101 protein-coding genes and 1 pseudogene (2 of these 102 cut by a window edge) are annotated in these 115343 nt (G+C 32.5%); 59 read left to right on the forward strand and 43 right to left on the reverse strand.

All coding sequences use genetic code 11. The annotated features are described in order from the left end of the window. A protein-coding gene (locus JM82_RS12080; RefSeq protein ID WP_145004227.1) for a 4'-phosphopantetheinyl transferase family protein crosses the window boundary here: on the reverse strand, positions 1–386 show its 5' portion. The gene continues 241 nt to the left of window position 1, outside the view; the window shows 386 of its 627 coding nt (coding positions 1–386); it begins with the start codon at positions 384–386; its stop codon lies beyond the left edge, outside the window. Positions 387–518: 132 nt separating this feature from the next. On the opposite strand from JM82_RS12080, the gene ahcY reads away from it, so the two are divergent. Further along, the gene (ahcY, locus tag JM82_RS12085) at positions 519–1835 is read left to right on the forward strand and encodes an adenosylhomocysteinase (protein WP_145004230.1); all 1317 of its coding nucleotides are present in this window, start codon (positions 519–521) and stop codon (positions 1833–1835) included. A gap of 299 nt (positions 1836–2134) precedes the next feature. Continuing rightward, positions 2135–2617, forward strand: coding sequence for a DUF1569 domain-containing protein (locus JM82_RS12090; protein ID WP_145004233.1), 483 nt, complete (start codon positions 2135–2137; stop codon positions 2615–2617). 36 nt (positions 2618–2653) lie between these two features. On the opposite strand, the gene rpmA is transcribed toward JM82_RS12090, so the two are convergent. The 3 genes from rpmA to JM82_RS12105 all read right to left on the reverse strand — a co-directional run bounded on the left by rpmA (position 2654) and on the right by JM82_RS12105 (position 4167). Then, positions 2654–2914 carry a 50S ribosomal protein L27 gene (rpmA, locus tag JM82_RS12095; protein WP_028283192.1) on the reverse strand — a complete coding sequence of 87 codons (261 nt, stop codon included), beginning with the start codon at positions 2912–2914 and terminating at the stop codon, positions 2654–2656. Between the two features lie 43 nt (positions 2915–2957). Next, a complete protein-coding gene (rplU, locus tag JM82_RS12100) occupies positions 2958–3617 on the reverse strand; it encodes a 50S ribosomal protein L21 (RefSeq protein ID WP_145004235.1) in 660 nt (219 codons plus the stop codon). Between the two features lie 97 nt (positions 3618–3714). Next, positions 3715–4167, reverse strand: coding sequence for a DUF4199 domain-containing protein (locus tag JM82_RS12105; RefSeq protein WP_145004237.1), 453 nt, complete (start codon positions 4165–4167; stop codon positions 3715–3717). 194 nt (positions 4168–4361) lie between these two features. Between JM82_RS12105 and JM82_RS12110 the strand changes: the two genes are divergently transcribed. Both JM82_RS12110 and JM82_RS12115 read left to right on the forward strand, forming a co-directional pair. Further along, positions 4362–5681 (forward strand): M16 family metallopeptidase, encoded by a 1320-nt coding sequence (locus tag JM82_RS12110; protein ID WP_145004240.1) that lies wholly within the window; start codon positions 4362–4364, stop codon positions 5679–5681. A gap of 19 nt (positions 5682–5700) precedes the next feature. Beyond that, positions 5701–7773, forward strand: coding sequence for a M16 family metallopeptidase (locus tag JM82_RS12115; RefSeq protein WP_145004242.1), 2073 nt, complete (start codon positions 5701–5703; stop codon positions 7771–7773). Positions 7774–7805: 32 nt separating this feature from the next. Here JM82_RS12115 and JM82_RS12120 read toward each other — a convergent pair whose 3' ends face one another. Continuing rightward, complete coding sequence (locus JM82_RS12120) at positions 7806–8702, reverse strand: DMT family transporter (RefSeq protein ID WP_145004245.1); 897 nt, start codon at positions 8700–8702, stop codon at positions 7806–7808. 97 nt (positions 8703–8799) lie between these two features. Here JM82_RS12120 and JM82_RS12125 point away from each other — a divergent pair, with 97 nt between their 5' ends. Continuing rightward, entirely contained in the window at positions 8800–9372 is a 573-nt protein-coding gene (locus tag JM82_RS12125; protein WP_145004249.1) for a cation transporter, read from the forward strand. A gap of 100 nt (positions 9373–9472) precedes the next feature. Here the strand turns inward: JM82_RS12125 and gldD are convergent, their stop codons facing one another. The 4 genes from gldD to mutY form a co-directional block, all read right to left on the reverse strand. Continuing rightward, on the reverse strand, positions 9473–10051 hold the full coding sequence (gene gldD / locus JM82_RS12130; RefSeq protein ID WP_145004251.1) for a gliding motility lipoprotein GldD: 579 nt from the start codon (positions 10049–10051) through the stop codon (positions 9473–9475). A gap of 46 nt (positions 10052–10097) precedes the next feature. Beyond that, complete coding sequence (locus tag JM82_RS12135) at positions 10098–11402, reverse strand: gliding motility-associated protein GldE (protein ID WP_145004254.1); 1305 nt, start codon at positions 11400–11402, stop codon at positions 10098–10100. 9 nt (positions 11403–11411) lie between these two features. Continuing rightward, positions 11412–11861: a single-stranded DNA-binding protein gene (locus JM82_RS12140; RefSeq protein ID WP_145004257.1), complete on the reverse strand. Its 450-nt coding sequence runs from the start codon at positions 11859–11861 to the stop codon at positions 11412–11414. A 91-nt stretch (positions 11862–11952) separates the two neighbouring features. After that, on the reverse strand, positions 11953–12993 hold the full coding sequence (gene mutY, locus JM82_RS12145) for an A/G-specific adenine glycosylase (RefSeq protein WP_145004260.1): 1041 nt from the start codon (positions 12991–12993) through the stop codon (positions 11953–11955). A gap of 137 nt (positions 12994–13130) precedes the next feature. Here mutY and JM82_RS12150 point away from each other — a divergent pair, with 137 nt between their 5' ends. Both JM82_RS12150 and JM82_RS12155 read left to right on the forward strand, forming a co-directional pair. After that, positions 13131–13421 (forward strand): HU family DNA-binding protein, encoded by a 291-nt coding sequence (locus tag JM82_RS12150; protein WP_028283181.1) that lies wholly within the window; start codon positions 13131–13133, stop codon positions 13419–13421. 353 nt (positions 13422–13774) lie between these two features. Then, on the forward strand, positions 13775–15319 hold the full coding sequence (locus JM82_RS12155; RefSeq protein WP_145004263.1) for an Rne/Rng family ribonuclease: 1545 nt from the start codon (positions 13775–13777) through the stop codon (positions 15317–15319). A 219-nt stretch (positions 15320–15538) separates the two neighbouring features. Here the strand turns inward: JM82_RS12155 and JM82_RS12160 are convergent, their stop codons facing one another. The 6 genes from JM82_RS12160 to JM82_RS12185 form a co-directional block, all read right to left on the reverse strand. Next, on the reverse strand, positions 15539–17440 hold the full coding sequence (locus tag JM82_RS12160; protein WP_145004267.1) for an OmpA family protein: 1902 nt from the start codon (positions 17438–17440) through the stop codon (positions 15539–15541). A gap of 19 nt (positions 17441–17459) precedes the next feature. Continuing rightward, positions 17460–18365, reverse strand: a complete 906-nt coding sequence (locus JM82_RS12165; protein WP_145004270.1) for a type IX secretion system membrane protein PorP/SprF — start codon at positions 18363–18365, stop codon at positions 17460–17462. A 27-nt stretch (positions 18366–18392) separates the two neighbouring features. Then, entirely contained in the window at positions 18393–24659 is a 6267-nt protein-coding gene (locus tag JM82_RS12170) for a fibronectin type III domain-containing protein (protein ID WP_145004273.1), read from the reverse strand. A gap of 141 nt (positions 24660–24800) precedes the next feature. Then, positions 24801–25835 carry an aldo/keto reductase gene (locus JM82_RS12175; protein ID WP_145004276.1) on the reverse strand — a complete coding sequence of 345 codons (1035 nt, stop codon included), beginning with the start codon at positions 25833–25835 and terminating at the stop codon, positions 24801–24803. A 179-nt stretch (positions 25836–26014) separates the two neighbouring features. Continuing rightward, positions 26015–26968: an OmpA family protein gene (locus JM82_RS12180; protein ID WP_145004279.1), complete on the reverse strand. Its 954-nt coding sequence runs from the start codon at positions 26966–26968 to the stop codon at positions 26015–26017. 15 nt (positions 26969–26983) lie between these two features. Then, entirely contained in the window at positions 26984–27745 is a 762-nt protein-coding gene (locus tag JM82_RS12185) for an exodeoxyribonuclease III (RefSeq protein WP_145004282.1), read from the reverse strand. A 176-nt stretch (positions 27746–27921) separates the two neighbouring features. Between JM82_RS12185 and JM82_RS12190 the strand changes: the two genes are divergently transcribed. The 6 genes and pseudogenes from JM82_RS12190 to JM82_RS12215 all read left to right on the forward strand — a co-directional run bounded on the left by JM82_RS12190 (position 27922) and on the right by JM82_RS12215 (position 40006). Continuing rightward, positions 27922–31365: a hypothetical protein gene (locus tag JM82_RS12190; RefSeq protein ID WP_145004285.1), complete on the forward strand. Its 3444-nt coding sequence runs from the start codon at positions 27922–27924 to the stop codon at positions 31363–31365. 122 nt (positions 31366–31487) lie between these two features. Then, positions 31488–31814: a hypothetical protein gene (locus JM82_RS12195; RefSeq protein ID WP_261375375.1), complete on the forward strand. Its 327-nt coding sequence runs from the start codon at positions 31488–31490 to the stop codon at positions 31812–31814. A gap of 67 nt (positions 31815–31881) precedes the next feature. Continuing rightward, positions 31882–36195: pseudogene (locus tag JM82_RS12200) on the forward strand (CusA/CzcA family heavy metal efflux RND transporter). A 4-nt stretch (positions 36196–36199) separates the two neighbouring features. Then, complete coding sequence (locus tag JM82_RS12205; RefSeq protein WP_145004292.1) at positions 36200–37345, forward strand: efflux RND transporter periplasmic adaptor subunit; 1146 nt, start codon at positions 36200–36202, stop codon at positions 37343–37345. A 22-nt stretch (positions 37346–37367) separates the two neighbouring features. Then, positions 37368–39341 carry a heavy metal translocating P-type ATPase gene (locus JM82_RS12210; RefSeq protein WP_145004295.1) on the forward strand — a complete coding sequence of 658 codons (1974 nt, stop codon included), beginning with the start codon at positions 37368–37370 and terminating at the stop codon, positions 39339–39341. A gap of 98 nt (positions 39342–39439) precedes the next feature. After that, a complete protein-coding gene (locus JM82_RS12215; protein WP_145004298.1) occupies positions 39440–40006 on the forward strand; it encodes a DUF3575 domain-containing protein in 567 nt (188 codons plus the stop codon). A 110-nt stretch (positions 40007–40116) separates the two neighbouring features. Here JM82_RS12215 and JM82_RS12220 read toward each other — a convergent pair whose 3' ends face one another. The 4 genes from JM82_RS12220 to JM82_RS12235 form a co-directional block, all read right to left on the reverse strand. Beyond that, positions 40117–41658, reverse strand: coding sequence for a glycine--tRNA ligase (locus tag JM82_RS12220; RefSeq protein WP_145004301.1), 1542 nt, complete (start codon positions 41656–41658; stop codon positions 40117–40119). A 48-nt stretch (positions 41659–41706) separates the two neighbouring features. After that, complete coding sequence (locus JM82_RS12225) at positions 41707–42264, reverse strand: class I SAM-dependent methyltransferase (protein ID WP_145004304.1); 558 nt, start codon at positions 42262–42264, stop codon at positions 41707–41709. A gap of 116 nt (positions 42265–42380) precedes the next feature. Further along, positions 42381–43286, reverse strand: a complete 906-nt coding sequence (locus JM82_RS12230) for a hypothetical protein (protein WP_145004307.1) — start codon at positions 43284–43286, stop codon at positions 42381–42383. Positions 43287–43455: 169 nt separating this feature from the next. After that, entirely contained in the window at positions 43456–44364 is a 909-nt protein-coding gene (locus JM82_RS12235) for a hypothetical protein (RefSeq protein WP_145004310.1), read from the reverse strand. 153 nt (positions 44365–44517) lie between these two features. On the opposite strand from JM82_RS12235, the gene JM82_RS12240 reads away from it, so the two are divergent. After that, on the forward strand, positions 44518–45201 hold the full coding sequence (locus JM82_RS12240) for a ComF family protein (RefSeq protein WP_145004313.1): 684 nt from the start codon (positions 44518–44520) through the stop codon (positions 45199–45201). Between the two features lie 87 nt (positions 45202–45288). Next, entirely contained in the window at positions 45289–46872 is a 1584-nt protein-coding gene (locus JM82_RS12245) for an Ig-like domain-containing protein (RefSeq protein WP_261375376.1), read from the forward strand. Here JM82_RS12245 and JM82_RS12250 read toward each other — a convergent pair. The 4 genes from JM82_RS12250 to JM82_RS12265 are packed head-to-tail and all read right to left on the reverse strand — an operon-like array spanning position 46859 to position 49651. Continuing rightward, complete coding sequence (locus tag JM82_RS12250; protein WP_145004318.1) at positions 46859–47638, reverse strand: nitrilase family protein; 780 nt, start codon at positions 47636–47638, stop codon at positions 46859–46861. The genes JM82_RS12245 and JM82_RS12250 overlap by 14 nt on opposite strands. After that, the gene (locus tag JM82_RS12255) at positions 47638–48222 is read right to left on the reverse strand and encodes a hypothetical protein (protein WP_145004321.1); all 585 of its coding nucleotides are present in this window, start codon (positions 48220–48222) and stop codon (positions 47638–47640) included. The genes JM82_RS12250 and JM82_RS12255 overlap by 1 nt, the downstream gene beginning before the upstream one ends. Positions 48223–48278: 56 nt before the next feature. Next, positions 48279–48971 carry a LytR/AlgR family response regulator transcription factor gene (locus JM82_RS12260; RefSeq protein WP_145004324.1) on the reverse strand — a complete coding sequence of 231 codons (693 nt, stop codon included), beginning with the start codon at positions 48969–48971 and terminating at the stop codon, positions 48279–48281. After that, positions 48968–49651, reverse strand: coding sequence for a sensor histidine kinase (locus tag JM82_RS12265; protein WP_261375377.1), 684 nt, complete (start codon positions 49649–49651; stop codon positions 48968–48970). The genes JM82_RS12260 and JM82_RS12265 overlap by 4 nt, the downstream gene beginning before the upstream one ends. Before the next feature lie 471 nt (positions 49652–50122). Between JM82_RS12265 and JM82_RS12270 the strand changes: the two genes are divergently transcribed. Both JM82_RS12270 and JM82_RS12275 read left to right on the forward strand, forming a co-directional pair. Beyond that, a complete protein-coding gene (locus JM82_RS12270) occupies positions 50123–51019 on the forward strand; it encodes a thioredoxin domain-containing protein (protein ID WP_145004327.1) in 897 nt (298 codons plus the stop codon). A gap of 79 nt (positions 51020–51098) precedes the next feature. Next, entirely contained in the window at positions 51099–53189 is a 2091-nt protein-coding gene (locus tag JM82_RS12275; protein ID WP_145004330.1) for a S46 family peptidase, read from the forward strand. An 82-nt stretch (positions 53190–53271) separates the two neighbouring features. Here JM82_RS12275 and JM82_RS12280 read toward each other — a convergent pair whose 3' ends face one another. The 8 genes from JM82_RS12280 to JM82_RS12315 all read right to left on the reverse strand — a co-directional run bounded on the left by JM82_RS12280 (position 53272) and on the right by JM82_RS12315 (position 64823). Further along, positions 53272–53844, reverse strand: coding sequence for a hypothetical protein (locus JM82_RS12280; protein ID WP_145004333.1), 573 nt, complete (start codon positions 53842–53844; stop codon positions 53272–53274). Between the two features lie 26 nt (positions 53845–53870). After that, on the reverse strand, positions 53871–55640 hold the full coding sequence (locus JM82_RS12285; RefSeq protein WP_145004337.1) for a MutS-related protein: 1770 nt from the start codon (positions 55638–55640) through the stop codon (positions 53871–53873). A 5-nt stretch (positions 55641–55645) separates the two neighbouring features. Beyond that, positions 55646–56614 carry a M28 family peptidase gene (locus tag JM82_RS12290; RefSeq protein WP_145004340.1) on the reverse strand — a complete coding sequence of 323 codons (969 nt, stop codon included), beginning with the start codon at positions 56612–56614 and terminating at the stop codon, positions 55646–55648. Positions 56615–56711: 97 nt separating this feature from the next. Continuing rightward, positions 56712–57458: a succinate dehydrogenase/fumarate reductase iron-sulfur subunit gene (locus JM82_RS12295; RefSeq protein ID WP_028282322.1), complete on the reverse strand. Its 747-nt coding sequence runs from the start codon at positions 57456–57458 to the stop codon at positions 56712–56714. A 9-nt stretch (positions 57459–57467) separates the two neighbouring features. After that, the gene (locus JM82_RS12300; protein WP_145004344.1) at positions 57468–59465 is read right to left on the reverse strand and encodes a fumarate reductase/succinate dehydrogenase flavoprotein subunit; all 1998 of its coding nucleotides are present in this window, start codon (positions 59463–59465) and stop codon (positions 57468–57470) included. A 15-nt stretch (positions 59466–59480) separates the two neighbouring features. Beyond that, a complete protein-coding gene (locus JM82_RS12305) occupies positions 59481–60155 on the reverse strand; it encodes a succinate dehydrogenase cytochrome b subunit (protein ID WP_028282324.1) in 675 nt (224 codons plus the stop codon). Positions 60156–60262: 107 nt separating this feature from the next. After that, on the reverse strand, positions 60263–61957 hold the full coding sequence (locus JM82_RS12310; RefSeq protein ID WP_145004348.1) for an alpha/beta hydrolase-fold protein: 1695 nt from the start codon (positions 61955–61957) through the stop codon (positions 60263–60265). Positions 61958–62012: 55 nt separating this feature from the next. Beyond that, positions 62013–64823, reverse strand: a complete 2811-nt coding sequence (locus JM82_RS12315; RefSeq protein ID WP_145004351.1) for a WD40/YVTN/BNR-like repeat-containing protein — start codon at positions 64821–64823, stop codon at positions 62013–62015. Between the two features lie 218 nt (positions 64824–65041). Between JM82_RS12315 and JM82_RS12320 the strand changes: the two genes are divergently transcribed. Continuing rightward, entirely contained in the window at positions 65042–66337 is a 1296-nt protein-coding gene (locus JM82_RS12320; RefSeq protein WP_145004354.1) for an aminopeptidase P family protein, read from the forward strand. Positions 66338–66410: 73 nt separating this feature from the next. Beyond that, a complete protein-coding gene (locus JM82_RS12325; protein WP_145004357.1) occupies positions 66411–67061 on the forward strand; it encodes a peroxiredoxin-like family protein in 651 nt (216 codons plus the stop codon). A gap of 55 nt (positions 67062–67116) precedes the next feature. On the opposite strand, the gene JM82_RS12330 is transcribed toward JM82_RS12325, so the two are convergent. Further along, positions 67117–68445 carry an aspartate kinase gene (locus JM82_RS12330; protein ID WP_145004360.1) on the reverse strand — a complete coding sequence of 443 codons (1329 nt, stop codon included), beginning with the start codon at positions 68443–68445 and terminating at the stop codon, positions 67117–67119. A gap of 103 nt (positions 68446–68548) precedes the next feature. Here JM82_RS12330 and JM82_RS12335 point away from each other — a divergent pair, with 103 nt between their 5' ends. After that, on the forward strand, positions 68549–69205 hold the full coding sequence (locus tag JM82_RS12335) for a hypothetical protein (protein ID WP_145004363.1): 657 nt from the start codon (positions 68549–68551) through the stop codon (positions 69203–69205). On the opposite strand, the gene JM82_RS12340 is transcribed toward JM82_RS12335, so the two are convergent. The 3 genes from JM82_RS12340 to JM82_RS12350 are packed head-to-tail and all read right to left on the reverse strand — an operon-like array spanning position 69202 to position 72439. Beyond that, positions 69202–69552, reverse strand: a complete 351-nt coding sequence (locus tag JM82_RS12340) for a hypothetical protein (protein WP_145004366.1) — start codon at positions 69550–69552, stop codon at positions 69202–69204. The two genes, JM82_RS12335 and JM82_RS12340, sit on opposite strands and share 4 nt — an antisense overlap. Positions 69553–69602: 50 nt before the next feature. Then, complete coding sequence (gene brnQ, locus JM82_RS12345) at positions 69603–70889, reverse strand: branched-chain amino acid transport system II carrier protein (protein WP_145004370.1); 1287 nt, start codon at positions 70887–70889, stop codon at positions 69603–69605. A 2-nt stretch (positions 70890–70891) separates the two neighbouring features. Then, positions 70892–72439: a serine hydrolase gene (locus JM82_RS12350; RefSeq protein ID WP_186439218.1), complete on the reverse strand. Its 1548-nt coding sequence runs from the start codon at positions 72437–72439 to the stop codon at positions 70892–70894. 93 nt (positions 72440–72532) lie between these two features. Here JM82_RS12350 and JM82_RS12355 point away from each other — a divergent pair, with 93 nt between their 5' ends. After that, the gene (locus tag JM82_RS12355) at positions 72533–73306 is read left to right on the forward strand and encodes an alpha/beta fold hydrolase (protein WP_145004373.1); all 774 of its coding nucleotides are present in this window, start codon (positions 72533–72535) and stop codon (positions 73304–73306) included. Between the two features lie 110 nt (positions 73307–73416). Further along, a complete protein-coding gene (locus JM82_RS12360; RefSeq protein ID WP_145004376.1) occupies positions 73417–73698 on the forward strand; it encodes a hypothetical protein in 282 nt (93 codons plus the stop codon). Here the strand turns inward: JM82_RS12360 and thiL are convergent. Further along, positions 73695–74744 carry a thiamine-phosphate kinase gene (gene thiL, locus JM82_RS12365; protein WP_145004379.1) on the reverse strand — a complete coding sequence of 350 codons (1050 nt, stop codon included), beginning with the start codon at positions 74742–74744 and terminating at the stop codon, positions 73695–73697. The two genes, JM82_RS12360 and thiL, sit on opposite strands and share 4 nt — an antisense overlap. Positions 74745–74918: 174 nt before the next feature. Here thiL and JM82_RS12370 point away from each other — a divergent pair, with 174 nt between their 5' ends. The 19 genes from JM82_RS12370 to JM82_RS12460 all read left to right on the forward strand — a co-directional run bounded on the left by JM82_RS12370 (position 74919) and on the right by JM82_RS12460 (position 93185). Then, complete coding sequence (locus JM82_RS12370) at positions 74919–76472, forward strand: choice-of-anchor B family protein (protein ID WP_145004382.1); 1554 nt, start codon at positions 74919–74921, stop codon at positions 76470–76472. A 4-nt stretch (positions 76473–76476) separates the two neighbouring features. After that, positions 76477–77970 (forward strand): choice-of-anchor B family protein, encoded by a 1494-nt coding sequence (locus tag JM82_RS12375; protein WP_261375378.1) that lies wholly within the window; start codon positions 76477–76479, stop codon positions 77968–77970. Positions 77971–77974: 4 nt separating this feature from the next. After that, positions 77975–79324, forward strand: a complete 1350-nt coding sequence (locus JM82_RS12380; RefSeq protein WP_261375379.1) for a hypothetical protein — start codon at positions 77975–77977, stop codon at positions 79322–79324. A 2-nt stretch (positions 79325–79326) separates the two neighbouring features. Continuing rightward, on the forward strand, positions 79327–80091 hold the full coding sequence (locus JM82_RS12385; protein WP_145004385.1) for an MbnP family protein: 765 nt from the start codon (positions 79327–79329) through the stop codon (positions 80089–80091). Positions 80092–80094: 3 nt separating this feature from the next. Further along, positions 80095–81168, forward strand: coding sequence for a cytochrome-c peroxidase (locus JM82_RS12390; protein ID WP_145004388.1), 1074 nt, complete (start codon positions 80095–80097; stop codon positions 81166–81168). Between the two features lie 105 nt (positions 81169–81273). Then, a complete protein-coding gene (locus JM82_RS12395; protein WP_028282341.1) occupies positions 81274–81603 on the forward strand; it encodes a HesB/IscA family protein in 330 nt (109 codons plus the stop codon). A 19-nt stretch (positions 81604–81622) separates the two neighbouring features. Further along, on the forward strand, positions 81623–83071 hold the full coding sequence (gene sufB / locus JM82_RS12400; protein WP_145004391.1) for a Fe-S cluster assembly protein SufB: 1449 nt from the start codon (positions 81623–81625) through the stop codon (positions 83069–83071). Positions 83072–83081: 10 nt separating this feature from the next. After that, the gene (locus JM82_RS12405; protein ID WP_145004394.1) at positions 83082–83945 is read left to right on the forward strand and encodes an N-acyl homoserine lactonase family protein; all 864 of its coding nucleotides are present in this window, start codon (positions 83082–83084) and stop codon (positions 83943–83945) included. A gap of 8 nt (positions 83946–83953) precedes the next feature. Next, positions 83954–84301 (forward strand): hypothetical protein, encoded by a 348-nt coding sequence (locus JM82_RS12410; RefSeq protein WP_145004397.1) that lies wholly within the window; start codon positions 83954–83956, stop codon positions 84299–84301. Positions 84302–84306: 5 nt separating this feature from the next. Further along, positions 84307–85059: a Fe-S cluster assembly ATPase SufC gene (gene sufC, locus JM82_RS12415; protein WP_145004400.1), complete on the forward strand. Its 753-nt coding sequence runs from the start codon at positions 84307–84309 to the stop codon at positions 85057–85059. A 125-nt stretch (positions 85060–85184) separates the two neighbouring features. Continuing rightward, the gene (gene sufD / locus JM82_RS12420; protein WP_145004403.1) at positions 85185–86498 is read left to right on the forward strand and encodes a Fe-S cluster assembly protein SufD; all 1314 of its coding nucleotides are present in this window, start codon (positions 85185–85187) and stop codon (positions 86496–86498) included. A gap of 5 nt (positions 86499–86503) precedes the next feature. Next, complete coding sequence (locus JM82_RS12425) at positions 86504–86818, forward strand: hypothetical protein (protein WP_145004406.1); 315 nt, start codon at positions 86504–86506, stop codon at positions 86816–86818. Between the two features lie 13 nt (positions 86819–86831). Continuing rightward, a complete protein-coding gene (locus tag JM82_RS12430; RefSeq protein ID WP_145004410.1) occupies positions 86832–88046 on the forward strand; it encodes an aminotransferase class V-fold PLP-dependent enzyme in 1215 nt (404 codons plus the stop codon). A 52-nt stretch (positions 88047–88098) separates the two neighbouring features. Further along, positions 88099–88911 (forward strand): META domain-containing protein, encoded by an 813-nt coding sequence (locus JM82_RS12435; RefSeq protein ID WP_145004414.1) that lies wholly within the window; start codon positions 88099–88101, stop codon positions 88909–88911. Between the two features lie 88 nt (positions 88912–88999). Further along, positions 89000–89425 (forward strand): SufE family protein, encoded by a 426-nt coding sequence (locus JM82_RS12440; RefSeq protein ID WP_145004417.1) that lies wholly within the window; start codon positions 89000–89002, stop codon positions 89423–89425. 2 nt (positions 89426–89427) lie between these two features. Further along, positions 89428–89754, forward strand: a complete 327-nt coding sequence (locus JM82_RS12445; RefSeq protein ID WP_145004420.1) for an SUF system Fe-S cluster assembly protein — start codon at positions 89428–89430, stop codon at positions 89752–89754. A 12-nt stretch (positions 89755–89766) separates the two neighbouring features. Next, positions 89767–91602, forward strand: a complete 1836-nt coding sequence (locus JM82_RS12450) for an ABC transporter ATP-binding protein (protein WP_145004422.1) — start codon at positions 89767–89769, stop codon at positions 91600–91602. 18 nt (positions 91603–91620) lie between these two features. Continuing rightward, positions 91621–92127, forward strand: coding sequence for a DUF2480 family protein (locus JM82_RS12455; RefSeq protein ID WP_145004426.1), 507 nt, complete (start codon positions 91621–91623; stop codon positions 92125–92127). Positions 92128–92240: 113 nt separating this feature from the next. Next, a complete protein-coding gene (locus tag JM82_RS12460; protein ID WP_145004429.1) occupies positions 92241–93185 on the forward strand; it encodes a DUF3078 domain-containing protein in 945 nt (314 codons plus the stop codon). Positions 93186–93301: 116 nt separating this feature from the next. Here the strand turns inward: JM82_RS12460 and JM82_RS12465 are convergent, their stop codons facing one another. Both JM82_RS12465 and hflX read right to left on the reverse strand, forming a co-directional pair. Further along, positions 93302–95563, reverse strand: a complete 2262-nt coding sequence (locus JM82_RS12465; protein ID WP_145004432.1) for a penicillin-binding protein 1A — start codon at positions 95561–95563, stop codon at positions 93302–93304. 321 nt (positions 95564–95884) lie between these two features. Next, a complete protein-coding gene (gene hflX / locus JM82_RS12470) occupies positions 95885–97114 on the reverse strand; it encodes a GTPase HflX (protein WP_145004435.1) in 1230 nt (409 codons plus the stop codon). A 77-nt stretch (positions 97115–97191) separates the two neighbouring features. On the opposite strand from hflX, the gene JM82_RS12475 reads away from it, so the two are divergent. After that, the gene (locus tag JM82_RS12475; protein WP_145004438.1) at positions 97192–98157 is read left to right on the forward strand and encodes an endonuclease; all 966 of its coding nucleotides are present in this window, start codon (positions 97192–97194) and stop codon (positions 98155–98157) included. Between the two features lie 81 nt (positions 98158–98238). Continuing rightward, positions 98239–98697, forward strand: coding sequence for a hypothetical protein (locus JM82_RS12480; protein ID WP_145004441.1), 459 nt, complete (start codon positions 98239–98241; stop codon positions 98695–98697). Here JM82_RS12480 and JM82_RS12485 read toward each other — a convergent pair. Further along, on the reverse strand, positions 98690–99859 hold the full coding sequence (locus tag JM82_RS12485) for a DUF3095 domain-containing protein (protein ID WP_145004444.1): 1170 nt from the start codon (positions 99857–99859) through the stop codon (positions 98690–98692). The two genes, JM82_RS12480 and JM82_RS12485, sit on opposite strands and share 8 nt — an antisense overlap. 252 nt (positions 99860–100111) lie before the next feature. On the opposite strand from JM82_RS12485, the gene JM82_RS12490 reads away from it, so the two are divergent. The 12 genes from JM82_RS12490 (at position 100112) to JM82_RS12540 (ending at position 107467) form a co-directional block, all read left to right on the forward strand. Continuing rightward, positions 100112–100450, forward strand: coding sequence for a hypothetical protein (locus JM82_RS12490; protein ID WP_145004447.1), 339 nt, complete (start codon positions 100112–100114; stop codon positions 100448–100450). Positions 100451–100508: 58 nt separating this feature from the next. Further along, on the forward strand, positions 100509–101078 hold the full coding sequence (locus tag JM82_RS12495; RefSeq protein WP_145004450.1) for a helix-turn-helix domain-containing protein: 570 nt from the start codon (positions 100509–100511) through the stop codon (positions 101076–101078). 1 nt (position 101079) lies between these two features. Further along, positions 101080–101526, forward strand: a complete 447-nt coding sequence (locus JM82_RS12500) for a response regulator (protein WP_145004452.1) — start codon at positions 101080–101082, stop codon at positions 101524–101526. A 3-nt stretch (positions 101527–101529) separates the two neighbouring features. Then, positions 101530–103317 carry a CHASE3 domain-containing protein gene (locus tag JM82_RS12505; RefSeq protein WP_145004455.1) on the forward strand — a complete coding sequence of 596 codons (1788 nt, stop codon included), beginning with the start codon at positions 101530–101532 and terminating at the stop codon, positions 103315–103317. A 266-nt stretch (positions 103318–103583) separates the two neighbouring features. Next, positions 103584–104162, forward strand: coding sequence for a hypothetical protein (locus JM82_RS12510; protein ID WP_145004458.1), 579 nt, complete (start codon positions 103584–103586; stop codon positions 104160–104162). 11 nt (positions 104163–104173) lie between these two features. Next, positions 104174–104635: a hypothetical protein gene (locus JM82_RS12515; RefSeq protein WP_145004461.1), complete on the forward strand. Its 462-nt coding sequence runs from the start codon at positions 104174–104176 to the stop codon at positions 104633–104635. A 21-nt stretch (positions 104636–104656) separates the two neighbouring features. Beyond that, complete coding sequence (locus JM82_RS12520) at positions 104657–104809, forward strand: lmo0937 family membrane protein (protein WP_143404008.1); 153 nt, start codon at positions 104657–104659, stop codon at positions 104807–104809. 57 nt (positions 104810–104866) lie between these two features. Next, the gene (locus JM82_RS12525; protein WP_145004464.1) at positions 104867–105337 is read left to right on the forward strand and encodes an outer membrane beta-barrel protein; all 471 of its coding nucleotides are present in this window, start codon (positions 104867–104869) and stop codon (positions 105335–105337) included. A 34-nt stretch (positions 105338–105371) separates the two neighbouring features. Further along, positions 105372–105830: a ferritin-like domain-containing protein gene (locus tag JM82_RS12530; RefSeq protein WP_145004467.1), complete on the forward strand. Its 459-nt coding sequence runs from the start codon at positions 105372–105374 to the stop codon at positions 105828–105830. Positions 105831–105867: 37 nt separating this feature from the next. Beyond that, positions 105868–106080 (forward strand): hypothetical protein, encoded by a 213-nt coding sequence (locus JM82_RS12535; RefSeq protein WP_145004470.1) that lies wholly within the window; start codon positions 105868–105870, stop codon positions 106078–106080. Between the two features lie 11 nt (positions 106081–106091). Further along, on the forward strand, positions 106092–106232 hold the full coding sequence (locus JM82_RS16425; protein WP_186439219.1) for a hypothetical protein: 141 nt from the start codon (positions 106092–106094) through the stop codon (positions 106230–106232). A 68-nt stretch (positions 106233–106300) separates the two neighbouring features. After that, positions 106301–107467 (forward strand): DUF748 domain-containing protein, encoded by a 1167-nt coding sequence (locus JM82_RS12540; RefSeq protein WP_145004473.1) that lies wholly within the window; start codon positions 106301–106303, stop codon positions 107465–107467. 59 nt (positions 107468–107526) lie between these two features. Here the strand turns inward: JM82_RS12540 and JM82_RS12545 are convergent, their stop codons facing one another. After that, positions 107527–107859 (reverse strand): single-stranded DNA-binding protein, encoded by a 333-nt coding sequence (locus JM82_RS12545; RefSeq protein ID WP_145004476.1) that lies wholly within the window; start codon positions 107857–107859, stop codon positions 107527–107529. 167 nt (positions 107860–108026) lie between these two features. Here JM82_RS12545 and JM82_RS12550 point away from each other — a divergent pair, with 167 nt between their 5' ends. From JM82_RS12550 to JM82_RS12560, 3 genes are read left to right on the forward strand one after another with little or no spacing between them, the layout of a single operon-like run. After that, positions 108027–108530: a DUF6265 family protein gene (locus tag JM82_RS12550; protein WP_145004479.1), complete on the forward strand. Its 504-nt coding sequence runs from the start codon at positions 108027–108029 to the stop codon at positions 108528–108530. Then, positions 108520–109050, forward strand: coding sequence for a GNAT family N-acetyltransferase (locus tag JM82_RS12555; RefSeq protein WP_145004482.1), 531 nt, complete (start codon positions 108520–108522; stop codon positions 109048–109050). The genes JM82_RS12550 and JM82_RS12555 overlap by 11 nt, the downstream gene beginning before the upstream one ends. Positions 109051–109053: 3 nt before the next feature. Further along, on the forward strand, positions 109054–109401 hold the full coding sequence (locus JM82_RS12560) for a hypothetical protein (RefSeq protein ID WP_145004485.1): 348 nt from the start codon (positions 109054–109056) through the stop codon (positions 109399–109401). 11 nt (positions 109402–109412) lie between these two features. Here JM82_RS12560 and JM82_RS12565 read toward each other — a convergent pair whose 3' ends face one another. Then, positions 109413–109877, reverse strand: a complete 465-nt coding sequence (locus JM82_RS12565) for a CBS domain-containing protein (protein ID WP_145004488.1) — start codon at positions 109875–109877, stop codon at positions 109413–109415. Positions 109878–110079: 202 nt separating this feature from the next. Between JM82_RS12565 and JM82_RS12570 the strand changes: the two genes are divergently transcribed. Then, on the forward strand, positions 110080–110772 hold the full coding sequence (locus JM82_RS12570) for a tetratricopeptide repeat protein (RefSeq protein ID WP_145004491.1): 693 nt from the start codon (positions 110080–110082) through the stop codon (positions 110770–110772). 66 nt (positions 110773–110838) lie between these two features. Here JM82_RS12570 and JM82_RS12575 read toward each other — a convergent pair whose 3' ends face one another. Together JM82_RS12575 and JM82_RS12580 are read right to left on the reverse strand one after the other, a co-directional pair. After that, complete coding sequence (locus tag JM82_RS12575) at positions 110839–112935, reverse strand: M13 family metallopeptidase (protein ID WP_145004494.1); 2097 nt, start codon at positions 112933–112935, stop codon at positions 110839–110841. Positions 112936–113038: 103 nt separating this feature from the next. Then, positions 113039–115343, reverse strand: the 3' portion of a protein-coding gene (locus JM82_RS12580; RefSeq protein WP_186439220.1) for a T9SS type A sorting domain-containing protein. 1157 nt of this gene lie beyond the right edge of the window; only the last 2305 of its 3462 coding nucleotides appear in the window; its start codon lies off the right edge, out of view — the gene reads right to left on this strand; the stop codon is at positions 113039–113041.

Here is a 115343-nt window from a genome sequence, read left to right on the forward strand (position 1 = left end):
TATTCAAACTCGTACGCCACAAACTTTTTAGCAATAACTGCTATTTTTTGGCGCTGTCTTTCTATATCTATACCAACTTCTGTATCGCTAATAATAACGCCAGAAAATGTAAAGCTATGGGTTATAGATATATGCTTTCCATCCTTTAAATGTGGTTTGCCATTCGCGTCATAAAATAAATCATGATCGGTATAACCAAAAGCATTAAGCAAGTGTCTAACACTTAAAAAACCACGTTGATGCAGCTCACTTTTCATACCTAAGACACGATCTAAACTCTCTGGTTTTAAATCTAATCCATTGATTAATTGGTCATAAGACTCTTCAATCTTCCAGATTTTAACAGTAGTTTGTGAATTTGGAGTAAGGGTTTTATATAGAGGCATTTAATATTCTAAATTCTATTAGTTATCTTTGCAAAGCCTAAGGCGAAATATGCATTTTTGTTAAGCGAATTTAACCATTTTAAGTGCTAATTCCCAAAGGTGTTTCATTTATAAAATAAAGAGAGAAATAATATGAGTACAAAAAACGTTGCTTACGTGCCTAATAAGGTAAAAGACATGTCGCTTGCGGCTTGGGGAAGAAAAGAAATTAATTTAGCCGAAGCAGAAATGCCAGGTTTAATGAGTTTACGTGAAGAATACAAAAACGAACAACCTTTAAAAGGAGCACGTATTGCTGGATGTTTACACATGACTATCCAAACTGCTGTTTTAATTGAAACTTTACAAGCTTTAGGAGCAGAAGTTACTTGGAGCTCTTGTAACATTTTCTCTACACAAGATCAAGCTGCTGCTGCAATTGCAGATGCAGGTACAGCTGTGTACGCTTGGAAAGACATGACTGAAGAAGAATTTGATTGGTGTATCGAGCAAACCTTATTTTTTGGAGAAGACCGTAAGCCATTAAACATGATTTTAGATGATGGTGGAGATTTAACTAACATGGTTTTAGATAAATACCCAGAATTATCTGCAGGAATTAAAGGATTATCTGAAGAAACTACAACAGGAGTACACAGATTATACGAGCGTGTTAAAAACGGTACATTAACAATGCCAGCAATTAACGTAAACGATTCTGTAACTAAATCTAAATTTGACAACAAATACGGATGTAAAGAGTCTGCAGTAGACGCAATACGTCGTGCAACAGACATTATGTTAGCAGGTAAACGTGTAACTGTTTGTGGTTATGGAGACGTTGGTAAAGGTACTGCTGCGTCTTTTAAAGGTGCTGGAAGTATTGTAACAGTAACAGAAATTGACCCAATTTGTGCATTACAAGCAGCAATGGACGGTTTTGAAGTTAAAAAACTAGAAACAGTTGTTGGTAATTCTGATATAATCATTACAACTACAGGTAACAAAGACATTGTACGTGCAGAGCATTTTGAAGCAATGAAAGACAAAGTAATCGTAGCAAACATCGGTCACTTTGATAACGAAATCCAAGTAGGATGGTTAAACAAAAACCATGGTCATACTAAAGACACAATCAAACCTCAGGTTGACAAATACAACATTGATGGTAAAGATATTATCTTGCTTGCCGAAGGACGTTTAGTAAACTTAGGTTGCGCAACAGGACACCCTAGTTTTGTAATGTCTAACTCATTTACAAACCAAACTTTAGCACAAATCGAACTTTGGAAAAATAGCGATAATTACGAAAACGACGTATACATGTTACCAAAGCATTTAGACGAAAAAGTAGCTAAATTACATTTAGAAAAAATTGGTGTAGAGCTAACAGAATTAGCAGATTACCAAGCTGATTATATTGGTGTTAAAGTTGAAGGACCATACAAGCCTGAACATTACAGATACTAATCAAAGCGTCGTTGCAAGTCACTTTTTAGTGTTCTAGCAATCACATACTTTGAAATTACATATTAAATCCCAAGCAGCAATGTTTGGGATTTTTTTTGTTTTATGGCAATTTGTTTTTGGATAAAAAACCAAAAACAACCACGCTTTCCGTTATATCTTTTTCTCGTGCCTCAAAAAAGGATGCCACTACAACCCTTATTGCAAACTAATCCGCAAAAACACAGTTCTTCTAGTAAAATGGTTTCATTTTTGTTAAGTCAAGTTCGTTTTAAGTATCTTCACAAGACAAAAACAAGACCATGTCCATACAAAAACTTACTACAGCCATAAATAATTTAGAACATCACATAATAAATCACGACCAATCAAACCCTAAAGTATCTAAAAGCAATATAGCTTGGCATATAGACCACAGTCTTAAAGTAATAAACAACGTAAGTATTGCTACCAATACATCAGATCCAAAACAATTTAAAAATAACTTTACACTTTTAGGAAAAGTCTTTTTTATATTAGGCTTTTTCCCCAGAGGAAAAGCAAAAGCTCCAAAACATGTACTACCACCAGAAAATATTACTAAAGCAGATTTAACACAACAAATTACATTAGCAAAATCTAATATTACTACACTAACAAACTTAGGCAAAAACGCCTATTTTAAACATCCTTTATTTGGACACATAAATACCAAACGTGTACCCAAATTTTTACTAATGCACACCAACCATCATTTAAAAATTATAAACGACATACTAAAACAACAAAAAACCCTTTCTAAATAAATAGAAAGGGTTTTAATTTTTTAGGAAATAAAATTATTAAGCTTGGAAAGGCTCAATAGAAACATAAGACTTATTGTCTCTTTTCTTTGTAAATTTTACTAAACCATCAACTTTAGCATGTAAAGTATGATCTTTTCCTTGGTATACGTTTTCACCTGGATGGTGTGTGTTACCTCTTTGTCTTATGATAATGTTTCCAGCAATAGCAGCTTGTCCACCAAATATCTTTACGCCTAAACGTTTCGATTCTGATTCTCTACCATTCTTCGAACTACCAACCCCTTTTTTGTGAGCCATGATCTTAAGTGTTTAAATTGTTATACTTAAAGTGTTTTAGCAATTACGCTTTACCACCATCTAATTCGTCTTGCCATTTCTTTAACTCATCCCACTTACCATCAGCAGCTAATTGAGCTTGTGCTGGCCATGTGTCAGTTACGTGATTACCACGTACACCTGCGATAATTTCAGAAATTTTAGCTGCATCAGTTTTTGCTAATTCAGCAAAAGTAGCGATTCCTGCTTCAACTAATGTTTCAGCAATTTTTGGTCCAATACCTTCAACTTTTTTCAAGTCGTCAGCTTTACCTGATGCTTTAGCAGCCTTTTTAGGTGCAGCTTTAGCTTCTACTTTTTTAGTTTCTTTTTTTGGAGCAGCTTTTTCAGCTTTCGCTGCTGGCTTAGCTCCTGAAGCTACTATACTTTCAATTACGATTTCAGTTAAGGCTTGTCTGTGTCCGTTTTTCTTACGGTAACCTTTTCTTCTTTTCTTCTTGAAAACAATAACTTTATCACCTTGAAGGTGCTTTAAGACTTTTGCACTTACTTGTGCTCCGCCTATAGCTGGGGCGCCTACAGTTATGTTAGAACCATCTGCAATTAAAAGGACATTGTCAAAAGACACTGCTTCTCCTTCTTCTGTTGCTAAACGGTTAACAAAAACTTTTTGGTCTTTTTCAACTTTAAATTGATGCCCTGCTATCTCTACAATTGCGTACATAGCGTAACGTTTTTATTAATTAGTTTATATAAAATAATCTCATTTTCCTGAGAAAACGGATGCAAATATACTTCTAATTAATTAATCTACAAACCTTTTATTGATTTTGAGGCATATTTCTGCTATTTTTAAAAAGTTGCATACAAGTAAGTGTAATAACTACTGTTGTTGCAAATCCCATAATCGCAACAACAAAAGCAACTAAGCCTATTTGTACATTATAGTCACTTTTAAAAACGGTTAATAATTTGGTCAAAAATTCAGTATCAACTTCTGTAGCATAAAAGGTAAAAAATACTGTAAACAAAATTGCAGCTATAAAACCTGCAATGATACCTACGGTAAAACCGCCTGTGTAACTAAATTTGTCAGCTTGTTGTAATTTATAATACTTTATAGTTTCATAAATACCAAAACCTGTTATTACACCATTAAATAAACTAAAAAAAGGATTAGTATGTAAATTAAACAAAGACAGGATTAAAAAAAAGGCAATTAAACATGCGCTTATAACTAACCCAAATCTTACAGGAAGGGAAATATTTTTCATATTAATTTATGGTTTTTGGTTAATAATCCCTTTAAATTTCGTGAAAATGGAACCAAATTTTTATAATTTGATGTTAATTTTCAATAAATTAAGCAGTAATACATGGTTGTATTGTTATTTTTGTTAAAACTGTTGTAACAAAAACATACAACAGTATACTAATACTTAAACTGATAAATTAAATAATCAAACACATGAAAAAAAGTTTATTCTCATTAGCTGCTTTGCTTTTAGCTGGTTTTTCTGCTACAGCACAAGAAGTTAACTACGAAGAGTATGATTTAGACAATGGTTTACACGTTATCTTACATCAAGACAACTCTGCTCCTGTAGTAACTACCTCTGTAATGTACCATGTTGGTGCAAAAGACGAACAGCCAGATCGTACAGGTATGGCTCACTTTTTTGAACACCTTTTATTTGAAGGTACTGAAAACATCGATCGTGGTGAATGGTTTAAAATTGTAACTTCTCAAGGAGGAAGTAATAACGCAAACACAACTGACGACAGAACGTATTATTACGAAGTTTTCCCTTCTAATAGCCTAGAATTAGGATTATGGATGGAATCTGAGCGTTTAATGCACCCAATTATTAATCAGATTGGTGTGGACACTCAAAATGAAGTTGTAAAAGAAGAAAAACGTTTACGTGTAGACAATTCTCCTTATGGTAAATTTATCGAAAATGTTAAACTTAATATCTTCAAAAAACACCCTTATAAAGGAACAACTATTGGAAAAATGGAGCATTTAGATGCTGCTTCTTTAGAAGAGTTTCAAGCGTTTAACAAAAAATTCTACGTACCAAATAACGCTGTATTAGTTGTTGCTGGCGATATAGATATTGCCTCTACAAAAAAGATGATTAAAGACTATTTTGGACCAATCCCAAGAGGAGAAGATATAGTTAGAAATTTCCCTAAAGAGGACCCAATTACTGAGACTATTAAAGCAACAGCTTACGACGACAACATACAAATCCCTGCAATTATTGCTGCCTACAGAACACCAGCAATGACAGAAAGAGATGCTTATGTATTAGATATGTTATCTAGTTATTTAAGTTCTGGTAAAACATCTAAATTGTATAAAAAAATTGTTGATGACAAAAAAATGGCTGTACAAGTTGGTGCTTTTAACCAAAGCCAAGAAGATTACGGTACATACATTATCTACGGTTTACCTTTAGGTGATAATACTTTAGATGGTTTATTAGCCGAAATTGATGAAGAATTAGTTAAGGTACAAACTGAATTAATGTCTGAAAGAGATTACCAAAAACTTCAAAACCAATTTGAAAACAATTTTGTAAGTTCAAATTCAAGCATTTCTGGTGTAGCAAACTCATTAGCTCGCTACTATATGCTTTATAAGGATATTAGTTTAATTAACAACGAAATTAAAATCTACAGATCTATTACTAGAGAAGAGATTCAAAATGTTGCTAAAAAATATTTAAATCCTAACCAACGTGTTGTTTTAGAATATTTACCAAGTAAAGACGAAAAATAAAAAAGAAATTTCAATAGATATGAAAACAAAAATAACAGCCTTATTAGCGGTATTGTTTATATCAATTTCGGCAACAGCCCAAATAGACAGATCTAAACAACCAGAACCAGGTCCTGCTCCAACCATTACTTTAGAAGTCCCTGGAGAGTTTGAACTAAAAAATGGACTTAAAGTTTTAATTGTTGAAAACCATAAGCTTCCAAGAGTATCATACGCGTTAACTATAGATAACCAACCAATTACAGAAGGTGACAAAGCAGGTGTATCTGCAATGTTAGGTGCCATGTTAGGAAACGGTACAACTAATATCCCTAAAGATGTTTTTAATGAAGAGATTGACTTTTTAGGAGCAAGCCTTGGATTTAGTTCTGATGGAGCATATGCTAGTGGTTTATCTAAATATTCTGAGCGTATTATGGAATTAATGGCAGATGCAGCTATGAATCCATTATTTTCTCAAGAAGAATTTGATAAAGAAAAAGCACTTATTCTAGAAGGTTTAAAAAACAACGAAAAAAGTGTAGATGCTGTAGCAGGTCGTGTAGGTAGCGCATTATCTTATGGTAGTAACCACCCTTACGGAGAATATATAACTGAAGAAACTGTAAATAATATTACAATTGATAATGTTAGAGCATTTTATCAAAAATACTTTAACCCAAACAATGCATACTTAGTAATTATTGGTGATGTAGATTTTAAGACAGTTGAAAAGCAAGTTAAAAAATACTTCAAAAAATGGGATAAAGGAATTGATTTTACAACAAATCTAGTTACTCCTAATCCAAACCTAGCAAGCACGCAAATCAATTTTGTAGACATGCCAAATGCTGTACAATCAAACATATCATTAACTAATAACGTAACGTTAGAAATGAATGATCCTGATTACCATGCAGTATTAATTGCTAATAAAATTTTAGGTGGTGGTTTTAACAGCTACTTAAACATGAATTTACGTGAAGCAAATGGTTGGACTTATGGAGCACGTTCTAGTATTGGTGCTTCTCGTTTTGGTGCTTCAAGATTTACAGCTGGAGCTGAAGTAAGAAACACTGTTACTGACAGTGCAGTTGTAGAGACTTTAAAAGAAATTAAAAGAATAAAATCAGAACCTGTTACTGCTGAAGCATTAGCTAATGCAAAAGCTAAGTATGTTGGAGATTTTGTTTTAGCTTTAGAAAGCCCTCAGACAATTGCTAGATACGCATTAAGCATTAAACTAAATAAATTACCTTCTGACTTTTATAAAACGTATTTATCTAAAATAAATGCAGTAACTATTGAGGATGTACAACGTGTGGCTAACAAATACTTTAAGCCAGAAAATGCACGTATAATCATAGTTGGAAAAGGTAGTGATGTAATCCCTGGATTAGAAAAAACAGGAGTACCAATTAAGTACTTTGACAAGTTTGCAAATCCAGTTGAAAAACCAGAATTTTCTAAGCCAATTCCTGATGGCGTAACTGCTAAAACGGTATTAGACAACTATATTACAGCTATTGGAGGAACCAACAATATTAACATGGTAAACTCTGTAAAAATGGATGGCGATTTTGTAATCCAAGGAGCACCACCATTGACCGTTGAAATAAAGAAAACTAAAGAAAATAAAGAGTCTATGGAAGTTGCTATGCAAGGTATGGCAGTAATGACATCTAAATGGAATGGATCTACTGGATATCAAATACGACAAGGACAAAAAATACCTTTAACAGAAACTGAAGTATCAGACAAAAAAGCTGAAACTGGAATGTTCCCAGAAACTAAATACGATATGGCTAATTTAACATTAGTAAGTATTGTTGATATCGACGGAGCAGATAGCTATAAAGTAAAAGTAACTAAAGGTGACGATGCTTCTTACCGTTATTATGATGTTACATCAAAATTATTAGTTCAAGAAGAAAGCACAACTAAAGCGCAAGGACAAGAAGTTACTACAACAGTTAAGTATGGTAATTACTCTGAAGTAAACGGAGTAAAATTCCCTTACGCACAAACTATCATAGCTGGACCACAAACAATGTCTATGAATATTAAAAATGTAAAAGTAAACGAAGGTGTTACAGATGCAGATTTTAACTAATATACATTACATATAATTTAAAAATCCGAAGCTTAAACGTTTCGGATTTTTTTTGCTTTTCTATTAGCTAAATACACACCAATTAAAATAATTAAGGTCCCAACAATTTGTGTTACACTAAAACTTTCTCCATCCATCAAGCCCCAGACTAAAGCAACAATTGGCATAATATAAGTCACAGAAGACGCAAATACAGGAGTAGACATTTGCACCAAAGTGTTAAACAATACTTTAGCCAAAGCAGTACCAAAAAAGGATAAAATAACAACGTAACCAATTGCATTTGTAAAATCAGGATTACTAAAGTTTGCCACATTAAAAAAGTCTGCAAAAATCAAAACAACTAAAGCAGGTATAAAAATAACAACATAATTACCAACAGCTATTGCTAAAGGTTTAACGTCTTGTAAATAGCGCTTAATAATGTTAACATTTATGGCGTACATTACCGTAGACGCTATTACAAATCCTGCAAACCAATAATTTTGATTTGGGTTTAAATCTGCACCTTCTAATATTAATATAGACGTACCAATAAAGCCAATAATAACACCAACAACCTGCTTAGTAGTGCTTGCTATTTTAAACACAGCAGCACCAATTAAAACAGTGTTTAATGGCACCAAACTATTTAAAACAGACACAACTGCACTATCTATTTGGGTTTCGGCGATTGCAAAGAAAAACGCAGGAATAAAAGCCCCTAAAAAGCCCGAAATCGCAATCCATTTCCAATCCGTTTTTTTAATTAAACGTATCTTTTTATAACCTGCCATAAACAAAAACAATCCTGTAATTAAAGTACGCAAAGCACCTAATTGATAGGCATTTAAACCCAACAAAGCCTTCTTAATTAAAATAAAAGACGTTCCCCAAATAAGAGACAAAACAAGTAAATACGCCCATTTTTTAGTATTATTATTTTGCATAGCTAAATTTTACGGTACAAAAATCCAATATAAAAAGCAATAAAGCATATTATTTAGTAATTTTGTAACTATTAAACAATAACAAAATTTTATTAAAATGAAATCATTTAAACATATACTAGTACTAGTTGCAATAACAGTATTAACATTTAGTTGTAAAAACGAAGCTGAGCCAGAAGTTATGACATCACCTTCTGCTACAGAAACTACAGAAGTAACAAAAAAAGCAGAAATTAATCCAAATGCTAAGTTAGCTAAAGCTGAATTTAAAATAGAAGGTATGACTTGCGCAATGGGTTGTGCAAAAACTATTGAGAAAAAAATGGCTAAAATGGAAGGTGTAAAATCTGCAATTGTAGATTTTGATCGCGAATTAGCAATGGTAGAATATGATGAAGCATTAGTAACTCCTGCATCATTAGAAACTACTGTTACAAGTGTTGCTGACACCTATAAAGTAAAAGACATGCATACGGTAGATGCTTTTTCTACTGCAAAAAAAGAATGCACAATGAAGTGTAAAGAAGATTGCACTAAAAAAGACTGTAAAGATTGTGCTGCTAAAACTGCAGAATGCAAGAAAAAATGTGCTAACAAAACTGAAGCAGAAAAATTAGCTTGTGCTAAAGATTGCAAAAAAGCATGTTGTACAGACGCTAAAAAAGCTTAATAAACATTACCTTATTTAAATATAAAAGCCTTGAAAATTCAAGGCTTTTTTTGTTCTTATTTTCTATTTGTGATTTAAAGATGTGTTTAAATAATCAAAATTACTTCCATTGGACACTTTCCATTATACGCTTAATATCTTTTTGAAGATAATTAGCAGCAGGTAATATCGAGTCATAATTAGGTTTAGCATAAAAATATAATGACCCAGTTAAAAAATGATTTATACTATCCGTTATATAAAACTGAGATTGTGATGCTGCATTACCACCAACTTCATAAAACATTCCATACACTTTATTCACAGGGTTTTCCCAAACAACCTCTTCAATAGCATCTGCTTTTTTAGTATGTTCTTGAGTAAAATTTTGAGCATTTTTAAGATACTTAACTAAGCGCTCTTTGCCATCTATTGCTTTATAAGTTAGATATATGGTTCCTTTTAATTTTTTATACTCAATATTAAGTCCAAAACTTTTTACATCATCTTGTAAAGGCTTATATATTATGGTATCACTTTGCATGTTTCGATCAAAAGCAAAAGGCAAGTCTTGATTATACATTTTATAATCTGCCTGAGGATACTCTAACCTTAGATACCCTTTTGGCTTTGGTATTGGGTCGTTTCCACAACTTGTTAGTAGTACAAAGGTTAAAAGGAAGATTATTAAATGTCTCATGTTATAATTACTTAGGCAATAATAATTAGCCTTTATATTTTGTTATTTAGGGCAAGGTAACCTTGACACGTTTTATACGTTTTTTATCTAATGCTTCAATTGTAAAAACGTAGTTTTCAAACTGTATTTTGCTATTTCGTTTAGGAAAACCTCCAGAATTTTCTAAAATAAAACCAGCAATAGTCTCAGCTTCACCTTTATTATCTTCAAAAATTGTATCGTTTTCTAACTTAATAATTTTATAAAAATCTTTTAACGCAGTTTTACCTTCAAAAGCATAATTTTTATCATCAAGCTTTGAAAACACTAAGTCTTCGTCATCAAACTCGTCACTAATATCACCTACAATCTCTTCAATAATATCTTCTAATGACACTAATCCAGATGTTCCTCCATACTCATCAACAACTACAGCAAGATGTACTTTTTTCTCTTGGAATTCTGCCATTAAATCGTCCAATTTTTTATTTTCTGGAACAAAAAATGGTGCTCTTAATAAAGTTGTCCAATCAAATGTTTGCTTATCAATATATGGCAATAAATCTTTAACATACAATACGCCAACGATATTATCCATACTATCTTTATATACTGGTATTCTAGAATAACCGTTTTCTATAATTTCTGGAATAATCTCGCTATAAGGTTGCTCTACATTTAAAGCAAAGACATCAATACGTGGTTGCATAACCTGTTTGGTATCTGTATTTCCAAAACTTACAATCCCTTGTAATATTTTTTGTTCTTCTTTAGTGGTGTCATGCTCACTTGTTAGCTCTAATGCTTGAGACAATTGATCTACACTGATATTAGATTTTTGTTTTCCTAATCTATTATGAATTGTCAGCGTTATACTGCGCATTGGCAAACTTAAAGGCGAAAATAATACATCTAGAACACCTAATGGATAGGCCATAAATGTCGCAAATTTTAAATTGTTGCGACTAGCATAAATCTTAGGTAAAATTTCACCAAAAAGTAATATTAAAAAGGTAATGACTACTACTTCCACTATAAATTTAACTAAAGCAGAGTTTATACCTGCAAACAAATAGTTACCTAAAAAGGCAAATAGTATTACAATACCAATATTTATAAAATTATTGGCTACTAAAATGGTTGCTAATAGTTTTTTAGGCCTAACTAGTAGTTTAGAAATTATCTGTATTTGTTTTTTACCTTGTAATGCTTCGTCTTCAAGATCAGATTTTGTTAATGAAAACAATGCCACTTCTGCTCCTGAAATCATAGCAGAACATATTAATAATACAACTAAAAGTACAAAACCAAGTACAATATTGATATTATCAGAAATTACTAATGCTAAAAAACTCGAGGGTTCAGGATCCATAATCACTTATTAAAACGGTAGATCGTCTTCGCTAGAGGCTGAAGACGTTTGTTTTGGAATATCAGTTTTTGGTGCTTGTTGCTGTTGTACAGCTGGTGTTGTAGGAGCTGCCTCAGGATCACGCTTTGTACTTAAAAATGTAAAGTCAGACACTTGTATCTCTGTACTATAACGATCATTTCCAGATTCGTCTTGCCATTTTCTAGTTTTTATGCGTCCTTCAACATAAACCTTATCACCTTTTGTTAAATATTTTTCACAAATTTCAGCAGCTTTATTGCGCACTACTATATTATGCCAATCCGTATTAGTAACACGCTCGTTAGTTTGCTTGCTAACATAAGTCTCGTTGGTTGCTAAAGGAAAACGTCCAACACAACCACCTCCTTCAAAGTAGTGCATTTTAACTTCATCTCCTAAATGCCCAATTAGCATAACTTTATTTAATGTTCCTGACATAAGTAGTGTTTTTTTCTAATACAAAATTACAGCTTTAAGCTTCAATGTAAATAAATTTAATAAAAAATATTGAGGCGTTGACAGTAATGATTTAAAAATTAAATTTTTCAATAAAATTACCTATCAATATTGGCACTGGAAAATCCTTTATTTTACCAAAAGCAATACCTTCTGGAAGTTTACTATCTAACGATACAATCCAAAATTTAGTGTATAAATGCTGATGGGATAATTTATGTACTATTGCTTCTTCGTTATATAAAGACAATTCTAAAAATTGTTCTTTTAATGGTGCTATCAATTTAATTTGCTCCTCAATACTATCAAAAGACGCATCTTTATCAGTTTCTATTAAAGGAAATTGATATAAATTTTGCCAAATCCCACTACCTAGTCGCTGTTGTAAAACCGTTTTACCATCCTTAGAAAGAATTACAATAAAGTTAAAATACTTTTTGGAAACCTTAGCACTTTTAATTTTTACAGGTAAATCAGTAATTACAGCTTTTTCTAAAGCAACACATGTGTTGTTAAAAGGACAATTATTACAATCTGGATTTTTAGGCTTACACAATCTTGCACCAAACTCCATTATGGCTTGATTAAAAGTAGCAGGTTGCTTAACATCAATTAATTGTTGTGCTAACATCTTAAACTCTTTAAAACCTTTACCTGTATTAATAGGAGTGTAAATACCATAAATCCTAGACAACGCTCTGTAAACATTACCGTCAACAACTGCAGTAACTTCATTAAAACTAATAGAAGCAATTGCACTTGCTGTATAATCACCTACTCCTTTTAGTTTAATAATGTCATCAAAAGTATCCGGAAAATGTCCATCACGCTCATCTACTATGTATTTAGCTGAGGCGTGCAAATTTCGTGCTCTAGAGTAATAACCCAATCCTTGCCATAATTTTAACACCTCTTGTTCCTCAGCCTTAGCTAAGTCAAAAACAGTAGGGAAATTGGTAGTAAAAGCGGTGTAATATGGCAAGCCTTGAATGACTTGTGTTTGTTGTAAAATAATTTCGGAAAGCCAAATATAATAAGGGTTTGTAGTGTTACGCCAAGGCAAATCTCGTTTATTATCTGTGTACCAATTAATTAATTGTTTTGCAAAGTTCATTTATTAGAAAAAAGTAAGAAAAGCAAAAGTAAAGTTTATCGCATTAAATTTTAATGAATTAGGTTTGAAATATTGAATATTAAATGCCTATATTTGCCAACCCTTAGAAAAATTAATAACGCAAACAAGAAAAGAAAATGACTAAAGCTGATTTAGTAACAAAGATTTCTGAAAAATTAGGAATAGAAAAAGGAGATGTTCAGGCAACTGTAGAGACTTTTATGGAAGAAGTTAAGACATCTTTAGAAGGAGGTGATAATGTTTACCTTAGAGGATTTGGTAGCTTTATCATTAAAACAAGAGCAGAAAAAACAGGAAGAAATATTTCAAAAAATACGACTATCAAGATTCCTGCTCACAACATACCAGCGTTTAAACCTGCAAAAGTATTTGTAGAGGGTGTAAAAACTAACGTAGACGTAAAGTAAAAAATATTATAAACGAATTATTAATTTAAAAACATTAACCCTATGCCAAGTGGTAAGAAACGTAAAAGACACAAGGTTGCAACGCATAAGCGTAAAAAACGTAGACGCGCTAATCGTCACAAGAAGAAGAAATAGTACCAAAAAGTAGTTTATATAACTACTTTTTTGGTTTATTAAAATTATCGTTCTTTGAAAATAGAGTTTATTACAAATATGTAAAACCTTGCGTATTTTTAAACTCAAACGGATTTAAAAAATCCTGTGATTATCATACCTTTTTTTGTTTAAAAAAAAGGTATGATATATTGTATAATCCATCTATACTTAGTTGTATGGATAAAAATTAACCTTAAATGGATAAAGAATTAATTATTAGATCTAGTCCAGAAGCTGTTGATTTTGCCTTATTAAAAGATGGAAAATTAGTTGAATTACATAAAGAGGAAGATGGGAACAACTTTGCGGTTGGTGATGTGTTTATCGCCAAAATAAGAAAAGCTGTTCCAGGACTAAATGCAGCATTTGTCAATGTTGGTTATGAAAAAGATGCATTTTTGCATTATCATGATTTAGGACCAAAAATGTCATCTCTTTTAAAATTCACAAAAAGTGTAAGCACAGGTAAACTAAAAGATTTTTCTTTAAAGGATTACCCATTTGAAAAAGATATTGATAAAGACGGAAAGATTACTGACGTCTTAAAATCAAATCAGTCTATTTTAGTACAAATAGTTAAAGAACCAATATCTACTAAAGGCCCAAGGATTAGCTCAGAGCTGTCCATAGCTGGTAGATATATTGTTTTAGTGCCATTTTCCGATCGAATTTCTATTTCGCAAAAGATAGAGAGTAAAGAAGAAAAAGAGCGCTTAAAACGCTTGGTAAGGAGTATAACTCCTCCTGGTTTTGGAGTTATTGTACGAACAGTAGCAGAAGGCAAAAAAGTAGCCGAACTAGATAAAGATTTACAAAATTTGCTTAGTCGTTGGACAGCAATGTGTAAAAAATTGCATAAAGCAAATCATCCTACCAAAGTATTAGGTGAGTTAAATAAAGCCTCTTCTATTTTAAGAGATATATTTAACGACACTTTTACAGGGATTCATGTAGATGATGAAGCATTACATGCACAAGTTAAAGATTACGTGCAACAATACGCACCCAAAAAAGAATCAATAGTCAAATTACATCAGTCTAATATTCCTATTTTTGAAAAATTTGGAATAGAAAGACAAATAAAAACTGCTTTTGGTAAGACGGTCTCTATGGCTAAAGGTGCATACCTTGTCATCGAGCATACTGAAGCGCTTCACGTCATTGATGTAAATAGTGGTAATAGATCAAATAAATCAAACTCTCAAGAAGACACAGCACTTGAAGTAAACTTAATATCTGCATCAGAAGTAGCACGACAATTAAGATTACGTGATATGGGTGGAATTATTGTGATAGATTTTATTGACCTAAATACTGCTGAACATAGAAAAAAACTTTACAATCATCTTCGTGACGAAATGAAAGATGATCGTGCCAAACACAAAATATTACCTCCTAGTAAGTTTGGATTGATTCAAATTACACGTCAAAGAGTAAGACCAGAAATGAATATTAAAACAAGAGAGGAAAATCCTAACAGTTTTAATGGAGAAGAAGTCGAAGCACCAATTAATATTGTGCCTAAAATAACTCACGACATAGAACAAATATTTAAAAAAGACTATAAGAAGGTGACTTTAAACACACATCCTTTTATAGCAGCCTTTTTAACAAAAGGTTTTCCATCAATTCGTTCAAAATGGTTTTTTGAACACAAAAAATGGGTTAAAATACAACCAAGAGATGCTTACACATACCTTGAATATCATTTTGTTGACAAAGATGGTAATCAAATTAAATAATAAAAAAGCCTACTATTTTATAGCTAGGCTTTTTTTTTGCACCAAAGTGTATAATAAAATTAGTAGGCCAATCTTCGCATACTTAATAATACTATTTACAATAACAAATCTTAATAGTTTACAAAGCTAAAAAGACTTCAAAACAGCTATAAATTAAAAAAGCCACATCTTTTATAGATGTGGCTTTTTTTGGTTTTTAATTGGTTGTTAAACTAGTGTTTATTGTTTAGGTCCACCGCTTACGATTGTAAACTCAGAACGTCTGTTAAATTGATGTTGCTCTTCTGTACAACTAGATCCACAGTCATATAATAGCTCTGATTCTCCCTTACCATCTCCAGATATTCTGCTTGCATCAATACCTTTAGATATGATGTAAGCTACTGTAGATTTAGCTCTTCTATCAGATAAGCTCATGTTATAACCTGCAGGACCTCTACTATCTGTATGTGATGTTGCATAGATTACCATTTCTGGGTATTTATTCATCACTAAGACTAGTTTGTCTAACTCTAATGCTCCTTGTGGTGTAATGTTAGATTTGTCAAACTCAAAGTAAATTGGGTCTAACACCACTTTGTCTGCAACAATAATTTTCTTGATTGGTGTTAGGTCAACTGTAACAGCAAGACGGTCCTCTCGTTTTGTATTAACAGTTACTGCGTTATCTTCAAACTCTGCTTTAGTTACTTTTAAGCTAGTATCTAAGTCACAGTCTGTATTAAATGTTGCTACACCTTGTGCATTGGTTGTTTGTGTCCCTAATACTGATCCTTTAGCATCATGTAGTACTACTGTAGCATTAGCTAGTTTTTCTCCAGTTTCTGCATTTTCTACAGTTACAATTAGGTCTACATCACATAAGGCTTTAATTTCATTAATAGCATAAATGTCATCACTTCCTTTTCCACCTTCACGGTTTGAAGACACGTAACCTTTTTTATCTGCATCAATATTAAAAGCAAAATCGTCTGCTTTACTATTTATTGGTGCTCCCATATTTTTTACTTTTCCTGCATTAGAATATTCAGTATAAAATACATCTAAGTTACCTAAACCTAAGTGTCCATTTGAAGAGAAAAATAAATAGTCGCTTGATCCTGCGTATGGAAACATTTCTTGTCCTGAGGTATTAATCTTGTTTCCTAGGTTTTCTGGTGTTCCAACCATACCATCAGCTTCAATAGTTGCTTTGTAGATGTCGTACATACCAAATCCTCCTGGCATATCAGATGCAAAGTATAATGTTGTTCCGTCTTTGCTTACTGATGGGTTTTTTACAGAGTACGTATTAGTGTTAATATTTAACGGTTGTACTTTATCCCATTTGTCTCCAGATTTTGTCGCTTTAAATAACTGAATAACACTAATTTTTGTGTTCCCTGTTTCTAGCTTTTCGTACATATTCTCAAAAAAGCTTTCTCTAGAAAAATACATCGTGTTACCGTCTGGTGAGAATGATACCACACCTTCATGATATTTAGTGTTTATCTTTCCGTTAAGCAAATTTGGTTCAGCATAACTTCCGTCCTCTGCTTGTGCTATTTCATAGATGTCTAAAAACGGTTGGTCATTCCATCCATAATTACGTCTAGAGTCATTTCTTGCAGAGGTAATATAAAGGGTTCCATCTTTTAAAGTCCCTCCAAAGTCTGAAGCTGCTGTATTAAAATCTAAATTTTCTGCAGTAAATTTTGCTTCAGAGTTTAAGATGTCTTCTAAGTAATTTGGATTAGCAGTGTATGCTTTAGCTCTGTCGTCTGTGCTGTAAAGCGAAGCAAATTTTTTCATTTGTGCGTTTGAAGCATCATATTTACCATTTGCTTTTAACATCTCAGAATACTTATAAAGCATTTCTGGATCTGCTTTTGTTTCTAATGCCTTAGCATACCATTTTTCTGCTTCTACGGTATTAAATGTATTGTAGTTTGCTTCGGCTAATCGTTGGTACACGTATGCGTCTGCTTCTCCTTTTTCTACTAATTTGGTATAGGCTTTAGCTGCTTCAACAAACTCTAACTTATCAAAATGTTTGTCAGCACTTTTGGTCGCATCACTTTGAGCAAACCCATTGGCACTGCTTAGTAATATCGCGAATATAAATAGTTGTATTTTTTTCATTGTAATGGTTGGCTTTTGATTAGAAATAACGTGGTGAACGTGATACTTTTCTTGGAAGATTAATATCAAAGTTGATAAAAATCTCGTGTGATGAGTTGGTTACAACATCTAATTGTGATTGGATACTGTCATACGCATAACCTATTCTTAAATTAGGTGCCACTAAAAAGTTAATCATCCCACTAAAAGAATCGTCTAAACGGTAACCTGCTCCTACTTCTACAAAGTCATACATAAATAAGTTTAAGTTAACATCAAAACTTACTGGCGCATCAAAAGCAACTTTAGCTAAAGCGTGTGGCTTTAGCTTAAAGTTTTCTGATAAATCAAATACGTATCCTGCTGCTCCAAAAAAGTGTTGCGTCTCTGATCCTATTTTAAAACCATTAGCATCTAAATGCACAGAGTTTAAAATGTTAGGCATAGAGGCAGAAATATAAAACTTACTTGGTTTGTAAAAATATAATCCCGCTCCAATATTTGGAGTAACTTCATTAATGTTTTCTGAGAAAAAGGGATCATTAGCATCTATTAAATCTAATCCTGCTAATCCAATGTCATGAAACGTAGCTCCTGCTTTTAATCCAAATGCTAATTTAGTTTTTGTTCCTACAGGTATGGTGTAAGAAAAATCAACATAAGCATTCGTCTCGCTTACTGGTCCTACTTCATCACTTATTAATGATAGTCCCAATCCTACATTCTTACCAACTGGCGAATGTAGGGTTAGTGTTCCTGTAGTTGGTGCTCCTTCTAATCCAACCCATTGGCTTCTGTATAGTGCGCCTATGGCAACACCATCTGTCGATCCTGCATATGCTGGATTAACCACATTCATGTTATACATGTACTGTGTGTACTGTGGATCTTGTTGGGCTTGTACACCTATAAACACTAGGAATACGATATATATTATTTTTTTCATCTGTTTCTTGTTGGTTTTCTAGTTAGTTTATCTGTTTATATATACCCAAGAGGCTTTTGTTTTGTTTCCTTGATACTTCATTACGTAGTAGTACGTTCCAACTGGTAACTCGTCACCTGCGTTAGATTGTCCTTCCCATTCGTTTACATAATTTGTTTTAGAGTAAACTAAAGTACCATTACGGTTGTAAATCTCTAAGCTTTGTACATCAAAACTACTTAAATCAAAATTGTCATTTAATCCTGGTGATACACCTGGAGAGATACCTTGTGGTATTGTACAGTTTTCTAACTCTACTACTGTTACAAATTCTGATTTAGAACATCCTGTATCACTAAATGTAACTTCAATTTCATACTCTCCTGCAGTTAAAACAGTATTTAATGATAAACCTGTTTGACCAGCAATCTCAACACCTTCGTTGTACCACTTGATACTTACTTCTCCAACTGTGTAATTTTCTGCTTGAGCAGTAATAGTAATTGGTGATGTTGCGTTTGGACAAACCTCATATGGTATATCTAAATTAAAAGTTGTTTCTGGTGTAGCATTAAATATAATGTTAAAGTCTGTAACTTTATAACAATCTGTTGCTACAACATTTTCAACTCTTACAAATATTGTTTCTTGATTTCCTGTGATAGTATAAGCCGAAGGGTTAGCTATTGCGTTATCTCCACTAATTGCGTCTGCTTCTAAGTTATGGTACGATACCACCACTCCTGTTTGAGTTCCTAATATAGTTGCTTCATTTTGTGTTAAATCAAACACATCATTTCCAGCACCATCATCACAAACTTCTAAGTCCATAGGTTGCGTTGCTTCTGGAGCAGCACTTACCATTAGATTAAAGTTAGTATTAGTTGATGCACAACCAGAATCAGATCCTACAGCATCTACATCTTCCACTCTTACATAAATAGTTGTACCGTCTGTAGCTGTATGTGGCGATGTTAATGCGCCAATTCCTGCCTGAGCATTTGCTAAAGCCGAGTAATATGTTACTACAAAATCCGCTGGATCTTGAGTTCCTAAAATTGTTGCAGTTTGACTTTCTAAATCAAACACACCGTTTCCAGAACCATCATCACAAACTTCTAATGCTGGTGCTGTTGTAGCTGTAGCTGAATCAAAGAAATTGATATTAGCAGTTAATGAAGATGTAAAATCATCACAAATTCCACCACCTACAATACATAAATATTGTCCTGAAACTGTAGCTTCAATAGTCGGAGAGTTTACTCCATCTTGATAAATACCATTAACGTACCAATCATAACTATCAACAGCATAAGCTGTTTCTGCAGTCAATGTAACAGATGTTGCTCCACATAAATTGATGTCATCACTTGATCCTTCTGGAGCAGAAAGTCCTTGCTCAATTAATATTCCATCATAATCTAAAGCCACTTCACATACTACATCACAATTAGTACCATCTAAAGGACCAGATTGTTGTGTAAACACATAACTACCTGATTGTTGAGAGAAATTTGTAATTAAGATTATATAAATTGAGTTAGCTGGCACACCTGTTAATGTAATAGTCTCTGTTGCTGTAGCAGAGAAACTACAATCTGCAATAGTACCTGGTAACAGGTCAAAACATCCTGCCTCTTGACCTGGAAATGGTCCCCAAACTATAAAGTCAATATCTAATCCTGTTCCAGCTGCATTAGTTTGTGCTAATTGGAACACATAATCTCCTGCGTCATCAAATTGAATAGTATTCCATTGTGGATCAGGCTGACTTCCTAAACAATCGTAATCGATATAAGGAGGTGCTACTTGATCTCCTACAATACTAGGATAAAATATTGTTGGATCCGCACATATTGGTAAAGCTTCCGTACAATACGTTGGCACACCTAAAGTCTGAATACATAAATCAAAGTTAATAGTAGTTGCTGTTGTACCAGCAGAGAATACTCTGATGTAATACACATTACCTACAGTTAAGGTTGGTGTAATACTAGCATCATCTGTTGTACAGTATAACTGAGTTAAATCGTTACAGTCTGTACCTAGCTCATACAATGCATGGTCTACGTTAAAACCTCCTGTAACATTTAATATCTGAATTATTTGTTGATCACCTAATGCTGTAAATTGGTACCAAACATCATCATCTGCACTTGTAGTACAAGTACCTCCTGGTAAACCAGAATCAGTTGCTTCTATTAAAGTTCCAGAATTTACATCAATACACGCCTCTCCATTATTTACTAATGCAACTGTTGCGTTACATGGATTATCATTTACTGGAGGACATGCTGCTAATGAAATAGCACTACTAGTAATCACACAATTAATATCACTTGTATTAGATACAGTAAAGACAATATCTGTGTTAAAAGGATAAGGTCCAAACTGTTCTATTCCAGTTGCTGAAACAACTACTGGTGGATTACCTTGATTATCTTCAATAGATAAAGTTGTTGCGTCACCTAAAGATGTAATATCAACATCAACTAAAAACTGATCACCATTTGCACAATCATCAACTACAACAAATGTTGCGGTAGGATTAACACAAGTTGCACAAGTTACAGTTAGATTAATTGAAGTATACGTTGAGTTACTTTGACAACTACCACTTCCATCCGATTCTACAGCAAAAGAAATAGTATCTCCTGATGATTGGAATGTTAAACCACCTATTTGACCTCCTACACCATATGGAGTTGCTGCGTTTAAGTTAGTAACTCCGTCAGAATCTAATACAATAACTTCATCCCAAGAATTTTCTACTTGTCCTGCGTTAATTGTTAAATTAAGAGGTGTACCATCCGTAGATGTAAATGTAAATACATTAGTATCATTATTATCATAACAATAATCTATTGTTTGTGGTCCATCTGTAGCACAATCTAAAGTAAAGTTAAATTGTAATAATGTTGAAAAGGTAAACGGTCCAGCCCAAGTACTTGTATCTGCTCCACAAACCGATTGTACATAAATCTCGTAATTTGTTGCTGGGTTTAATCCTGTCTCTGAAATTGTGGTTGTTGTTACTAACGTACCAGAAGTTGGTATTCCTGTTCCTGCTGGTTGTATAACATAATTCCATTCTGTCTCTGATCCGTTAGGTATCCATGAAATATCTGCTGAAGTTTCAGTAATTGATGTTGCAGTAATATTACTTGGTGCTACACAAAAGTTTCCACAAGCTTCTACTCGCACTTGGTCAATTGCCATATCGCTTTCCCAAGTATCTCCTGTTCCTACATAGCTAATTTCAATGTACACTATCTGTCCCAAGTAGGCATCTAAATTAACACCAATAGGTACCCAAGCTTCGTCTGCTGTTGATTGGTAATCACCTATCCAAGTATACTCAGTAGTAAAAGGTCCTGTTTGCGAGGTGCTAACACCAATATTCAAAGTTCCCATATTATCTCCAAATGCATGCATCCAAAACGATAATTCTGCACCATCTACTGCTGTAGATAAGTCTATTGCTGGTGTAATAGCAGAGGCTACGTTAGTTGTGTTTCCTGAACCTTCATATTCAAGGTGTGTTCCTGCATTTCCGTCCCATGTAATGTTTGGACCAGTTCCTGTTGAGTTTGCATTTACGGTTGTAATATCCCAATCTCCATTAGTATCTGTAAATGCAGTTCCTGTCCATCCTGCAGGCACATAGTTGGTGTCATTACCAAAATCTTCTGTAAAGATAAAAGTAGATGCACCAGAAGTACATGTTACGCCTACTGGAGCAGGTGGTGGTGTGTTTAATGTTGTAAAGTTAATTGGTCCTGCCCAAACACTTAAGCCATTACCACAATCAGAAAGAATATAAACCTCATTAACTGTACTTGCAGTTAAACCTGTTAATGTATAAGGGTTGGTAGTAATAGGTGTTCCAGATCCCGTTGGTACTCCTGTACCTGCTGGTTGTACTACTATTTCCCAATTTGTTTCACCATTATTAGCAGTCCATGATACATCTGCAGTTGTGTCTGTAATTGCATCAACAGTTATACCTGTTGGAGCAACACAAAAATCACCACACGTTTCTACTCTCACTTGGTCAATTGCCATATCACTCTCAAACGTGTCTCCTGTTCCTACATAGCTAATTTCGATATAAATGATTTGACCCAAGTAAGCATCTAAGTTAATACCAATTGGTACCCAAGCTTCATCTGCTGTTGATTGGTAATCACCTATCCAAGTATATTCTGAAGTAAAAGGTCCTGTTTGAGAAGTGCTAACACCAATATTTAAGGTTCCCATATTATCTCCAAATGCATGCATCCAAAACGATAATTCTGCACCATCTACTGCTGTAGATAAGTCTATTGCTGGTGTAATTGCAGAGGCTACGTTAGTTGTATTTCCTGAGCCTTCATATTCAAGGTGTGTTCCTGCATTTCCATCCCATGTAATATTTGGACCTGTTCCACCAGAGTTTCCATTTACAGTTGTAATATCCCAATCTCCATTGATATCAGCAAAAGTGGTTCCTGTCCATCCTGATGGTACATAATTAGTATCATTACCAAAATCTTCTGTAAAGATTATTGTAGAAGATGCGCCAGAAGCACATGATACTCCTACTGGAGCAGGTGGTGGTGTGTTTAATGTTGTAAAGTTTACTGGACCAATCCATACACTATATCCATCAGTACCGCAATTTGCTCTCACGTAAACTTCATATGGTGTGCTAGGTGTTAATCCTGTTGCTGGATATGGTGCGTTTAATGAGGTTACTACACCATCTGTTGTTGGCTCTCCAGTTCCTGCTGGTTGTATCCAAATTTGCCATTCTGTTTCTGTTGATCCAGCATCCCAAGTAATATCTGCTGTTGTATCTCCTGTCGCAGTTGCTGTTACAGCTAATGGGTCTGGACAAGATGGTACTGCGCGTACTTGAAAATTATCTACAAACACGTCGTTATCTGTTGGATCATCAACAGTTCCTTCTGATGCTCTAATACCAAACTGAGCAGTAGTACCAGAATAAGCAGTTAAATTATGTACTACATGTAATCCTGTTGCCGGAATCACGGATGTTGCATCAAAAGTTTCTAATACAGTCCATGTTGTACCATTATCTGTAGTAATCATTAATTCTACTGTATCATCAGATCCTAAAGTTCCTGCGGTAGTTGCACTACTAAAAGTCATAACTCCAAAATCAAATTCTACCTGATAAGGAACACCTGTTAAGTCAATTTCTGGACTTAGGAGCCAATCACTTTTTTCTGCTAACCATAGGTTGATTTTATAAGCTCCAGTGGTACCATTATTTAAATAGCCATCGTTAGTCCATGAAGAAGTTCCTAGGTCTGTAGGACCTGTTGTTGAATCTCCATTATTAGCTACTTCCCAACAGTTTGCTGGAATGGTTGTAAAGTCTTGTAAGTATGTTGGTGTAAATATTGCACAGTCGGTTGTAAAAGTTATTGGACCTGTCCAAACACTTAAGTCTGCACCACAATTAGCTCTAACATACACTTCGTAGTCTGTTGCAGGAGTTAAAGTATTATCCGTATATAATGTATTGTCTGTTGCTGGAGAACCTGCTCCAGTTGGAGCTCCTGTTCCAGCTGGTTGAACAACTACTTCCCAAGCAGCTTCTGTCCCTCCTAAAGTCCAAGATAAATCTACAGATGTAGATGTTATACCTGCTGCTGTAATAGCAGATGGATTTGGACAATCCGTGTTAAATATTGAAACATCGTCAAAAGCAAAACCGTCATCTTGACCTGATCCATCAGAAGCAAAAGCAAATCTAAAGATTACATTTGTCTGACCAACTAATCCATTTAATGCATGATTAACATTAATCCATCCATTAGATCCTGTACCATTACGACCAGTCCAACCTTCTTGTTGTCCTCCTGGACTACCGTTAATAGTTCCATCATTGTACCAGTTTGGATCGCCTAAAGCGCCTACATTCTGCCAAGATGTTCCTCCATCTATTGAGCTTTGGAATACAGCACCATCCCAACTAAATTCAGCCTCGTACCATATATTAAATGATACTGTTGGCGCAGTTAAAGAAGACAAGTCAAACACTGGACTTGTTACAAACGAATCATCATTAGCATTATAGTTGCCTGTTAAGTTAGTTACCCATGAGTTTGCACCTGAAGCTGCACTATTTATTACTACTGCAGCTGGTAGACCAAGTGCCCAAGTACCATTATTGGTATTGTCGGCAACCCAACCACCATCACCTGCTTCAAAATCTTCTGAATAAGGGTAAGTTGTAATTTGTGAATTAGCTTGCCATCCTATAAATAGTAGTAGCAAAGCTAAAATGAACGTAGTTTTTTTCATTAGTTTGAGAAATCGTTAGTTAATTTAATCACCTAAACTAAAAAAAAAACAACGTGAAAAACTGTTAAAAATGCTATTATAGATTAACTGCTAATTTCATCGATAAAGCGTGTTAAAATATGCAGTAAATGCCTACAACAGCTAAGGTGCAGGGTTTGGAATTATGGCATGAATATTTTCTATCTGTTCCATTAATTCTTCATTTAATGTTAAATTTATAGAATTAATATTTTCTTTTAACTGAATTAAGCTTGAAGCACCTATAATATTACTAGTTACAAATGGTCGACGATTTACAAATGCTAACGACATTTGGGCCAATGACAGATTATTTTGCTCTGCTAATTCTAAATATTTTTTTGTTGCTAGCGTAGATTGCTCACTACTATATCTTGCAAATCTTGGAAACAATTTTAATCTAGAATTATCTCCAGCAATCCCTTTTACATATTTTCCTGACAACACTCCAAATGCCATAGGAGAATACACTAATAAACCAATATTTTCTCTTAAAGATACCTCAGCCATATCTCCTTCGAAAACACGGTTTAAAAGCGAGTAAGCATTTTGGATGGTTACTGGTCTTGGTAAGTTATTAGTTTTAGCCTCTTCTAGATAACGCATGGTTCCCCAAGCTTTTTCATTGGACAAGCCAATCTCTCTAATTTTTCCTTCTTTTTTTACTTGGTTTAAAGCTTCTAGAACTTCTTTAAAATTATCTGTCCAAGAATCCTTTGGGTTATGCTTGTAGTCTCTTACTCCAAAGGTATTGGTTTGACGTTCTGGCCAATGTAATTGATACAGATCTATATAGTCTGTTTGTAATCTTTTTAACTCTAAATCTACAGCCTCTTTAATTGATTCTGCTGTAAAGCCTGTTGTACGTATATGTGCTGTATAATCTCCTGTTCCTGCTATTTTTGAGGCTATAACTACATCTTCCCTTTTTTTGTTTTTTAACCATGTCCCAATAATCTTGCTTGTTCTACCTGATGTTTCGGCTGTTGCTGGAACAGGATACAGCTCTGCTGTATCAATAAAATTAACACCTTGCTCCACTGCATAATCTAATTGTGCATGACCTTCGGCTTCGGTATTTTGATTTCCAAAAGTCATTGTGCCTAAACATATTTTACTGACTTTTATGTTTGTATTTGGAAGTGTTGTGTATTTCATCGATTTGATTGTTTAGCTTTTAAACAAATATAAAAAGACCTTTAATTATTGTTAGTAATTAAAGGTCAAATGTTTGTTAAGGTTTGCGTTAAGGATAGAAGTGGCATCCTTTTTTTGCTGCCATATATGGTAAAAAAAGATATAACGGATAGCCTGACCCTTGTGGTAACGCGCTTAAATTAATTATTTAACAGGTTGGTAATCTTGTCTAATTTTGGTGTTAAAATAACCTCGATACGACGGTTTTTAGCTTTACCTTCTGCTGTTGTATTTGGTGCAATTGGAGCAAACTCGCCACGACCTGCAGCTGTTAAGTTGTCCGCTTTAATATTTGTATTTTCTTGTAGAATGGTTACAATTGCTGTGGCGCGTTTTGTTGACAAGTCCCAGTTGTTACTTATGTTTCCTTTTGGTGGATATGGTGCGTTATCTGTATGACCTTCTATAAGTACAGATATTTCCGGGTTATCACCTAATACGGTTCCTAATTGCTGTACCGCTTTACGTCCTTGTGTACCAACTGCCCAACTACCTGACTCAAAAAGTAATTTATTTTCCATAGATACGTAGACTTTACCGTTACGTTGCTCTACAGTTAGTCCTTTACCTTCAAAATCTGTTAAGGCACTTGATATTGCATTTTTAAGTGCTGTCATTTCTGCTTCTTTGGATGCTATAATGCTTTCCAGATCTGCTACACGTTGTGAGCGTGCTTCTAACTCTTTTTTAAGCTGTGCTAGTCTCGCGTTTTCTGCAGCTAATGCCTGCTCTTTAGTTTCTAATTGCGCTAATAACTCTCTGTTTTTTTGTGTATTTGCTGCAATTGCAGAACTGCTATTAGCATCTAACGCGTCGTAAGAGGCTTTTAGTGCATCATATTTATTTTGTGCTACTGCATAATCTGTTTCTAGTTGGTCACGACGTTTGACTGCGTCGTCATATTTTGCTTGTAGCTGTGCTAAATCATTACTAGCTTTATTTTTAGCTTTTAACAAGTCATTGTTTTCATCTTTTAGGTTTCTGTTTTCTTTTTTTAAGGTTGCATATTTACCTTCTAACTCCTTATACACTTTTGGAGAGACGCAACTGGTTGCTATAAGCACTAATAGGATTACTGAAATTCTGTTTTTCATTGTTATTATTTGGGATTATGATTCAATTTCGACTAAAATAGGACAATGGTCACTATGTTTAGCTTCTGGTAATATAACTGCTCTTTTTATTTTTTGTTGTAATGGTTGGCTAACCATTGCATAATCTAAACGCCAACCTTTGTTATTAGCTCTTGCATTTGCACGATAGCTCCACCAAGAATACTCTTGACGCTCAGGGTTTAAATGCCTAAACGAATCTATAAAACCTGAGTCTATAAAATCGCCTAACCACTCACGCTCTTCTGGTAAAAAACCAGAAACACCTTTCATTTTAGGGTTGTGGATATCAATTTCTTCATGACATATATTGTAGTCTCCACAAACTACTAAATTGGGTAACGTATCTGTTAATTTATTTAAATACTTTTGGATTAAATCCATGTAATCAAACTTATGCTCTAATCGTGCAGCATTGGTGCCAGAAGGCAAATACATGCTCATAATTGATAGGTTATCATAATCCACACGAAGATTACGTCCTTCAAAATCCATAGACTCTATTCCTGTACCATACTCTATATGATTAGGTTTAGTTTTACACAATACAGCGACACCACTATAGCCTTTTTTTTGAGCGCTAAACCAGTAATTATAATGGTAACCAGCGTCTTTAAACAAATCTAAATCTAACTGTTCTTCCATTGCTTTTATCTCTTGCAAACAAATCACATCAGGATTGGCGCTTTGTAACCAATCTATAAATCCTTTGTTGATTGCTGCTCTAATTCCGTTAACGTTATATGAGATAATTTTCATGTGTATTAGTTTGTTGTTTTTGTTTATTACCTAACTTTTTAATAAGCTAGTATAGTACTAAAAATATTTGTTTCTGCTAAATTAAATAATGCTTTACTTTTACAAGATGAATTACGCCATTTTTACTGAAAAAATATTAACAAAATAATCTAGTTATATTGGTGTTATAGATATAGATGAAATTAACCATTACTTGTTTTTTTATTTTCTTCGGAATTTTTGCGTTTGCGCAAGAACAAACTAATGGATTAAACCGAAAAGTTTTTGCTACTAGTAAAACCATCATATTTGACAGTGTAAGTATTAACAACATTGGTTTTAAAATTGAAACCAAAGCAGGTGCTGTTATAGACACAAGTTATTATAAAGTAGACTTTGGAAAATCAACACTTACATTTTTAAAACCTATTACCACAGATTCTGTAATAATCAATTACCAAAGTTATCCTGAATTTTTAACCAAAACCTACAAACAGTTTGACAAAAGTGTCATTGTTGACAACACAGACAACATAAATAAACTAGTCCAACTAACACAACCTAACACGAACAACAGCTACAAACCGTTTGATGGTTTAACAACCTCTGGAAGTATTAGTCGTGGTGTAACTATTGGTAATAATCAAAACTCGGTTTTAAACAGTGAGCTTGATTTACAAATTACAGGAAAACTAAACGATAACGTCTCGCTTCGTGCCAGCATACAAGACGCCAATATACCTTTACAAGAAACTGGTTACTCGCAACGTTTAGACGAGTTTGACCAAGTCTTTTTAGAATTATTTTCTGACGATTGGGCTATTCGTGCTGGAGATATAGATTTAATTAATGACCAATCCTACTTTGCATCCTTTACTAAGCGCGTGCAGGGACTACAAGTTAAAGCTAAATTTGGAGACGACGACCAACAGACTAACGTATTTGCATCTGGCGCTTTAGTGCGTGGTCAATTTACCAATTATCAATTTACTGCTCAAGAAGGTAACCAAGGTCCTTACAAACTGCAAGGTCCAAACGGAGAATTATTTGTACTAATTGTATCTGGTAGCGAAACCGTTTATGTAAATGGTGTAGCATTAAAGCGTGGCGAAAACGAAGATTATATTATAGATTATAACGCAGGCGAAATTATTTTTAATGCCACTTACCCAATGACTTCCGAGATGAGAATTAGCATAGATTTTCAATACTCTGAAAGAAATTACTCTAGAATTGTAGCTTATGGTGGTGCAAATCATGAAAGCGAAAAACTAAAATTAGGCGTTTCAGTGTATTCTGAAAATGACTCAAAAAACAATCCATTACAACAAAATCTATCACAAGAACAAGTGGCAATTTTAAGTACTGCAGGAGACGACTCACAACAAATGGTTGCCTTGTCTGAAGTATCAGAAACCTTCAACGAGAATAGGATTTTATACAAAAAAGAAGATTTTAATGGTGACACTATTTATGTGTTTTCTAACAATCCAGACGACACCTTATTTGGTGTTACGTTTACATTAGTTGGAGACAATCAAGGTGATTATATATTGTCTTCTAGCAATGCTATAAATAACATTTATCAATTTACGCCACCTATTGCAGGCGTAAAACAAGGTAATTACGCACCAATTGTGCAATTGGTAGCACCAACATTACTACAAATAGCAACCGTAAATGGAGTTTACCAACCTACTAAAAAGACTAAAGTTGGTTTTGAAGTTGCTGCCAGTAAAAACGATCTAAACCTATTCTCTAGCCTAGACGATGCCAACAATAATGGCTTAGCTACCAAATTAACAGTAGAGCAAAACGTAATAAAAAATGATAGCTTATGGAATGTAAATGCGGTTTTTGATGCAGATTATATTCAACAAGATTTTAAAACTATACAACGTTTGTATGCTCCAGAGTTTAATCGTGATTGGAATTTAAGCCAAGACAATTCAAACCTACTAAATGTCAGCCTTGGCAACCAAGCATTAATAACTGCAGGATTACAAAGTTATCACTATAAAAAAGGTCAAATCAATTATAATTTTCAGCATTTAAATTATTCCGAAAATTTTAATGGAAACAAACATAATCTTAACGCCAATTTAAACATTGGCAATATACGATTAAACACAGCATCTAGCATATTAAAAGCAAACGGGACAACAAATTCTTCTAAATTTTTCAGAACCTACAATAAAGCCATATACAACCTAAAAAAACAATGGATTGGAACAGGTTTTTCTGCAGAAGAAAACAAAGAACGTATTAACCAAACACAACAATTTACTAACTTAACACAACGTTTTACTGCTTACGAAGCTTTTACAGGTATTGGTGATAGTACAAATGTCTACGCAGAAGTTGGTTACAAATATCGTGTAAATGACAGTTTACGTAACGGAAAACTAGATCGTGTAAACAGCTCAAACACATATTATTTAGACACTCGATTACTTAAAAACGAAAAAACAAATCTGTCTTTGTATGTTAACTACAGAACTTTAAAAAATGAAGACCAAGCGCAGGCAAATGAAAACTCATTAAACTCTCGCTTATTATTTAATCAGCGTTTTTTAAAAAATGGTATTATTTGGAACACTGCTTTTGAAACTAATTCCGGAACCTTACCTCAACAAGATTTTACTTATGTTCAAGTCGAACCTGGTCAAGGTGCGTATACATGGATAGATTATAATGAAAACGGAATCCAAGAACTTGAAGAGTTTGAAATAGCGCAATTCCAAGATCAAGGCGAATATATTAGAGTCCTTTTACCTAATCAAGTTTTTATTAAAACACATCAAAATAGGTTAAGTCAAACTCTTACCCTAAACCCTATTGATTGGGTAAACGCAGAGAGTAAAACCAAAAAAATATTCTCTAAGTTTTATAATCAAAGTAGTTATTTAATTGATCGAAAAATTATACGTGACGATGCTGATTTTGACTTAAATCCATTTAAGCAAGGCGAAGACAACCAACTGGGACTAACACTTAATTTTAGAAATGTCTTGTTTTTTAATCGCGGAAAACAACGTTACACTACGTCTTACACCTATTTATGGAATAGCAGCGAAAACACACTAAGCTTCGGATTTATAGAGAATAATCTTAAAAGTCATCAGTTAAATTTTATCCATAAAATTAAAAACAGTTGGCTAGTGACTTTAACCTCTGCTTTAGAGCAACAATTTAGCAACAGTGAAAACTTCAGCAGTAAAAACTTTGATATTGACACCAATAAACTCAACCCTAAGTTATCCTATTTATTAAACGATAACATACAATTTGATGTGTTTTATCAATTTACAAACAAAGACAATACTATTAATAATCTAGAGACCTTAAAACAACAAAAATATGGTCTTTCTTTTGCATATTCCCCAAAAGGAAATGCGCAAGTTGGTGCCATTTCTGGCGAATTTAATGTTTTTAACAACACCTTTGAAGGTAACGCTAACAGTCCTGTCGCTTTCCAAATGCTAGAAGGTCTGCAACCCGGAAAAAACTTTACTTGGACCTTATTAGCACAAAAAAAACTAACCAAATTTTTAGATTTAAACCTAACGTATTTTGGACGTAAAACTGAAACTAGCAAGACCATCCATACAGGAAACGTGCAACTAAAAGCTTATTTTTAAGACATTTGTAACTTTTGTTACCATAAGACGCATCTAATTTTGTAAATTTGATTGTTATTATGAGCAAAATTCTAGCCATCACCTATTCACTTTTGATTCTCGTGCAGAGTTTCAACATAAACTTGGAAGATATTTCCAAGTTTAGTGTGTTGCTAGAGCATGCCGAATTTCATGAAGAAATGTATGGTGATACATTTTTTGAGTTTTTAGCCGAACATTATGGAGACGCTAGAGACAGTCATGATAATGACCATGAAGAACACGAAGACCTTCCTTTTAAAGACAGTCATCATATGTGTACACACATCAACACCTCTTTTATAGGTCTTGCAAACAACTTCGAAATTAACTATCAAGAGTTTATAGAAATCCCTTTTAACTTTCATTACAACGAAACAATAACAGACGCTGTTAAAACTTCTATTTTTCAGCCACCCAGAGCTGCATAATTCAATTTAGATCTTAATCCTATTTACTTAAAATAGGCATTTTATTATTTCTTAATTTTTATGAATTATGTTAGAAAACATCATAAAATTCAGCTTAAAAAACAAGCTGATTATATTCCTATTTACAGCCTTTATTGTTGGCTTCGGTATTTTCTCTTTGACCAAAATACCCATTGGTGCTGTTCCAGATATTACCAATAATCAAGTACAGGTTATTACTACATCGCGCAATTTATCTACGCAAGATGTAGAGCAATTTATAACCTATCCTGTAGAGCTTGAAATGGCTAATTTACCAGGTGTTGAAGAGATTCGATCGGTTTCAAAATTTGGGTTGTCTGTGGTAACCATAGTTTTTAATGACGACATGGGAACCTTTTTACCAAGACAACTTATTGCCGAAAAAATAAAATCCGCTTCCGAGAAAATACCAGAAGGTTTCGGTACTCCAGAAATGGGTCCAATAACGACTGGTTTGGGCGAAATTTATCAGTACATTTTAGATGTAAAACCTGGTTTTGAAGACAAGTATACCACAACCGATTTGCGTACCATCCAAGATTGGATTGTAAAGCGTCAATTATCAGGAATTCCCGGTGTAGTTGAAGTGAATACTTGGGGCGGATTTTTAAAGCAATACGAAGTTGCTATCAACCCAAACAAACTAACTGCAATGAATATTTCTATTGCAGAAATTTACGACGCTTTAGAAAAAAACAACAGTGTTTCTGGAGGTGGTTATATCGAAAAAAATGAGCAAGCCTTTTTTATTCGTGGTGAAGGTTTAGTAGGCTCTTTAAAAGATATTGAGAACATAGTCGTTAAAAATGATGGCGCACCAATTTACATTAAAGATGTTGCTAATGTTGGCTTTGGAAGCGCTACACGTTTTGGAGCCATTACAGGTAATGGTGAAGGCTAAAAAGTATTAGGTCAAATAATGATGCTTAAAGATGGTAACTCTAAAGAAGTTATTGACACTGTAAAAGAACGTGTGGCATCCATACAAAGCACATTGCCAGAAGGTGTTTATATTAATGGTTTTTTAGAACGAAGCGAACTGATTGGAAAAACCACATTTACCGTTGCCGAAAATTTAATACTTGGATCCTTAATCGTCATTTTTGTGGTGGTTTTACTACTCGGTAATTGGCGCTCTGGTTTGGTTGTTGCTTCGGTTATACCGTTAAGTTTATTGTTTGCAATAATTTTAATGCGTCAATTTGGAGTAGATGCCAATTTAATGAGTTTAGGTGCTATCGATTTTGGAATTATCATTGATGGCGCAGTTATTATTGTCGAGTTTATTGCGTTTCAAATTATGTCGAAAGCAGCGCACTTTTCAGAAATTAACAAAACAGAAAAACAAGCCGAAATTGACCAAATAACACTAAAAAGCGCATCAAAAATGATGAATTCTGCCATTTTTGGGCAATTAATAATCTTAATCGTGTTTATTCCAATCTTGTCTTTAAGTGGTATTGAAGGCAAAATGTTTAAACCTATGGCAATGACTTTCAGCTTTGCTTTAATAGGCGCCATGATTTTATGTTTAACCTATGTTCCTGTAGTGTCTTCTTTGTTTTTAAAACCTAGTAAACAGTCTGCAAAAAACATTTCTGTTAGATTAATGAAATTTCTAAATAGAGGCTACAAACCAATTATAAACTGGGCGTTGTCCAACAAGAAGATAGTCATCGTGTTATCGACAATTTTACTAGCGTCAAGCATTTGGATTTTTAGTAAAATGGGAGGCGAATTTGTACCCACTTTAGACGAAGGTGATTTTGTTATTCAACCTGTATTAAAAACCGGAACTTCCTTAGGAAAAACGATAGAAATCACGACAAGAATTGAGCAAATTCTTTTAGACAACTTCCCTGAAGTAGACCAAGTAGTGACACGAATTGGCGCTGCAGAAGTACCAACAGACCCAATGTCTATGGAAGAAAGTGATGTTATTATAAAACTGAAACCTAAAAAAGAATGGACCTCTGCAAAAAGTAAAGATGCATTAGCAGATAAATTTAAAGAAGCCTTAACCGTAATTCCAGGAATGGAAGTAGAATTTACCCAACCTATAGAAATGCGTTTTAACGAGCTAGTTACAGGTGTTCGTGCTGATGTAGCTATTAAAATTTTTGGAGAAAATTTAACCGTTTTAGCTAATAAAGCAGATGAAATTAAAAGACTAATTGAAAATGTAGAAGGTGCTGCAGATATCTCAGTCGAAAAAGTAGAAGGCTTACCACAAATGAGTGTGAAATTTAACCGAAGCAAAATAGCGCGTTATGGACTTAATATTTCCGATTTAAACGATGTTATTTCCATGGGATTTGCTGGTAAAACCGCAGGAAGTGTTTTTGAAGGTGAAAAACGTTTTGACTTAGTCCTTAGACTTCAAGAAAATAACAGAAAAAACATTGAAAGTCTTCAAAACTTATATGTAGATACACCCAATGGAAATAAAATTCCGCTTAGCGAATTAGCAGAAATTAGCTATACAACTGGTCCTGCTCAAATATCTAGAGACGACACCAAACGTCGTATTGTAGTTGGTATTAACGTTAGAAACCGAGATTTACAATCTGTTGTAAACGACGTGCAACAAATTATAGAAAGCAAGTTAAAACTACCTGTCGGTTACACTATTACTTATGGCGGACAATTTGAAAACTTACAAAGTGCAAAAGACCGCTTATTAGTTGCTGTTCCTGTGGCATTAGTGTTAATTTTTATCCTCCTATATTTTGCGTTCAACTCGGTTAAAGAAGCTCTTATTGTATATTCTGCAATCCCTCTATCTGCAGTTGGTGGTATTCTTTTATTATGGGCTAGAGATTTACCTTTTAGTATATCTGCAGGTGTTGGTTTTATTGCCCTATTTGGAATTGCAGTACTAAACGGAATTGTATTAATCGAGCATTTTAAAACGCTTAAAGCGGAAGGTTATAGCAATATAACCGATCGTATCAAAAAAGGAACATCAGAACGTTTACGACCAGTTTTACTTACCGCAGCAGCTGCAGCATTAGGTTTTTTACCTATGGCTATTTCTACAAATGCTGGTGCAGAAGTACAACGTCCTTTAGCAACGGTTGTTATTGGTGGTTTGGTTACTGCAACTTTACTAACCTTAGTAGTATTACCCGTTTTATACGCTTGGTTTGAAGAAAAAAAAGCACTTAAAATGAATAAAAAATCAATAACGACAATACTTATTTTGCTATTTACTTTTAGTATTCAAGCACAAAATAAACCCTTAACTATAGAAGAAACTTTAGCTGTAGCAATTGAAAACAATGCCAATTTAAAAGCTGAAAACTTAAAAATTGACCAATCTAATGCGTTAGTGAATTCGGCTTTTACCTTTGATAAAACGAGTGTTTATTATAATTATGACGAAAGTAATTTAGCAATAAACAATGAGCCTCTTAAGGTTTTCGGAATCTCACAAGATTTTAAATTTCCAACGGTTTATTTTGCTGAAAAGAAAGTAAACGAATCTAAAGTAAGTTTACAAGAAGCAAATTTTAGTTTGCAATTACAGCAAATAAGAAAGCAGGTTTATGCTAATTATTACCAATTAAGTTATGCTAAAAACAAAGCCAAAAACTATAAATATTTAGACAGCTTGTATAAAGATTTTGCACAAAAAGCAAAGCGTCGTTTTGAGTTAGGTGAAACTAATTATCTAGAAATGATAACTGCACAATCCAAACAGAAACAGTTGGAAACACTCTATAAACAATCGCTTCAAGAAGTTGTTTTATACAACCAGCAACTTAAAAAAATGGTGCAAGTAGATTCTCTTACTATTGAAAATGGTTTGCTCCAAAAACTAGAAGTAGCGCAATTATCTGTTAATCAAAATGTGGGATTATCCATTTTTGATGCGACTATTAATTATCAAAAAGCACAAACTAAATTAGAAAGACAAAGCTTACTTCCAGATTTAAATGCGGAATATTTTCAGGGTACAAATAGCACTCTAAACGACAATATAAAAGGCTATCAATTAGGTCTTAAAATCCCTGTTTTATTTGGTGGTCAACGCTCTAAAATTAGAGCTTCAAAAATCGCACAAGATATTATTGTCGAACAAAAACAAGATTATCAAGTTAAATTAAATGCAGAATACCAATCGTTATTGGCAAAGCTTCAGCAGTACGAAGACGCTATTAATTATTATGAAACGCAAGGGAAAACCCTTTCCGAAGAAATTATAAAAACAGCAAATAGAACTTTTAAAGAAGGTGAGATCGATTTCTTTCAATACATCCAAAGTTTAGAAACCGCAAAAGACATTCAGCTTAGCTATTTAGAGCAATTAAATCAATACAATCAAACCGTAATTACCATCAATCACTTAACACTATAAAGAGATGAACAAGATATATATCCTATTATTTTCGCTGGTTTTAGTAGCCTGCGGAAATTCAGAAAAAACAATAGAACTAGTTCCTGCAACAGAATCACATAATGACGACATCACCATTACAAAAGCACAGTTTGAAGGCGAAAAAATGGCTTTTGGAACATTAAAGGAATATGATTTTAATGAAACCGTAAAAGTAAACGGAATGATTGATGTGCCTCCACACAACAAATCTAGCGTTTCTACTTTTTCTGGTGGCTACATCACAAAAACACCTTTGCTAATTGGAGATAGCGTAAAAAAAGGACAACTTTTAGTCACCTTGGAAAATCCGGAATTTGTTGAGATTCAGCAAAACTACTTAGAAGTTTCAGAGCAATTAAATTATTTAAAATCTGAATTCAACAGACAAAAAACATTGTTTGAAGAAAAAATTACTTCAGAAAAGAACTACTTAAAAGCCGAAAGCGCTTACAAAAGTAACCTTGCACATTATAACGGACTGCGTAAAAAATTACAAATGCTAAACATTAATCCTAGTAGCGTGGAGCAAGGACATATTTCTTCCACTGTAAATTTATATGCACCAATTTCTGGTCATGTTACAAAGGTTAATATTAGTAACGGAACCTATGTTTCGCCTAGCGATGTTATCATGGAAATTGTAGATATTGACCATATTCACTTAGAGTTATCAGTCTTTGAAAAAGACATTATGCAAATTAAAAAAAGTCAAAAAATCCTGTTTAAAATTCCTGAAGCTTCGGACAAAACCTTTGAAGCAGAAGTGCATTTGGTTGGTACTACAATTGATGAACAAACACGACGCGTAAAAGTACATGGACACGTAGATAACGACAAGGAAAATTTTATTGTTGGGATGTTTGTAGATGCTGATATTATTATAGATAGTAAAAAAGGATTCGGTTTGCCAAAAGAAGCACTAATTGAAGTTGATAATGAATTTTTTGTTTTAATTTTAGAAGAAGAAAATACAAATGAATTTCATTTTAAAAAGTTTAAATTAGAACTTGGAAAACAAACTGAAGACTATGTCGAAATTTTAAATTCTGAAGTTTTAAAGGATAAACAAATAGTGACAAAAGGCACAAATATGTTACTAAATAATGGCGAAGGAGGACACAGTCATTAACAATAATCATAGAGTAATCTAAATGGAAAAACACACTAACGAAGCACACAACCACAGCCATAATTTGATTTTTGGCAAAAAAACAGAGCTGTATTTTGCAATACTTTGTGGTATTTTTTTAGTGACTGGTTTTACCCTAGCAAAACTAACCGATTTACCAACTTGGGCATCGCTCTCAAGTTATATAATTGCTTACTTTTTTGGTGGTTATTTTATAACAATTGAAGCTGGAGCAAAACTACCAAAAGGCCAATTTGATATTGATTTTTTAATGATTGCTGCTGCGATTGGAGCAGCTTACATTGGCAGTTGGGCAGAAGGCGCTTTGCTTCTTTTCTTATTTAGTTTAGGTCATGCGCTGGAACATTACGCGATGAATAAGGCAAAAAAATCTATTGAAGCACTAAGTGATTTATCTCCTAAAGTAGCATTAGTAAAAAACCGGAATCAGCTTATTGAAACACCAATTGAAAATTTAAAAATTGGAGATATAATCGTAGTCAAACCAAACACTAAAATTGCAGCAGATGGTGTAATTATATCTGGAAACAGCAGCATTAATCAAGCACCAATAACTGGAGAAAGTATGCCTGTTGACAAAACAGCAATCCCATCTTTAGACAAGTTACCTGAGTTTAAGCACATCGATAAAAAACACATTGCGTTTACAGGTACTATAAATGGAGATAGCACCATTGAAGTACATGTTTTAAAACTAAGCCACGACTCCACAGTCGCGCGATTAATTAAAATGGTTAGCGAGGTAGAAACCCAAAAATCGCCAACCCAACGTTTAACCAAAAAATTTGAAAAATGGTATGTGCCAATAGTAATTATTGTAGTTGTTTTATTATGCTTTGTCTACCTAATTATAGACGAAACGTTTAGTGAAAGTTTGTACAGAGCCATAACTGTTTTGGTAGCAGCAAGCCCCTGTGCTTTGGCAATATCTACACCAAGTGCAGTCCTTAGCGGAATTGCAAGAGCAGCACAAAAAGGCGTTTTAATTAAAGGCGGAAAAGCATTAGAAGATTTAGGAAGCATTACCACAATTGCGTTTGATAAAACAGGAACCCTAACCGAAGGAAAGCCAAAATTAACCAATGTGATTGCTTTAAATAATTTTGATGAAAATAAATTTCTACAAATTGTTTTAGAGGTAGAAAATTTAAGTAATCATCCACTAGCAAAAGCAATAGCAAAGGATATTGAAAAACTACATAATATCCAATTTAAAGGCGTTGCTAAAAATAGTGAAGCCATACAAGGAAAAGGAGTTACAGCCTCTTACAACAATGCCAAAGTGTTTATTGGTAATCTAAAATTAATGCAAGATGAAGGCATTACTGTTCAAGATTCTGTAATCACAACAATGGATGGTCTTTTACAACATGGTCATACCGTTATGTTGGTTGCTTTAAAAAATGAAGTAATAGGTATAATTAGCGTTATGGATACGCCAAGACAAACAGCAGAAAGCACATTAAAAAGGCTAAAAGCAATTGGCATAAAACGCATGATTATGCTAACTGGAGATCATCAAAATGTTGGTGATGCTATTGCACAACAAATAGGATTAACCGAAGCAAAAGGAAACTTATTACCAGAAGATAAAGTAAAAGCTATCAAAAATTTATTAGCAACAGACGGGAAAATTGCTATGGTTGGAGATGGTGTAAATGATGCTCCAGCAATGGCTTTAAGCACTGTAAGTGTTGCTATGGGAGCAGCAGGAAGTGATGTGGCTTTAGAAACCGCAGACGTCGCTTTAATGTCTGACAAAATAGAAAACTTACCTTTTGTTATTGGGTTAAGTAGAGCATCTAAACGCATTATTAAAGAGAATATTTTTATAAGCTTAGGTGTTGTCGCTATACTTGTTCCTGTTACAATTTTAGGATTAACCAATATTGGATTGGCAGTTTTGTTTCATGAAGGATCAACCATAGTCGTTGTTTTAAATGCTTTACGCTTATTGGCTTATAAGGAAGATTAATAATACTATTCTTATTTACGCAACCATTTATTACATTTATCATCTACTAATGGTATGGCTTTTGATAAGTTATACGCTTTAATCAATCAACCTAATTTATGAAAAAAACACTTTTATTATTCGTTTTATTATTGACTTCTTTTTATGGGTTTGCTCAAGAAAAGCAAGAGGTATCTGATGAGAAACAAAATGAACTAAAACTAAATATGACCAATATAATCATATTTAAATTTTTAGACATTACTTATGAAAAAGCACTTAACGAAGAATCTGCAGTTGGTGTTAGTGTGCTTTATAATTTTTCTGACGATAATGATGATGGGTTAGACGAATACCGAAAATTTTCTATAACACCTTACTACAGACATTATTTTTCTAAACAATATGCTGAAGGGTTTTTTGTCGAAGGCTTTACAATGTTACATACAGGAGAAGAAAACAATAATATTTACATCCTATATGATGACAATAACCCAAGCTTAGGAGGCGATTTTAAAGATGAAAACTACACTGATTTAGCTATAGGACTTTCAACAGGTTTTAAAGCTGTAAGCAACCGTGGTTTTGTTGCAGAAATTTATTTAGGAATTGGGAGAGATCTACTAGGAAATAGTGATCTTGAAGTTGTAGGTCGTGGTGGAATTTCACTGGGCTTTAGATTTTAAATATTTATATTAAAGACATAAAAAAAAAGCTTCAGAAATATCTGAAGCTTTTTTATTTATATCAATTTAAATAACACATTAATCTTGTTATTTAAACGTGTACTCTATTATTACATTTTCATTAACCAATGCTTCACATCAACCTCAGCTTTGATTAAGTCTTTTAAATCTTCAATCTTAACACGTTTTTGTTCCATTGTGTCTCTATGTCTAATAGTAACCGTGTTATCCGTTAAAGTGTCGTGATCTACTGTAATACAAAATGGTGTACCATTAGCATCTTGACGTCTGTAACGCTTACCAACCGCATCTTTTTCGTCATAAAACACATTAAAGTCCCATTTAAGATCTTCAATAATTTGTTTAGCTATTTCTGGTAAACCATCTTTTTTAACTAACGGAAAAACTGCTGCTTTTACTGGAGCTAAGACTGCTGGTAGTTTTAAAACCGTTCTAACACTACCATCTTCTAAAGTCTCGTCCATTAATGAATTTGAAAATACTGCTAAAAACATTCTATCTAAACCAATAGACGTTTCTAAAACATATGGTGTATAACTTGCGTTGTCTTCATGATCAAAATACTGAAGTTTTTTTCCTGAAAATTCTTCGTGTTGTTTTAAATCAAAATCAGTACGCGAGTGGATTCCTTCTAATTCTTTAAAACCAAACGGAAATTTAAACTCGATATCTGTTGCAGCGTCTGCGTAATGTGCTAATTTTTCATGGTCATGAAAACGGTAGTTGTCTTCACCTAAACCTAAAGACTTATGCCATTTTAATCTGGTTTCTTTCCAGTAATCAAACCATTCTTTTTGTGTGCCTGGTTTAATAAAAAATTGCATTTCCATTTGTTCAAACTCACGCATTCTAAAAATAAATTGTCTTGCAACAATCTCATTTCTAAACGCTTTACCTGTTTGAGCAATTCCGAAAGGAATTTTCATTCTTCCCGTTTTTTGCACATTTAAAAAGTTTACAAAAATACCTTGAGCTGTTTCTGGACGTAAATACAAATCCATTGCAGTCTCTGCTGTAGCACCAAGTTTGGTACCAAACATTAGGTTAAATTGCTTGACGTCTGTCCAGTTTCTACTTCCTGATAAAGGACAAGCAATGTCTAGCTCTTCAATTAAAGCTTTAACATCTGCTAAATCTTCAGCTTCTAAAGATTTTCCTAAGCGTTTTAATATGGTATCAATTTTTTCTTGATAACCTAAAACTCTAGGATTGGTAGAAATAAATTCTTGTTTATTGAAAGCTTCGCCAAAACGTTTTTCCGCTTTAGCGACTTCTTTATCGATTTTTGCTTCAATTTTAGCACAATAGTCCTCTACTAAAACGTCTGCTCTATATCTTTTTTTAGAATCTTTGTTGTCTATTAATGGGTCACTAAAGGCATCTACGTGTCCTGAGGCTTTCCAAGTTGTTGGATGCATAAATATTGCTGCATCGATACCAACAATATTATCATTCATCTGTACCATTGCTTTCCACCAATAGTCACGTATGTTTTTCTTTAATTCTGCTCCATTTTGAGCGTAGTCGTAAACTGCGCTAAGTCCATCATAGATTTCACTACTTTGGAATACGTAACCATACTCCTTTGCGTGAGAGATTACTTTTTTAAATTGATCGTCGTTGTTTGCCATAATAGTACAAAGATAAACGATAAATAAAAGTGTACAACCAAAAATTGATTAGTCTTTTTGACAAGTATAAATAAATGCTGGAGGTGCGTTTAATGGCTCAAAACCTAATGTAATATTGCCATTAAATTTTTCTTTTAATGCTGCGTAGTATGTCAAGCTGTACTGAAACTGAAAAAAGTAGCCTTTTGAGTTTAAACTTTTAAAGGCACTATCCATAATAATTTGAGTAATTGGCTTAGGAATGTTTGTTAAAGGCAAACTGGAAACAATATAGTCTGTAGTTGTAAAACCATGTTGCTTAATTACCTCTTGTACTTTGTCGGCAGATTGTTTAGAAACAATAAACCTTGGATCCTCTATTTTTAATAAATCTTTGTAAAAGGTTTCATTAATTTCAAAGCTAATCAGCTTGGCGTCTGGTTGTAATCGTTTTAAAATCTCTTTAGTAATGACACCATTACCTGGACCAAACTCCACTATTAGTTTAGCAGTACTAAAATCTATCCCTTTTAATAGTTTTGATGCTAAGAATCTAGAGCTTGGAAACAAAGTACCTGAAGTTTTTAAGCTTTTTAAGGATTCTTTTAAAAAATTTATTTTGTTCAAAAAAGGGGTTTTTAGAGATAATATAAACGAATATAAGCTTTTTTATTATTTGATATAAAATGCTAAATTAAAACCATTATAAACGACAATGGTGCTATTTAATTATTGTTTAACTATTACTTAAGCATTATAGAGGTGCTTCCTAGTCTTGTATTATCGTAAAACACGTTTACAAAATAGACGCCTTTAGTTAAAGGCTCATCCAAATCCGTAGTTATTAATGTATTAACGTCAATAGCTTCGTTTTTATAGTCAACTTTAATTTTTTTACTAAATATTAATGACTGCTCTCCAAACGATATTGATCCTTGGTCTGCTACAACATTATTATTAGGATTTAAAATTTGAATGTATAAATCTTTTACTCCTGTTGTTGCTAATTTATTTTTATCCAACGTAAATGATACATATAGCTTATTAGCTTTACTAGCATTTGATGTGCTTACTATGCGTTTTTTAGTAACTCGTTTTACTGCTTTTGCGTCTAAAGAGGCTATGCTTAAAAGACTTGCTTTGTCTAAAGCAGTCGACATTTTAGCGTTAGCAGTAGCCAATCCTTTATTTTTAGTAGATAAACTTGAGGTATTGTTTTTTGCTACTTTTAAGTTTTGTGTAACAGCTTCGTTTTGAGATGCTAAACGGTTGTTTTCTGTCTTAAGTGTAGATACAACATTTAAAAATGCTGCATTTTCTTTTTGTAAAAGATTAATTTTAGAACGATATAATGATAATAATGAAGCGCTTGGCTGCAATGTTTTTATAGAATCTAGAATATGCGCTACATTAAGTTTTGACTGTTGTAATTTATTACGAAGTGAATCATTATCCACTTTAATATTATCATAACGTATTACCATATCTGATAATTCGTTTTCTAATAGTTTTTTTTCTTGAGACACGTATGTTTTATAATCTACTAATTGATTATAGTTAGAAAACGTGTAAGATCCTAATATTACAAAAACAACAATCAATGAGCCTATAATTATCCTATAGTTATATGTATGAGGAAAAATTAACATGATTTAATTTTATTTTAAAAAATAAAAATATTGTTATTTATTAAGGTGTCAATTTAAAATCGATGAAGAGGTAAAAAAATTGTTTAACTCTCTTAAAATCAAAAAAAACGCCTCGTGCACTTCTGCACTTAGCGTTTTTTAATAAATGGATTAATATTTATATTTTACACTAATTAAAAGTTGTTTTAGCACTTCCAATTAATTGATTATCATGATATATGGTTATATAATATTCTCCTTTTAATAAAATTTCGTTATCAGAAAGGTTAATAAAAACACATGTCTGCAAACTATTATTATTATAATTAATAACATCCAGTTGACTGTACATCAAGGAAGTATCACTAATAGTAATATCTCCTTTATAAGCAATTACGTTATTTTTAGGATCTAACACCTGAAAATATAATTCTTTTTTACCTTGTGTAGCTATGTCATTTTTAGCCACTGTGTAGCAAATATTTAGCATCTTAACGCGTTTTGCAGCTGTGGTTGTTTTAATATTTCCACTGTTGGTGATACGTTTGACACCTTCAACATAGATATCACTAATACTTATCATTTTTGCTTTATCTATTTCATTTAAATAGTCAGTATTAAGTTTTGACAAAGCTCTATTTTGTTGCTTTAAAGATTTAGATTGTAACATCGTTTTATCCAATGCTTCATCAGCTAATCGTGCCTCTTCTTGTAGTACTTTATTTTCTTTATTTAATTGATTAACTAATTCTAATATTTTAGAATTTTCAAGTTTTATAGCTTGCAATTGTTTTTTGTAATGGTTTAACAGCTTAATATCTGGTGTTATATGCTTAACAGAATCCAAAATACGAATGATTTTAATCTTGGATTGCTCTAGTCTATCACTTAATAATTGGTTATCCGTTTTAAGTGCATTAAAATCCATTGATAATTGATTAAGCTCTGCTTCTATTAAAGCATTTTCATCTACAAGAAAGTTTTTATATTGATTTAAAGAGCTGTAATTATAATAACTATATAAACCAAGCGCACATAGCATAGTTAGTAGCGCAATGATAACTAACTTAAGATTATAGGTTTGGGGTTTAATAATCATGAGTTTTAATAATTATCACTAAAATAATATAAATTAATGGAATTGTAAGAATTTTTCGATAACTTGAACATGTTTTTCACTAAAAACTAGACTATTATAGCTTTTTATATCTATTTAGTATTAATTTTTAATCCATAATCTTTAATCGTAAACATGAGTTTAAAAGCTTTAGCCAATTTGTTTTTCCCTTTGGTATGTAATGCTTGTAAGGACACTTTAACAGACAACGAATCTTTTTTATGTACCAACTGTAGACATAATCTGCCTACTACAAACTTCCATTTAACTCAAGACCCTTTTGTTAAAAACGTCTTCTATGGTCGTGCAAAAATAGAATCTGCAACAGCGTTACTACGATTTGAAAAAAAAGGAATAGTACAACATTTACTACACCAATTAAAATATGGTAAAAATGAAGCTATAGGGTCATTTTTAGGTGATTGGCTAGGCGAAGAGCTAAAATCTAACCACGAATATCAAGCTATAGATGTAGTAATTCCTGTACCATTACATCCAAAAAAAATTAAAAAAAGAGGCTATAATCAGGTCTCCAAGTTTGGTCAAAATATTGCAACATTACTTAATACGGATTTTAATGAAGACCTTTTGATTAAGATTACAAATCCATCAAAATCTCAAGCGCGAAAAACTAGATTAGAACGTTGGGAATTAAACAATGAAGCTTTTGCTGTAAAAGAACTAGAAAAACTACACAACAAGCATATCTTGTTAGTTGATGACATTATTACCACAGGAAACACCTTAGAAGCCTGTATTATAGAATTAAATAAAGCTAAAAACATAAAAATAAGTATTGCTGCTATGGCAATAGCTTAAGGCATTTTTCGTTAAACGAATAATAAGTTGTTAATTTGTATCTTCATTTAAATTAGTATGCAAAATCGTTTTTTAAATTTTTGTTTTTTGTGCGCTATAGCGCTCTCTTTTATCAATTGTGCTAATAGAGGAAATATTAGTGGAGGAGAACCAGATATTACGCCTCCAAAAATTACAAAAACATTTCCTAAAAATTACTCTACAAACTTTAATAGTAAAGAAATAAGAATCTATTTTGACGAGTATATTAAAATTAAAAATCTGTCTAAACAGCTTATTATTTCGCCACCAATGGATATCACGCCAGAGATAACACCATTAGGAAGCTCTAGCGACTTTATAAAAATTAAAATATTTGATACTTTAAAACCAAATACCACCTATGCTTTTAATTTTGGTAATAGTATAGTAGACAACAACGAAGAAAATCCATACACGTATTATAAATATGTGTTTTCTACAGGTGATTATATAGATTCTTTAAAAGTAAAAGGTAAAGTAATGGATGCATTAAACCGCACCACAGACCCTTTTATATCTGTTAATTTATATGAAAAGGATTCCACTTACACAGACTCTGTTGTCTATAAAAAAAATCCAAAATACGTAACCAACACTTTAGATAGTACCACAAATTTTACGTTAGAAAACTTAAAAGCAGGAACTTACAAACTAATTGCTTTAAAAGACAATAACAGCAATAATAAGTTTGACCAAAAAACAGATAAAATTGGTTTTAAAGAAGAATTTATTACTGTATCAACAGACAGTTCTGCTTTTTACGAATTAAAATTATTTAAAGAAGAAATAAATTATAAAGCAGAAAAACCCAAACTAGTTTCTGGCGAAAAAATCATATTTGGTTTTGAAGGTAAAGATTACAAAAACATGAGTATTGATCTATTGTCAGAGGTTCCTGCAGATTACACGTCAAGCTACTATAAAGATCAAGAAACCGACAGTTTAAACTACTTTTACAAACCTAAACTAGAAGTAGACTCATTAGTTTTTAAAGTTAGTTACAAAACTAAAATTGACACCTTTACGGTTAGAATTAAGAACAATAAAAAAGATTCGTTATTACTTAAAGCGACACCTAATAGCAATATAGATTTTATTGAAACTTTAAAAATTTCGGCAAATATCCCGATTACCAAATTTGACAAAAATCAAATTAGTATCATGGATAAAGACTCAACTAATGTTGCTTTTACAACTAAGTTAGATACATTACAAAATACAATAGAGGTTTTATTTGATAAAAAAGAAGACAACAAATACAAAGTCCGATTGTTACCAAATGCTGTAACCGACTTTTTTGACAATACTAATGACACTTTAAACTTTAACTTATCTACCGTTAAAGCATCTAGTTTAGGAAACGTACGTGTCAATATTAAAAATGGTGTTTACCCTTTGATTGTGCAATTAGTAGATGACAAAAACGAGGTTAAATACGAAAAGTATATCACCAAACCAGAACCCTTAGATTTCTATTTAGTTAAACCTAACAAGTATTATATAAGAGCTATTTTTGACTCCAACAAAAATAAAATATATGATACAGGAGTCTATTTAACTTCTAAAAACCCAGAGCGTGTAAGCTATTCTGAAAAACCTATTGAGGTTAGAGTTGGCTGGGAATTAATTGAAGAATTTATTCTAAAATAAAACCATCTTTATCGTCCAAGAAACGTAGTTTTTTCCTGGTAGCATCTACATGAAATTTAGTTAAAGCCACTAGCTTAACAGCTTCGGTATTTGGGTTGACATCTACCAATTTTTCACCTAAAGCATCATATACAGCAGAGTGTCCTGGATACTCAAAATTATTAGCATCCAATCCTACCCTATTTACACCAATACAATAGCTCATATTTTCTATTGCTCTTGCTTGTAACAAAGTATCCCAAGCTTTAATCCTTTTTTTAGGCCAATTTGCCACGTATAAAAGCACGTCATAATCCTCAGAGATTCTGGACCAAACCGGAAAGCGCAAGTCGTAACAAATTAAAGGTCTAATCTTAAAACCTTTGTAGTTTATTATTAGTTTTTGATTCCCTTTTTTATATACTTTATCCTCTCCTGCCAACGTAAACGTATGTCGCTTGTCATAAGTATCAATAAGTCCATTAGGATGTACAAAAACTAGTCTATTATAGTAATTATCATCCACTTTTATAACCAAGCTACCAACTATTGCTGCATTTTTTGCTTTTGCTAAGGACTGCATCCATTGTATGGTTTTACCATCCATAGCTTCTGCAACAAATTGCGGAAACATAGTAAATCCAGAAGTAAACATTTCTGGTAAAACAATTAAATCTACAGTATCAGATATTGCATTTATTTTTTCTGAAAAATTCAGTCTGTTTTGTTCAGGATTTTCCCAAACCAAATCAGACTGAATAATTGCAATATTTAATACAGTGTCCACTACTTTAATTTATTCAGTTTTTGTTCTGCCTTAGTAATATTTGATCTTAACTTTTCAAGTTTACCTTCCCATTTATCAATGTCATTAGGAGACAGCTTTCCTTTAGCTTCAAGCTTTTGATATTTTTTAGTTTCTTTTTCTAATTTAGCATTAGCTTTTTCCAAGTTGCTTTCTGCTTTTTCTATTTTAGCATTAGCCTTTTCTATTTTTTGACGCGCTTTCTCCGATTTTTTTCTAGCTTTCTCAGATCTTTTACGTTCCTTTTCTGCAGCTTTACGTTCTCTTTCTTGCGCCTTAACTTCTCTTGCTTCAGCTTTAGCTTGCTTTTCTTTTTGACGTTTTTCCTTATCTGCTGCTTTAACTGCTTTTTCTGCAGCTTTAATTTCAGCTTTCTTGGTGTCTGCCAAATTATAAATTTCTATTTTTTGAGATTCAGTTAATGTTTCAGAAACATCTTTACCATTTAAGCTAATAACTTTGTTTTTTACCACATAAGCTTGATTATCAAAAGTAACTTCTTGAGCAATTAGTGTATGAGATACTACTGTAATTAGTAGTATTAAAAGTATTTTTATTGTCTTCATTTTAATAATAAATTAGAAAGTAAAAGTAAGGAGAATTTCCTACAAAATAATCTAGTTTAAAGTATTCTTAACTTTTTAAGTAACTCACCTTTATAAGTTCTTCCAATAGGTAATCTGTGGGTTGTTATAAAGATTTCATTCCCTGAGATTTTAGTCACACTTTTAGTGTTTATAATAAATGATTTATGGATTTGTACAAACTGAGTACTAGGTAGTTTTTCGATCCAGTTTTTAAGTGAATCTATAAAGGATAGTTTTTGTGTTATAGTGGTAATAGTAATATAGTTTCTATCAGATTCTAAAAATAAAATATCTTTTAAAATTATTTTATGAAGTGTTTTATCCACATTTAAAAAAATAGAATCTTCAGTAGTTGGATTAACAACATCTTGTTTTAAAAATCGGTCTTCAGCCTTATTTACAGCCTTTAAAAATCGATCAAAACCAAAGGGTTTGACCAAATAATCCACTATGGTATCCAACTCAAAACTGCTAACCGCATATTCTGGATAAGCAGTAGTCATAATAATTGCTGGTGGATTTTTTACCGTTTTTATAAAATCTAACCCTGAAATGTCAGGTAAATTAACATCTAAAAACACCAAATCTACAATGTTAGTTTTAAAGTAATTATTGGCATCCATTGCTACCTGAAAAGTAGCTAGCAATTGTAACTCAGGAATTTTACTTAAATAATTTTTAAGTAAATTTTGAGCAGGCAATTCGTCTTCTATAATTATACAAGTCATACTAAATGTAGTGTTAAAACAACCTTAAACTTATCAGAGTTTTCTATTACAAATTGGTGCTTTTCTGGATATAATAATTGCAACCGTTTTTCTAAATTTATTAATCCTATTTTAAATTGTGTAGTATCCGTAATTTTATTTTCAAAATCGTTAATACAAGTACATTTTAAAAGGTTGTTATTCTCAATAATTTCAATAGAAATAACACTATTTAAAACACTATGTTTAAAAGCGTTTTCAATAATGGTAATTAACAATAATGGACCTATTTTTAAATAATTAGATGTGATACTTGTCGTATAGTTAATTTGCTTTACACCTTCGGTTCTAATTTTTTGAAACTTAATATAATTATCCAAAAACTGTAGTTCTTTATCTAAATCAACATACTGCGCATTACTATCATACAACACGTGTTTTAAATTATCTGATAGCATCAAAATAAGTTCTGGAGTTTCGGTAGGTTTTTCAATAGAATAAGAATAAATCGTATTTAAATTATTAAACAATACGTGTGGATTAATTTGCGATTTCAAAAACTTTAACTCCATTTCAGTATGTTGTTTTATCATGTCTTCTTTTTGTTTTTGTTCGTCCAAAAAACGAAACAACATCCATATAAACGAGAAAAATATTAAAGGCACCAAGGTTTGCCATAAATAATCACTTAAGCATTTCATTATGGAGCAACCACACTGTGCAAAAACATTGCAATAGACTTGAGTGGCTAAAAATGAAATTGTCATAAATAACAACCCATAAAAAATATACCATTTTCGTTTTACAAAAAATGGCAAGAGTATAAAATGATTAATATAAACAATTACTGCAAGTATAGATAAATACTGCAAAAAAGGGTTTTCGGCCCAATAATATCTGGAAAATATATATAGCGATACAAATATAAATAGCATCCATCCCAAGAGGTGCACTAAAATTTGTGACGTGTGTTTTTTTAAATCTGTCATAACAAGTTTGAAAGTAATCTAAAAACCTAAAACCATCAAAAAACAAAGTACAAAAGCCAATAAAAGCAATGCAAACTGCATAAATAATTGCTGTTTGCAATCTTAAGTACGTAGTTGGTTAACATTTTTATTTATTAAAAAATATAATAAATAGGTTTGAGTAAATCAAAAAACCAATAGATTATGAAATCATTAGTTACTCTTTTTATTTTTATTATTAGTTATGCAACTGCATATGCACAAACCCTAAACCAAGAGGTTATTGATCCTGACGGAAAACCCAAATTATTAGGTGTAATTAACAAAGAAGGACTCCAAAAAGACACTTACAAAGCGTGGTTTGATACAAATCATGACCATTATATTGTTAATGATAAATTGGTAGAAACTTTCTCTGAATCGTTAAAAGATTATACTATCAAAGTATTTTTAGGTACGTGGTGTGGTGATAGCAAAAAAGAAGTTCCGCGTTTCTATAAAGTATTAGAAACAGCAAATTATAATCTAGATAATCTAGAAGTTGTCGCTTTAGACAATCAAAAAGAGCACTACAAACAAGGACCAAATGGAGAAGAAAAAGGATATGACATCCATCGTGTGCCTACTTTTATTTTTTATAAAGATGGTAAAGAAATTAACCGCATTGTAGAGCATCCAATTGAAACCCTAGAACGTGATATTGAAAAAATTGTAACTAACCAATCTTATAGTTTTAATTACATTGCTGCAGATTATATCCAATATTTACTATCTACTAAAACAATAGAGCAACTAAATACAGAGCAAACAAAATTAGTCGCTCAACTATCAGAGTTTGTTAAAGGTAGTCGTGAGTTAAATACTTTAGGCTACGTGTATTTGCGTGCAAAAGCATTTGATAAAGCGTTATATACTTTTAAATTAAATACTTTAATTTTTCCGTATAAACCAAACGTGTATGATAGTTTAGGCGAAGCTTTTTTTATTACTAATAATTATACTGAAGCCTTAATTAATTACAACAAAGTATTAGCGTTGCAGCCAGAGGATAAAAATGCTTTGGAAATGATTCAAAAAATCAATCAAGCAAACAAGCAATAAATGCTGACTATTAAATCTATTTTAACAATTTATTATTTGTTGGTTTTTTATCTTTGATGGCATATAAAATCAAAAAAACATGAAATTTTTAAAATTCCTTTTACTGTTTATTACCATCCAAGTGTCCGCACAACAAGGTGGTATGTGGATTCCTTCGTTATTAGAAGGTATGAATGAGACCGAAATGACCAATCTTGGTAGTAAACTTACTGCTAAAGATATTTACGACGTAAACAACTCTAGCTTAAAAGATGCCATAGGACATTTTAATGGTGGTTGTACCAGCGAAGTTATTAGCGACAAAGGTTTAATTTTAACCAACCATCACTGTGGTTTTGGTCAAATACAATCACATTCGTCTTTGGAAAACGATTATTTAAAAGATGGTTTTTGGGCAATGTCTTTGGACGAAGAATTGCCAAATGAAGGTTTATACATCGAGTTTATTGTTAGAATTGAAGATGTTACATCACAAGTTCTGGCTGGAATTACAGACAGTATGACTGAAAAAGAAAAACAATCATTAATAGATAGAAATAGTAATACTTACCAAAAAACGGTTACTAAAGAAGCTTGGCAAGACACTAAAGTAAAATCATTTTACGAAGGAAACCAATACTTCCTGTTTGTTACAGAGCGTTTTGAAGACATCAGATTAGTTGGTGCTCCTCCAACAAGCATTGGTAAATTTGGAAGCGATACAGACAATTGGGTTTTTCCTAGACATACAGGAGATTTTTCAATGTTTAGGATTTATGCAGACGCTAACAACAGACCTGCAAAATACAGTAAAGACAACAAACCATATAAGCCAAAGCATTTTTTACCTGTCTCTTTAGATGGCGTTGAAGAAGGTGACTTTACAATGGTATTTGGTTTTCCTGGTACAACTAGCGAGTATCTTCCTGCTGTAGCAATACAACACATTACAGAAGAATTTAACCCTACAAATATTGCTATTCGTGAAGCTGCTTTAAAAGTCATTGACGCTAAAATGAAAGAAAGCGATGCTGTACGTATTAAATACGCATCTAAACAAGCACGTATTGCAAACGCATGGAAAAAATGGATTGGAGAAAATTTAGGAATCCAAAAAAGTGATGCTGTTGCAAAAAGACGTGCTTTTGAAGCTACTTTTACTAAAGCTTTAAAAGAAAAAAATCTAGAAGATAAATATGGAAACATCCTTCCTGAGTTTGATAACCTTTACAAAGATTTTGGTCCAATTAATATTAAACGCAGAAATTTTGTTGAAGTCTTTTTGGTTACCAACGAGTTAATGCAAATGACCTTTAGAGTTTATCAAATGGAAGAAGCTATAAAAGCTGACCCAGAGAATTTTGAAAAAGCAAAAGCGCGTCTTATTGGTACTTTACAAGGTATTCATAAAAATTATGATGCAGATGTAGACAAAGGTGTCTTTAAAAATGTAATGCCTTTTTACAATAAAAATGTTGATGCTTCAATTTATGATAAAACAGCCTTTACTAATTTAAACCAAGCTTTAAAGCTATTAGAAGGTAGCGCTAAAGAGGTGTTAAAAAAATTGAATAAAGATGCTGCTTATCAATACGCAAAACCAATGATTACTGAGTTTTACAATACTATTGACAAAGCCTACCAAGAAAAAAACCAACCTATAACCGCTTTACAAACTAAGTACATGACAGCTTTAATGGAAGCTTTACCAAATGCACGCTACTTTCCGGATGCCAATAGTACTTTACGTGTTACTTATGGTCAGGTTAGAGGATATTCTCCAAGAGATGCTGTGTATTATAATCCAGTAAGTTACCTAGATGGTGTTGTAGAAAAATATGTACCAGGTGATTACGAGTTTGATGTACCAGAAAAATTATTAGAGCTACATAAAAACAAAGATTACGGTCAATATGCAGATAGTAACGGAAAAGTACCAGTTTGCTTTTTAGGAACTAACCACACTACAGGAGGAAACTCTGGTAGTCCAGCAATTGATGCTTACGGAAACCTAGTAGGTCTTAACTTTGATCGTGTTTGGGAAGGTACAATGAGTGATATGAATTATGATCCTGAAATCTGCCGAAACATTATGGTTGACTTACGCTACGTCCTTTTTATAGTAGACAAATATGCTGGAGCAACACATTTAATTGACGAAATGAAATTAGTACATCCTAAGAAAAAATAGTGTGCTAAATAATTATAAAAAAGCCTGTCGTGTAACGTATACATTGACAGGCTTTTTTTATGCTTGTAAAATCCTTAATGGTTTATTGCTCTATGATTTTAAAGGTCTCAATAATTGACATAGCGTCTTCAATATAACTATCAACATCTTTTTCAAGAACTGAATAATAGATTAAATAATCTTTATTGTTATGATTAAATAAAGTTGATAATCTAATTACTTTGAAACCATCTGTAATACTTTTTGATGTAACAATATAATATTTTCCATAAATTGGATGCACTTGTGACCTAACCTTTGGCGTTAAAAACGAAGCATTTTTAACACTTAAAAAATGACGCTCTAATGCCTCTTCAATGTTTTTACTTTTAAATGACTCTGAATTTGGAGACATAACATATATCCCGTTTTTAAATTCATTTTCTCTCAAGTCTTTTAAGTTATTAGGAACATGGAATACAACATCATGAGACCCTATAAAAGTACACCAACTATCAGGAATAGTCATACTGTAGAATTTCATTTTAGCTTTAGCTTCAATAGTATCTAAACATTTATAATAGGTTGTGCGCTTAGATGTTTTTGTAACTGTATTGCTTGAACCACATCCTAGCATTACTAATATTCCAAAATAAAGTAAGTATTTGATTTTCATAGTTTCTTTATTTTACAAATTAAGCTTTAAACAATCTCCATTTTTTTAAGCAGAAAACTAGCATTCATATTTTGACAAATTCCTTTTTTAAAGGTGTAATCAAAATACAATTCGTCATTAATAATTTGCGCATCAAAGTAGTAGTTTTTTACTTCTTTTAAATGCTTTTCTATTTCGCATAAGCTTAAATCATGCGTAGCAATAATGCCAGTTGCATGACTTGCTACTAGTTTTTCGACAAATTTACGTGACCCAATAGCTTTATCTGTGCTATTTGTTCCTTTAAGGATTTCGTCTAAAATTATAAAGTAATTATCCTGCTTAATAGCATCTACAATATACTTTAAACGTGTTAATTCTGAAAAAAAGTAACTACTATCATCTGTTAAACTATCGCTTGTACGCATACTTGTAATTAACTTAACAGGACTGTAAACTGATGATGCTGCACAAACCGGTAAACCAACATTAGCCATAACAATATGTAAAGATACTGTACGTAAAAATGTACTTTTACCTGCCATATTTGCGCCTGTAATAATAAAAAACTGCTGATTTTTTATTTCAAAATCATTATCAACTCTTTTTTCTGTTTTTAATAAAGGATGTCCTAGTTGCGTTACTTTTGTGTCACTTTGTTTTTCCACAATTTGAGGATAGATGTACTGTTGATGATTAAAAGCATAGTTTCCTAAACTGTTATAAGCATCAAAAAACGCAACAACCTCAAACCAATCTTCAACTTTGTCTTTGTAATTTTCCAACCATTGTTCAATACGATAGGCGTTTTTTAAATCTGTTAAAAAATAACCATTACCAAAAATTGCCGAAATCAAGTTGTTTCTATTATCCAAAGCGTCCATTGCTTTAGACAATTCATGTAATATTTGGGATGCTTTTTTGTCTTCTAATTTAATTTTAGCTTGTTTTGCTAATAATAAATTAGAGGTAAACGATTCGTTTTCAATAGCACTTAATAGTGATGCATATTGTCTAAACGTGTCTCGCATCCTATCCGTATTTGCGGATAAGACGTTTGTTTTTTTAACATAGCGACCAGTAATAAATAAGCCAACAAATAACCAATATCCTATTATTGCAGCAGGAATAATTTGTGCTACAGCTAAACCGATTATTATTAGTGAAAGTGCGCTAATAATTAACGGAACCACCTTAAAATATTTTGGTATAAACGACTTATGCGTTTTTAAAAAACTTAAAATAGTACTAGCTTTAGTATCAACTTTAATTAAGCTAGCATTAGCCTGAAATACTTGTCTCCAATCAGACTTATTAGCTAAGTCCTTAATAGCATCCTGCCTTGATACAATAGCGTCTGTATTATTTGCTTTTAAGCAATTTGCTAAAGTTTTAGACCCTTCACTATTGGTTGTTCTATTTATAAATTGAAAAAAGCTTCCTCTACCAAATAAATCAATATCTAAAGCATAATTATGATTAGCATCCTGAAATTGTAAACCTTCACTTTTATCAAAAAAATCACCTTTTGCAAACTGTAATTCTTCAGTATTAATAGTGACTAGAACTTTTTTTAGTTCGTATGTATGTTTTAAATCGGTGTACTTATTTAACAAATAAATAAAACCAATAACACCTATAACAACAATCCCAATCAAAATTTGCCAGTTTCCAAAAGCAAAGTAAACACTAACTCCTGTTGCTATAAACACTAAAAGTCTTGCTATACTTAATGTTGTAAGTTGCTTGTAAAGCTTTGATACATCCTTAGTATAGTTATCTATATTGCTTTTATAATACTCCAAATGGTTTGCCATTTTTTTTAAAATTCTAAACTGTCAAATGCGGTAAATACGGTTATTATTGTTTGTACTGCATCCTTAAAAAATTGTTGATCAATATTTTCAAAATCGTCTGACGGTTTATGGTAGTCTTTATGATCTGCAACACCAAAATAAATAAACGGGATTTTAGCTTTATGAAACGCTGCGTGATCACTAGAATAAGTCCAATTATCTCCATCTCCTAAACCTTCGTGACCAATTAAAAGATCTACTTTACCAATATCACTAAAGTTTTCTAAAACTGGCTTTAATTGAGGATAATATCTTGATCCCACAGCAAATAGTTGATTGTTATCACTTCTGCTAATCATATCCATGTTTAAATTTAAAACAATATTTTTTTGCTGAATAACATTGTCGTTAACAAAGTGGTAAGCACCTTTTAAACCTAACTCCTCAGCATCAAAAGCTGCTAAAATAACATTGTGTTTTGGTGGGTATTTGGCAAAATATTCCGCGAAAGCGAACAACGCACTAATTCCGGATGCATCATCATCTGCTCCATTATATATTTGACCATTTTTTACACCTTCATGATCGTAATGTGCAGATAATACAATATACTTTGATGTATGTGTGGAACCTTTAATAACTCCTAAAATATTTGTAGCATTGTATGTTTTACCTGCTTCAAAAGTAAAAGGCTGTTGGAAATTACTTCCTAAAGGGTCTACACCTAGTTTTTCAAATTTTTGAATGATGTAATCCTTGGCTAAAGCTGCACCTTTTGTACCTGTGCGTCTACCTTCATATACATCTGATGCTAACGTTTTAATATTTTCAATTAAGGCGTTGGTGTCAAAATAATAATCGATATCTGACGCAGTACTTGTAACAGTTTCAGAGGTGTTTACAGCGTCTTCGTTTTGTTTAGACGTGTTTTGTGTTTTGCATCCTACTATTGTTAAACCAATAATTGCTATGTATAATATATTTATTTTTTTCATAAATCTATAGTTAATTCTAAGAGGTAAATCTAATAAAAAAACCCAAGCATTTGGCTTGGGCTTTTGTGTATTATTATTTGTGCTTTCGCAGAAAATATTATCCTTTTAAGGCAGCAGATAAGTACTCACGATTCATACGTGCAATATTCTCTAAAGAAATTCCTTTAGGACATTCTACCTCACATGCTCCAGTGTTAGTACAGTTACCAAAACCTTCTTCATCCATTTGTTTAACCATGTTTAAAACACGCTCTGTAGCCTCAACTTTACCTTGAGGTAATAATGCAAATTGTGATACTTTAGCACCAACAAATAACATTGCAGAAGAGTTTTTACAAGACGCTACACAGGCACCACAACCAATACAAGTTGCTGCTGAAAAAGCGTCATCTGCATCTTGTTTGTTAACTGGTATCGCGTTAGCATCGATCGTGTTTCCAGATGTGTTTACCGAAATAAATCCACCTGCATGTTGTATACGGTCAAATGCTGTTCTGTCTACTACTAAATCTTTAATTACAGGAAAAGCACTAGCTCTCCATGGTTCAATAGTAATAGTCTCACCATCTTTAAACGTACGCATATGTAACTGACACGTTGTGATTAAACGGTCAGGACCATGTGCTTCACCATTAATATATAATGAGCATGAACCGCAAATCCCTTCACGACAATCGTGATCAAAAGATACAGGAGCCTCTCCTTTTTCTATTAACTCGTTATTTAAAACGTCTAACATTTCTAGAAAAGACATATCTGGAGATATATTGCTGATTGGGTAATCAACCATTTTCCCCTTATCGTTAGCGTTTGCTTGACGCCAAATTTTTAACGTTAAATTCATAGCTTTTCTTTATTTATAACTTCTTTCTTTTACTTCAATATTCTCGTATGCTAATTCTTCTTTATGAAGTATAGCATCTTTTGGTTCTCCTTTGTATTCCCAAGCTGATACGTATTGAAACTCTTTACGACGCATCGCTTCACCTTCTGCTGTTTGGTACTCTTCTCTAAAGTGACCACCTGCAGACTCTTCACGTTGTAAAGCATCTTTTGCAAATAGCTCTCCTAATTCTAAGAAATCTGCTACACGACCTGCTTTAGCAAGCTCTTCGTTAAACTCATTTTGTGTTCCTGGCACACGAACGTCTTTCCAGAATTCTGCTCTAAGTTCAGAAATTTCAGTAATTGCAGATTTTAAATCTTCTGCGTTTCTTGCCATTCCACATTTATTCCACATGATTTTACCTAAACGCTTATGGAAATAATCAACAGAGTGTGTACCATTATTGTTTATTAAATGGTCAATGTTTTTTCTTACTTCAGCTTCAGCTTCAGCAAACTCTTTAGTATCTGTAGATATTGGACCTGTTCTAATATCATCCGATAAATAATCTCCAATAGTATAAGGTAATACAAAATATCCATCTGCAAGACCTTGCATTAACGCAGATGCACCTAAACGGTTAGCACCATGATCAGAGAAGTTTGCTTCTCCAATTGCATATAATCCAGGAACAGTTGTCATTAAGTTATAATCAACCCAAACACCACCCATTGTATAGTGTACTGCTGGATAAATCATCATTGGTGTATTGTATGGATCTTGATCTACGATCTTCTCATACATTTGGAATAAGTTTCCGTATTTATTTTTGATTACTTCTTGTCCTAATTTTTTAACAAGCGCAGCATCATTTTCGTCTAAACCTTTAACGTGAGCAGCTTCTTTACCGTAACGTTGAATTGCCGAAGCAAAATCTAAGAATACAGCTTCACCAGTTGCATTTACACCAAAACCAGCATCACAACGCTCTTTTGCTGCACGAGAGGCAACATCACGAGGCACTAAGTTTCCGAATGCAGGATAACGACGCTCTAGATAGTAATCTCTATCTTCTTCAGCTAATTGTACAGGCTTTAATGTACCTGCTTTAATAGCCTCAACATCTTTCATGTGTTTTGGCACCCAAATACGTCCATCATTACGTAAAGACTCAGACATTAACGTTAGTTTAGACTGATGATCTCCAGAAACCGGGATACATGTTGGGTGAATTTGTGTGTAACAAGGGTTTGCAAAGTAAGCCCCACGTTTGTGTGCTTTCCATGCTGCTGTTACATTACTTCCCATCGCGTTAGTAGATAAGAAGAAAACATTACCATAACCACCTGTTCCAAGAACCACAGCGTGTGCTGAATGTCTTTCAATTTCTCCAGTAATTAAGTTACGTGTTATAATTCCACGAGCTCTACCATCAACCTTAACAACGTCTAACATTTCATGACGGTTGTACATTTTGATTTTACCACGACCAATCTGACGGTTCATAGCAGAATACGCTCCTAATAATAATTGTTGACCTGTTTGTCCAGCTGCGTAAAAAGTACGTGAGACTAATACACCACCAAACGAACGGTTATCTAATAATCCACCATACTCACGTGCAAAAGGAACCCCTTGAGCAACACATTGGTCGATAATATTTGCTGAAACCTCTGCTAAACGATACACGTTAGCTTCTCTAGAACGGTAATCTCCACCTTTTACAGTATCGTAAAACAATCTATAAGTTGAGTCACCATCACCTTGGTAATTTTTTGCTGCATTAATTCCTCCTTGTGCTGCAATTGAATGTGCACGTCTAGGAGAATCCTGAAAGCAAAATGCTTTTACGTTATATCCTAGTTCTGCTAAAGTAGCAGCAGCAGATCCACCAGCTAATCCTGTACCAACAACAATAACATCTATGTTACGCTTGTTTGCTGGATTTACTAAGTCGATATGATTTTTATAGTTAGTCCATTTGTCTGCAATTGGACCTTGAGGTATTTTTGAATCTAAAGCCATAATATCTCTTATTTTTTAGTGGTTTAAAAAGTGGTAAACAGCAATGAAGATGAAACCTACTGGCACACCAATTGCATAAATTTTACTAAATCCTTTTAATCCCTTTGTGTATTTGTTATTTGCTCCGATTGACTGGAAAGCAGAATTAAAACCGTGTAAAAGGTGTAATGATAAAAATACAAACCCTACACAGTATAGCGCTACACGCCATAAATCTTTAAACTTGTGTACTAACTCTTCGTGGTATCTAAACTCGCCACTTGGTAGTGTACCAGACATGTCACCAACAATATATTTGGTGTTAATTTCTGGAATCCAGAAATCGATGAAGTGGATAATTAAGAATACAAGTATAAAACCTCCACTCCAAATCATGTTTCTGCTCATCCAAGAAGAATTTGCAGCTCCATTGTTTTTAGCATAGCTAATTGCTCTTGCTTTGTTGTTTCTGATTTCTAAAACAAATCCCATTACAAAATGGAATATTACACCAAGAATTAATACTGGCTGCAGTAAATATTGTACTGCCCAAAACGTTCCCATAAAGTGAGACGCTTCATTAAAAGCATCTGGACTAAATACAGAAAGAATATTAATTGCAAAATGTTGTAAAATAAAAATCATTAGAAAGAGTGCTGAAAGTGCCATAGCAAACTTTCTCCCTATTGAAGAATTTAAAATTCCGCTCATTATAATTGAAGTTAATTATTTGTTATACAAAGATAAGCCACAAGCGATATACTAACAAATTTTAAAACTTTTTTGTACTATTTAGAATGGGTTTAAGTAACAAAGCTTTAATGTAAGGTAATATTTATATTATTAACCCATAGTTGGGATCTGTCCATGTTGGCATTCCACTGGTCAAGCATAAATGCGTCATCATAATCTATGATTTTTTCAAAAACTAAAACATTGTTTACTATTACTTTTATTGGTTTAGATAAATCTACCATTTCTGGTGAAATATAAATATTGAACGAACCAACCTTTTCTGTATTTATATCAAATACATTATCAGTAAATTTAGCAGAAATCTTTGCGGACTGTCTAGGAAAATCAAATGCATTTTGATTAACATCAATCACTATAGCATTATCATTATCATCTAATTTTAGCCATTTTGTAATTTTAAAATTAGTTGGTTTTTGCGACACTTTAGTCGTTTTAATAGTATCTAATTTAATAGTATTTAACCAATCAATAGTGCCATGTGCATTGTCGTCAAACTCCCATTGCAATGTTTTTGAAAAAGAATTTCTTTTTCGCTTAATAAGATCTTCAAACAATATATCATAAGCAGGTTCTGCCTCATTAAAATCAGGAAACCAATGCGGAAAGCCATTATATCTGTAATCTTTATAATCCGCCTTAATTTTAGACATAATGCTATTTAAGCTATCATTTGCATTTGGCGGATAATAGTAATCTTGATCTGTAGAAAAATTAATAAAACTTCTAGCTTTTACATTTTCTATAAACGTTCCGCCAGTATAGACTTTTGGATGTGTATTAAAACCATAAAAACCAGCAAATTGTGTTGGCCGCTTCATTAAGTATGAAAACGAGCCAGTTGCTCCATTAGAGTGACCAGAGACAAATACTTTATCATCATCAATATTAATTGCTGACTTTATTTGCTTAATAATTTCTGGAACCATAAAAAAGCCTTCGTCTCCAATCATCCAATTAAAATTTTTATCAGCTTTTGGAAACACTAAAACAACATCATTAGCGTCTGCACGCTTGGTATATTTTGTATTAGCGTATTTTAAATTACTTTTTGTCTCATAATCCGATAATGTGGTGTAGCGTATTGCTCCATGTAAAAAAACCAACATTGGATATTGATTGTTTGGATTATACGTTTTGGGTAGATGCACAAAATACGACGTACTAGACGTATCATTTATTTGAAATGAAATAGAATAATCTTGCTTTTTTTTAGGCAAAAAATTGTTTTGACTTTTAATGTAATTATAAAGTCGCTCTGCACTTAAACTATCAATTGAAGCGCCTTTTTTAGTGCTAAAAAACTCAGCTTCATCTGATGCCAAATTATCAAAAAACTGTGTTTGATTTAATATTGCAGCTTGCTTTAAACTAGACCATCGTTTATCATTAAATAAATTTGAATAGTCCTCTGTTGCATAGTCTCCTAAAATATAATCCCAACCTGGATAACCTTCGTCATCCTCTATTAATTCTGCCAATGGTTGCAAGTACTTAAAAGCAACATCATTCATTTTTAAACGACTAGCAATTACACTTACATTGTACTTAGAATAATCATCTATACTATTTGGAAATTTATTAAACGCATTTTGATAAGTAACAAGTGCTTCCTTTAATTTTAAAGAATCTTCGTCCTTAGACAATTGCATTGCCTTATCAATTAAAACACTGTAGGACTCTTTTTTTATTGCAATGCTTTTTTTGCAACTACTTAAACTTAAACAAATGATTACTACAATTAATGCTGCCTGTTTCATATGGACGATTTACTATAAAAGAGACTTCATTTAAAAAAATGTTACAGTTTTGGTATTATTCGACTTCAAAAGCTTTTTCGACACCATCAATTTTAATTATATAATTTCCTTTTACAATATAATATTTGTCATTTTTAGCTTTATTAATGTCGATTGCAGTGTTTTCTTTTAAGATTAGTTTTCTACCTTTTTCATGAATCGTTAAATCGTAATCAATAAAATTAAATCCTTTATCTAAATTCACGTAAAATGATTGAATTTGCTTACCGCTTTCTGTAAGGATTTCAACCTCCTTCTTACCAGAAATAGCACTATACAATTGGATAGTCGTACTAGGTTCATAGGGTTGCATCCATTTGCTCCATGAATTTCCCCAACGAGAATAATATCGAATAGACTCTAGATCAAAAATGGTCATTTTACTACTTAAAGCCATACTAGAATCATACTTTTGTAACGCAGAAAGATTAGTTTTATAGATACCACGACCATGCGTACCTAATAACAAATCATTACTTTCTTTTTGCGTTTTTATATCATGCACAGCTACAGCTGGTAAATTTTTAGAAAACGCTTCCCATTGGTCTCCATTATTAAAACTAACATATGCTCCATTATCGGTTCCTAAGTACAGTATATTTTCCTTAACGGGATCTTCTACAATTACATTTACTGGAGCTGTTGGAATATTAGTGCTTATAGACTTCCAAGTTTGACCATAATCGTCACTCATGTAAACATAGGTAGAAAAATCGTCAAATCGGTAACCATTTAATGTTGCGTAAACGCGTTCCTTTTTATGCATTGATGCCACTACGCGTGTTACCCATAAATTATTAGGCAAATTACCTGAAACATTACTCCAAGTTGCTCCTTGATTTTTTGACACATGAATTAATCCATCATCACTTCCAACGTATAATAAACCAAATTCAAAAGGAGACTCAATAATCGTAGTTAAGGTACCGTAAGCCACATTCCCTGATTTTCCACCTTGTGTTAAGTCATCACTAATAGCCTTCCAGGTATTACCTTGATCTAAAGATCGCATTAATTTGTTACCACCTAAGTACAAAATATCTTGATTGTGATTCGACAAATAAATTGGTGTTTGCCAATTAAAACGATACGGTTTTTCGCCAAGCTCATGTTTTGGCTGGATATAAGTCTGCTCGCCAGACGCACGGTTTAGTCTGTAATAATTACCAAATTGGTAACCTGTATACACAATATCTGGATTACGATTATCAATCTGGATTTGCATTCCATCTCCACCCATTATACTTTTCCATGGATATTCTCCATTTTGATGCCAACTTTTATCTTCAGGTGCATTATTTGCACCAACCCAAACACCATTGTCTTGTAAGCCACCATAAACACGATATGGTTTTTGATTATCTACATTTATAGCGTAAAACTGTCCTACAGACGGCGAATTATTTTTTATCCAATTAGCACCATCGTCAAAAGTAATATTAACACCTCCATCATTACCATTAATTAAATGATGTGGGTTTTTAGGATTAATCCAAAGCGCATGGTGGTCTGCATGCACATTTTCTGCACTTATAGACGTAAACGTTTTACCTCCATCTTTAGATTTTAAAATTGGCACTCCATAAACGTAAATGTCATTTTGATTTGCAGGAGACACATATACATGTCCAAAATAATACCCATAACTATAATATAAATCGTCTAAATAATCGTTGTGTGTTTTAGACCACGTTTGTCCACCATCTGTACTTTTATAAACTTCAGCTCCAATTACTGGTGTTTCAAATAGCATTGAATTTGCATCTTCTAAATAATGCGCTAAATCAATTGGCTTTACGTTTCCGCTGCGTACCATTTGCTTCACGTTTTCTGCTCTGTATTTTTCCTGAAAACCATTCATTTTTAAAAACCCATTCAGTTTTTTATCGTCTAAATTTAAAAATTCAGACGTGCTCATTGTTTTAAAATCATCTTTTTGTAAACCTCGTCTCACTGCGTTATTTCCGCTTGACGGTCGTCTAAATTGACTATCATGTATTGCGTAAATAATATCATTATCGTAAATAGCCAATCCAATACGTCCAACACCATTACCTACTGGAAAACCACTGTTTTTTGTAGATATTTTATCCCAAGTATCTCCAGCATCTATACTTTTATAAATTGCCGAGTTGTTTCCGCTTCCATCAAAATTCCAAGCCTTTCTATCTTTTGTCCATGCAGTAGCAAACATGGTGTTATAATCTCCAGGTACATGTTGCATATCAATAATTCCGCTGACATCATCCACGTATAATGTTTTAGTCCAATTAAGGCCACCATCTGTGGTTTTATAAACACCTCTATCTTCAGATTTAGAATATAAAGCACCTGTGACACCTACAGTAACTTCATTAACATTATTAGGATTAATCAATATACGTCCAATATGTTGAGAATTGGGCAATCCAACATGTTGCCAAGTTTGACCATTATCCGTAGACTTTAACATACCAACTCCTGCATAAGACGATCTAGACGCGTTATTCTCTCCTGTACCAACCCAAATAGTTCTGGTTGGCCAATGTACAGCAATATCACCTACATTTTGGGTTTGAGAATTATCTAAAATAGGCTCAAAAGTTGTCCCATTATTTATGGTTTGCCAAACACCTCCAGAAGCATATCCAACATAAAACTCTGATGGGTTTTCTGGGTTTACATCCAAATCTACAACACGACCACTCATAACGGTTGGTCCAATGTTTTGAAACGCTACATTTTTAACTATTGAGTTTGATTGTAATTGGGCTTTATCTGCCAACGTAGTTTGTTGTGCACTTACAGAAGTAACGACAAATAAAAATAAAAAAAGTCTATAAATCATGGTTGTTTATTATAAGTTTTGAAGATACAGATAAAAGTAAAATTAACAAAGCAAAAACCTTAAAGCAAACAGATTTTAAGATGGATTTATTACTTATCTATCTTAAAGTTCTTATTTTTACAGCTAGTTATAATTTCCGCTTGACGGAAAAAATTATAACTTAAATTTTATGAATACATTTTTTCACTACTGTGGAAATTAAAAATTAAATTTTTCTTATGAAATATCACAAAATCGACTCGTCATTATTTATAAAAAACCGTAAAAATTTTGCTTCTCAAATGAAGCCAAAAAGTATTGCCTTTTTTAACTCTAATGATATTTATCCAATTAGTGCAGATAGCACATTACCATTCCAACAACAACGCGATATTTTTTACTTAAGTGGTGTTGACCAAGAAGAAAGTATTTTAGTTTTATTTCCGGATTGTCCAAATCCTAAAAACAGAGAGGTTTTATTTTTAAAAGAAACCAATGCACACATTGCTGTTTGGGAAGGTGAAAAACTAACTAAAGAGGCTGCATTAGCTACAAGCGGAATTAAAACCGTTTATTGGTTACAAGACTTAGAAAAAGTTGTTTTTGAAATGATGACACAAGCCGAAACCGTTTACATAAACACCAATGAACATTACAGAGCTAATGTAGAAACCGAAACAAGAGAAGACCGTTTTACTAAATGGATAAAAGATAAATATCCTGCACATAGTGTTGCTAAAAGCAATCCAATATTACAACGCTTAAGATCTGTAAAAGATCAAATTGAATTAGACTTAATCCAAACTGCTTGTGATATTACAAATAAAGGTTTTAGACGTGTTTTAAACTTTGTTAAACCTGGCGTTATGGAATACAACATTGAAGCCGAGTTTATGCATGAGTTTTTAAATAATCGTTCTAAAGGTTTTTCATACACACCAATTGTAGGTTCTGGAAACAACGCTAACGTGTTACATTATATAGAAAACAATCAAGAGTGTAAAGCTGGAGATTTAATATTAATTGATGCTGGAGCAGAATACGCCAATTACGCTAGTGACATGACTCGTACTATACCTGTTTCCGGTAAATACAATGACAGACAAAAAGCGGTTTACAATGCTGTTTTGAGAGTTAAAAATGAGGCTACAAGAATGCTAGTTCCTGGTACAATTTGGGCTGACTACCATGTGGAAGTTGGTAAATTAATGACTAGTGAACTACTAGGTTTAGGCCTACTTGATAAAGCAGACGTACAAAACGAAAATCCAGATTGGCCTGCTTATAAAAAATATTTTATGCATGGTACATCACACCACATGGGATTAGATACGCATGACTACGGGATTTTAACAGAGCCAATGCAAGCTAACAACGTATTTACTGTTGAGCCTGGAATTTACATTCCTGCAGAAGGTTTTGGTATTAGATTGGAAGATGATGTGGTTATCCAAAAAACAGGAGAACCATTTAATTTAATGAGAGACATCCCAATTGAAATTGAGGAAATTGAAGATATAATGAATAATTCATAATACAATTTACATTGAAAAGCGAGCCTCAAAGCTCGCTTTTTAAATTTTATAATTACCACAATTTAAACATAAGATGAAGACACTTAAAGAGCAAACAGACGCAAAAATTGAATCAGGAAGAAAAAACAATCCTGAATTTATGAAAGGTGTTGATAACATTATAAAACAAGCAAAAGCTTTTGAACAAGGCAAAGATGCTTTAAAGATAAACACAAAAGCTCCTGAATTTAATCTACCAGATCCTAAAGGCGATCAAACTAGTTTATCAAATTTATTAAATCAAGGTCCAGTTGTTGTTACTTTTTATCGTGGTAGTTGGTGTCCTTATTGTAATTTACAACTTAGAGCGTTACAAGCTAGAGTAAAGGATATTCATGCTTTAGGTGCGACATTGGTTGCTATAAGCCCTGAAGTACCTGATGGATCATTGACTGAAAACGACATAAACAATATGGACTTTATTGTTTTATCTGATCAGGATGCAAAAGTAGCTTCAAGTTATGGTGTAGCATGGAAAGTACCAGATTTTTTAATGGATCACATGCGAGTAGACAGAAATCTTGATTTGAAACAAATCAATAATGGTAACGATAGTATTTTACCTATTCCTGCAACTTTTATAATAGGTCAAGACGGCTTAGTTAAATGGAACTATGTAAATGTAGATTACAGAACACGCTCAGAACCTGAAGAAATTACTGAAGCTTTAAAAAAGCTATCGTAAAAAATACATTTAATTTTTAATAGAAAAGCTAACTTAATAAGTTCGCTTTTCTATTTTACACCAATACGCTACTGTTTTCAAAAACATAACGCTGTAGTTTTTTTAATGTTTCTAATTTATCACTAGTATTAATTAATAAGGAAATATTATTATTACTTCCTCCATAAGATATCATACGCACGCTTACGTCTTGCAAAATTTGAAACAAATTAGGCGTGTCTGGGTGAAATATAATAGCATTACCAACTAAGCATACAATACTCATATAATTATCAACCTCAACTACTGAAAATCGTTCCAATTCTTCTACAATAGCTTCTAGATGCGATGTATCATCTATGGTTAATGACACAGCAATTTCTGATGTTGTAATCATATCTATGGACGTTTCATAACGCTCAAAAATCTCAAATACTTTCTTTAAAAAACCATGTGCCAATAACATTCTGGCAGACTTTATCTTTATGGCTGTAATACCATCTTTTGCAGCAATTGCCTTAATCCCTTCTCCATGTACTAGATTTGTTATTAATGTACCATGCGCTTCTGGTAACATGGTGTTTTTTAACCTAACTGGTATATCCAATTCACGCACAGGCATAACGGTTTGAGGATGTAATATTTTGGCTCCAAAATAAGCCAACTCTGCAGACTCATCAAAAGACAAATTAGAAATAGCTTTTGTATTCTCTACAAATCGTGGGTCGTTATTATGGAAACCATCAATATCTGTCCAAATTTGCACTTCTTCTGCTTTTAACACAGCTCCAATTATTGTCGCTGTATAATCACTTCCTCCTCGTTGTAAATTAGCAACATTTCCTTTTACATCACGACAAATAAAACCTTGCGTAATATAAATTTCTGCTTTTGGCGACTCATTAATTACACGATTTAAATTTTGTTGTATGTAAAAATTATCAGGTTCATTTGTTTTATCAATACGCATAAAATCCAGAGCAGGCAATAACACAGCATTTATATTCTCTTGCTGCAAATAATGGCTAAAGATAAATGTAGACAACAACTCGCCTTGCGACACTATTTGATTGTATAATAAATCGTCATACAATCTATTGACCAAAACCTCAAGTGAATTAAAAACATTATTAACATACACAAAAACCGTTTTATATAATTCTGGTGTTGTAATAAGTGTTTTAATGGTTAAATTATATGTGTTTCTAAGTGCATCTATAATTATTAATGCGTCTTCTGGCTTATTATTTTTTATGTAATCCGCAACTTTTACCAATGCATTTGTAGTGCCTGACATTGCAGATAAGACCACTACTTTTTGCTGTCCATTGTTAATAATGTTTTTAACATTAATCATATTTTCAATAGACCCAACAGATGTTCCTCCAAATTTTAGTACCAACATAGTATTTACATTTTATAAGGCTAAATTACTTAGAGCCTACACTATGACCATAAAAATGAAAAAATTGTACTACTTTTACACAAATTGTTAAATAATTAACAGAATGAAAACTATAGCGTCTTGCGTTGAGGACATTTTAATTACACAACCATTTTTGGAAGAAGCATTGTCTAGAAGTATTATTAATTATTCTGCTTTAGCAGAAGAGTTGAACGCTCCCATTAGTGCCATGTTGCGTAAACCAGTAAAATCTGGAGCAATAATGATGGCTTTGCGACGTTACAATACACCAAATACGCTTAGACATTCATTAAAATTAAAAAGCACCTTACAAAATTTAGGAGATATTACAGTACGTTCCAATTTAAGTGACTTTACGTTTCAAAACTCAGAAACATTAATACAAAGTCACACAAAAATATTAGATCAAGTAGAAGCTAATAAAGATATTTTTTATGCGTTTACACGAGGTATCTTTGAAAGTAACATTATTATATCAAGTTCGGAAAACAAAAAAGTCATTAAATGTTTTTCTAATGAAATACAAATTGGATTACAAGAAGGTCTATCCGCAATAAGCGTGCGCTTACCAAAAGACAACTCCAAAATATCTGGATTATATTACCAAATATTTAAGCGTTTAGCTTGGGAAAACATTCCGATTTACGAAGTCGTTTCGACCACAAACGAGTTTACTGTATTAGTAGAAGACCATGTGGTTGATAAAGCATTTTCAGTTATTAAAAACCTAAAAAACTAAGGATTAACCTTAGTCAACTCACCAGAATCTAAAGCCTTTTGATAATCTGCTTCTACAGTAGTTTGAAGTCCAAAAAACTTAGTACCATCTTTCTTTTTTAAAACAACGTAGGTTTTATTTTCTTTAGCAACTACATCATCAATCAAAACGATAGTATTTATAACAGGCTTGTAACTTGCTAACTTACCACGTTTGACTAAAATGTTTAATCTTGGAAAATCAATATGATTGTAGTGCTCTCCCTTAGGAGCTTTTACCTCTAAAACATCACCTACTTTAGGCTGGCTTTGAGCAAAAGATATAAAACATACACTTAAAAATACTAAAGTTAATACTGCTTTTTTCATAACATTGCGTTTTAGTTGTTACACAAAGTTAAAAACTTCTACTTAAAAAATCAAGGCTTTTTAACTAGTAAATTAGTAAAAATAAATCCTAAAAGTGCTGGTAAAACCCATCCTAAACTATATTGAGCAAAAGGAATTAAGCTGACCACGTTTGATAAATTTTTTGAAGGACTTATAACACCTACAACATCAGGAATACTAAACACAAACGTCAATAATACAACAACCCTAAAAACTAAAGCTGTAGCATATTTATTTGGTATTGCATTTAGAATGATTAATACAATAGTTATTGGGTAAATAAATAAAAGTATAGGCAAAGCAATAACTATAATGGTATTAAAATCTAATTGTCCAACCACAACACCAAACACACTAGCAATTATTGCTGTTACCACATAAACCGTCTGAGAGTTATTTATTAACCCTTTAAAATAATCTGCAGTACCTGTTACAATACCAACAGCTGTTGTAAAACAAGCTAACGCAATTAAAACACTTAGCACTGCATATCCAAAACCACCTAAAGCCTTGACACTAATACCTGTTAATAGGTTAGCACGTTGCATGTCGTTGTTTAAACTACTATTAATATCAATTTCGGTTCCATATGAAGCACCAACTGCAATTAATCCTGCATAAATTATAAACAAACCAAAACCAGCAATTAACCCTGATTTTTTAATCAGGTCCTTTTTAGCTTCAAAAGTAGCGTCAGTTTTAATATTAATTGAGATAATAATAACTGCTCCAACAACTACTGCTGCAATAGCATCAAAAGTTTGATACCCTTCTAAAATACCAGCAACAATTGGAGTATCCATTTGCGTTGGGTTAGTTACCATTTGTGCGGAATACAACCCAATACCAATAACCAACAGCAACATAATTACTATAAAAGGCGTTAGATACTTACCTATTATGTTTAATATTTTAGAACGATTTAAAGCAAAAACCAATACTAAGATAAAGTACACACTACTAGTTAATAAAGGGGAAGTACCAAAATTTGGATGTATTGCAATCTCATGTGTTGCTGCTGCTGTACGTGGTGACGGAATAGCTACTGCAATAAGATAAATTAAAACACAATAAATAAAACTAAATATTGGAGACACTTTTTTACCAAAGTCATATAAAGTCCCTTGTAGTTTAGCATGCGCATAAATACCAAAAATAGGTATTACTACTGCTGTTATAACAAAACCTAAGGTTACCCAAAACCAATTCTGACCAGCATTATAACCTAAAAGTGGAGGCAACAATAAATTTCCTGCTCCAAAAAAAAGCGAAAATAATGCAAAGCTTGTTATTAAAAGATCTTTAGTCTTATTCAAAATTAGTCTTGCTTAATTAATTTTAAATCTTCAAAATCAAAACTAAAATCTGTTACAGGAGCAATTGGTTTTAATGTTGCGCTTACCGCTTTAGCTTTTTCGTTAAAACTAAATTGCATAAAACAATCTGCATCGTAACTCCTATTATCCCATTTAACAATATAAGTAGTTGCATTGTATGGTAACACGCTCCCTTTTAATGTATTAGATTTCTCTGAAGTAATTCGCAAATCATTTCCACTTTGTGTAATACTAACATTTCCAAACCAAGCATCAGTATAAGTACCTGTAATAGCAGATCCATCTATAGTTTTACTACTATTTTTCATTTTAGCTACCTGATTAAAAACTACAGTTTTAAGACTATCGTTATATTGGTACCATTCCTTATTATTTTGACCTAATTTTTCTAACCATTTACGGTCTTCATAACCTAAATAACTATCTTTAATGGTATTAGTAATAGTATTAAAAGCCGAACCATTCATCTGATTAGTTAATACTACAATTGCTAAATCTAAATCCGGAATCATAGTAAATTGCGTCACTGTTCCCAACAATCCTCCAGTGTGATATACTTGCTTATAACCACCTTTTACGTCTGTTACAAACCAACCTAAACCGTAACCTCTAAAATTAGAATCGTAACTATCATTAGCACTTACTTTTAAAGGTGTTTGCAATTGCCAAAGTTCATTAAACTGTTTTTCGCTAAGCAAACGTTCCCCATTTTTAGTTACAGCATCATTCATTAAAAACTGAGCCCAAGTCAACATATCATCCACATTACTAACAATACCTCCAGCTGGATTTGCAGTCGGACTCCAATCATGCGGAATTTGCACTAATTTACCATCTGCTAATGTATGTGCTTCAATAATATTAGATTTATCAGTCACACGATTGTAAGACGCTTTACTGTTAATCATCCCTACAGGTTTCATAATTTTGGTTTCAATAAATTCTTCCCAAGACAAACCACTTACACGTTTTAAAACTTCTCCAGCAATAATAAACATGTTGTTATTGTAAGCAAATTGACTTCTAAAAGAGCTTTCTGTCTCCAAATGTTGTACATTTTTAATAACGTCTTCCACCTTAAAACTAGCTTCCGGAAAAAACATTAAATCTCCTGCACCAAGTCCCATTCCACTTCTATGCGTAACTAAATCTCTAACCGTAAACTGTTCTGTTACCCAAGCATCTTGTAGTTTAAATTCTGGAATATGTTGTCTAACTTTATCATCCCAATTAAGCTTACCCTCATCCACCATCATAGCTAATGCAAAACAGGTAAACCCTTTACTATTGGAAGCTACACCAACCAAAGTACTTTTATCCATTGCTTTTTTATTAGATAAAGCACGCACGCCATGTCCTTTAGCATACACTACTTTACCATCTTTAATTATACCAACAGATATTCCAGGAACATCAAAGGTTTTCAAGGTGTTTTCAACAAGTTGGTCTAGCTTATCTTCCTCAATTTGAGCAGATAGTGTCATGCATGTTAAAAAAGCAAAAGTGTAAAGAATTGTATTTAATCTCATAATTATATTATTTAGCGTCTTGGCAATCAAATATAGTAAATACTTACTCAAAACAACAGACTAAAAACAGTACAAATCTTATCTTTGCAGGCTATGATTTTAACTTACAAAGGGATATCAATTGCCTACTCTGTTTCGGGACAAGGTAAAACCGTCACATTATTACATGGTTTTTTAGAAAACAGTACAATGTGGAAAGACACAGTGACATTATTAGAAAAAACACATCAAGTTATTACCATAGATTTATTAGGTCATGGCAAAACAGAGTGTTTAGGCTATGTGCATACTATGGAAGACTTTGCAAATGCAATAAACGTCGTGCTGACACATTTAAATATTACAAGCACAACACTTATTGGTCATTCCTTAGGTGGTTATGTTGCTTTGGCTTTCGCCGAAATTAAACCAGAACTAATAATAGGGTTATGTTTAATGAACTCGACACCATTTTCAGATAGTCAAGAGCGTATCTTACTTCGAAACAGAGCCATTAAAGTCGCAAAATCCAATTATGAAAACCTAGTGAGTATGTCAATAAGTAATCTGTTTTTTGAAGATAACAGATTACGTTTTGAAAAAGAAATTGAACATATTAAAACCGAAGCTTTAAAAACACCACTGCAAAGTTACGTTGCCACGCAAGAAGGCATGAAAATAAGAATTGACAGAACTGCTATTTTAGAAAACCTAAACTGTAAAAAGTTAATTATAGCAGGTAAAAACGATCCTATTTTATCCAAATCGGACGTACTTCATCTGGAACAATTAAATGGTATTAAAATTACTATTCTAAATGGTGGACACATGTCTCACGTAGAAAATAAAGAAGAATTCCTACAAGAGATAATGCGTTTTAACGAATAAATATAGCTTTTTGACTGATTTTTAAAATATTGTTCATATATTCGGAATCGCTATCTATCAGATTTCTAAGACCTAACCATAGTTATCTGATTACATAAAGGCCTATAAGTATGAATAACGAACAACAAAAACCATCACTAAAGGGACGTTTATACTGTTCCGTTTTTGGACACAACTTTAGCGTAAGCAAAAAAGTAACCTATCATATTAAAGAGTATAAGTGCTGTCATTGCAAAAAAGAAATGACTATAAACAGCAAAGGACACTTAACCGACTTGACACCAAAATATAAAGAAATAAACTCGGTGTTAGAGCGTATTCATCAAAACAAATTAACTAGATATAGCAACAGTCAAATTATACAATCATCTGTTTTAAAAATGACATCTTAGTTAGTTTCAAAACTATTCCAGCCTTGAGCTGTTAGTTGTATTTTTTGATCACCTCTTGTAACTAAATGTGCACCTGAAGCTTCATCTGTAATATAGCCTATTACAGTTAAATGTGGATTCGCTTTAATTTTAGGAAAATCTTCTTGAGATATGGTCATCAACAACTCATAGTCTTCTCCTCCACTTAAAGCAATAGTAGTACTATCCATATTAAACTCTTCGCTAGTAGAAATAACTTGAGGATCTAAAGGTATTTTATTTTCATACAGATCACAACCTACTTTACTGGCTTTACATAAGTGTAAAATTTCTGAAGATAAGCCATCACTAATATCAATCATAGCAGTAGGTTTAACTTCTAAATCTTCTAATAGTTTAACAATGTCTTTTCTTGCTTCAGGCTTTAATTGACGCTCTATTATATACGTGTACCCATCTAAATCAGGTTGATTATTGGGATTCACTTTAAAAACTTCTTTTTCGCGTTCTAAAACTTGCAAACCTAGATAAGCACCTCCTAAATCTCCAGACACTACTAATAAATCGTTTGGTTTGGCTCCACTTCTGTAAACCTCTTTACCTGTTTTTACTTGGCCAATTGCAGTCACAGAGATAATTAATCCAGAAGTCGAAGAGGTCGTATCACCTCCAACTAAATCAACATCGTATAACTTACAAGCAGTTTGCACGCCAGCGTAAAGCTCTTCTATAGCTTCTAAAGGAAAACGATTAGATACAGCAATGGATACTGTTATTTGAGTCGCCTCTGCATTCATGGCATAAATATCGGATAAATTGACAATTACCGCTTTGTAACCTAAATGCTTTAAAGGCATGTAGCTTAAATCAAAATGGACACCTTCAACTAAAAAATCTGTAGACACTACTACTCTATCTTTATCAAATTCTAAAACAGCAGCATCATCACCTATTGCCATAATTGTAGATTTTTGAGTTACCTCAAAACTTTTAGCTAAATGATCGATTAATCCAAATTCTCCTAATTGGCTTAAATCTGTACGTTGTTGGTTTTTATCTTCTATCATACTGCAAAAATACTAAGCTTAATTCAATCTTAACAAAAAAAGCATTTAAATTGTTTAATTATCAAAAACAAGAGGCATCAAATGTAATTAATTCATCAATTTAACAAGTTAAAAGTAATTTTTATCGCTATTTCTGCTTAATTTGTGTCCAAAAATTATGAATAACTTAACCTAATGAATATTTCAAAAAAATTACTCCTATTTTTATCTTTAGCTACTAGCACTTTAATATTTGCGCAAAGTCCATGTGTAGGTGGATTTGCATCGCATACCATTGATGGTGTTACAACTAATTATCCTTGTGATGGTTATGATTTATTATCTAGAGTTCCAATCTCTACATTAGCTACAACTTTAGGTAATGAAGAAGGAAGTGATATTTGGGGATGGACAGACCCATTAGACAATAAAGAATATGCCATTATAGGAACCACTAACAGTACTGCTTTTGTAGATATTAGTGACCCAATAAACCCGATATTTTTAGGTCGAATAGAAACCGTAAACAATAACACATCGTTTTGGCGTGATGTTAAAGTATACAATAACCATGCTTACATTGTGGCAGATGGTGTTGGTGCTCATGGCATGCAAGTCTTTGACTTAACCATTTTAAGAAATGGCGTGGATAGCGATTTAACATTTGATGGTCCCCAAGTATTACGATTTACTGGAAATGGAGGCTCTGGCGATTTAACCATTGGAAGTTGCCATAATATTGTTATAAATGAATCTGAAGGCATAGCCTATTTAGTTGGTTGTAGTGGAGCTGCAAGTGGAGGACCTGTTTTTGTAGACATTACAAATCCATCAAGCCCTACTGTAGTTGGTAGTTATGCTGAAAAAGGGTACACACATGACGCACAAGTTATAACCTACAACGGAACAGATAATAACGTAACAAGCCCTACAGTAAGTGGAGTATCTAGTTATATTGGACGCGAAATTTTACTAGCTAGTAATGGTGGCTCAAATGACAGAGTTGTATTATTAGATGTTACAGAAAAAAACAATCCTCAGTTTATTTCAGAAATCACTTATCCCAACCCAGGTTATGCACATCAAGGTTGGTTTACAGATGATCACAGATATTTTATTTTTGGTGACGAAACAGATGAACAAAATTTTGGTTTTGGAACCAGAACATTTGTTTTTGACATGTTAGATTTAGATAATCCAGTATTAATTTCAACTTACGAAGCTTCATTTACAGCAATCGACCATAATGGTTATGTTAAAGGCGATAAGTTTTATTTAGCAAATTATAGAGCAGGTTTACGTGTATTGGATATTCCTACTCTAATCTCTACCAACAGCACTAATTCAGAAATTGGATATTTTGACACATTTCCTTCTAGTAATAGCGCCAACTTTAATGGAGCTTGGAGTATTTACCCATATTTTTCAAGTGGAAATATTATAGTGAGTGATATTGAAAGAGGATTATTTGTAGTACGTGCTAGCGATAATCCTTTAAGCACAAAAACTTTTGAATTAGATAACACTATTTCTATATCTCCAAATCCAGCTACACAATCTAATGTAACAATTAAAGCGTCAGCTACTATAAACACAGTAGAAGTTTACAATATAATTGGTAAAAATCTAATTTCTAAAAGCAATATTAACACAAATTCATACGTTTTACCTATTCCTAATTTATCCAATGGAATTTATTTGGTAAAAATCAACAATTCTGTTTCCAAAAAACTAATAGTCAACAATTAACACCATGAAAAACATTTCTAAAACAATAAAATCTTTTATGCTTAGCTTAAGCATCCTTTGTTTTTTAATTATATATCAAAGTTGCTCTAAAGATGACGAAAACGGGACAGGTACACCTGTTGCAACAATTGCAGATGCTGATCAAGACGGAATAGCAGATAATATTGATAACTGTATTAATATTGCAAACCCTAATCAAGAAGATTCTGATAGCGATGGTATTGGAGATGTTTGTGATGACGATTTAGACAATGATGGTATTACTAACGATTTTGATAATTGTCCTTTAACAGCAAATCCAGATCAATTAGACGAAAACAACAACGGAATTGGAGATGTTTGTGAAACAGAAAACGCACCACTTTATCCATGTATAGATGGTATGGCAGGACCATATCCTTGCAATGGTTACGACCTATTAGGACAAATCAATGTTTTTATATTAAGCGGTAGCAGTAATCAGGAAGGAAGTGACATTTGGGGTTGGACAGATCCTCTGGATGGTAAAGAATATGCAATTATTGGGTTATCAAACAGTACCGCTTTTGTTGACGTATCGGATCCTATTAACCCAATATTCTTAGGTCGATTAAACTCAAGTGCTGGATCAAGCGCCTGGCGAGATGTTAAAACTTATAACAATCATGCGTTTATAGTAGCAGATAATGTTGGATCACATGGTATGCAAGTCTTTGATTTAACACGATTAAGAAATGTAATTAATGCACCTCAAAATTTTACTGCAGATGCACTGTTTAATGATGTTGGTAGCTGTCATAATATAGTTATTAACGAATCTGAAAGTGTTGCTTACCTAGTAGGTTGCTCCTCAACAAATGGTGGAGGACCTATATTTGTCGATATTAGCGACCCAACTAATCCTGTTAATTTAGGAGACTATACAGCTGTAGGATATACACATGACGCACAAGTAGTCACTTACTCTGGTCCAGATTTGGATTACACAGGAAAACAAATATATGTAGGTAGTAATGGTAATACAGATCAAGTTGTAATATTAGACGTTACAGACAAATCCAATGTGATTGAAATAAGTAGCTTCACATATCCACAGACTGCTTATGCGCATCAAGGTTGGTTTACAGAAGATCAAAAATATTTTATTTTAGGCGACGAACAAGACGAACAAAATTTTGGATTTAACACCAAAACACTAGTTTTTGATTTTACAGACTTAGATAATCCAATTGAACACGCCACCTATCTTGGCCCAACTCCAGCAATTGATCATAATGGTTACGTAAAGGGTAACGAATATTATTTAGCTAATTACAGAGCAGGATTAAGAGTGTTAGACATTTCCAACATAGCATCTACTACTAACTCTATGACAGAAACTGGATATTTTGATACCTATCCATCAAGTAATAGCGCTGCTTTTAATGGTGTTTGGAGTGTCTATCCGTATTTTGAAAGTGGTAATATAATTATTGGAGATATTGAAGGTGGATTACTTATAGTACGTAAAAGCAATTAATTAAATGAAAATTAAAACAATCCATAAAACTTTAACCCTTTTTTCCATTTTAATGGCATTATCGTGTAATGACGATACTGAAAACACAACCCCTAATCCAACGATTACAACGCAAGGAATTGTAGAAAGCGTTAAAACAATTGGAGGTTCTAAAAACGAAAGTGGACAAGCTGTTAAAAACACTTCTGATGGTGGTTATATCGTTTTAGGTTTTACACAATCAACAGATGGTGATGTAACAACTAAACTAGATAACAGTTATGATGTTTGGGTTGTAAAATACAATCAAGACAACCAATTACAATGGTCTCAAACATATGGAGGATCAGGTGACGAAAGAGGTAATGATATTATTCAAACTAACGATGGAGGTTATGCAATAATTGGATTTACTTACAGTAACGATGGAGACATCACTAACAATAATGGACAGGAAGACTTTTGGATTATAAAAATAGACGCTCAAGGCAACTTGATTTGGCAAAAAACGTATGGCTTTTCAGGGATAGATACAGGCTACTCTATTATACAAACTAGCGACAATGGTTTCTTTGTAACCGGAGTTTTAGATGTTACAGCATCCAATGGAGCAGGAAATACCAGAAGCAACCAAACATTACATGCTGGCGGAGATTATTGGGCTGTAAAATTAGATCAATCCGGAACGTTAGAATGGAGTAAATACTTTGGTGGTTTTTTCTCAGACACTGCCTATGATGCCATTCAAACAGCAGACCAAGGTTTTATTATTGTCGGATCATCAGATAGCGCAGACACAGATATCTCTAATAATAAAGGATCTTATGATTTTTGGGTTGTTAAAATATCAAACTCAGGTAACTTAGAATGGGAGAAAAATTTTGGAGGAGATGAAATTGATGAAGCAAGAGCAATAACACCTTCAGGAGATGGAAACTATTTAATTATAGGAGATACAAGAAGCGAAGATATTGACGTAAGCACAAATTTTGGAGCTGCAGATGTCTGGCTAATAAAAATTTCTCCACAAGGAGAATTACTTTGGGAAAAAACATATGGAGGAGAAGATTTTGACGTTGGTAGAGCAATCTCTTCAACTCAAGACAATGGATTTATTATCTGCGGAAGCTCAAGAAGTTTAACCGGAAATTTAACTAATAATAAAGGCCAAAATGATGGTTGGGTTTTGCAAATCGACGCTAATGGTAGCTTAAAATGGCAACAAAGTATTGGAGGTAGTAACATTGACTTTTTATACGGAATTACACAGCTTAATAATGGCACAATAATATCTGTTGGAGAATCCAGCAGTAATGATTTTGATATCACAGAAAATAAAGGATTTACAGACTTACTCTTAATTGAAATAAAATAAAAATGAAAAAAACAATTGCCCTTATATTGCTTCTAGCAATTACATTTTCCTGTAACGAGGATATGGATGACAACACAACATTATCTGCAAGCGTTAACTTTAAATTTACGCATGATTGGAATGACACTCTAATTAATAGTAGCAATCTAGAAACAGAAACAGTTACAAATGCTAATGGTGAAGTAATAAACATGGTTAGATTTAGATATTTAACATCTAAATTCAAACTAACAAATACAGCAGGAGACACCTACAGTTTTGAAGGCTTTAAATTTACAGACTTAGCAGAAGAAGAGTCATACAATTTTACGCCAGACATAAATGGAATTCCTTCCGGAACTTACACTTTAAGCTTTGTTTGGGGTTTTGATGAAGAAGATAATATTGATGGAGCCTATCCAACATTAAATACAGCCAGTTGGAATTGGCCAGAAATGTTAGGTGGTGGTTATCATTTTTTACAATTTGATGGTATGTATAATGTAGACACACCAAACCCTTTACCTTTTAACTTTCATAATGGTACAGCAAGAGTTGAAGATGGATTATTTGAACAAAATTTTGCGACGATAACTTTAGACACACCAATTACAATAACTACCGAAACTACAATAGAGGTTAAGATGAATATCGCTGAGCTATTTACAAACCCTAACACATGGGACTTAAACGTATTAGACACACCTTTAATGCCTAATTATGACGCTCAAAAAATGATGCAAGAAAACATTTTAAGTGTGTTTACAATTGGCGAAATCACACAATAACTAATGAAACACTGGTTAACATACAGCCTATTTTTTATAATTCTTTTTAATTGCTCTTCCGAGGAAGCATCGCAAGACAACAACTATGTTCCAATCCCATTTCAATTAGAAATACCTTCACTATTTGAAGACAAATTAATTGATCCAATAATTCCTGTGAGTAACAAATTAACTGTGGAAGGTGTAGCATTAGGCAAACGGTTATTTTTTGACAACATATTATCCGTTAACAACACCAAAGCCTGTGCTAGTTGCCATTCACCACAGCATGCTTTTTCTGATCCAAATCAGTTTAGTGTTGGTGTAACAAACATTGAAGGCACCAGAAATAGCATGCCTCTATTTAATTTAGCTTGGAATTTTGACGACAGATATTTTTGGGATGGACACGCATTAGGATTAGAAAACCAAGCGCTAGAACCAGTAATAGATGCTAACGAGCTGGGAAATGATAGTTGGGAACCAGTGGAAGCAAAACTTAATAATCATCCAGAATATCCGCAACTATTCAAACAGGCTTTTGGCACCTCAGTGATCACTAAAACATTAGTTTCAAAAGCAATAGCTCAATTTGAACGCACTTTAATTTCCGGCAACTCAAAATTTGATAAATTTTCAAACGGAGAAGTTGCATTAACACCACAAGAACAAAACGGATTGGATGTTTTTATGGACGAAACTAGAGGTGATTGTTTTCATTGTCATGGTAATCCAAACAATCCACTTTGGACAGATAATAAGTTTCACAACAACGGTTTGGATGCCACATTTTCAGATTTAGGATTTGGTTTAATAACTGGTAATCCTAATGATAATGGTAAATTTAAATCACCATCCTTACGTAATCTAGCCTACACAGCTCCTTATATGCATGATGGTCGATTCGCAACATTGGACCAAGTTATTGAGCATTACAGTACAGGACTACAAGCGTCTTCAACCATTGATCCTTTAATGAAAAAAGTAGCACAAGGAGGTGTCAATCTTACAACACAAGACAAAGCTGACCTAAAGGCCTTTTTGCTATCGCTTTCTGACCCTTCTTTTTTAAACAATCCAGCATTTATTCCTGAATAAAAAAAACCTATAAAACCATATACTAATATAATGTTAGTTGATATGGTAAAAAGCGACTGATGTTGTATCTTTGCACTCTATTTAGATAAAATCTAATTAACAAGTATGATAAAAGTTTCTGATACCGCTAAAAAGAAAGTCATCGAATTGATGAATGATGATGGCTTTAACCCAAGCACAGACTACGTTCGCGTTGGTGTAAAAAGTGGTGGTTGTTCTGGATTGTCTTATGATTTAAAATTTGACAAAGCAAAAGAAGATGAAGACAAAGTGTTTGAAGACAATGACGTTAAAATTATTGTAGACAAAAAAAGTTTTCTTTATCTTATAGGTACCACTTTAGAATACTCTGGCGGATTAAACGGAACTGGGTTTGTGTTTAATAACCCTAACGCTAACCGTACTTGCGGTTGTGGCGAATCATTTTCATTATAACAAAACTGATAGACAAATTATGTCAAAATATACAGAGGACGACCTTAGAGAAGAATTAAAAACCAAAGAATATGAATATGGTTTTTTTACAGATATAGAATCTGAAACATTCCCTATTGGTCTAAACGAAGATATCGTTCGTGCTATTTCTATGAAAAAAGAAGAGCCAGAATGGATGACAGAATGGAGACTTGAAGCATTTAAAGTGTGGCAAGCAATGGAAGAACCGGATTGGGCTAATGTAAATTACACCAAACCAGATTTTCAGGCAATTGCATATTACTCTGCTCCTGTTGCTGTGGATCCTAACAAGACATTAGATGACGTAGATCCAGATTTACTAGCAATGTATAAAAAGCTAGGAATATCTGTTGACGAGCAAAAAAAGATGAACAATGTCGCTATGGATATTGTTGTCGACTCTGTGTCTGTTGCCACAACTTTTAAAAAGACTTTAGCAGAAAAAGGTATTATTTTTATGCCAATATCTGAAGCTATAAAAGAACATCCAGAATTAGTTAGAAAATACATTGGTACCATCGTACCAACAACAGACAACTTTTATGCAGCATTAAATAGTGCTGTATTTAGTGACGGTTCTTTTTGTTATATTCCTAAAGGTGTTAAATGTCCAATGGAATTATCAACATACTTCAGGATTAATCAAGGTGGTACAGGACAATTTGAACGCACATTATTAGTAGCAGATGAAGGTAGTTATGTATCATACCTGGAAGGCTGTACTGCGCCTAGTAGAGACGAGAACCAATTACACGCAGCAGTTGTAGAGCTTATTGCTTTAGATGATGCTGAAATAAAATACAGTACAGTACAAAATTGGTATCCTGGTAATGCTGAAGGAAAAGGTGGTGTTTACAACTTTGTAACTAAACGTGGTTTATGCGAAAAAAACGCCAAAATCTCTTGGACTCAAGTTGAAACAGGAAGTGCTGTAACTTGGAAATACCCAAGTTGTATATTAAAAGGAGATAATTCTGTAGGCGAATTTTACTCTATTGCTGTCACTAACAATCACCAACAAGCAGATACTGGAACAAAAATGATTCATTTAGGTAAAAACACTAAATCAACCATTATTTCTAAAGGTATATCTGCAGGAAAATCACAAAACTCTTATCGTGGTTTAGTTCAAATTAGTAGTCGTGCAGACAATGCTAGAAACTTTTCTCAATGTGATAGTTTGTTAATGGGTAACGAGTGTGGTGCACACACCTTCCCATATATAGAAGCTAAAAATAAGACTGCACAAATAGAGCACGAAGCAACAACAAGTAAAATTGGTGAAGACCAAATATTTTATTGCAACCAACGTGGTATAGATACAGAAAAAGCTATTGCACTAATTGTAAATGGATTTAGTAAAGAAGTACTAAATAAATTACCAATGGAGTTTGCTATTGAAGCTCAAAAACTATTAGAAATATCGTTAGAAGGATCTGTTGGATAATATATATACTATGAAAAAACTAACCCTAATTTTATTAAGCTTAACCTTTATGGTAGCTTGTAAAAATGATAATAAACAAACTGAGGTTACTACCCAAACAAAAGCAGAACCAATCAAACTATTTATGTTTGATGGAGGAACAGTTCAGGTTAACAAATTAGAGATTTTTTCTCAAGACGATTTGTACAAAGGTGAAAGTAAAACTTTTGCTGATATGTTTTTTGTTATTAAACATCCAGAAGGTAATTTGCTTTGGGATGCAGGATTAGCAGAAGGTTTAGTTGGACAAAAACCTTTTACTACTCCTGATGGTGCATTTACCGTATCTAGAGATCAAGGTATTGAAGAACAACTAAAAACAATAGGTTTACAAACTAAAGATATTGACTATATAGCCTTATCACACACACATTTTGATCACTCAGGATCTGCATCAAAATTAGCTCATGCTACTTGGATTGTTCAACAAGTAGAATATGACTTTGTTACAAGTATAGAGCAACAAAAAAACAATCCTGATAATTACAACGCTATAAAGGATTTAAAAATAACTAAAAAAATCAATGGAGATTTGGATGTTTTTGGAGATGGAAAAGTGATTATTAAGTCCACTCCAGGTCATACACCAGGTCACCAATCTTTATTTTTAGATTTAGAGCAAGAAGGACCATTATTTTTAGCAGGAGATTTATATCATTTTGAAGAAAACAGAACGAATCATATTGTACCAAGTTTCAACTTTAGTGTAGAGGACACAAAAGCATCAATGGAAACTTTTGAAGCTTTTGCAAAACAAAAAGAAGCACGAGTGATCATTCAGCATTCAACAAAAGATTACAATAGTTTAAATCACGCTCCAGAGCCTATTCAATAAATATAAGCATGAAAAAAATAGCTATTCTTTTAATTTTTATTGCATTTGTAAGTTGCAAAAAAGATCAAGGCACAGCCTTTAAAGGAGATTTTGTATACTATGCAAACGCAGCAGTATTTCAAGTAGGTAATGATATACATGGTGTGGTCCTAAATGACCAAGTAAGTACATTGGCCGAACAAGCTAAACAATACCAAAAAGAGCCAACAGATATGGTGACTGTAGAAGTTTTAGGAGAGTTAATTCCTAAAAAAGAAAATGAAGATAGCTGGCCTTTTAAATTAAAAATAAATAAAATAGTAAGCGTTAGCGCTTTAGACCCGAATAAAAACGACGTTATCAAACTAGGAAAATAAACAGTATGTTACAAATAAAAAATTTACACGCAAGTGTTGAAGATAAATCTATTTTAAAAGGTATTAACCTTGAAGTTAAAGCAGGAGAAGTACATGCTATAATGGGACCAAATGGTTCTGGTAAAAGTACATTAGCTTCGGTAATAGCAGGAAAAGAAGAATATGAAGTAACAGATGGAACTATTCTTTTAGAAGGTGAAGATATTGACGAATTAGCAGCAGAGGAACGTGCACACAAAGGTGTGTTTTTATCGTTTCAATATCCAGTAGAAATTCCTGGAGTTAGCGTTACTAACTTTATGAAAACTGCAATTAACGAAACACGTAAAGCTAAAGGTTTACCTGATATGCCAGCTAACGAAATGCTAAAAATGATTCGTGAAAAATCAGAACTTTTAGAAATTGATCGTAAGTTTTTATCTAGATCTTTAAACGAAGGATTCTCTGGTGGAGAAAAGAAACGTAACGAGATTTTTCAAATGGCTATGTTAGAACCTAAATTAGCCATTTTAGATGAAACTGATTCAGGATTAGATATCGATGCTTTACGTATTGTAGCCAATGGTGTAAATAAACTAAAAAGTAAAGATAATGCTGTAATAGTCATTACCCATTACCAACGTTTACTAGACTATATCGTACCTGATTTTGTCCACGTACTATACAATGGTCGTATTGTTAAGTCTGGAGGAAAAGAACTAGCACATGAGTTAGAAGAAAAAGGTTACGACTGGATCAAAGAAGAAGTAGACGCTTAAAAAGTTTGCAATGGTACTGTTATCTAACAGATAACTTACCGCTAAAAACACAAATAAATATAATACGTTACAGCATTAATTAACAAACCCTGTTTTTTAATAGCTGAATACCGAAGACTTAAAATATGAGTTTAAAAGAAAAATTAGTATCCTCTTTTTTAGCATTCGAAAATCAAGTGGATTTAGAGTCTAAAATACATGATGTTAGAAGCGAAGCAATAAAAACGTTTGAGGCTAAAGGCTTTCCTACAAAAAAGGACGAAGCTTGGAAGTACACCTCTTTAAATAGTGTTTTAAAACACGACTATAGCTTGTTTCCTAAACAAGATAATGCCTTAGAGTACAGTGATATTAAAAAGTATTTTCTAGATGATATTGACACTTACAAAATCGTGTTTATAGATGGTAAATACTCTTCTAATTTATCTCAAACTACGCATGATGGTATTGATGTTTGCCTAATGTCTTCAGCATTGCACAAACCTAAATACCAACTAATTATTGAAAACTACTTTAATAAAGTAGCAGGTAAAGAAGGATTAACATCTTTAAATACCGCTTTTTCTAAAGAAGGTGCCTACATACACATTCCTAAAAACAAAGTGGTTGCTAAACCTATTCAAATAGTACATTTTTCTACAGGAAATGAAGCTGCATTAATGCTACAACCACGTAACTTAATTGTGGTTGACGAAAACTCTCATGTACAAATTATAGAGCGTCACCAAAGTTTGACAGACAATCCTGTTTTAACAAATTCTGTTACAGAAATTGTTGCTAACAAACGTGCCATAGTTGATTACTATAAAGTGCAAAATGACAACATTAATGCATCATTAATAGACAGCACTTTTGTAGAGCAAAAACGCGAAAGCCATGTATCTGTGCATACGTTTAGTTTTGGAGGAAAGTTAACACGTAACAATTTAAACTTCTATCAAAACGGAGAATATATGGACTCTACATTAAACGGAGTTACCATTATTGGAGATAAACAACATGTTGACCACAACACTTTAGTACATCATATAGAACCTAATTGCGAAAGTCATCAGGACTACAAAGGAATTTTTAACGACAGCTCAACTGGTATCTTTAATGGTAAAGTTGTAGTAAACAAAGAGGCACAAAAAACCAATGCCTTCCAATCAAATAACAACATATTATTAAGCGATAAGGCAACGATAAACTCTAAACCTCAACTAGAAATTTTTGCAGATGATGTAAAATGTTCTCATGGTTGTACAATTGGACAATTAGACGAAAGTGCTTTATTTTATATGAAATCTAGAGGTATTCCAGAAAAAGAAGCTAAAGGATTATTAATGTACGCTTTTAGTAATAACGTTTTAAAGTCTGTAAAAATTCCAGAATTAAAACAACGAATAACTAAAATTATAGCAAATAAATTAGGTGTTAATATAGGTTTTGACTTGTAAAAAATATGGATATTTTAAACACTTCAAACAAAACCTTTATTAAATTAATTAGTATTTGTTTAGTAATAGCTGCTGTAACAGGCACACTATTTTATTTTACAAAAGGTGGTTTTTTTGATGGTATATTACTAACCTTTGTAGGTCTGTCATGTACTTACATGTTGCTAGTTTTATCTGTATTTGTATTTAAAAATTTAATTAACTTCATGGCTAAAGGCAATATAAAGCTGATACACGTGGCTTTATCACTTGGTATAACATTAGCAATGTGTATTTATCTTTTTATACAACTTTTTAATATTGTAGCTAAAGAGTTTTAATTTATTTTCAATTATGTTAGATATCAATTTAATACGTAAAGATTTTCCAATACTTAAAAGACAAGTAAATGGCAAACCATTGGTATATTTTGATAATGCAGCAACATCGCAAACGCCACAACAGGTTATTGATGTTATTGTAGATTACTATTCTAATTACAATGCCAATATACATCGTGGTGTACACGCGCTAAGCCAAGAAGCTACAGATAAGTATGAAGCTGCTAGACTTACAATACAAAAACACTTTAATGCTAATAAAGCACAAGAAATTATATTCACTTCTGGTACAACACATGCTATAAATTTAGTAGCTAATGGTTTTACAAAATTAATAGATAATGGAGATGAGCTTATTGTTTCGGCTTTAGAACACCACAGCAACATCGTACCTTGGCAAATGCTTTGCGAAAAAACTGGAGCAAAACTTAAGGTAATACCAATGACTTTAGAGGGTGAACTGGATATGGAAGCTTATACAGCTTTGCTTTCTGAAAAAACAAAACTTGTTTTTGTAAATCATATATCAAACGCATTAGGAACCATAAATCCTATAAAAACTATAATCGACCAAGCGCATAAATTTGGCGCTGCAGTTTTGATAGATGGTGCCCAAGCTTGTCCACATATCAAACCTGATGTACAAGCATTAGATGTAGATTTTTATGTAACATCTGCTCACAAAATTTGTGGTCCAACTGGAGTTGGTATGTTATACGGAAAAGAAGAGTGGCTTAATAAAATGGAACCTTATCAAGGTGGTGGAGAAATGATTGACCAAGTTACTTTTGAAAAAACAACTTATGCAGGCTTACCTCATAAATTTGAAGCTGGTACACCTAACATTTGTGGTGGTATTGCTTTTGGAGCAGCATTAAATTATATGAACGCTATTGGTTTTGATACAATAGCTTCTTATGAAAAAGAACTATTAGATTATGGAACAGAAAAATTGTTAGAAATTGAAGGTCTAAAAATTTACGGTACTTCAAAAAATAAAACTTCTGTGATATCTTTTAATTTAGAAGGCATTCATCCTTATGACGTTGGCACATTACTAGACAAAATGGGAATCGCTGTTCGTACAGGACACCATTGCGCGCAACCAATAATGACCTTTTTCAAGATACCTGGTACTATTAGAGCGTCATTCGCATTTTATAATACCAAACAAGAAATTGATGCTTTAGTTTCTGGAGTTAAAAAAGCAAAAATGATGCTTTCATAATAGTTTGGCTTCTTTTTTGTAATATTATAATCAAATTCAAAATATTACTTCTATGAAAACATTTACTATAATACTATTCTCTTTACTTCTTAATAGTTGTGGTGCTACTCAAGATTCAACAAGCAATTTAAATCCAGATATGCAAAAAGCAACTCAAACATTAAATGGCGATTACAAAGTCACTCTTCTAGACAATCAATCAATAATACAAGAGTTAACCCTAGTATTTGACAGTACAACTAAACGCGTTTCAGGCTTTTCAGGATGCAACAATTTTTTTGGAAGTTATGAGATCAATAATGACAACATAACCTTTAGCAACTTAGGATCCACAAAAAAATTCTGTCAAGAAGACGCTAATGTAACTGAGCAAAATTATTTAAAAGTATTAGAAAACACTACAAACTTTAAAATAGAAGACAATATCATTACCCTTTTAAATAATGAAACTGTCCTATTAAATGCTTCACCTGTGATAAACAATACAAGTCAAAAGCAAGATAATAGTCTAACATTTAAGTATACTGCATTTTCAAGAGGTACTTATACAATGATAAGTATAGATCAAAATACGGTTACCTCGCAATTTAGTAGATCTGAAAAAGAAAACGTTGCACCATGCAGTAAAGAAGATTGGAACGCTATTAAAACCTTGTCAGATGCTATAGCTATTAAATCTTTAAACACGTTAGAGCCTCCAAGTACAGCACACCAATACGATGGAGCTGCTTCATCTAACTTAACGATAACTTTAAATGGCGAACAATACAGCACACCTACTTTTGATGCTGGTAATCCGCCTAAAGAAATAGCAGATTTAGTATCTAAACTATTAGAAGTAGCTAAACTTGACACCAAAAAATAGATCAATAAATTCAAATCTATCTTTAAGAGTTATTTAGCAACTAATCACTGAATATTGATTAATTTTGTACTCTAAATTATTTTGATAAATGCAGACGATAAAAGAAATACAAGACGAAATTGTAGACGAATTTTCAATGTTTGAAGATTGGGAAGAACGTTATCAATACATGATTGATTTAGGAAAAACGTTACCGCTTATTGCACCAGAATATAAAACTGAAGACAATATTATTAAAGGCTGTCAAAGTAAAGTTTGGGTACATGCAGAAATGGATGATAATAAAATAGCATTTACTGCAGACAGCGATGCTATTATTACAAAAGGAATTATAGCCATATTGATTAGAACATTCTCCAATCAACATCCTAAAGATATATTGGATGCCAATACAGATTTTATTGATCAAATAGGGTTAAAAGAACATTTATCGCCAACTAGAGCCAATGGTTTAGTTAGTATGATAAAACAAATAAAATTATATGCCATAGCATATCAAACGCAACTACAATAATTATGAGTGATACAACTATAGATACTGCTGAATTAGGAGAAAAAATAGTAAAGGTTTTAAAAACAATTTATGACCCAGAAATTCCAGTTGATATTTACGAACTAGGATTAATATACGATGTTTTTGTTAACGAAGATTATGATGTAAAAATCCTAATGACACTAACAACACCTAACTGTCCTGTTGCTGAAACGCTTCCTTTAGAAGTTGAAGAAAAAGTAAAATCGTTAAACGATGTAAAAGATGCAGAAGTAGAAATTACTTTTGATCCACCTTGGACTCAAGACTTAATGAGCGAAGAAGCTAAATTAGAGCTTGGTATGCTTTAATGCCAAATCCATATGGCTAGACATGCACCAAAATCGTTAAAAGAAAAAAACAAAACCAGTTTAAAAAAATCTTTTAGTGCTTTAATATATATTCCGCGATTTTTTAAAGAAATCTGGAATACCAATAAAACATTATTTTTAAGCTCGGCATTTTGTAGACTAATTGGTGCAGTATTACCTGTAATTATTTTATGGATTGGTAAAATAATTATAGATGAAATTATACTTCAAACTAATTTAGAAATTACAGATTTAACCCAACTTTGGACTTATGTTGGTATTGAGTTTGGGTTAATTGTCCTATCAGACCTAGTTAGTCGTGCTATACAATTAACAGATAGCTTATTAGGCGACGCTTACTCTATTGACACTTCCGTAAGAATTATTAAAAAAACCAATCAAATTGATATTAGCTTATTAGAAGACTCAGAGTTTTATGATAAACTAGAACGTGCTAGAACGCAAACCACAAGTCGTGTTGGATTAATGTCTAACGCACTTGGCGAAGTACAAAGCTTAATATCCATAGCTACTTTGGTAGCTGGTCTAATCTATTTTGAACCCTATTTAATAATTCTGCTTGTACTAAGTATTATACCAGCATTTATTAACGAAATCTGGTTTAGTCAACAACAATACTCTTTAGCAAGAGGTTGGACAGCAGAAAGAAGAGAATTAGATTACCTAAGGTTTATTGGAGCCAATGACAAAACAGCCAAAGAAATTAAGTTGTTTGGATTAACAGACTTTGTTGTAGACCGTTTTAAAAACCTATCTCAAGAGTATTATGATTTAAATAAAAAACTAGCCATTAAACGCTCCGCTTTAGGGTTTGTATTTAATGTTCTAGGGACTTTAAGTTATTATGGTGCTTACGTTTTTATAATATATCGTGTAATATCTGGCGTGATTACTCTAGGAGAATTAACCTTCTTATCAGGTGCATTTAATAGATTAACAAGAAATTTACAGGACTTCTTTTCTAAATTTACACGTATTTCAGAAAGCGCTTTATATTTAAAAGATTATTTCGAATTTATAGATATTTCAATTCAACCAAAACATAACGAGGATATGCCTCTTCCTGAAAAAATAAAGGAAGGGTTTGAGTTTGTCAATGTTAAATTTTCTTACCCAGAATCCGACAATGAAATTTTAAAAGGCATCAGCTTTAAAATTAAAGCTGGCGAAAAACTAGCATTTGTTGGTCAAAATGGAGCAGGAAAAACCACATTAACCAAATTATTATTACGTTTTTACGAACCCACTTCAGGACAAATACTTTTAGATGGTGTTAATATTAATCGCTTTGATAAAGCAAAGTATCAAGCTTTTTTTGGTGTGATTTTTCAAGACTTTTTTAGGTATGAGTTTACAGTTAGAGAAAACATTGCAATAGGAGACATCGGTCAAATTGAAAATCAAGAAAAAATTGAAAACGCAGCCGAACTAAGTCTAGCCAATCAAGTCGTGTCAGAACTTAAAAAAGGATACGACCAACAACTTGGTAAACGTTTTGCAAAAGGACAAGAATTATCTGGTGGACAGTGGCAAAAAGTGGCATTAGCCAGAGCTTATATGAAAGATGCTAAAGTGATGATTTTGGACGAACCAACATCTGCATTAGATGCTAAAGCAGAAAGTGACGTTTTTGAAAGATTTATAGGTCTAACCGAAGACAAAACTAGTATTATAATATCTCACAGATTTAGTACAGTAAGACAAGCAAATAAAATTTTAGTATTAGATGAAGGTCGCGTACTAGAAATGGGTACACATGAGGATCTAATGGCTAACAAGTCATTATATGCTGACTTATTTAAACTACAAGCAGAAGGATACCAATAATTATAACATATTTAAATTATGGCTGAAGAAATTATTAATCGCGTAGCAAATAGTAAATTAATTACACTAGACCTTGAAGATTACTATCCAAAAGGACAACGTGTTTTATTAGATATTAAAGATTGGTTGTTCCAAGAATTGGTTTTAAAAGAAAAAGATTTTAGAGAATATATCAAAAATCACGATTGGAGTCAGTACCAAAATCAATACGTAGCAATCACTTGTAGTGCAGATGCTATCATTCCGGATTGGGCTTTTATGTTATTGGTCGTAAATTTAGAACCTTTTGTCGAAAAGTGCCATATTGGAACACTAGAGGATTTAGAGACTTCCATTTACCAGGACTTAATCAGTGCTATTGATGGTACAATATACCAAGATAAACCTGTAATAATTAAAGGTTGTAGTAACAAGCCAGTGCCTATAAACGCTTATGTTATGATAACTAACAAGCTTAAACCATATGCTAAATCTATCATGTATGGAGAGGCGTGTTCTTTTGTTCCTTTATACAAACGTCAATAACTCTGTTTATTATTTAAAACACTGACAATTAGTAGTTTACATAATTTTTCTATTTTAGAAAAAATATAACTAAAGCGTATATTTGCAACCGTTTTATTTAAAACTTAAGATTTATGAAAAAAATATTATTAGTAGGAGCATTCTTTTTAGGATTAGTCTCAATGAATGCCCAAACAAAAGAAGAGTTACACACTCAAAAAGCAGAAAAGCAAGCAGCAGCTGATGCTTTACAAAGTGAAGCTGATGCTTTACAAGCTCAAATTGATGCACTTCCAGGTTGGAGAAAAGGTCTTTTTGGAACTATTGGTGGAAGTATTTCTAACTTTAGCAATTGGTATTCTCAAGGAACACCAAACAACGCTTCTGGAAACATCGGAATCTCATTAAATGCATATGCTAACTTAATTGAAGATAAATTTTTCTGGAGAAACTCTTTAACATCTAACCTTAACTGGGTAAAATTAGATAATAAAGACAATCCAAATGATGATGACAGTTTTAACCCAACGACAGATGTATTTAACATCTCTTCATTATACGGAAGAAACATAACTAAAAACTTTGCTGTTTCTGGTTTAGCAGAATACAGAACTACGTTATTAGACAATTTTAACGATCCAGGATATTTAGACGTTGGAGTCGGTGGAACTTGGACTCCTTTAGAAAATCTAATTGTTGTTGTACACCCTTTAAACTACAACTTTGTATTTGCAGAAAATGATGCAGTTTTTCAATCGTCATTAGGTGCAAAAATAGTTGCAGATTACACAAGACAAATTGGTGCTGTTAGTTTTAAATCTAACTTATCTACTTTTCAAAGCTACAAAAGCGGAGATTTATCTAACGTAACTTGGACAAACTCTTTTAGCTATACTTTATGGAAAATGATTGGTGTTGGTTTTGACTTTGGTTTAAGAAGCAACAAACAAGAAGCTTTAAACTATGAGTTAGGTCAGTATGATCCTTTAGCATTACCATTACAAGCGGTTCCAACTTTTGGAAACGTTGATAACAAATTACAATCTTATTGGTTATTAGGTTTAAGCTACAACTTATAATCTACAAACACTATAATTTAAAAAACGCGTTTCTAATCGAAACGCGTTTTTTTGTGTCTTAAAATTAAATAACGCTAAATGTTTAAGTTACCATAACAAGCCATTTAGGTTGACCACTAATTGTCTTTATTGAATTGACGCTCGTTATCTTTTTTGCTAAACAATCGTTTAAAAAACCCATCGCGTTTTTCTTCTTCGCAATCCAATGCCTCCAAAACATCGCTTGAAGGTGATTCAAAACGACTTTTTGTAATCGTATTATAGTTTGAGTCTGCGTTTAGTTTTTGATAAAATTTCGCAAAAATTGGCAATGCAGAATTTGCACCTTGTCCCATTTCTGTGGTTTTAAAACCTATATTATAATTATCGTTACCAACCCAATTTATTGTTACCAAGTTTGGTGTAATACCAACAAACCATCCATCCTTATTATCTTGAGTTGTCCCTGTTTTACCTGCAATACTATTGCTAAGTCCATAAGTAGATCGTAATCTAGCTGCAGTCCCAGAATTAACTGTAGCTTGCATTATTTGTAACATAACCTGTCTAGTATAATCGTTATAAGCTTTATCGGGATTTACTTCTGGTTTAAACGACACAATTTCTACACCATTTTTATCTTCAATTTTAGTAATAAAATATGGTTTTACAGATTGGCTATTGTTAACATAACTAGCGTATGCTCCTGCTAATTCTTTTATATTAATTTGAGCAACACCTAAGGCTAAAGACGGTTGGTTTGGAAGTGTACTAGTTATGCCTAATTTTTTTGTTTGTTTTAAAACCTTATCAATACCTACTTGATTTAAAACCTTAACAGCAATTGTGTTTAACGATTGACTTAGCGCTTTTTCTAGATTATAATTAATATGTGGATCTACGTCTGACACACCAGAATTGGTTGGTGTCCAGTTTTTATAATCCGTGTAAGTTACTGCTTCTGGAGAAAAATAGGTACAAGGCGCCATACCATTATCTATTGCTGCTGTATACACAAAAGGTTTAAATGTAGATCCTACTTGACGTTGACTTTGTGATACATGATCATATTTAAAAAAACGATAATCTATACCTCCTATATAAGACCTAATAGCACCAGACTTTGGGTCTAAAGCAATCATACCTGTATTTAAAAATTTTAAGTAGTGTTGCAAACTATCTATTGTAGATATATTTTGACTTTTAGTTTCTGTCCAATCAAACAACTCTACCTCATGCTTGATCGATAATGAATCCATAATTTGTGCATGATCTAAACCAGAAGCTTTAATTTTTTTGTAAGCTGGCAATGCTTTTATAGCCTTGTCAATTAACTTCTTGTTGGTTTTCCAAGGTGCATTTTTACCATAAGACACTTCATAATCTTGTTGCAATTTGGTTAAATGCGTTTGCAAGGCTTGCTCTGCATATTTTTGCATTTGAGAGTCTAAGGTTGTATAAACTACTAAACCGTCCTTATACAAGTCGTAAGCCTCTCCATTTGGCTTTTTATAGCCTTGTAAGGTAGTTGCTAATTCTTTTTTTAATTGTGCCCTAAAATAAGGCGCTAATCCTAAATCATGATTATAGGATTGGTAGTCTAATTTGACTGATTTTTGTTTGGCTTGTGTAAATTGATTTTGATCTATATAATTATACTTAAGCATTTGCTGTAAGACTACATTACGTCTAGTTGTACTGCTTTGTAAATTACGTCTTGGATTGTAATAATTATTTGCTTTTAATGTACCCACTAAAGTTGCTGCTTGTGGTAACGATAATTGTGTTGCAGATACATTAAAAAATTTACGTGCTGCGCTTTCTATACCATACGTATTATCAGGAAAAGGTACTGTGTTTAGGTATAGCGTAAGGATTTCTTGTTTAGAGTATATTTTTTCTATGCGTTTTGCGACTATTGCTTCTTTTACTTTGTTTATTATAGTGCTAAAAGCAATATGTTTATCTCTTCCAAATAAGTTTTTTGCTAGTTGTAAGGTTATGGTACTACCACCTCCTGAGGATTGGTCCTGAAATAAAATGGTTTTAATAAACACACGCATTAGACTTATATTATCGACTCCGTTGTGATCATAAAATCTAACATCTTCTGTTGCTATTAGTGCGTCTAAAAGGTGTTTAGGAAACTGATTATAGGTTAAGGGTTGCCTATCGTAGATATAATATTTACCTATTAATTTACTGTCTTTATCTAATATTTGGGTCGCTTCTGCTTGTTTTAAATTTGTTAATTGAGAGGTGTTTGGTAGTTTACCAAATGCACCTAAATAGATACTAATGTAAAAAACGACAGCAAAAAGTACAGCTGCAACTATTGCTATCGAAGCCCTTTTAACCCATTTATTTTTAAATAACACGTGTAGTTTTTGTTGTATCATGAGCTGTTATAACGCTAAAGTGTTGGTTTTATTTGTTTACAAAATTATTTAAATAATTCTGTTTTTTTATTATTTAATTGTTTTACAGGTATTACTTACTAGCTATTTTAAAAAGTTAAATAACATTGGGAAGCGGACTAAACTTTGCGGATTATTGCGATAAGGATTGAAACGGTATCCTTTTTTGAGGCACGAAAAAAAGATTTAGTGTAAAGCCTGGTTGCTTTTGGTTTTTTCTGCCAAAAGCAAATTGCCCATAGCTTTATTAACTATTTTGAAAAAAAAAACCCAAACGAGAGGTTTGGGTTTAAGTGATATGTTTTATTCTTCTTCGCCTAGATTATCGTAATCATAATCTGGATACAGGAAGTGATTGTAAGGAAAACGTGTGACGTGTATGTCTCTAACCTCATCATAAACGCGCTTTTTAAAGTCTTCTAGATTACGTTTGTTTAATGCTGATATAAATAATGCGTTGTCCTCTCCTACGCGATTCATCCAGGTCTTTTTCCACTCGGCAAGACTGTAATGTTCTTCTGTACGCTCTGCAATTAAGTCGGTCTCGTCAAAAGGTTTTGCTTGGTAAGCATCAATCTTATTAAAGACCATGATTATTGGTTTGTCTGCACTTTTAATTTCGCCTAAAACTTTATTTACAGATTCTATATGGTCTTCAAAATTTGGATGAGAGATATCGACTACGTGCAATAGTAAATCTGCTTCTCTAACCTCATCCAATGTACTTTTAAAACTGTCTACCAATTGGGTTGGTAACTTGCGGATAAATCCAACGGTATCTGTTAATAAAAATGGCAGATTTTGGATGACTACTTTTCTAACGGTTGTGTCTAGGGTTGCAAAAAGTTTATTTTCGGCAAATACCTCTGACTTACTAACGGTATTCATTAAAGTAGATTTACCAACGTTGGTGTATCCAACTAGTGCAACGCGTACCATTTGTCCACGATTACCGCGTTGGACAGACATTTGCTTATCTATAGTTTTAATTTTGTCTTTTAATAAGGAGATCCTGTCACGTACGATACGTCTATCTGTTTCGATTTCGGTTTCACCAGGTCCACGCATACCAATACCACCTTTTTGGCGCTCAAGGTGTGTCCACATACCTCTAAGTCTTGGTAATAGGTACTCACATTGTGCCAACTCGACTTGCGTTCTGGCATAACTTGTTTGTGCGCGTTGTGCAAAAATGTCTAATATTAAATTGGTACGATCTAATACTTTTACATTTAAAATCTTACTTATATTACGCTCTTGAGATGAGGATAACTCGTCATCAAAAATTGCTGTGGTTATATTATTGTCTTCTATATATAACCTAACTTCTTCCATTTTACCTGTTCCAATGTATGTTTTTGGATTAGGCATTTCCATTTTTTGGGTGAAGCGTTTTTTAACTTCTCCACCTGCAGTGAACGTCAAAAATTCAAGCTCGTCAAGATACTCTTTCGATTTCTCTTCGTTTTGCTCTTTAGTAACGACACCAATTAATACTGCTTTTTCAAGCTCTATATCTTTTTTTTCTAACATATAATAATTTATACTACAAAGTTACATAATTGTATCCATAATAAAATCGCTATTTTTAGCTCTCTAAATTTACAACATTGAATTTTAATTTTTTTAAATCAAAAGCAAATAAACAGACCATAGCTTTTTATAATATCGAAAATTTATTTGATATTTATAAAGATGACTTAACACGTGATACTGATTTTAATCCAACATCCGAAAAGCGTTGGACCATTAAAAGATACAATAATAAATTAAGAAAAATTGGTTATGCTATATCTAATATTGGCAGAAAAGAAACCAACTCTCATCCAGCAATTATTGGTCTAGCCGAAATTGAAAACGAAGCTGTATTAAAAGATTTAATAACCTCTAAACATTTAAAGGAATATCCATACCAATTTGTGCACTACGATAGTAAAGATGAACGCGGTATTGACGTTGCCTTTATTTACGATACGACTAAATTTAAAGTTACAAACTCTGAAAGCTTTACGTTTAGTTTTACCGAAACTGATGGGTCGCAAGATTATACAAGAGATATTTTATTAGTATCTGGATTATTTTTGGATGAACCTGTACATTTTTTAATTAACCATTGGCCTTCTAGACGTACTGGAGATATAGAAACTGAATACAAACGTATCACAGCATCTTCCAATCTTCAAGCCATTGTTAGTACTTTAAAGGAAAATATAACTAATGCCAAAATTATTATCATGGGAGATTTTAATGATGATCCTGCAAGTAATAGTATTGAACAATTAGTGGCTAATCAAGGTTTATTTAATCCAATGGAAACCTTACTATCTATTGATAGAGGGACTACAAGCCATAACTTTGAATGGAATTTATTTGATCAAATTATAATAACGCATAACTTTTTAGAGCGTCAATCTAACACCTTAAGATTTGTAAAAGCAGATATATATGATGCTGACTTTTTAAAACAAATGGATGGTAAATATAAAGGCACACCTTATAGGACTTACGTTGGCAAACGCTACAAAGGTGGTTATAGTGATCATTTTCCGGTATACATGATTTTAAATAAAAAATAGAATTATGTAACGTTTGGCAAAAATCTTGTAAGGTTAAAAATGCACTATGTATTTAACTTTGAGAAAAATAAACGTTACACTATGGATAATATAATAAGATATGAGGTTGGCAGCAATGCAATACAACATTTACTTACTGTAAGTACTACAATTGAATTATCCTATAAGTATTTAAAATCTGAGACCAAAAACGAAATGGTTAAATCTTGGATAGATAATAAACTTAGCTATCTAAAAGCGTTTAAACAGCAGTCTTTATCCATATTAAACACAGTAAATATCCAACAATCAAGCAAGCCTAGTGTATTGTTACAGCTTAATATGCTATGGTTTAAAATAAAACGTAAGTTTTATAAAAACGATAGTCAGCTTATTATTAATGAGTGTTTGAAACTTAACGCTTATTTTTTAAGTGAAGTTAATAAAGAAATTAAATCAGGTATCTTATCTAAACCTGCTTACACTTTATTAAACACGTTAAAAAACGAACTTTTAATAACTAAACAAGAGTTTTACATCTCTAAACTAAAACTTAGCTAAATCTAAGTTGCTTTAATTTATTTTTAAACATTATTGCAGCGCTTGTATAACCACCTTCTGTACCATCCACAAAATGGATGTGCTTTTCTTCTCTATCCTCAATATAACAAGACATTATGGATGCATGTGTAGTATGTAAACCATAAATAATTTTTTTATTAGACTCCAGATCATCCAAAAGTATTTGCAAACGCTTAATCTGCTTGTCATTACCAGATATTACTGTATTAATTGATCCGTCTAACATTATTGTATCTGATAATTGACTAACGCGATAAATGTATAATTTTCCAGCTTTAAAAAATTTAAAGTAGTATTTACCAAACACTGTAATCAACCAATTATTAATTAGATACTTTGATTGGTTTTTACCAACTTTAACATACATCTCTTTACGGATCTTTTCTAGCGTAGTGTTTAATTTTAATTTTAAAGTAGTAATTGGGTTTCGATTGTCTAAATCACCAAAAATGTAGTTAATCTCATTCATTATTGTGCCATAAATCTCAGCTTGCTTTTTTTCGTCATCGCAATTAACAAGAAGGCAAATTACTTTTTTGTGTTGTTCATTTGGATAGATCTCGTCCCATCTACACTCCATACCTTCCAAATTTAACGCAATGTTTTTATCTTTAATGTTTGCTGTATTATCAAAGCTTTGTTTAATATAATTTTCAGCAAATTTTATTCCGTTACCTAAAACTACAGGTGTTGTCAGGTACTTGTTATGTCTTAATTTAGTGATCCTTAATGTAACCTTGTTATTATATACCTCTTCTACCTGAAGGTATCCAACTCTAAGATTTAATTTTAAGGTATTAGTTATATGCTGACTGTAATTATTTAAAGCAGTCATAATTGGTGATAATAAAACATCAGGAATAATAAAAGTGGAACCATCTCCTCCAAAAAAGTACGGAATTTGGATTTTTTTATCAATACCTTTTATAGTATTTAAAACAGTAATAATACTTCCTGTTGCACATAAATTAACATCATTATGCAAACCATTAGAAACTGCCTCTGTAGAGTTTTTTATATCTGTTACTACAATAGTCCAATTTTTAGGCACACTAGAAAACAAACTTTCATCCTTTAAAAGCTCGGTTAAAGGCAATTTGTTTTTAAAAATACTTTTATAAAAATTAATATCGTCTTTCATGTGTACGTAAAGTATTCTGTAAATAACACTTAGCCAACAAAGGTAATCCATTAATGAATATAAAAATCATGCATTTTGGAAATCATATAACAACTTGGCAAAATTATGTAACAGTCAAACTAGAGTCCTAATTTACCTTTGTATTATAATATTAATACTACTTGAAAGCTTCTTTAAGAATATTTTCATATTCTGATCTTGGTTGGTTATAAAAATAGTTAGTAGAGTAGTATTTATTTTAAACCAATACACATGAAACCTAATAAACTTCTTTTAATAATTACATTAATTTGTTTCACTCCATTATTAATTATGTCTACTAATAATGATGTAGAAATTGTGAGTCATTTAGAACCCGTAAAAAATACAAAAACAACTAAAAACAACACTTTAGATTTAGAAATTGGTGACCAATATTTTGACATAAAAATAAAAGTACCACATTTTAAAGTAGCTTCAAATGCTAATCAAAATGTAGTTATTAATACAACCAACCACAGCTTTATTTTGGACCAAAAAGCAACCAAAAACACCACTAAATATACAGTGTCTAATGTTGCTAAAATTACTAACATTATTATTAAAAAGTAAATTGCATAGATTAGTTTATTAATAAGTATTATCTTTATTTTGCAACTAAATTTTTAATATGACCTTGTTTTTTAAATTCGATTTTAATGCCATTTGTCAAATTGTTTTAGAACAAACTTTAAAGGACAATGACATAAAATATAAGCACGTTGGATTTGGAGAGATCGAAGTGTTAGAAAAACTAACCACTGACAAACAAGCCACATTACAATCTGCTTTAGATAAGTACCAAATAGAAATTGTTGAAAACCAGAAAAGTATTTTAGTACAAAAAATTAAGGATACTATTATTGATATGGTTTTTAATGAAGACACTGTGGTAAATGTTAAAAGCTCAGTTTATTTAGCAGATACTTTAGGTCATAGTTATGGCTATTTGTCTAACTTATTCTCGGAAGTGACTTACACTTCTATTGAAAACTTTATAATTCTTCAAAAAATAGAATACGCCAAACAACTTGTAATCAAACAAGATTTAAGTTTAACCGAAATTGCTTTTAGGTTAAACTATTCTAGCGTTGCACATTTAAGTACTCAGTTTAAAAATACAACAGGAATTACACCTTCTGCATTCCAAAGGATAATTGCTAAAAGAAGAGAATTTAATCAACAAAACAACCAAGAATAGTATGCAAGAGGATTATATAAATATAACATTAGCAGATGATGATGAAGATGACAGATTGTTTTTTACAGATGCTTTTGATGAAATTAAAATAACAACTAGAGTTAAAACATTTAACGATGGTGTCTATTTAATGGATTACTTAAATAGCGATGATGCCACTTTACCTAATGTCCTATTTTTAGATTTAAACATGCCCAGAAAATCTGGTTTAGAGTGTTTAAAAGAAATTAAACAGAATCCAAAATTTAAGGATATTGCAATTGCAATTTATTCTACCTCAGCTTCCGAAGAAGATATAGAAAACACGTTTATACAAGGTGCTAATATTTATATTAAAAAGCCAAGCGATTTTAAAACCTTAAAAAAAGTGTTGTCAGAAGTAGTTACCATTAATTGGCAATACCATACTAATAGCATGAATAAAGACAACTTTTTACTTCGTTTTTAATATATGATTAAAACACTTTCAAATAATATTTCGTTTTTAAGGACCACTTTATATATAAGTGCATTTGTAATATTGGTTGTTGGTGCATTAACCTACAGAAGTATTACGGAAGTAACAAAATCTTCCGAGTTAATTACGCACACTTACAAGGTAAATGTCGAGCTTGAACAGATTTTATCAAACCTTAAAGATGCAGAAACTGGTCAACGAGGCTATATTATTACCAAAGACTCTGTTTTTTTAGAACCTTATATTTCTGGAAGAAGCAAAATAAATAACAGCTTTGCAGAGCTAAAGGTTTTAACTAAAGACGACACTATACTTAAAGAAAGCCTAATTGAGGTAAATACGTTAATTAATAAACGGTTATTAGCCTTTCAAACGTCTTACAGATCTTTGCCAAAAGGAGATATTGAAGACCCTAATTTTATTGAAAATTTTAGAAATGGTAGAGCTTTAATGGACTCTATTAGAGACAATATTAAAGGCATTATAAAGTTACAAAACAATTTACTTAAACAACGTCGTAGCGAATATGAAACCGACTTAATGGCAACTCCATTACTATTGTTTTCATTATTACTATGTTCATTAATCTTAATGTATCTTGCTTATAATAGTATTTATAAAAATATAAAACGCCTAAAAGCAACTAACGAAGAATTAGAGATTTTTAAAGAATCTACTAATCAATCCGAAATTGTTAGTAAATATGGTAGCTGGACTTACAATGTTAAAAAAGATGAATTTACATATTCCGACAATTTATACCGATTATTAGGTGAGCAACCACAATCTTTTGAGCCTACCAATGAAAACTTTTTGACTTACGTCCATCCCGATGACATCGAAAAACTAAACATGCAATTCAAAGAGATGAAAGAAAATGTGGAGCTACCTTACATTTATTATCGTGTAGTCCACAAAAATGGTAATATTAAACATTTAAAAGCCTACGGAAAGTCTGTTGTAAATGAAGATGACGAAACAGTATTGCTAGGTACTACTGCAGATATTACAGATGAAATTAATAATCTTAGAATATTAGAAGAACGTAATGCTGAGTTAGAACGTAATAATAAAGAATTATCGTCTTTTAACTACGTAGCCAGTCATGATTTACAAGAACCACTAAGAAAAATCCAAACCTTTTTATCTAGACTGATAGACGAGGAAGAGGGCAAACTATCTGCAAAAGGAAATAAATATATTGATCGTATACAAAATGCTGCTACCAGAATGCGTTTGCTAATCGATGATTTATTACAATTTTCTAGATCTAACAAAGCAGACAAAGTCTTTGAGGAGTCTAACATTAATCTGCTTTTAGAAGCTGCAAAACAGGATTTAGCAGAAGTTATTTCAGCTGAAAATGCTGTTATAACCTCAGACACATTCCCTACTATAACCGTTATACCTTTTCAAATTCAGCAATTATTTGTAAACCTATTAGGTAATGCTATCAAATATAAATTAGATGGTAAAATACCAAAAATTAATATTACGCATCAAATTGTAGAAGCAGATGGAGAAGACAGTATTGTAAAACCTAAATACTCTCACTACCATAAAATAACATTTACAGATAATGGGATAGGTTTTGACAATCAATATGCAGATCAAATATTTGTATTATTTAGCAGACTACATAATAAGGACCAATATTCTGGTACTGGAATAGGCTTATCTATTTGTAAAAAAATAATAGAAAACCACAAAGGATATATTACTGCTAGTGGACAACCAGAAAAAGGGTCTGTATTTACAGTATACTTACCAATAGCCAAATAAACTCCCATAATATTATTTACAAAACCTTACCAACGTAAGGTTTTTTTTGTGCCCATTTTTAATTAAAATTTTAAAAAAGGTTGAAATCATATAACCATCACTTAAAATGATGTAACAGCAAAAGTATTGTTATAGCTCATCTTTGCACTGTAGTTATAGAGCAATTTATTTGAAAATGATAATTCTATAAACAAAACAAAAAATGATGTAACACAAAAATTTGAAGTCGGTTGCATCTTTGTAATATCAAAATGTAGAAATGAAAAATGAAGTATTTTAAAAACAGAAAGATTACAGTACTATTTATGTTTGTTGTAATCATGATTGGGATAAGCTTTAACTCTTGCGATGAATTAATAAAAAATAAAAATTCAGAAAATCAAAAATCAGAATTAACAAATCAAGCAATTAATAATAACAAAAACGAAGCTAAATTATTACTAATGCTATCTAAGGACAATCAAGATGTAATAAACCTTAGTAAAGCTTTACAAGAAGTAATAAATAAAGACAGCATTATAGATTTAGCAAAAAAAATAGAGCAAACACATGTAGAGTTTGCAGAGGATTTGCAAGAAGTGGCTACAGACAAATTAATATCAATACCAAATTACGCTGAGTCACCATTAAACAAATCTACAGTAAGCCTAACAGAAAAAGACAAGTTTAAAGCGCTAAATAAACTTAAATCTATAATTGACAATCAATTATTTATATTAAATAAACTATCAGAAACATCAAACAGTAAAGACTTTAAAGCATTAATTGTTAAAGCCGACTCTAAAATAAATGACAGCTTAAATAAGACAAAAAATATTTTAAATGTTTTAAATACTAACAGCTAATTTAAAAAACTATGAAAAAATTAATACTTACCCTAGCCATAATAACATCAACACTATTTTCTGTAAACGCAGCAGAGTTAGATGTATTAGACACACAATTATTTGACAACAATACGCCAATTATAAATAAAGATCCAGAAAAGAAAAAGGTTGCAAAAACTAAAATTTACCAATGGACAGTAAAAACATCATCAGACGTATTTACAGGTACAGCAGATAGTTTAGAAGACGCTAATAGCCAAATAGCCACGTTAACTCAGGCTTCAAAAATTTTGGAAAAAGAGATTTCTAGTATTTATCTAAATAGTGGCAAAAACTCAGACCGTATTTATACTTGGGGAGTTGTAACTGATCGTGGGTTTGCTACTGGAGTAGCAACATCTTTAGATCAAGCTAACCAAATGGTACAACTTATGGGTGAGACTGAGGTCTCTAAATCAAAAATAATCGAATCATTCAAATCAACTAAATAATAACAACTAAATTTTTATATCATGAGAGGACTACTTTATATCATAGCAGTAATACTTGTAATTGGATGGGCATTAGGATTTTTTGTCTATAGCGCAAGTGGATTAATACACATTTTATTAGTAATCGCAGTAATTGCAATATTACTAAGATTAATTGGTGGACGAGGCGTATAAACCCTACCTAAAAGCAATCATATTTTAAACAAATTCAATTAACAAATAAATTATAAAATGAAAAAATTAATATTATCAGCAATAGCCATAACAATTACTGCTTTTACAGTAAATGCTCAAGACATCTCAAAAAATGCATTGGGTTTAAGATTAGGAGATAATGACGGTTTAGGAGGAGAAATTTCTTATCAAAGACACCTAAACGATAATAACAGACTAGAGTTTGACTTGGGTTGGAGAGACTCAGACAACCTTGATGTTTTTAAACTAGTAGGTTTATACCAATGGGTAATGCCTCTGGACGAAAGCTTTAATTGGTACGTAGGTGCTGGTGCAGGAGTTGGATCTTATGACTCTGGTAACAACGACGGAACTTTCGCTTTAGTTGCAGGAGATATTGGTATCGAGTATAATTTTAATATCCCTTTACAACTATCATTAGACTTTAGACCAGAACTAGGATTTGATGACAACTATAGCGATGATGTAGACTTTGATATCGCATTAGGAGTAAGATATAGATTCTAAAAAAAATTAAATAACACAACAAAAACAAAACATTATGAAAACGACAAAAAATAATCAAGACTTAGTAAATTCATTACAAGAATTATTACAAAAAAATTACGATGCAGAAGCTGGTTACAAACAAGTAATGACCAAAGCACAAAGCGAACCTTTAAAAAATTGGTTACAACAAAAAGCATTGCAACGTAATACATTTGCAACAGAATTAGATTTTCAAATTAGAAAACATAATGCAGAGCCTAAAGCTTCTGGGACAATTAAAGGAGATTTACATAGAGGATGGATTAATGTAAAATCTACCTTAACCACAGATACTGACGAAGCCTTGATGGAAGAATGTATTAGAGGTGAAAAAGCTAGTGTTAAAGAATACGAAGATCAGTTAGAAAACTTTGATTCGGATACAGAAATCAAAACTATTGTGCAATCACAATTAACAACTGTAAAATCTGCCTTAACCACAGTGAAAAGACTAGAAGATATCATAGGATAATCTAGCTTTATATAACCCATCCTTAAAACCAAAAATTATGAAAAAACTAATTTATACAGTATTGACTTTAGCTGTATTAACCACTTCTTTTATGGCTTGTAGAGAGCAATCAGAAAAAGAAGAAGTTATACAGGAGATGAAAGACGACGACGCAAAGATGAAAGTCAAAGACGATAAAATCAAGATGGAAACCGAAGATAAAAAGGTGAAAATTACTGATGACGAAATTAAAACTAAAGAAAAATCATAAAACATATAGCCATGAAAAAATTATCATATACCTTTCTAGTCATGTTTTGTTTAGCCATAACACTATCAGGATGTAGAGAAGAGACCACAGGAGAAAAAGTTGAAGACGCTGTTGAAAGTGCAGCAGATGATGTAGAAGATGCAGTAGACTAAATCTCATAATTCAAATAATACAAATAAAGGCTCGCAAATCGTGAGCCTTTTTTATAAACTAATAGCAAATGACAACACAAAATAAAGTAAGAGGTATAAAAAAGAAACGGTATATAATACCAATAACTATCCTTGTCATATTAATTGCATTTAGGTTATACTTACCAATACTAGTAAAAAATAACGTTAATAAAGTATTAGCAGATATACCTGGTTATTATGGTCAGGTAGAAGATATTGATATCGCTTTAATAAGAGGTGCTTATGTAATTAATAGCATGTATTTAAATAAAGTAAGCGCTAAAACGCAAGTCCCTTATTTAAAATTCCCAAAAACAGATATTTCCATCGAGTGGAAATCATTATTCACTGGTCACATTGTGAGTGAAATTGTAATGTATAATCCTGAAATAATATATGTAAAAGAAGATCAAACCAATACCGCTAATGATGCAGACGTGGAGGATTGGACAAAAGCACTAACAGACTTAGTCCCTATAAATATTAACCACCTAACAGTTAATAACGGTAAATTAGCATACGTAGAGCTTAACACAGAGCCTAACATAGACCTACAATTTAACAATATTAATCTTCAAGCAGACAATTTAAGAAACGTTAAAGAAAACAACCGCATACTTCCTTCGCCTATTACCGCTACAGCAACCTCAATCGGAGAAGGTAAAGTAAAATTAAATGGTAATATTAATATTATAAAAGAAATACCAGACATGGATATTTCCTTTGCTTTAGAAGATGCAGATGTTACAAGTCTAAACCCATTTACAAGACACTATAGTGGTATTGATTTTGAGGAAGGAAAATTTGGGCTTTACAGCGAAATTGCAATAGCAGACGGTTATTTTAAAGGTTATATGAAACCGCTTTTAAAAGACTCTAAATTAATAGGAAAAGACGATGGTGTTCTTGGTGTTATTTGGGAAGGTTTTGTAGGCTTTTTCAAATTTGTTTTAAAAAACCAAAGCACAGATACTATAGCAACCAAAATACCTATGGAAGGTGATTTAAGTAATATACAATCTGGAATATTACCTACAATAGGAGGTATATTTAAAAATGGTTGGATTAGTGCCTTTAAAGGCGAAATTGATGATGACATAGAATTTAAAGACGCATTTACCGATCAAGATTTAACTAGAAAAGAAAAAAGAGCATTAAAAAAACAAGAGCAACAAAAAGAGAAAGAGAAGAAAAATAGTGAAGAAGAAAAATAAATTTGAATTTAAAAAGGAGGCTAATTAGCCTCCTTTTTTTATACCCATAAGTACTATAATTACTTACCTAACATCAAAAGCTCGTTACAAACCACTTCTGTTGTATAACGTTTCATACCATCTTTATCTTCCCAAGTTCTAGTCGTTAGTTTACCATCAATAGCAACTTCTTTTCCTTTTACTACATACTTTTCAATTATATCAGCAGTTTTTCCCCAAGCGACTATTTGGTGCCACTGCGTATCAGTAATTTTTTCGCCCTTAGTGTTTTTATAACTTTCATTAGTAGCTAACGTAAATCTTGCCAACTTTTTACCAGATTCTAAATTAATAATTTCTGGATCTTGACCAAGGTTTCCAATTAACTGTACTTTGTTTCTTAACGTATTCATAAGATAAGGTTTTTAAAAAAGCCAAACTTCATTAGTTCCATTTGACACCGCAAAGATGAAACAACACCCTAATTTTATTCGGTAGTTACGCATTTAATGTCGGTTGTAAACGTTTGTTGTCGTTTGTAAACGGAAAAAGTGTATATTAGTAAAACAATTAACACATTATGAAACAGTCAATTACCATACTTATTTTGTTGTTTATTTCGGTAAGCTACTCACAAACTAATACTTTAAAATTTGAAGACCACATGACGTCTCCAAAAGCCAATTTAAGTCAAGTCTCATGGATAGCTGGTCACTGGAAAGGTGAAGCTTTTGGTGGTATAACAGAAGAGATTTGGAGTCCTCCTCTAGGTGACTCCATGATGTTTAGTTTTAAGTTAGTCAAAGATGGTAAAGTTGTTTTTTACGAACTTGGCGGAATTAGACAAGTGGATGACACCTTAATTTTTCAGCTTAAACATTTTAGTAATGACTTTAAAGGTTGGGAAGAAAAGGACGAAACTGTAGATGCTAAATTGATAAAAATAGATAACAATCGTGCATATTTTGATCAATTTACATTTGAAAGAATAAGTGATACCGAAATTAATATCTACGTTGTAATTGAAGAAAATGGACAAACTGAAGAAGTAAAATTTAACTACAAAAAGAGTAATGACTTTTAATATAGAAACCGAAAGATTATTACTTCGAGAATTAAGAACTACGGATTTAGAAGGTATGTTTGAGCTAGACTCTAATCCAAATGTTCATAGATATTTAGGTAACAAACCTATTAAAACTAAAGCCGAAGCTAAAAAAATATTAGACAATGTTAAGCAGCAGTATGCAGATCGTGGCATTGGTAGATTTGCTGTTATTGAAAAAGCAACAGGTGATTTTATTGGTTGGTCTGGTATTAGATTAAATACAGAATACAACATGAATGGATATACAAAATACTATGATGTTGGCTATAGATTAATTGAACGTTATTGGGGAAAAGGATATGCTACCGAGTCTGGTAAAGCTGCTGTGCATTATGCATTTAACACCATGAAACTACCCGAACTTTATGCAACCACTGAAGCTGGTAACCAAGCCTCACACAACGCACTTTTAAAAATAGGATTACAATATGTCAACGATTTTTATTTTGAACATGAAAAATTAAATTTACGTTGGTATAAAATTGAAAATAAATAAATTATGGCTAAAATCTGTCCTGAATGTGGAGACAAAATAGTTGGACGCATAGATAAAAAATTTTGTAGCGATGGTTGCAGGAATGCGCACAACAACAAGGTTAATAAAGATGGTAAAAACTTAATCCGCAACATTAATAATCGATTACGTAAAAATTGGCGCATTTTAGAAAGTCTTAATCCAGAACAAAAAACCAAAACCACAAAAACTAAATTAGAAGCTAAAGGTTTTGATTTTAATTATTTTACAAGCACATACACAACTAAGGCTGGTACTATATATTACTTTGTTTATGACCAAGGCTACTTACCTTTAGATAATGATTTTTATGCTTTAGTAAAACGTCAATAAGCATACTAAATCTATTTCCAGTTATGACCTTTTAATTGCATTGCTGCTTTTAAAATATCCTTTTGGCTAATTTGTCCAACTAATTTTCCGTCTTCTACTATTGGAAAACGTCTACGCTTAGACTCTAAAAATTTAGCTGCAGCATCAAAAACATCTAAATTACCATCAATGGTTTCAACATTTTTAACCATATGCTTTTCTACGCTATTATTTTCAGTAGGCATATTATAATAACGACTATCGCTAATCTGCTTAATACAATCGCCTTCAGATATTATACCTATCAATTCATTTTTATCATTTACTACTGGTCCTCCAGAAATTTTATACTTAATTAAAGTATCAATAACATCTTCCACACTTTGCGTGGATTTAAAAGTTATCAAATCTCTAGTCATATAATCACTAACTCTTAACGATTGATTAGTATCTAACTGCTGTCCTTTTCTTGGACCTTCAAAACTTTTAATTCCCATAATTTTAAATTTGTTATTCACTTAAAGTTACTGAATTTTAATCTTTTAACCTAAACCATTAACAAACTAAATAGCCAATATTGAATAAGCTTAACGCAAAACTAGGCTTACACAACTACTAAAATCAACCTATTAATAATTAATTATTTAAGAAAAATACTTCAAAAAAAATTATAGTTTTGGAACAATTAAAATATTTAAAATGAAAAACATACTTTATCTAGTAATTTTATGCTTTGGTCTTACAGCAAATGCACAAACCAATGACGCATTATCAAAACATTATGAAGCCTATTACAAACAAATGAAGACGCAAGGTGATGTACAAGGTATTATAAACGCCTTAACACACCTTAACCTTTTAAAGCCATCAGAAGCAAGAAAAGACACGTTAGCTTATGTGTATTTAAACGAAGGAAAATTCACTCAAGCTCTAAACACTATTGGTATTGAGCAAAAGTCTACAGACTCTGATATCGCTTTAGAAGTTAAAGCTGTTGCTTTAAAATCTTTAGGTGATTTAAATAAAGCTATTCCTTTTTTTAAAACTATGCATGACAAATCTCCAAATGCTCCTGTAGCTTATGAGATTGCAGAAATTTATTTAAACTTAAACAACCTTACGGAAGCTAAAAAATATATTGATTTAGGTTTAGCGACTGTAAAAGACACGCAAGGAAAAACATTTTACGAAACACAACAACCCTATGCTGTATCTTTAAAAGCAGGTTTATATTACTTAGATGCTTTAGTCTTATTAAATAAAAATAAAGACACAAATATTAGTGCTGCCTTATTAATATTAGAAAAAGCTTTAGCTATTGAGCCTGAATTTAATATGGCATTGATTGCAAAAAACGCATTAACAGCACAGCAGAATCAACCTAAAAACTAAATTAGTTTTAGTGTATAAAAAAAGCCTTCCTGTAAACAGGAAGGCTTTTTTTTATGTTAGTGTATACTACCAGATTCTTACACGATCTTCTGGTGCGATAAACATTTTATCTCCTTCTTTAATATCAAACGCTTTATAAAATGCATCAATATTTAATAAAGGTTGTACAGCTCTTGTCATCCCTGGAGAATGTGGATCTGTTTTAATTCTAGTTTTTAATGCATCATCGCGCATTTTGGTTCTCCAAACGGTTGCCCAAGACATAAAGAAACGTTGTTCTGCTGTAAAACCATCAATATCTTCTGGTCTTCCATTTTGTTCAAAACTCATTTGCAAAGCATCATAAGCAGCTAAAACACCTCCTAAATCTCCAATGTTTTCACCTAATGTAAAAGCACCATTAATATTGGTTTCTGGCAATACTTCAATACTTGAATATTGATCAGCTAAAGCTTTTCCTAAACCTTCAAATTGTTTTAAATCTTCATCTGTCCACCAATTGTTAAGATTTCCATCTTTATCATAACGTGATCCTGAATCATCAAAACTATGTGAAATTTCATGTCCAATTACAGCTCCAATTCCTCCATAATTTACAGCATCATCTGCAGTATAATTATAGAAAGGCGGTTGTAAAATAGCTGCTGGAAAAACAATTTCGTTGTAAGCTGGATTAAAATAAGCATTTACCACTTGAGGAGCCATGTACCATTCTGACTTGTCAACTGGTTTTCCTAATTTTTGAATATCATCTTTAAAATTCCATGCAGTAGCATTTAAAGAGTTTTGTAAATAAGACCCACCTTCTTCAACACTATTAATCTTTAAATCGGAATAATCTTTCCATTTGTCTGGATAAGCAATCTTAACTTTAGTTGCTTTAAGTTTTTCGATTGCTTTTTGTTTAGTTTCTGGACTCATCCAGTCTAATTTATTTATACGATGCTCAAACGCTAAGATGACATTTTCAATCATTTTTTTAGCTTTAACTTTAGCTTCTGCTGGAAACTTTTTGTCAACATATAATTTACCCAAAGCTTCTCCAACGGTCCCGTTTAATGCACCTAAAGCACGTTCTTCCCTTGGACGTTGTGCTTTTGATCCATTCAATTCTTTACCGTAAAACTCCCAGTTAGCAGTTTCAATATCTGTGCTTAAATAACCAGCAGCACTATTAAATGTTTGCCACTTTAAGTACGCTTTCCAGTCGCTAACATTACCATCAGCCAATACTTCTTGTAATCTATTAAAGTAACCTAGATCACCTATGATAACGGTATCTAATTGTTTTACACCTATACCAGAAATAAAGTTTTTCCAATTAACTGCAGGCACCATTTTTTGAACCTCTGCAATTGATCTTGGATTGTAACGCTTACGTGCATCACGACGATCTACCTTATCCATTTTAGCTTCTTCTAATCTTGTTTCGAAAGCTAAAATTTGTTCTGCTTGTGTTTTAGCTGTTGCTTCATCATCACCCAAATATTGAAACATCCTAGTGATATGTGCTACATACTTTTCTCTTTTTTCTTTTGAGTCGGCATCATCCTTAATGTAGTAATCTCTGTCTGGTAAACCTGTACTTCCTCCTCCTAAATAGGCAACGTTACGGTTACTATCTTTAGGATCAGATCCTACACCAAATCCATAAAGACCACCTCCACCTTGAGGCTCCATTTCAATCATGTAAGCCTGTAGGTCTTCGATATTTTTTATAGCTTCAATTTTAGCTAAATATGGTTTTACTGGCTCAATACCTAACTTATTACGACCAATAGTGTCCATAATAGTTTGGTAAAAATAAACTGCCTTTTCTTGGTCAGAACCTGGTAATACTTTAATGTTTTCAAGATCTTTATTATCAGACATTGCTGCTTTTAAAATTGCCAAAGCGTCAGCATCTGTTTTTTTACGCAATTCTTGGAAACTTCCCCAAGTAGCTTGATCATCCGGAATCTCGTTATTGTCTAACCATTTTCCGTTTACATATCTAAAGAAATCTTCTTTAGGTTGTGTTGACTTGTCCATGTAATCTAAATTGATTCCTGGAACGACTTCTAATTTTGCAGTTGGTTCCGCTGGCTTATCTTCTTTACATCCCATGATGGTTAAGCAGCCAACTATACCAATTACAGTTGATTTTTTAAGGTTGATTTTCATTTTTTTGATAGTGTTTATATTACGCGTATAATAATTGTTTAAGGTATAAAAAACGCGCCTACTAGCTGGTAGTAAGGCGCGTTTTTTAAGTTTAAATTAACTTTTAATTAACAATTAGCTTTTTAGTTATTCTGCCAACATTAGTTTGTAAATTTAAAAAATAAACTCCTGTTGAAAAGCTACTTAAATCCAATCGATATAAATTATTATTAGTTTTAGCTTCTAATTTATTATAAATTAATTTCCCTGTAAGGTCATAAACCGCAACATCAAAACTTTGATTAGAAAGTGTTTTAATATTGAATAAGCCTTTTGATGGATTTGGATACACCATAAAATTGTTAGTTTCAAACTGGTCAACACTTAAATTATCGGTTCCTCTGATCACAAAATTATCAATGATAACACCTTCTTCCTGAACAGCTTGATCAGACTGAAATACAAACCTAAACATAATACTAGTCTCTGCATTTAATGCTGTTAAATCATAGCTATACTCTGACATTGTAGCAGATTGTGCATCTGTTCCAGACCATTGAGACCCAATACAGTTAAAACACGTATTATTTTCGCCTTGTGCAGTATCATTATTATACCAATTTGGATCTGTTGCTGTACCTAAAACAGTCCAGTTTAATCCTTGATCAATGGAGTACTCCATATATAATAGATCCCAATCATCTTCAAGCTGAAAAGCCATATCAAATTTAAGTTCAGGACTTAATAAAGTGGTTAAATCAAAGCATTGCGACACTAAATAACTTTTTACATTGTTATCATAATCTCCCACCAAGTTTGTACCATATACTTGATTAGACAAATCTGAAGATGGGTTGTTTAAGACAGCTCCTGTTGGAACACCTCGTTGCCAATATTGTGTTGCTGCGCTTTCGTCAATAACTAATAATGCTTCTTCAGGTGTTTCAAATGTGTTTACCACTTGTGTTACACCACTATCATTAACATAAATAACTTTTTCTTCTGAGTCATTATTACTTGCATAAGCATCACCAGAAATAGTTGATGACACTTTAAATGTATAAATTCCTTTAGGTAAATTTAATACTGGTAAATCCACTAAAGTTGATGTTTCCGATAGTAAATTACCTGTCCAATTATAAGCATTAGAAACACCATCGATTAAGTAGTTAAAATCTACAGATGTTATAGGACTTAACCCATTGTTTTTAATTTCTACTTGTGGTACAATATTAGCATTACAATCTACAGCTGCACTAATACCATTAAGCGCTACCAATTTAACATCTGTAGCTGCCAATTCGGTTGGAATAACAGATTGCCATATACCTCTACCGTAAGTAGCTGCAGTAATTTTATCGTCTAAAACATTTATTTCTACATCAGTTACAGCAACATTAGGTAAATCGTTGTTAAATAAATCCCATGTTAAAGTATCATCATCATATCTATAAACGCCTAAACTTGTACCTAAAAACAATGGATTTTTAGAATGTAATCCTTGATGTTTTATACTATTTTTAGTTACTGTTGGTAAGCCACTTGTTATGTCGGTGAAATTGTTTCCGCCATCAACTGATTTTAAAACTTGACCTAAAAATCCTGAGGTAGTAACGTACACTATCGTATTATCAGAATTATTAACTTCAACAGAGGTTATATTAGAACTAAAAGAAGCAACATTTGTAAAAGAAACTCCTCCATTAGTACTTTTTCTTAATGAAGCATTTATAACAACATAGATATTATCTGGATTTATTGGATCGATCTCTATAGCATCAATATTAGAACCAAATGAAGACGACACTGCTACCCAATTATTACCTACTAATTTATATAATGAATTAAAACCAGAATATAGCTCACTATTAACACTCATAGCCAAAGGTGTAATCCAATTACCCTCTTCTCCAGCAGGAGAACCTACACTACCTGTTATTGCACCACCTGCATTTGAGGATATATATAATCCGCCTCCATTTTGCGTAAATCCATAATAATTATTTGAGTTTGCAGGATCAATTGCAGTATCCATACCATCTGCTCCATAATAATTTTGCCACTGTCCATTATTAAAAGCATGACCACCATTATCTTGTAATCCACCAACCATTTTATTAGAGCTTTGTTTTGATACTGCTACTCTATAAAACTGACTGATTTGCATTCCTGCTGTTAAGTCTGTAAAACTTATTCCTTTATTTTGAGACTTGTAAAAACCACCATCTGTTCCTGCATATAAGTCACCATTAAAAAATCTTAAAAAATGAATGTCTGCATGAGAATAAGAAGATGAAAATGGTGCATTCCAATTATTAACTTTTGTGAAATTAGTTTGACTTCCGGTAACATTACCTTTCCAAATATTTAGGACTCCTGTATAAATTTCGTTTTCATCTGTGTCCGAAACTGCAAAAGCAAGATCGTAC

This window comes from Olleya sp. Hel_I_94, assembly GCF_007827365.1.
Classification (GTDB): Bacteria; Bacteroidota; Bacteroidia; order Flavobacteriales; family Flavobacteriaceae; genus Olleya.

Bases quoted from the DNA above. Each gene is read 5' to 3' on its own strand.
- ahcY (WP_145004230.1), top strand. From the start codon at position 519: ATGAGTACAAAAAACGTTGCTTACGTGCCTAATAAGGTAAAAGACATG.
- JM82_RS12090 (WP_145004233.1), top strand. From the start codon at position 2,135: ATGTCCATACAAAAACTTACTACAGCCATAAATAATTTAGAACATCAC.
- rpmA (WP_028283192.1), bottom strand. From the start codon at position 2,914: ATGGCTCACAAAAAAGGGGTTGGTAGTTCGAAGAATGGTAGAGAATCA.
- rplU (WP_145004235.1), bottom strand. From the start codon at position 3,617: ATGTACGCAATTGTAGAGATAGCAGGGCATCAATTTAAAGTTGAAAAA.
- JM82_RS12105 (WP_145004237.1), bottom strand. From the start codon at position 4,167: ATGAAAAATATTTCCCTTCCTGTAAGATTTGGGTTAGTTATAAGCGCA.
- JM82_RS12110 (WP_145004240.1), top strand. From the start codon at position 4,362: ATGAAAAAAAGTTTATTCTCATTAGCTGCTTTGCTTTTAGCTGGTTTT.
- JM82_RS12115 (WP_145004242.1), top strand. From the start codon at position 5,701: ATGAAAACAAAAATAACAGCCTTATTAGCGGTATTGTTTATATCAATT.
- JM82_RS12120 (WP_145004245.1), bottom strand. From the start codon at position 8,702: ATGCAAAATAATAATACTAAAAAATGGGCGTATTTACTTGTTTTGTCT.
- JM82_RS12125 (WP_145004249.1), top strand. From the start codon at position 8,800: ATGAAATCATTTAAACATATACTAGTACTAGTTGCAATAACAGTATTA.
- gldD (WP_145004251.1), bottom strand. From the start codon at position 10,051: ATGAGACATTTAATAATCTTCCTTTTAACCTTTGTACTACTAACAAGT.
- JM82_RS12135 (WP_145004254.1), bottom strand. From the start codon at position 11,402: ATGGATCCTGAACCCTCGAGTTTTTTAGCATTAGTAATTTCTGATAAT.
- JM82_RS12140 (WP_145004257.1), bottom strand. From the start codon at position 11,861: ATGTCAGGAACATTAAATAAAGTTATGCTAATTGGGCATTTAGGAGAT.
- mutY (WP_145004260.1), bottom strand. From the start codon at position 12,993: ATGAACTTTGCAAAACAATTAATTAATTGGTACACAGATAATAAACGA.
- JM82_RS12150 (WP_028283181.1), top strand. From the start codon at position 13,131: ATGACTAAAGCTGATTTAGTAACAAAGATTTCTGAAAAATTAGGAATA.
- JM82_RS12155 (WP_145004263.1), top strand. From the start codon at position 13,775: ATGGATAAAGAATTAATTATTAGATCTAGTCCAGAAGCTGTTGATTTT.
- JM82_RS12160 (WP_145004267.1), bottom strand. From the start codon at position 17,440: ATGAAAAAAATACAACTATTTATATTCGCGATATTACTAAGCAGTGCC.
- JM82_RS12165 (WP_145004270.1), bottom strand. From the start codon at position 18,365: ATGAAAAAAATAATATATATCGTATTCCTAGTGTTTATAGGTGTACAA.
- JM82_RS12170 (WP_145004273.1), bottom strand. From the start codon at position 24,659: ATGAAAAAAACTACGTTCATTTTAGCTTTGCTACTACTATTTATAGGA.
- JM82_RS12175 (WP_145004276.1), bottom strand. From the start codon at position 25,835: ATGAAATACACAACACTTCCAAATACAAACATAAAAGTCAGTAAAATA.
- JM82_RS12180 (WP_145004279.1), bottom strand. From the start codon at position 26,968: ATGAAAAACAGAATTTCAGTAATCCTATTAGTGCTTATAGCAACCAGT.
- JM82_RS12185 (WP_145004282.1), bottom strand. From the start codon at position 27,745: ATGAAAATTATCTCATATAACGTTAACGGAATTAGAGCAGCAATCAAC.
- JM82_RS12190 (WP_145004285.1), top strand. From the start codon at position 27,922: ATGAAATTAACCATTACTTGTTTTTTTATTTTCTTCGGAATTTTTGCG.
- JM82_RS12205 (WP_145004292.1), top strand. From the start codon at position 36,200: ATGAACAAGATATATATCCTATTATTTTCGCTGGTTTTAGTAGCCTGC.
- JM82_RS12210 (WP_145004295.1), top strand. From the start codon at position 37,368: ATGGAAAAACACACTAACGAAGCACACAACCACAGCCATAATTTGATT.
- JM82_RS12215 (WP_145004298.1), top strand. From the start codon at position 39,440: ATGAAAAAAACACTTTTATTATTCGTTTTATTATTGACTTCTTTTTAT.
- JM82_RS12220 (WP_145004301.1), bottom strand. From the start codon at position 41,658: ATGGCAAACAACGACGATCAATTTAAAAAAGTAATCTCTCACGCAAAG.
- JM82_RS12230 (WP_145004307.1), bottom strand. From the start codon at position 43,286: ATGTTAATTTTTCCTCATACATATAACTATAGGATAATTATAGGCTCA.
- JM82_RS12235 (WP_145004310.1), bottom strand. From the start codon at position 44,364: ATGATTATTAAACCCCAAACCTATAATCTTAAGTTAGTTATCATTGCG.
- JM82_RS12240 (WP_145004313.1), top strand. From the start codon at position 44,518: ATGAGTTTAAAAGCTTTAGCCAATTTGTTTTTCCCTTTGGTATGTAAT.
- JM82_RS12255 (WP_145004321.1), bottom strand. From the start codon at position 48,222: ATGAAGACAATAAAAATACTTTTAATACTACTAATTACAGTAGTATCT.
- JM82_RS12260 (WP_145004324.1), bottom strand. From the start codon at position 48,971: ATGACTTGTATAATTATAGAAGACGAATTGCCTGCTCAAAATTTACTT.
- JM82_RS12265 (WP_261375377.1), bottom strand. From the start codon at position 49,651: ATGAAATGCTTAAGTGATTATTTATGGCAAACCTTGGTGCCTTTAATA.
- JM82_RS12270 (WP_145004327.1), top strand. From the start codon at position 50,123: ATGAAATCATTAGTTACTCTTTTTATTTTTATTATTAGTTATGCAACT.
- JM82_RS12275 (WP_145004330.1), top strand. From the start codon at position 51,099: ATGAAATTTTTAAAATTCCTTTTACTGTTTATTACCATCCAAGTGTCC.
- JM82_RS12280 (WP_145004333.1), bottom strand. From the start codon at position 53,844: ATGAAAATCAAATACTTACTTTATTTTGGAATATTAGTAATGCTAGGA.
- JM82_RS12285 (WP_145004337.1), bottom strand. From the start codon at position 55,640: ATGGCAAACCATTTGGAGTATTATAAAAGCAATATAGATAACTATACT.
- JM82_RS12290 (WP_145004340.1), bottom strand. From the start codon at position 56,614: ATGAAAAAAATAAATATATTATACATAGCAATTATTGGTTTAACAATA.
- JM82_RS12295 (WP_028282322.1), bottom strand. From the start codon at position 57,458: ATGAATTTAACGTTAAAAATTTGGCGTCAAGCAAACGCTAACGATAAG.
- JM82_RS12300 (WP_145004344.1), bottom strand. From the start codon at position 59,465: ATGGCTTTAGATTCAAAAATACCTCAAGGTCCAATTGCAGACAAATGG.
- JM82_RS12305 (WP_028282324.1), bottom strand. From the start codon at position 60,155: ATGAGCGGAATTTTAAATTCTTCAATAGGGAGAAAGTTTGCTATGGCA.
- JM82_RS12310 (WP_145004348.1), bottom strand. From the start codon at position 61,957: ATGAAACAGGCAGCATTAATTGTAGTAATCATTTGTTTAAGTTTAAGT.
- JM82_RS12315 (WP_145004351.1), bottom strand. From the start codon at position 64,823: ATGATTTATAGACTTTTTTTATTTTTATTTGTCGTTACTTCTGTAAGT.
- JM82_RS12320 (WP_145004354.1), top strand. From the start codon at position 65,042: ATGAAATATCACAAAATCGACTCGTCATTATTTATAAAAAACCGTAAA.
- JM82_RS12325 (WP_145004357.1), top strand. From the start codon at position 66,411: ATGAAGACACTTAAAGAGCAAACAGACGCAAAAATTGAATCAGGAAGA.
- JM82_RS12330 (WP_145004360.1), bottom strand. From the start codon at position 68,445: ATGTTGGTACTAAAATTTGGAGGAACATCTGTTGGGTCTATTGAAAAT.
- JM82_RS12335 (WP_145004363.1), top strand. From the start codon at position 68,549: ATGAAAACTATAGCGTCTTGCGTTGAGGACATTTTAATTACACAACCA.
- JM82_RS12340 (WP_145004366.1), bottom strand. From the start codon at position 69,552: ATGAAAAAAGCAGTATTAACTTTAGTATTTTTAAGTGTATGTTTTATA.
- JM82_RS12350 (WP_186439218.1), bottom strand. From the start codon at position 72,439: ATGAGATTAAATACAATTCTTTACACTTTTGCTTTTTTAACATGCATG.
- JM82_RS12355 (WP_145004373.1), top strand. From the start codon at position 72,533: ATGATTTTAACTTACAAAGGGATATCAATTGCCTACTCTGTTTCGGGA.
- JM82_RS12360 (WP_145004376.1), top strand. From the start codon at position 73,417: ATGAATAACGAACAACAAAAACCATCACTAAAGGGACGTTTATACTGT.
- thiL (WP_145004379.1), bottom strand. From the start codon at position 74,744: ATGATAGAAGATAAAAACCAACAACGTACAGATTTAAGCCAATTAGGA.
- JM82_RS12370 (WP_145004382.1), top strand. From the start codon at position 74,919: ATGAATATTTCAAAAAAATTACTCCTATTTTTATCTTTAGCTACTAGC.
- JM82_RS12375 (WP_261375378.1), top strand. From the start codon at position 76,477: ATGAAAAACATTTCTAAAACAATAAAATCTTTTATGCTTAGCTTAAGC.
- JM82_RS12380 (WP_261375379.1), top strand. From the start codon at position 77,975: ATGAAAATTAAAACAATCCATAAAACTTTAACCCTTTTTTCCATTTTA.
- JM82_RS12385 (WP_145004385.1), top strand. From the start codon at position 79,327: ATGAAAAAAACAATTGCCCTTATATTGCTTCTAGCAATTACATTTTCC.
- JM82_RS12390 (WP_145004388.1), top strand. From the start codon at position 80,095: ATGAAACACTGGTTAACATACAGCCTATTTTTTATAATTCTTTTTAAT.
- JM82_RS12395 (WP_028282341.1), top strand. From the start codon at position 81,274: ATGATAAAAGTTTCTGATACCGCTAAAAAGAAAGTCATCGAATTGATG.
- sufB (WP_145004391.1), top strand. From the start codon at position 81,623: ATGTCAAAATATACAGAGGACGACCTTAGAGAAGAATTAAAAACCAAA.
- JM82_RS12405 (WP_145004394.1), top strand. From the start codon at position 83,082: ATGAAAAAACTAACCCTAATTTTATTAAGCTTAACCTTTATGGTAGCT.
- JM82_RS12410 (WP_145004397.1), top strand. From the start codon at position 83,954: ATGAAAAAAATAGCTATTCTTTTAATTTTTATTGCATTTGTAAGTTGC.
- sufC (WP_145004400.1), top strand. From the start codon at position 84,307: ATGTTACAAATAAAAAATTTACACGCAAGTGTTGAAGATAAATCTATT.
- sufD (WP_145004403.1), top strand. From the start codon at position 85,185: ATGAGTTTAAAAGAAAAATTAGTATCCTCTTTTTTAGCATTCGAAAAT.
- JM82_RS12425 (WP_145004406.1), top strand. From the start codon at position 86,504: ATGGATATTTTAAACACTTCAAACAAAACCTTTATTAAATTAATTAGT.
- JM82_RS12430 (WP_145004410.1), top strand. From the start codon at position 86,832: ATGTTAGATATCAATTTAATACGTAAAGATTTTCCAATACTTAAAAGA.
- JM82_RS12435 (WP_145004414.1), top strand. From the start codon at position 88,099: ATGAAAACATTTACTATAATACTATTCTCTTTACTTCTTAATAGTTGT.
- JM82_RS12440 (WP_145004417.1), top strand. From the start codon at position 89,000: ATGCAGACGATAAAAGAAATACAAGACGAAATTGTAGACGAATTTTCA.
- JM82_RS12445 (WP_145004420.1), top strand. From the start codon at position 89,428: ATGAGTGATACAACTATAGATACTGCTGAATTAGGAGAAAAAATAGTA.
- JM82_RS12450 (WP_145004422.1), top strand. From the start codon at position 89,767: ATGGCTAGACATGCACCAAAATCGTTAAAAGAAAAAAACAAAACCAGT.
- JM82_RS12455 (WP_145004426.1), top strand. From the start codon at position 91,621: ATGGCTGAAGAAATTATTAATCGCGTAGCAAATAGTAAATTAATTACA.
- JM82_RS12460 (WP_145004429.1), top strand. From the start codon at position 92,241: ATGAAAAAAATATTATTAGTAGGAGCATTCTTTTTAGGATTAGTCTCA.
- JM82_RS12465 (WP_145004432.1), bottom strand. From the start codon at position 95,563: ATGATACAACAAAAACTACACGTGTTATTTAAAAATAAATGGGTTAAA.
- hflX (WP_145004435.1), bottom strand. From the start codon at position 97,114: ATGTTAGAAAAAAAAGATATAGAGCTTGAAAAAGCAGTATTAATTGGT.
- JM82_RS12480 (WP_145004441.1), top strand. From the start codon at position 98,239: ATGGATAATATAATAAGATATGAGGTTGGCAGCAATGCAATACAACAT.
- JM82_RS12485 (WP_145004444.1), bottom strand. From the start codon at position 99,859: ATGAAAGACGATATTAATTTTTATAAAAGTATTTTTAAAAACAAATTG.
- JM82_RS12490 (WP_145004447.1), top strand. From the start codon at position 100,112: ATGAAACCTAATAAACTTCTTTTAATAATTACATTAATTTGTTTCACT.
- JM82_RS12495 (WP_145004450.1), top strand. From the start codon at position 100,509: ATGACCTTGTTTTTTAAATTCGATTTTAATGCCATTTGTCAAATTGTT.
- JM82_RS12500 (WP_145004452.1), top strand. From the start codon at position 101,080: ATGCAAGAGGATTATATAAATATAACATTAGCAGATGATGATGAAGAT.
- JM82_RS12505 (WP_145004455.1), top strand. From the start codon at position 101,530: ATGATTAAAACACTTTCAAATAATATTTCGTTTTTAAGGACCACTTTA.
- JM82_RS12510 (WP_145004458.1), top strand. From the start codon at position 103,584: ATGAAGTATTTTAAAAACAGAAAGATTACAGTACTATTTATGTTTGTT.
- JM82_RS12515 (WP_145004461.1), top strand. From the start codon at position 104,174: ATGAAAAAATTAATACTTACCCTAGCCATAATAACATCAACACTATTT.
- JM82_RS12520 (WP_143404008.1), top strand. From the start codon at position 104,657: ATGAGAGGACTACTTTATATCATAGCAGTAATACTTGTAATTGGATGG.
- JM82_RS12525 (WP_145004464.1), top strand. From the start codon at position 104,867: ATGAAAAAATTAATATTATCAGCAATAGCCATAACAATTACTGCTTTT.
- JM82_RS12530 (WP_145004467.1), top strand. From the start codon at position 105,372: ATGAAAACGACAAAAAATAATCAAGACTTAGTAAATTCATTACAAGAA.
- JM82_RS12535 (WP_145004470.1), top strand. From the start codon at position 105,868: ATGAAAAAACTAATTTATACAGTATTGACTTTAGCTGTATTAACCACT.
- JM82_RS16425 (WP_186439219.1), top strand. From the start codon at position 106,092: ATGAAAAAATTATCATATACCTTTCTAGTCATGTTTTGTTTAGCCATA.
- JM82_RS12540 (WP_145004473.1), top strand. From the start codon at position 106,301: ATGACAACACAAAATAAAGTAAGAGGTATAAAAAAGAAACGGTATATA.
- JM82_RS12545 (WP_145004476.1), bottom strand. From the start codon at position 107,859: ATGAATACGTTAAGAAACAAAGTACAGTTAATTGGAAACCTTGGTCAA.
- JM82_RS12550 (WP_145004479.1), top strand. From the start codon at position 108,027: ATGAAACAGTCAATTACCATACTTATTTTGTTGTTTATTTCGGTAAGC.
- JM82_RS12555 (WP_145004482.1), top strand. From the start codon at position 108,520: ATGACTTTTAATATAGAAACCGAAAGATTATTACTTCGAGAATTAAGA.
- JM82_RS12560 (WP_145004485.1), top strand. From the start codon at position 109,054: ATGGCTAAAATCTGTCCTGAATGTGGAGACAAAATAGTTGGACGCATA.
- JM82_RS12565 (WP_145004488.1), bottom strand. From the start codon at position 109,877: ATGGGAATTAAAAGTTTTGAAGGTCCAAGAAAAGGACAGCAGTTAGAT.
- JM82_RS12570 (WP_145004491.1), top strand. From the start codon at position 110,080: ATGAAAAACATACTTTATCTAGTAATTTTATGCTTTGGTCTTACAGCA.
- JM82_RS12575 (WP_145004494.1), bottom strand. From the start codon at position 112,935: ATGAAAATCAACCTTAAAAAATCAACTGTAATTGGTATAGTTGGCTGC.